The organism is Achromobacter sp. AONIH1 (assembly GCF_002902905.1).
Classification (GTDB): Bacteria; Pseudomonadota; Gammaproteobacteria; order Burkholderiales; family Burkholderiaceae_B; genus Achromobacter.
Genome location: NZ_CP026124.1, coordinates 57672 through 173014, shown reverse-complemented (window position 1 = coordinate 173014; position 115343 = coordinate 57672). Strand labels below are relative to the sequence as shown.

The window sequence follows — 115343 nt, the reverse complement described above, 5'->3', positions numbered from 1 at the left end:
CTGGCCATGGACCAGAACAGCCGGGTGCGCGCGCGATCGGCGAAGAACTCGCTGAAATAGCGCGCCAGGTAGTTGGACTGTATCGGATGGCCGTCGATGGTCAGCAGCTTGCGTGAGGACAGTTCGACCATGTACAGGTCGGCCGGCTTGTGCGCGGCGCGGCGCGCCTGCTCGCCGTTGGACGGGCGGAAGATCAGGCGCTGCACGTCGGCGGGAATCTCGCCCTGGCCGAACATGTAGCGGGCCTGCTGCAATGCCTCGGTGCTGGTGTGCACGAAGCCGTAGTTTCGCCCGAGTTGCAGCTTGATCGGGTAACGACCCACGGCGTCGCGCAGCGGGGTGTGGATGCGGCAGGTGCCGATGGGAGCGATGGTGAAGGCGGTCATTCCGGCCTCTCCTGTGATGATGGGTGGCGGGCCTGGACTCAGAGTGTCCAGTACAAGAGGTCGGACTGAAGCCGGCGGCTGTCCAGCACGGATTTCAGGTCGCACACCATGCCGCCCGTCTTCACCAGGCCTGGCAGGTCTTCCCAGATGGTGTCCATGGTTTCTCGGTGCGGCACTGCCAGGATCAGCACGTCCATGTCGCGGAACTGATCGCGCGGCACGAGGCTGATGCCGTACTCGTGCTGCATCTGCTCCGCGTCGACCATCGGGTCGCACGCCACGGGCGTGATGCCGTAGTCGCCCAGCGCGCGATACAGGTCGACCACCTTGGAGTTGCGGATGTCGGGCACGTTCTCCTTGAACGTCATGCCCAGGATGCCGACCCGGGTCGACGCGTTCAGGCGGCCGTTGCGGGCCAGCGTCTGCACCACGCGCGCTGCCACATGGCTGGCCATGCCGTCGTTGATGCGGCGGCCCGACAGGATGACTTCCGGGTGATAGCCCAGTTCCTGCGCCTTGGAGGTCAGGTAGTAGGGATCGACGCCGATGCAGTGGCCGCCCACCAGGCCGGGCGTGAACTTCAGGAAGTTCCACTTGGTGCCGGCCGCGTTCAGCACGTCGGCGGTGCGGATGCCGATCAGGTCGCAGATCTTGGACATCTCGTTCATCAGCGCGATGTTGATGTCGCGCTGCGTGTTTTCCAGCACCTTGGCCGCTTCGGCCACCTTGATGGAGGAGGCGCGGTGCACGCCGGCGTCGATGATCTGCTCGTAGACGCCCGCGATGTGATCCAGCGATTCCTGGTCCTGGCCGGACACGATCTTGACGATCTTCTCCAGCGGGTGCTCGCGGTCGCCCGGGTTGATGCGCTCCGGGCTGTAGCCCAGCTTGAAGTCCACGCCGCAGCGCAGGCCGGAGGCCTTTTCCAGTTCGGGGCCGCAGATGTCCTCGGTGGCGCCGGGGTGGACGGTGGATTCGAAGACCACGATGCAGCCCGGGCGCAGCACGGGGCCGATCGAACGGCAGGCTTTCACCAGCAGGGAGAAATCGGGATTGTTCTTCTCGTCGACCGGCGTCGGCACGGCCACCACGAAGAAATCGCAACCCTGCAGTTCCGTCACCTGGTCGGTGAATTGCATCGGGGAAGCCAGCAAGGCTTCGCGTTCGATCTCGCCTGTCCAGTCGTTTCCGGCTTTCAGACTGGCGATCCGCCGCTTGTCCACGTCAAAACCGATGACGTCAAAGCGCTTGGAAAATGCCACGGCCACGGGCAGGCCGACATAACCAAGGCCACACACTGCGATTCTCTTTGCCACGGGGGGACCTCTCTGTTTTCGTCGTGTCGTAGACACTAGAAACCGACGCTCAAATACCAGTCATCAATATGAAATCGATGCGCGCTGGATTTACTTTGAGGTGGATGCGATGCTGAAGATTGATTACAACTCGATACCCCGTCATACGAACGAGGCGGCGAACAGACGAATCGTAGAGGTCGCGGACAGCAATTTTCTTTCTAAATATTCTGATTGCTGTGGAAATAAATCGGAGATATCGCAATAAACCCGGGGTATCCCCAATATTGATTACATCGATTACATAAATTGCTACATTTTCCATTGGGGAAAATGTTTTCAAATATTAAAAGTCGTTTTTCTTGGTCTTTTTAATGAAGTTGAAAAGACGCGATATTCGGTCTGTGGGTATTTATTAATAAGCGGGGGAAATGTCACCGCAACAATATCGGGTTACGGATGGGCCAGGGTTCATCTGTCCGCCCATGCCTGCCGTCCCGCCGCATCAGCGCGGGAACACAATCGCCACGGGCGGCTCGGCCTGTCGGCCGGGGATAGAGCATTGCACGATGCGGGTCAGGCGTTCGATCAGTTGATGGCTGACGATGGCGCTCAGCGAAGCCGGTGCGATCCCATAGCGCCGATTCGGTTGCGCCCGTTCCGGAATGCCGCGCTGCCGCAGGTGAAAGAGGCGTAGGGCGGGGACGTGTTTTTCAGGTAAATCCTCCGCGATACCTTGGTATGGGTGTCGAAGTCCCTGACCAGATCGATCAGGTGGCCGTGTCCCTGGGCGCAGATGCGCGGGATATCGGCGGCCCGCAGGGCCATGGATTGGCTCACCGGAGTCCCTGCTGCCGTGCCGATTTCGTCGGAGGATGTCCAGAGCACGTCGTATTCAGCACAGAAGAAGCCGATACGCGCCGTCGGCGCCGGGGATTTTCACCAGCTCCACGCCGTCGCCATGGCGGTTGCGGTGATCTGGGTCTTGGTATATGAAGCCGATCTGGTGCATGAGATTCTGGTTTCGGGAAGATTCGGGTGGCGGGCTGCCCCAACGCCACGGCGTCGGCGGCCTGGTCCGCGCGAATCGACCCTAGGAGCGAAATTTGCATTACCAATACCACGACGGCTTGCTGGAGCAGGCCAGCCTCGACGCGTCTGATCGCAGCGCCGTGCTGACTTTCCTGCTCTATGCGGTGTTCGACAGGACGCGCGCCAGGGTGTCGCTGCGTTTTGAGGGGATCTACAACTTTGCCGCCGTTCAAGCGTACTTTGCAAAAGTCCTGAGCGACGCGGATCCTGAGGCGGACGATTGCCTGGACCGGTGCGACGCGCTCCACAGGGACACGAAGCGGCCCGCGTCGGCGCGGTCGAGTTATGTATTCCTGCGCCTGGCGCACTATGGCAGCTTGCGTATCCACTGCGAGGCGGTGGTGGAGGGGCCGCTTTAGGCCGAATGACGTGGTCGGATCAAGGCGGTCTTTTGCGCCTGCCCGGATACCTTGCTATCTTTCGTTCCGATACTCGCGGACCTGGCCGCCGCCATCCGGCGCGCGACCTTCGCCCACTCACGATCATAGTTCCACAGGATCCCCACCGATGAGCGCATCCCCCGACAAGATCGACTTCACCCAACCCCAGCCCTTCCTGTACCCGTTCCCCGATCCGGCCGATGTCTTCGCCGCCGACCCCGCCCAGGCCGCGAAGCTGCTGCATCCGCTGGTCTCCATCGACCTGTCCGCCGTCGACCCCGCCTGGTCCGGCCGCATCCACCTGCTGAGCCCGGTCGAACCCTACGACGATTATTTCGCCGATGGCGCCGAGGCCTATCACTCCTACTACACGCGCAGGAACTGGATCGGCTTCAGGCTGGGCGAGGACAGCCGCTACGAGCTGCTGGGCGACTGGCGCTGCTTTCAGGCGATGAGCGAGGACAAGACGCGCAGCCAGGATCCCGAGCTGCTCGAACACTACGCCAAGCAGCAGCAGTCGTTCGACGAGGTCAAGGCGGCCTATGCCGAGCGCGGCCTGCTGATGAACGTGGACCTGGGCAAGCGCGAGGGCGAGGCGCAGATGCTCAAGTACCGGCTGGCCTTCCTGGAAGATTGGAAAGAATCGCAGGGCGCCGGCAACTGGGCAGATCCCGACCTGTTCCCGCTGGAGTTCGTCGACAACGCCGAGATGGACTGGGAAGATGCGTTTCCGCTGACCGAGGATGGCCGGCCGTTCCGCTTCGTGGCGGCGGTGCCGGGCTGGAACTACCGGGATGGCGGGGCCGACCAGATCCTGCTGTTCTATGATCCGCAGACCCGCGTGGCCCTGCAGACGTTCGAATGGAGTTGAAGCGGGCCGGCGCGCGGCGCAAGCGCGCGGCCAAGGAGAAAAGAATGCATGTGAAACGCCGCGTCATTGGCGCGATTCTGCTGGGCGCGGCCTTGGGGCCGGCGCAGGCGCTGCAATACTGGCCGGCGCAGGAGCAGGATGACGCGCCGCCGAGCTACGACGTCCATGGCCATACGCTGGCCGTGGACGAGCAAGGCCTGGTCTACGTGGACCGCCAGGATCGCCCGGTGCTGCGCCCGTTCATCTACGACAATGGTCCGGACTTTTTCCAGGACGGGCTGGCGCGTCACGTGGAGAACGGCAAGATGGGGTTCCACGATGAAGCCCTGAAAGTGGTGATTCCCGCCCGCTATGATTTTGCCTTTCCGTTCCGGGACGGCAGGGCCAAGGTGGGGATGGACTGCGTCCAGTACCCGGCCGGGGAACACTCCAGCGTGCAGTGCAAGTCCTGGGAGAGCATAGACAAGGCGGGGCGGCGGGTAGAGGGGACGCAGTCGCAGAAGCTCTCCGATTGAGTCCCGGCAGGCAGTCGGCATGCGCGCCGCGCGCTGATCAAACTCCGGAAGGGATCGGCCGGGCGGCAGGGGGCGCCCGCATTCTGCCGCAGCCGTCTATCGTGCCACACTCCGGCATCGAACTTTCCTGTCTGGCAAAATGGCCAGCCAATCAGCCCTATTGTCCTGGGACGATATGAAGATACAAGGAAAGACCGCTGCCCAGATCGTGGACTGCGTGCGCGCGCTGGTGCAATCGCAGCAGTTGTTGCCGGGCCAGGCGCTGCCGCCGGTGCGCGAGCTGGCGGCGGAACTCGACATCAACCGCAATACCGTGGCGGCGGCGTACAAGCGGCTGGCGGCCGCCGGCATCGCGTTGACGCAGGGGCGGCTGGGCACGGTGATCCGCGATCCCTACGGCGCGGGCGAGCAGGAGGGCGCCTTGCCCGATACGCCGCTGACCGATCTGGCCAGCGGCAATCCCCGGCGGGAATGGCTGCCGGACATGGCGCGGGCGTTCACCGCCCGACCGTACCGGCCCCGGCTCTACGGCGAGCCGACGGTCAATCCGGGCCTGGAGACCTACGGGCGCGGCTGGCTGGCGCCGGATTGTCCGGGGCTGTTCGACATCAACGTGACGCACGGGGCGGTGGACGCGATCGAGCGCTTGCTGGTCTCGCACCTGGTGCCGGGCGACAAGGTGGCGGTCGAGAATCCCTGCTTTCTCAGCAGCATCAATACGCTGCGCTCGGCCGGGATGGCGGCGATCGGCGTGGCGATGGACGACGAGGGCATGTTGCCCCGGGCGCTGGAAGCCGCGCTGGAAAAGGGCGCGAGGGCGGTGCTGATCACGCCGCGCGCGCACAACCCCACGGGATGCAGCCTGAGCGAGAAGCGCGCGCGGGCGCTGGCGAGGGTGCTGGCGCGCCATCCGCAGGTCCTGGCCATCGTGGATGATCATTTCGCGCTGCTGTCCAACGCCGCCTATCATTCGGCGCTGCCCACGGGCGCGCCGCGCTGGGCGCTGGTGCGCTCGTTGACCAAGGCGCTGGGGCCGGACATCCGCGTGGCGCTGGTGGCCAGCGACGCGGCCACATCGCGGCAGCTGCGCTTGCGGCTGGCCTCGGGCACCAGCTGGGTCAGCCATGTCTTGCAGGACATGGTCGAGGCGGCGCTGGGCCAGACCGAGGTGGCGCAATTGATGGCGCGGGCGCGCGAGGACTACGTTCGCCGCCGCGCCGCCCTGGAAGACGCGCTGCGCGCGCAGGGCCTGCCGCATGCGGCGCAGGGCGATGGACTCAATCTGTGGATTCCGCTGCCGGCGGACGATCAGGCCGTGGCGCTGGCCATGGCGCGGCGAGGCTGGCTGCTGCGCCATGGCGAGGCCTTCTGCGTGCAGGAGCCGGTGCCCGGGCTGCGCGTGACCCTTTCCGATATCGAGCCGGAACAGTGCGCGCAACTGGCGCGGGACCTGCGCCAGAGCATCGCCTGAGCAGGGAATCGCATGGAGCAGCGTCACGCGCTGCCACGGGATCCCGCGTCACGCCGCCGCGATCGCCTCTTCCAGCATCTCCAGCCGGTCCTGGCCCCAGAACAGCTCGCCGGCATAGACATACGATGGCGAGCCGAACGCGCCGGCGGCCACCGCCTCGTCGGTGTACTGGCGGTAGCGCCGCTCGATATCCGGCGCGGCCGCCGCGCGCAGCAGGGCGTCGGCGTCCAGCCCCTGCGCGGCCGCGATCTCGCGCAGCGTGGGTTCGGACGAGATATCGCGGTCCTCGCACCACTCGGCATGAAGGATGGCCTTGTACAGCGCGGCCACCGGCAGCCCCTGCAGGTCCGCCGCGATCACGATGCGCGAGGCCTGGTCGGCGTTCGGGCACATATGGGCGGGGTGCGGGTTGACCGGGACGCCCAGCTTGCGGCACCAGCGGCGCAGCTCGGCGACGCGGTAGTCCTGCCGTTCCCGCGAGCGCTGGCCCAGCAGCACGCCGCCGGTGCGCGCGTAGACGTCGGGCAGGTCGACGGGCTTGTAGTGGATGGCCACGTTCTGGCGCCGCGCGAGCGCCTCCAGGCGGTCGGCGCCCAGGTAGGCCCAGTCGGAATTCAGCCAGAAGTAGTAGTCGAGGTGCGACGGTTTCATGGGCGGGCCTCCAGGCGGGCGCCGGCCGGCAGCGCGAAGCGCGTGGGCCGGTGCATGAAGAACGCGCTGGCGATGGCGACCAGGCCCAGCGCGCTCAGGTACCAGACAATGTAGCGCGGGTCGCCGCCGCCGTAGGCCAGCAGCGACGTGGCGACCAGCGGCGCCAGTCCGCCGCCGATGGCGCCCGACACCTGCACCGCCAGCGAGATGCCGCTGTAGCGCACCTCGGGCGGGAACTGGGCCGAGAACAGGCCGCCTTGCGGGCCGTACAGCGCGGCGTAGACCAGGCCCACCGCCACGGCGACCGCCGTCGTGACGGTGGCGGGATCGCGCGTCTGCAGCATCGAGAAGAACATGGGCGCGAACAGCAGGATGCCTGCCGCGCCGGCCATGAAGATCCACTTGAAACCGATGCGGTCGCCCAGCACGCCGCACAGCGGCATGGTGAACAGCGCCAGCGTCGCGCCCCAGACGGTGGCGTCCAGCATGGTGGCGCGCGGGATGCCCAGCGTGCCGGTGGCGTAGGCCAGCGAGAAGGTGACCACGGTGTAGAACCAGGTCACTTCGGCCAGCCGGCCGCCGACCACGATCAGCACTTCGCGCGGATAGCGGCGCAGCACCACCAGCGCCGGCACCTCGACCTTGTCGCCCTGTGCGCGCATGCGCTCGAAGTCGGGCGATTCGGCGACCTTGGCGCGGATGAACCAGCCCACCAGCAGCAGCACCACGCTGGCCAGGAACGGAATGCGCCAGCCCCAGGACAGCATGTCCGCCTCGGGCAGCGCGGCGACCGCGCCCATGGCCAGCGAAGACAGGATCAGGCCCGGCGCCACGCCGGTCTGCGGCAGGCTGCCGAAGAAGCCCTTCTTGCCTTCGGGCGCGTGCTCGACGGCCATCAGGATGGCGCCGCCCCATTCGCCGCCGACCGCCACGCCCTGCAGGAAGCGCATCAGCACCAGCAGCACGGCGGCCCAGTAGCCGATGCTGTCGTAGGAGGGGATCAGGCCGATCAGGATGGTGGGGATGCCCATCATGAAGAGCGTGATGAGCAGCATGGACTTGCGTCCGACCTTGTCGCCGAAGTGGCCGAACACCACGCCGCCCAACGGGCGGGCGAAGAAGCCGACGGAATAGGTGGCGAAGGCGGCCAGGGTGCCGCTGATGGGATCGATGGCGGGAAAGAAGATCTTGTTGAAGACCAGGGCCGCGGCGGTGCCGTACAGGAAAAAGTCATACCACTCGATGGTGGTGCCCATCATGCTGGCCAGCCCGGCCGTGACGTAATGGCGGCGCGAGCGCGCCGCCTGCTTTGCAGGCGTAGTCATGGCGACGTCCTTGAAAGAGTGCGGAAGGAGCGGCGCTCAGGCCGGCAGGGCGGGGATGCCGCGCGTCTGGCGGACCCAGTAGTCGAAGGTGGCGCGCACGATGGCTGGCTTGAGCAGGTAGTCGTGCGCCTCGCGGGCCAGCGCGTCATCCACCGGCGTGAGCGGGCCGAAGGCCTGGGCGCGGATCTGCATGCGCGCCGCGCGCTCCAGGTAGACCGACAGATAGGTCGCTTCCTCGCAGGACGCGCCGGCGGTCAGATAGCCGTGGTGCGCCAGGATGATGGCGCGCTTGGCGCCCAGCGCCTCGGAGATGAGCACGCCTTCCTGGTCGGCGATCGGCACGCCGGGCCATTCGCCGAGGAAGGCGCAGTCGTCGTGCAGCGGCGTCATGTCCATCTGCGCGATCACCAGCGGCTGGCGCGCGGCGGCCAGCGCCGAGGCCCAGGGCGAGTGAGTGTGGATGATGGATTGCACGTCGGGCCGCGCCTCGTACACCCACAGGTGAAAGCGCGTGGCGGGGTTGGCCATGCCCTCGCCGGTGAGCGTGTGCAGGTCGCGGTCGACTTCGATGAAATCAGCGGGCGTGGCCTCGTCGAAGCCCAGGCCGAAGCGCAGCGTCCAGTAGGCGCCGGGGCGTTCAGAGCGCACGCTGATCTGGCCGGCCAGCCCGGCCTCCTGTTCCGTCATCGCCAGGATGCGGCAGGCATGCGCCATGGTCTCCTGGATGCTGCGGGGCACGGCGCGCAGGTGCTGCTGCATCTCCTGCGTGGCGCGCTGGTCGAAATACGATTTTTCCCTGAGGGCGGCGGGGTTCATGCGGGGCGTCTCCGTTTTATGGTTCTGTGTTGGCGCGGCATGCGCGCAACCTGACCCTATTGTGGAGAGGGCCGCCGCCGGCAGCCATGCACCTCAGCTCATAGCAGCTATGCCGGGGCGCCGCCGCGCAGCTCGCCGGCCAGCTGTTCGACGCGGCTCAGGAATTCCTTGAGCAAGGGCGTGCGCGGCTTGCCCGCCTGCGTCACCGCCACCACGCGGCGGCGCAGCAGCGGCCGGGTCACCGGCAGCTTGCGCAGGCCGTAGTCGTCCAGCAGCTTGTCCGGAATGCGGGCGGGCAGGATGCAGTCGCCCACACCCGAGGACACCAGCCTGAGCATGGCGTCGATGGTCTCGGCCTCGGCGGCGAAATCCGGTTGCAGGCCGGCGCTCTGGATCATGCGGCGCAGCGCGTAGTGCGGCGGGAAGCCGACCAGCCGCAGCGACAGCGCGGCCAGGTCCTGCGGGCCGGACAGCGCACTGTCGTGGCGCACGATGAGCGCCATGTCGTCGTCGAACAGGGGACAGGATTCCAGCGTGCCGGAATCCACCGCCGAGTCGTAGACCAGGCCCAGGTCGGCCTTGCCGCTTTCCACCAGGGCCACCACTTCGGGCGAGCTGCGGCCCATGATGGACAGGTTCACCGAGGGATGCGCGCTGACGAAGCCGGCCACCAGATCGGCGGTGTAGTAGTAACTGAGGGTGTGCACGGCGGCCAGTCGCAGCGTGCCCTGCGTCACGCCCTGGTGCCGCATGCGTTCGACCGCCAGGTCGATGCCGCGATAGGCCGGCTGGGTGGCGTCGTAGAGCAGCTTGCCGGCCTCGGTCAGCTCCACGCCGCGCCCGGTGCGCAGGAACAGCGGTTGGCCGATGCGGGCCTCCAGCGTGGCCAGCTGCCGGCTCAGTCCCGATTGCGTCTGGTCCAGCGCGTCGGCCGCGCGGGACAGGGACCCCAGTTCCGCGATGCAGATGAAATAGCGCAGCTGCCTGTCCATGGTTTCCATCCCGTTCCCCTCGTGCTCTTGTGCGGACCCGGCGATGATACGGGCTGCTTGCCGGCCGCGCGATCGGGACTAACGCGGCTGGCGACGCGGCGGGCTTGCAGGTGTTGTGCGCGGCTTGCCGTTCAATGCCGGGGCGACAGCGCGATCGCCAGCGCCATCAGCAGCAACAGCGCCAGCGCGGCCAGCGCGCAGGGCAGCAGCGCCGCATAGACCTTGCGTTCCTCGCCACGGCCTTCGGCCAGGTTGGCCGCGATCGACATGCGCACCGGCGAGAACAGGCTCATGGCGGTGCCGCTGACATGTTGCAGCGCGGCCACCGCCGGCACGCTCAGGCCGGCCTGCACGGCGATGGCGGTCTGCGCCGGCATGAACAGGCTGTTGGGCATGTTGCCACTGTTGGTCAGCACGCCGAAGGCGGCCGAGAACAGCGGCGCGACGACCACGGCGCCCTGGCCCAGCGCGTCGAACATGCCGCGCGCGAAGGCCTGGGAGATGCCGGCGGCGGCCAGGATCTCGGCCATCATGGCGAACAGGAAAACGGTCATCACGGCGTGGCGGCCGGTGGTCCAGGCGGCGCGCGCCTCGCTCGACAGCCGGGCGGCCTGGCCGCGCAGCGCGGCGGTCAACACGCCAGCCGCGATCAGCCAGGAGCCGGCGTGCAGCAGCGGCGACCAGGCCGGCAGATCGGCGTAGGGGGCGACACGGCCGACGGCCGCCAGGGCGGCCCGCCATTCCGGAACCAGGCGTGTCAGCGCCAGCGCCGCGATCAGCGCGGCATAGGGCAGCATGCGGCGCGCGGTCGCGGCGAAAGCGCGGCGGTCCGGCCGGCGGTCCAGCAGATAGCGCAGCGTGATCAGCGGGCCGTAAGAGGCCAGCAGCGCGGTCTCGGGGCCGAGCCAGGCGGTGAACGCGGCGAGCAGGGCCAGCGCGGCCGCGATCCAGCCGGCCTCGCGCAGGCGCTCCGGGGTCTTGCCACCGCTATGCGGATCGAAACCGGCCCGGCTGGCGGTGCGCCAATACAGCGGCAGCCATACCAGCGCCATCAGCGCGGCGGTGGGAACCATCGCATATAGCGCCAGTTCCGTGCCGGTCATGCGCGCATAGGCCGAGGCCAGCAGCGTGCCGCTGCTCATGGCGCCCCAGGGGATCAGCGTCTGGCTCAACAGCGCGAAGACCATCAGGTGGCGCGGCGCGATGCGCTGGCCGCGCAGCAGCGCGACGGTGCCCAGCATGCCCACGCCGAAGCCGGTGGCCGCCTCGGCGAAAGGGCCGACCAGGAAACAGGCGAAGAACAGCAGGCGACGCCGGTCGCGGGCATCGGCGGGGCTTGCCGCGCCGCCGTCCGCAGGCGCGCTGGCGCCGTGCGCGGCTGCTTGCCAGAATAGCAGTCCGCCCAGGATGTAGGGCGCGATGGTGGCGCCGATCCAGGCGCCGCGTTCCAGCGCCAGGGCCAGCTGCGCGCCGCCGAAGGCCGTGTCGCCGGCGTAGATGGCCACGGGCACCGTGGCCAGCAGTCCCAGCGCGGCGGCCTGCGTGGCGTTCAGCCGCGCGATGGCGATCGCGCCGGCGATGACGAGCATGGGAAGCGACCACAGCAGGTAGTTCATTCGGTGTCCAGCGACGGAAGTGGGGCGGCCGGCCCGGTGGGCGCGGCGCGCGTGAGGCAGAGAGAGTAACGCAGCCGGCGCACGCGCCGGAACAGGCCCGCGTTGGCGTCATGTCATTCATGCATCGCGGTTCGTCGTGCGTGATAATATTTGACCTATGACAAAAATGAAGCGACGCCAGGAACGCGCCGCTTCGACGCGCGAGGTTCAGGCATGAGCGAATCAATCGATCAGGAGGCGGGCGGCGCGCCCGTGCAGACCCAAACCCAGCATGACCAGCACGGCCGCTGGCCGCGCGCCGAGTCGGTGGAGGATTTCCGCCGCAACCTGGCCACGGTCAACCAGCGCATCGCCGACGCGGCCCGCCGCGCCGGGCGCGCGCCGGACAGCGTGCGCCTGCTGCCGGTGAGCAAGACGGTGGACGAGGCGCGCATCCGCCTGGCCTACCAGGCCGGCTGCCGCTACCTGGGCGAGAACAAGCTGCAGGAGGTGTCGCGCAAATGGGAGGCCATGGCCGACCTGACGGACCTGCGCTGGTCGGTCATCGGCCATCTGCAGACCAACAAGGCCAAGCTGGTGGCGCGCTACGCGGCCGAGTTTCAGGCGCTGGACAGCCTGCGCGTGGCCGAGGCGCTGGACCGCCGCCTGCAGGCCGAGGGCCGCGCGCTGGACGTGTATGTGCAGATCAATACCTCGGGCGAGGCCAGCAAGTACGGCCTGCAGCCCGACGAGGCCGCGGCCTTCCTGCGGCAGATGCCGGCCTATTCCGGCCTGCGGGTGCGCGGCTTCATGACGCTGGCGCTGTTCTCGGCCGAGGCCGAGCGTGTGCGCCAGTGTTTCGTGCTGCTGCGCACGCTGCGCGACCGGCTGCGCCAGGACGCGCCCGCCGGCGTCGGGCTGGACGAGTTGTCGATGGGCATGTCGGGCGACTACGAGATCGCCATCGAGGAAGGCGCCACCGTGGTGCGCGTGGGGCAGGCCATCTTCGGCGCGCGCAACACGCCGGATTCCTATTACTGGCCGACCGAGGACGGCGCCCCGCCGCCCGCCTGAGAAAGACGCGCTTTCGCGCGGCCGACAGGATCTGCGTATAAGCGCAAGCCTGGATGTCGCGCAAGCCCGGGGCTGACTACACTGGCCGGCATTGCCTTCGCCGAGACCGCCATGTTCACACGCCCCGTCATTGCGCTTGCGCTCGTCCTGACCGCTGCCTGCGCGAGCGCGCAGACCGAGTCCAAACCCGTCCAGCAACGCGATCCCTTCTATTGGCTCGGCGAGATCAACAAGGCCACGCTGGTCATCAATACCGACCAGAGCCTGCTCGACAAGCGCATGGCGCCCAGGCTGGCGGCGGGGCTGGCCAAGGTGCTCGAGGCGGGCGCCCAGCCCGGCGCCGGGCGGCCGTCGACGGTGATCTCGTTCGAGCCGCTGCTGATCAAGGCGGCGGGCGAGGACGTGACCCTGCTGCATGCCGGGCGTTCCAGCCAGGACATGCACGCCACCTACCGCAGCGCCATCCTGCGCGACAAGCTGCTGGAACTGGCCGATCAGCTGAACCAGACCAGCGCGACGCTGGTGGCGCTGGCAGGCCGCCACGCCGCCACCATCGTGCCCAACTACACCAACGGCGTGGCCGCGCAGCCGAACAGCTACGGCCACTACCTGCTGGGGCAGGCGGCGGGGCTGCAGCGCGATGCGCAGCGCATCCGCGAGGCGTATGTCCGCATCGACCGCTCGCCGATGGGCACCACGGTGCTCAATGGCACCAGCTGGCCGCTGGACCGCGAGCGCATGGCGCGCTATCTGGGCTTCGAGGCGCTGGTGGACAACGCCTACGACGCCGCGCAGATCTCGTCCATGGACCAGCCGGTGGAGGTGGCATCGATCGTCGCCAGCATCGCGCTGCGCACCGGCAACTTCGTCGAGGACGTCTTGACGCAGTACGCGCAGTCGCGCCCGTGGATCCTGCTGCAAGAGGGCGGCGGCAATACCTACGTGTCCAGCGCCATGCCGCAGAAGCGCAACCCGGGCCTGCTCAACGACACGCGCAGCGATGCGTCCACGGCGCTGACGCTGGCGATGGGGCCGCTCCTGCAGACGCACAACATCACGCCGGGCATGAGCGATCCGAAGGACGTGAAGCAGAATTCGGCGATGGTGGACAGCGGCATCGCGGCGCTCAAGCGCTGGGACCGCGTGCTCAAGGCCCTGGTCATCAGCCCGGATCGTGCGCTGGAGGAGCTGAACAGCGATTGGACCGCCTCGCAGGAGCTGGCGGACCTGCTGATGCGCAAGTACAAGCTGCCGTTCCGCGATGGTCATCATTTCGCGTCGGAAGTCGTGGCTTATGCCAAGACCCACGGCATCAAGCCGCTGGACTTTCCCTACGCCGAGGCGCGCCGCATCTATGCCGAGTCGCAGAAGGATTCCAAGTACGGGACCGAGCTGCCGATGAGCGAGGCCGAGTTCCGCGCCGCGCTGGATCCGGTGGCCATCGTGAACAGCCGCGCCACCCTTGGCGGCCCTCAGCCCGCCGAGATGGCGCGCATGCTGAAGGACGCGGACGCGCGCCTGGCGGAGCAAGATGCCTGGATCAAAGCGCGCCGTTTGCACATACAGCAGGCATTGGACGGACTGGATCGGCAATTCGACGTAATAGTCTCTAGTGCGGCGCAGCAGGCCGAAAAATAGCCTCGAACCTCGATCCCACCCAGTGTGTTGCGGTGCATGGTCGGCACCGTGATGTCGTTCGTGCGCGCCATTTCCGGCAGCGCTATTGCGGCGCAATTAAGGGAAAGTCTCAGGCGCGTAGTCCTAGGACAGGCCATTAAATTCGATGTGCGTAGGTCGTTAAGACAATGAAGGCCGGCCGGTTTCGAATGCCGGCGCTTCGTTGTCAGGAGGCGCCATGATTACGCCACGTCGTTGTCTACCGGTCTTGCTCCTCAGCGTCGCCGGCGCTGTCTCCACGGTCCATGCCCAGGGCGGAGAGATCCGTTTTTACGGCGCCATCGTGGAGCCCGCGAGCTGCTCGCCCAAGACGCGTCCGGGCAGCCTGCAGGTCAGCGTCGAGTGCGAAGCCGAGCGGGCCCGCGCCGCGGGCCAGCCTGTGAAAGCGTCCACGCGCAGCGCCAGGCATGTGCAGGTGCGTGTGGATCCGCTGCCGGCGCGTGAAGGCGCGCAGGGCAAGACCAGGCACTATGTCGTCACGCTGTCCTATCTGTAGGACGCGCGACGCATAGCCGGGGCGGGCACGAGGCCCGCCTCGCCCGGCCCGCGAGGATGCCGGGAATTGCGCGCCTCTTGCCGGGCGCGGGCGGGGACGATTTTTTCCCGAGGATCAGAAGCCTGCGCGAGGCACGTGCACGCGACCTTCCATCAGGATGCGGGCGCTGCGGCTCATGATGGCCTTGGTGACCTTCCATTCGCCGTCCACCAACTGCGCCTGCGCGCCGACGCGCAGCGTGCCCGAGGGGTGGCCGAAGCAGACCTGGTCGCGCTCGCCGCCGCCGGCGGCCTGGTTGACCAGCGTGCCGGGCACGGCCGCCGCCGTGGCGATGGCGACCGAGGCGGTGCCCATCATGGCGTGGTGCAGCTTGCCCATGGACAGCGCGCGCACCAGCACGTCCACGTCGCCCGCGCCGATCTTCTTGCCGCTGGAAGCCACGTAGTCGCGCGGGCGCGCGACGAAGGCGACCTTGGGCGTGTGCTGGCGGGACGCGGCCTCTTCCAGCGACTTGATCAGGCCCATGCGCAGCGCGCCGTGGGCGCGGATGGCCTCGAAGCGCGCCAGCGCGGCGGCGTCGCCGTTGATGTCTTCCTGCAGTTCGGCGCCGGTGTAGCCCAGCGCCTCGGCGTCCAGGAAGATGGTGGGAATGCCGGAGTTGATCATGGTGGCCTTGAAGGTGCCCACGCCCGGCACGTCCAGGTCGTCCACCAGCTTGCCGGTTGGGAACATCGAGCCGCCGTCGCCGTCCTCGGCCGGGTCCATGAATTCCAGCTGCAGCTCGGCGGCGGGGAAGGTCACGCCGTCAAGCTCGAAGTCGCCGGTTTCCTGCACTTCGCCGTTCGTCATCGGCACGTGGGCGATGATGGTCTTGCCGATATTGGCCTGCCAGATGCGGATGGTGGCGATGCCGTCGCGCGGCACGCGGGCCGGGTCGACCAGGCCGTTGGTGATGGCGAAGGGGCCGACGGCGGCCGACAGGTTGCCGCAGTTGCCGCTCCAGTCGACGAAGGCCTGGTCGATGGAGACCTGGCCGAACAGGTAGTCGACGTCGTGGCCGGGGCGGGTGCTCTTGCCGATGATGACGGTCTTGCTGGTGCTGGAGGTGGCCGCGCCCATGCCGTCGATCTGCTTGCCGTAGGGGTCGGGGCTGCCGATCACGCGCATCAGCAGCGCGTCGCGCGCGGCGCCGGGCGCGCGCGCCGATTCGGGCAGGTCGTCCAGCTTGAAGAACACGCCTTTGCTGGTGCCGCCGCGCATGTAGGTGGCGGCAATCTTGGTCTGGGGAGCGTGGGCCATGTCGCGGTCCTCGGGGTCTGTCGGGTTGATCGGGGGAGGCGGGCGCGCCGGGGTCGGGCGCCCGCCAGCCGTGGCCTGGCCTCAGCCGGCCTGCTTGGCCGCGCCGGCCGATTCGGCTTCCAGGAAGTCCTGGGCGAAGCGCTGCAGCACGCCGCCGGCTTCGTAGATGGAGACTTCCTCGGCCGTGTCCAGGCGGCAGGTCACCGCGGCCTGCACGGTTTCGCCATTGGCGCGGTGGATGACCAGCGTCAGGTCGGCGCGCGGTTTGCGCTCGCCGATCACGTCGTAGGTCTCGGTGCCGTCCAGCGACAGCGTCTTGCGATTGACGCCGGGCTTGAACTCCAGCGGCAGCACGCCCATGCCGATCAGGTTGGTGCGGTGGATGCGCTCGAAGCCCTCGGCCACGATGGCTTCCACGCCGGCCAGGCGCACGCCCTTGGCGGCCCAGTCGCGCGACGAGCCCTGGCCGTAGTCGGCGCCGGCCACGATGATCAGCGGCTGCTTGCGGTCCATGTAGGTCTCGATGGCTTCCCACATGCGCATGACCTGGCCTTCCGGCTCGACGCGGGCCAGCGAGCCCTGTCGCACCGTGCCGTCGGCGTTCTTCACCATTTCATTGAACAGCTTGGGGTTGGCGAAGGTGGCGCGCTGCGCGGTCAGGTGATCGCCGCGATGGGTGGCGTAGGAATTGAAGTCCTCTTCCGGCAGGCCCATCTTGTGCAGGTATTCGCCGGCGGCGCTGTCCATCAGGATGGCGTTGGACGGCGAGAGGTGGTCGGTGGTGATGTTGTCGCCCAGCACGGCCAGCGGGCGCATGCCGCGCAGCGTGCGCGCGCCGGCCAGCGCGCCTTCCCAGTACGGCGGGCGGCGGATGTAGGTGCTCTGCGGGCGCCAGGGGTACAGCGGATCGACGGCGGCGCGGCGCTCGTCCTGGATGCCGAACATGGGCGCGTAGACCTTGCGGAACTGCTCGGGCTTGACGGCGGCCTTGACCACGGCGTCGATTTCGGCGTCGGTGGGCCAGATGTCCTTGAGCCGGATCTCGCGGCCGCTGGCGTCCGTGCCCAGCACGTCGCGCTCGATGTCGAAACGGATGGTGCCGGCGATGGCGTAGGCCACCACCAGGGGCGGCGACGCCAGGAAGGCCTGCTTGGCGTAGGGATGGATGCGGCCGTCGAAGTTCCGGTTGCCCGACAGCACGGCGGTGGAATAGAGGTCGCGGTCGATGATCTCCTGCTGGATCTTGGGATCGAGCGCGCCGGACATGCCGTTGCATGTGGTACAGGCGAAGGCGACCACGCCGAAGCCCAGCTGTTCCAGCTCCGTGGTCAGGCCGGCTTCGTCCAGGTACAGCGCGACGGCCTTGGAGCCGGGCGCCAGCGAGCTCTTGACCCAGGGCTTGCGCGTGAGCCCGGCTCGGTTGGCGTTGCGCGCCAGCAGGCCGGCGGCGATCACGTTGCGCGGGTTGCTGGTGTTGGTGCAGCTGGTGATGGCGGCGATGATGACGGCGCCGTCGGGCATCAGGCCGGGCTGGTTCTCGACCTTGCCGGCGATGCCGCGCTCGGCCAGGTCCGCGACCGGCAGGCGGCGGTGCGGGTTGGACGGGCCGGCCAGCGTGCGCACCACGGTGGACAGGTCGAAGCGCAGCACGCGCTCGTACCGCGCCTGCGTCAGGCTGTCGGCCCACAGGCCGGCGGTCTTGGCGTAGGTCTCGACCAGCGCGATCTGTTCGTCCTCGCGGCCGGTCAGGCGCAGGTAGTCGATGGTCTGCTGGTCGATGGCGAACATCGCGGCGGTGGCGCCGTACTCGGGCGCCATGTTCGAGATGGTGGCGCGATCGCCCAGCGTCAGCGCGGCGGCGCCGGCGCCGTAGAACTCCAGGTAGGCGCCCACGACCTTTTCCTTGCGCAGGAATTCGGTCAGCGTCAGCACCACGTCGGTGGCGGTGATGCCGGGGCCGGGACGGCCGGACAGCTCCACGCCGATGATGTCGGGCAGGCGCATCCAGGACGCGCGGCCCAGCATCACGTTTTCGGCTTCCAGGCCGCCCACGCCGATGGCGATCACGCCCAGCGCGTCCACGTGCGGAGTGTGGCTGTCGGTGCCGACCAGCGTGTCGGGGTAGGCCACGCCGTCCTGCGCGTGGACCACCGGCGACATGCGTTCCAGGTTGATCTGGTGCATGATGCCGTTGCCGGGCTGCACGATGTCGATGTTGCGGAAGGCCTGCTTGGTCCAGTCGATGAAATGGAAGCGGTCTTCGTTGCGGCGGTCTTCGACGGCGCGGTTCTTGGCGAAGGCGTCGGGGTCGTCGCCGCCGTATTCCACGGCCAGCGAGTGGTCCACGATCAGCTGCACCGGCACCACCGGGTTGACCTTGGACGGATCGCCGCCCTTGTCGGCGATGGCGTCGCGCAGGCCGGCCAGATCGACCAGCGCGGTCTGGCCCAGGATGTCATGACAGACCACGCGCGCCGGATACCAGGGGAAGTCCAGGTCGCGGCGGCGCTCGATCAGCTGCTTGAGCGCGTCCGTCAGCTGCGACGGCTCGCAGCGGCGCACAAGGTTTTCCGCCAACACGCGCGAGGTGTACGGCAGGCCGTCATAGGCGCCGGGCGCGATGGCCTCGACGGCGGCGCGCGCATCAAAGTAGTCCAGGCGGGTGCCCGGCAGGGGCTTGCGATAGGATTTGTTCATCATGCCTCGGTACGCCGGAGGTTGCCCTGGGCGATCTGTTGTTCGATGTTGAGACGGGATGCGCGGATGTGGCGGCGCATCAGGAGTTCAGCCAGCTCGCCATCGCGGTCGGCAATGGCGTCGAGAATGCGGTGGTGTTCGGCAAAGGACTGCCGGGGGCGGTTGGGCGTGGTCGAGTACTGGATGCGGTACATGCGCGCGAGCTGGTAGAGCTCGTCGCACAGCATGCGGAACAGCATCTGGTTGCCGCTGCCTTTGACGATGCGGTAGTGGAAGTCGTAGTCGCCCTCCTGCTGGTAGTAGCCCAGGCCCGCCTGGAATGCCTCGTCGCGCTCGTGCGCTTCCAGCACGCGGCGCAATTCCTGCACCTCGGCGGCCGGCATGCGCTCGGCGGCCAGGCGGCAGGCCATGCCTTCGAGCGATTCACGGATTTCGTACAGCTCGCACAGTTCCTGCTGGCTCAGCGACACCACCCGCGCGCCGGCGTGCGGCACGCGCACCAGCAGCCTCTGGCCTTCCAGGCGGTGCAGCGCCTCGCGCAGCGGGCCACGGCTGACGCCATGGATGCGGGCCAGCTCGGGTTCGGAAATCTTGCTGCCCGGGGCCATCTCGCCCTTGACGATGGCGGCCTGGATCTTCTTGAAGATCTGGTCCGACAGCGTTTCGCCATCGCCTGGCGCGGCGTTCGGGAGCGTGAGGATCTGGCTCATGGTGTCGACAATCTGGCTCGAATTGGCGAGCGAAATGCGGAATTGGCGGGATTGTCTCGAATAATTGTCAACAATTTACCCGCGAGGCGGGAAAGGCGCAAGCGCGTGGGCGGGGCTGCGCGGCGGCGGGGGCAGGGGGCGGGCGTTCGTGTCGACAATCTGTCGGCGAGCCGCAATGCCGGGCCCGGATGAGATCGGGGGAGAGGAGGAAGCCGGGACAGGCGCCGCGCATGGCGATGGTTCCCCAGGGCGGGCGCCCTGGGGAACCATCGTGTCAAAGGCCGGTGTCGGGGTAGTTCGGGCCGGCGTCATGGAAGCCGCCGCTGCTGTACGGGTTGGCCGCGCCAGGGTGGGGCGGGCCGCCAGGGCCGAGCGAGCAGCCGGCCAGCGCCAGGGTCATGGCCAACAGCATGGCCAGGCGGGACAGGGGGAAAGCGGATGGGAAATGCGTCATGGTGAGTCTCCTGTGCCGATCCCCTCGGAACGGCGCGCAACGTGCAGCGTATGTACCGATCATAGCGCCGGACGGACGGGACGCAGGCAAGCGCGGCTCCGGACCTGTTTGTGACAAAAAACAACGACTTCAAAACTCTTCACATTTATTCAACAAGCTCTTGTATTCCGTTTGAGGCGCTGCGGGTAAATTCGCCAAATGCCGGCATCGGCGGCGTGGCCGTTGCGATGACGGCGAGCGGCCGTGGCGCCCGGGACAGGAAGAAGCGTCCAGGGCGGCTGGCCGAGGCGTGATCGGCAGCTGAAAAAGCGCCGCGATACCAATAAGAGAATCAATCTCGATGTCAGTCATCCGTCGCGCAGGGCGGCGGGTGCAATTCAGGGAATACGGGAAAGAGGGTATGCCGGATACGGTCGTCTATATCAGGAGCCAGCCCCGCTACGGGGATCAGGTCGTGGCGTTTCCAACGCTCTATCAGCTCAAGCAATGGTGGCCGTCGCAGCGGCTGCGGGTCGTGGCCCGGGATGACGTGGGGCGTTACTACACGTCCCTGCCCTGGGTGGATGAATTCGTGCGCGTGTCCAGCTTCCGCGAACACGTGCGCTGCCTGCCCGCGCGCGCCAATGCGTCGATCAATCTGCATCACAGCAGCGAGCGCTACGGGCTGGTCAGCCTGCTGCGCCGTCCGGCGTTGCGCATGGGCTTTCGCAACAATCGCCTGAGCGACGGCGCCTGGACGCATTCGCATCCCAAGAACATCGGCGAATACATCGGCCTGGCCAATCTGCGGCTGCTGGGCACCTACCGTTCCTTCGATCCCCACCAGGCGGCGCTGAACTGCTTCCGGGAAATCGCCGAGCAGCGCAAGCGCCCGGTGGCGCCGGTCGACGTGGTGATGATTCCAGGCGGCGGCTCCGGTCCGTTCAAGCGCTGGAGCATCGCGCACTACATCCGGCTGGCGGACCTGCTCAAGACCTCGATCGGGCGCGGCACGCAGTTTTCCTTCGTGCTGGGGCCGGACGAGGCCGCCGAGCTTGAACTGATCAACAGCCTGCGCCGTCCGGAATTCCGGATCGAGTATTGCCGGACCATTCCGGAGCTGTCGGCGCTGATGCTGCGCGCGCGCCTGATCGTCGCCAATGACTGCGGTCCCTCGCATATCGCGCAGGGCGTGGGCGTGCCTTACGTGGGCGTGTTCAACGAGTCCAACCCCGAATGGTTCTGGCAACGTCCTGGCGCCGTTGATGTCGTGCCCGACGTCGTCGGCGCGGGCATCAACAGCATCCCGCCGGAAAAGGTGCTGGCGGCCTGCCTGGCGGCGATCGCCGCCGATCCGGTAGAGCGCACGGAGCTTGCCGCGGCCTGAGCCGGGCATGCGCGGCCCGCGCTGCTGCCCGGGCCGGGATCGCTGGCGCGGTTCGCCTCAGGCGGCCGCGCCGCGCGGATGGCGTTTGTCGCGGGTCGGCCGGGGCTGCGCGCAGCGCTGCTGGTAGGCCTGCACTTGCGCGCTGCCGGAGGCGTGGAACAGTGGATGCGGGTAGTCCACGGCGCGCAGCGCATCGTACAGGCGCCGGCCCCACACGCACTGGGCCTCGGCCTGGTCCCAGATCCGCCGCGCCAGCGCCTGCTGGCCGTCACGCCATAGCGCCAGGCCGTAGTCGGCGACCATTTCCTCATCGCGCGGCTGTGCCGCATAGCCGCGTTTCAGCATATCCAGCCCGCCGGCGGCGTCGCCGCGCAGAAAGCGTATCCAGCCCAGCGTGGCCTGGTTGTAGGGCCGCAGGCCGGCCGCGCGGATCGAGCGCCGCGCCTGGGCCTCGGCTTGCGGCAGGTAATCCGGGAAGTCCGCCAGGTAGTAGGCGACGCTGTTGGCGTAGTCCGGATCCGGCCGACCGGACTTGCGAGCCTGGCGGCGCTGCAATTCCATGGCGTCTGCCAGGGCGGCGTCGGGCATGCCCAGCAGCTTGTGCAGCATGTAGCGGTCGGCCAGCGCCTGATCGTCCAGCGGGCTGATGCGTTCGATCCATGCCGGCGCGGTGGCTTCCTCCACGGTGCGCCGCGCCCATTCGGGCTGGCCCGCGCCCAGCAGCACGGTCGCCAGCGCCACCTTGCCTGCCGGCGCGTCCGCGCAGCCCATGGCGGCGACCCGCTCCCGGGCGGCATCCAGATCGCGCCGGGCCAGCTCCAGGTTCAGCATGTTCAGTTCAGTGAAGCAGGCAGGGTCGAAATCGAAGTCGTTGCTCGTGTACAGATTGAGCGAGGCCGCAGGCATGGCATCGCTGACATAGGCCGTGTTGCCCTGCGCGGAGGTATAGCCCATGTCGGTCTGCAGCTCGCCCCAGCGCTGATGCAGCGCGATGCGGTAGGGGTATCCGGCCACCGGCGCGTGCTCGCCGCTGCTGCTCAGCTGGAATACCTGACCCCAGCTGTAGTCGCCGGCCAGCCGGACCAGGGTGAAATCGCGGGCCAGGTGGTCGGTCTCGGTCCAGATCCAGGCGGTGCGTCCCTGCGCGTCGGTCACGCCGTGGATTACGCCGCTGCCGTCGGGCGTGTTGCGGATGGACTGATCCTTGCCGGTCAGGAACAGGCGGTAGGGCGTGTGCGGCGCGAGCTGGGGGCCGGTCGGGCCCTGCACCTTCAGCACCAGGTAGCGGCCGTAGGCGCCCGCGCCGAACTGCGGCATGCCAGGAGGCGGCGCCGAGGGCCGGGCGTGGGTCTTGGCCTTGGTCGCGACGCTGGACGCGGGGGCGGGGATGGCCGTGGGCGCGAGGGCGGCCGCCGCCGAGGCGGCGGCGATGGGGGCGGCCAGGCAGGATGCGGGCGGGGACAGCAGCGCGCCGGCCAGAAGCAGCGGGCGCAGCCAGATAGGTGTGGACATCGTCGGTACGGCGGGCATGCGTCGGGCGGGCGCGGGTTGACGGGAAGAACGGACGAGGGCGCGAGCCGCCTATTCTCTCAAAGAATCGGCGCGTGTCCGGCGGGCGGTCCTGGCGGCGGGGATTTGCGCTAAATTTGCCCGACGCGACGGGCCCCGGGCCCGCGCGGCCTTCCCGACCCCATTCTTCCGATTCCCCGGAGCGCGACGCATGACTTCCCTCGATTCCTACGCCATCACCAGGAAATGGCCGGCCAGCCACCCTGACCGCATCCAGCTGTATTCGCTGCCCACGCCCAATGGCGTGAAGGTGTCGATCCTGCTGGAGGAGCTGGGGCTGCCCTACGAGGCGCACCGGGTCAGCTTCGATGCGCAGGACCAGTTCACGCCCGAGTTCCTGTCGATCAGCCCCAACAACAAGATTCCCGCCATCCTCGATCCCAACGGGCCCGATGGCAAGCCGCTGGCGCTGTTCGAGTCCGGCGCCATCCTGGTTTACCTGGCCAGCAAGACCGGCCAGTTCCTGCCGGCCGACGCGGGCGGACGTTTCGAGACGCTGCAATGGCTGATGTTCCAGATGGGCGGCATCGGTCCGATGTTCGGCCAGCTGGGCTTCTTCCACAAATTCGCCGGCAAGGACTATGAAGACAAGCGTCCGCGCGACCGCTACGTGGCCGAGGCGCGACGTCTGCTGGGCGTGCTGGACCAGCGCCTGCAAGGCCGCGACTGGGTCATGGGCGATACGTACACCATCGCCGACATCGCCATCTTCCCCTGGGTGCGCAACCTGATCGGTTTCTACGGCGCGGGCGAGCTGGTCGAGTTCACCCGGTACAAGAATGTGGCGCGCGTGCTGGACGCTTTCGTCTCCCGGCCCGCCGTGGTCCGGGGTCTGACGATCCCCGGCTGAGCCGCGCGGGTCTTGGGCCGGCGCGCCGGGGCTTGCGGTTTGACGCGGCCTCGGCGCGCGGTCGGTGGCCGCGCCGCCCCTTTTCCGCCCGGTTTGCTGCCGATCAAACAGCGGCCATAGATTCATGCTGTTCGGTCATATGTTAATTACTAAAAGGCGTAAGCTGATCCCATAGGCTGGACAACGCAGTACGAATTTCCCCGACGTGCGCGCAGGCCAGCGGACACGGAGGGTCAGTATGAGTAAGTTCGGGATCTGGGCGGCGCTGGGCCTTGTGGCCGCGGCAGGCATCGCCATCGGCGGCGCAGAAGCGCTGACCGCCGCCCGCAAGGTCGACGCGCCCGCGCCCGTCGACATCCAGGATCGCAGCCTGGTCCAGGCCGGCGCCTATATCGCGCGCACCGGCGACTGCGTGGCCTGTCACAGCGTGCCCGGCGGCAAGCCCTTCGCGGGCGGCCTGGCGATGCAGACGCCGGTGGGCACCATCTATTCATCGAACATCACGCCCGACAGGAAGACGGGCATCGGCGCCTATAGCTACGCCGATTTCAAGAACGCGGTCCAGCACGGCATCCGCAAGGACGGCACGCCGCTGTACCCCGCCATGCCCTATCCGTCCTACGCCATCATGCCGGACGCGGACCTGCGCGCGCTGTACGCCTATTTCATGGCCAGCGTGGCGCCGGTCGAGCAGCCCAGCGCGGATTCGACCATCCCCTGGCCGCTGAACATGCGCTGGCCCATGGCCTGGTGGCAGCTGATGTTCGCGCCCAAGCGCGAGTTCGCCGCGCCCGCCGGCGCCGACGAGAAGCTGACGCGCGGCGCCTATCTGGTGGAAGGCCCCGGCCATTGCGGCGCCTGCCATACGCCGCGCGGCCTGGCCTACCAGGAAAAGGCGCTGTCGATGGCCGACGGCGACGCCTTCCTGACCGGCGCGGTGATCGACGGCTGGCGCGCCAAGAGCCTGCGCGGCGAGGCGCAGGGTCTGCAATCCTGGAGCCCCGCCGAGATCGCGCTGTTCCTGAAGACCGGCCGCACGGACAAGGTGGCGGCCTTCGGCGCGATGGCCGACGTGGTCGAGCACAGCACCCGCCACTTCGCGGACGCCGACCTGGAGGCCATCGCGGCCTACCTGAAACAGCTGCCGCCCGCCCCGGGCAAGCTGCAGGCTTTCGCGCCCAAGGCCGACACCACCACGGCGGCGTTGCTGGACGGCCGCTACGGCTCGCGCGGCGCGGTGATCTACGTCGAGCAGTGCGTGGCCTGCCACCGCGCCGACGGCCAGGGCATGCCGCGCATCTTCCCGGCGCTGGCGGGCAACTCGGCCGTGTTCGCGCAGAACCCGCAGTCCATCATCCAGATCACGCTCGAGGGCGGCAGGATGCCGTCCAACGCGCAGGACGCGATGGCCTTCGCCATGCCGGCTTTCAATCACTTGAGTGATCAGGACATCACTGACGTGATCAACTTCATCCGCGGCGCGTGGACCAACCAGGCGCCGCCCATCGGCGAGCGTGACGTCGCGCACATCCGCGAATTCCTGGCCGGCAAGAAGCCGAACATCGTCGCCGGAGGCAAACAATGAGCAGGAAACTGAAACTCGCATCGCTGCTGGCCGCGCTGGCGGCTTGCGGCGCCTGGCTGGGCGCCAGCGCGGCCGATGCGCCGGCCACACCGGCTCCCCCGGCCGCCGACAGGCAGGCTCCCGCGCGCACCTTCCCGGTGCTGGACAAGGACGGCAAGCGCCTGCCCGACTACACCATTCCGTCGGACACCGACATCGCCAGGCAGCCCAACGCCGAGCAGATCAACTACGGCAAGCGCCTCCTGAACGAGACGCGCCGCCTGCTGCCCAACAACACCGGCGCCAGCATGAACTGCAACAGCTGCCATGTGCAGCAGGGCAAGAAGCCGATGGGCGCGCCGTACATCAACACGGTGAATTCCTTCCCGCAATTCAATCCGCGCGCCAACCGCGTGGTGACGCTGGAGGACCGCATCAACGGCTGCTTCATGCGCTCGATGAACGGCAAGCCGCTGGCCAAGGACTCGGCCGAGATGCAGGCCATGATCGCCTACATGAAGTGGTTGGCCCAGGACGTGCCGCACGGCGCCAAGGTGCAGATCGAGAACGCCTGGCCCATCGACATGAAGCTGACGCCGAACCCCGAGCGTGGCAAGTCGCTGTACGCGGCGCAGTGCGCGGCCTGCCATGGCGCCAACGGCGAAGGAAAGAAGGACCGCGCCGGCGACATTGTTTTCCCGCCGCTGTGGGGCGATGAGTCCTTCAATATCGGCGCGGGCCTGGCCCGCACCTACAAGGCCGCCGCCTTCATCCGCAACAGCATGCCGATGGGCGTGAACACCCACGGCGCCTGGGGCGAGGGCGATGTGCTGTCGGACCAGGACGCGGTCGACGTGGCCGAGTACTTCACGCACATGCCGCGCCCGGATTTCGCCGGCAAGGAAAAAGACTGGCCGCAGGGCAAGAAGCCGAAGGACGCGCGCTACTGACGCCATTCCGGTGGCGTGAACGATCAGGCCGGCGCCGCGAGGCGCCGGCCTTTTTTTTTTCTGCGGGCATGAACATGATGCGCGGCACCAGTGTGCTGTCCCGCAGATGCGCCCTCAGGAAATCCACCCCTAGCCGCCCATCAGCTTGCCCAGCGTCGCCATGCCCTGTTCCAGCCCGCCGTTCCACGGATGGCCGTAGTTCAGCCGCAGGAAGTTGCCGAAGCCGCCGGTGGCCGAGAACAGCGGACCGGGCGCGATGCTGATGCCGTGGCCCAGCGCGGCGCGATGCAGTTGCAGCGTGTCGATGCGTTCGGGCAGCTCGACCCAGATGAAGTAGCCGCCCTGCGGACGCGTGGCACGGGTGCCCTTGGGAAAATGCCGCGCCACGGCCTGCAGCATCTCGCCCTGTTGCAGGGCCAGCTGCTGGCGGAACTGGCGCAGGTGGCGATCGAAGCCGCCTTTCTCCAGGTAGGCGGCGATGGCGGCCTGGGTGGGCGCGGCGGTGGCCAGGCTGGTGGTGAGCTTGTTGCGCATGATGCGGCGCGTGTAGCGGCCGCCGGCGACCCAGCCGACCCGGTAGCCCGGCGCCAGCGTCTTCGAGAACGAGGAACAGTGCATCACGATCCCCTCGCGGTCGAAGGCCTTGGCCGGGCGCGGGCGCTTGTCGCCGAAATAGAGTTCGCCGTAGACGTCGTCCTCGATCAGCGCCACGCCGTGGCGCGTCAGCAGCTTGACCAGCGCTTCCTTCTTGGCGTCGGGCATCAGGCTGCCCAGCGGGTTCTGGAAGGTGGTCATCAGCCAGCAGGCGCGCGGCTTGTGGCGCACGATGGCCTGGGCCAGCGCGTCCAGGTCGATGCCCTCGCGCGGATGGGTGGCCACCTCGATGGCGTGCAGCTGGTTGCGTTCCAGCGATTGCAGCGCCGCGTAGAAGGTCGGCGATTCCACGATCACCGCGTCGCCCGGCCGCGTCACCGCGCTCAGGCACAGGTTGAGCGCGTCCAGCGCGCCGTTGGTGATGATGATGTCGTCCACCGGCACCGTCAGGCCGTCGGCCAGGTAGCGCAGCGCGATGGCGCGGCGCAGCGCGGCGTCGCCGGGGCTGAGGTCATCGATCGAGCCCCAGGGGTCGAGCTTCTGCACCGTCGACGCCATGAACTTGGCCAGCCGGCCATAGGGCAGCAGCGAGGGATTGGGAAAGGCCGAGCCGAAGGGCAGCATGTCGCGCCGCAGGGTGGCGTTGAGCACCTGCAGCACCTTGTCGCTGACATCCACCGGATGGCGGACGGCAGCGGCGCTGGAGACGGCCTCCAGTTCCGGCAGCGTGGCCTGCGGCGCGCGCAGCACGTAGTAGCCGGAACGGTCGCGCGCGCGGATCAGGCCGCGCGCCTCCAGCAGGTAGTAGGCCTTGAACACCGTCGAAGGGCTGACGCCGCGGCTGGCGCTGGTCTGGCGCACCGAGGGCAGCCGGTCGCCGGCCTGCAGCAGGCCCGACAGGATCGAGCCGGTGATTTCCTCGGTCAACTTCTCATAGCGTTTCATGGCGGTTCCGCGCGGGCGGCCTGCAAGGAGAGGGATTGGGATCAGTGGGACATGCCGATGGCGCGCATGACCAGGCGCATGGACCAGGCCGCCACGCCCAGCGCGGCGACGCTGCCGGCCCAGATCAGCGCCAGCCACAGCAGCCGGCTGCGCCAGGAGGGGAGCGTCGTGGCGGCGCCCTTGTCGGATCGATATTGCATCAGTGATACCCCTCGCCCGCGCGCACCTTGCCGCGGAACACGTAATAGGACCAGGCCGTGTACATCAGGATGACCGGGATGATGGCCAGCGCGCCCACCAGCGCGAAGCCCAGGCTCTGCGGCGGCGCGGCCGCCGTCCAGATCGAGACGTCCGGCGGAATGATGGCCGGCCAGATGCTGATGCCCAGGCCGCTGTAGCCCAGGAACACCAGCCCCAGCGACAGCAGGAAGGGGCCGGCGGCGGGCGCGCCCCGCACGCGGCGGATCAGGTCGAAGCCGGCCGCCGCCACCAGCAGCGGCACGGGCAGGAACCAGAACATATTGGGCAGGCTGAACCAGCGCTGCGCGATCTGCGGCTGCGCCAGCGGCGTCCACAGGCTGAGCGCGGCGATCACGGCCAGCAGCGCCAGCGTCAGCGGCTTGGCGGCGCGGCACATGCGGCGTTGCAACGCGCCCTCGGTCTTCATGATCAGCCAGGTGCAGCCCAGCAGCGCATAGGCGGCCACCAGGCCCGCGCCGGTGAACAGCGAGAAGGGGCTGATCCAGTCCCAGGGACCGCCCTGGTAGACGCGGCCGACGACCGGGATGCCCTCGATGTAGGCGCCCAGCGCCACGCCCTGGAAGAAGGTGGCGCAGATCGAGCCCAGCACGAAGGCGCGGTCCCACAGCGGGCGGTGGCGCTCGTCGGCCTTGAAGCGGAACTCGAAGGCCACGCCACGGAAGATCAGGCCCAGCAGCATGAACACCAGCGGCAGGTGCAGCGCGTGCAGGATGACGGAATAGGCCAGCGGAAAGGCGGCCATCAGGCCGGCGCCACCCAGTACCAGCCAGGTCTCGTTGCCGTCCCACACGGGCGCCACGGTGTTGACCATGACGTCGCGCTCCTCGGCGTCGGACACCAGCGGGAAGAGTATGCCGATGCCCAGGTCGAAGCCGTCCATGATGACGTACATCATGATGCCGAACAGGATGATCACGGCCCAGATCAATGCGAGGTCGATGCCCATCTCAGGCTCCCGAATGCGAGGTTTGCGGCGGCAGGCCGGCGCCGGTGGAGGCGGCGGACAGGGGGCGCGACGGCTGGCGCGGTTCGCCGGGTCCGCCGGACAGGGGGGCGTGGCCGGGGGCTGGCGTGGGACCCATGCGGATCAGGCGCAGCATGTAGGACACGCCGGCGCCGAACACCAGCAGGTACACCACCACGAACAGCGCCAGCGTCAGCGTCAGTTCGCCCAGCCCGTGCGGCGTGGCCGCATCGGCCGTGCGCATCACGCCGTACACCACCCAGGGCTGGCGGCCCACTTCGGTGACATACCAGCCGGCCAGCATGGCGATCAGTCCAGAGGGTCCCATCCACAGCGCGAAGCGTTGCAGCGCGCGGGATTCGTACAGCCGGCCGCGCCAGCGCGTCCACAGCGCCCAGATCGCCAGCGCGATCATCAGCAGACCCAACCCGACCATGACGCGGAAGGACCAGAACACCACCGGCACGTTGGGCCGGTCCGCCGCCGGGTAGGACTTCAGGCCGGGGAACTGCCCGTCCCAGCTGTGGGTGAGGATCAGGCTGCCCAGGCGCGGGATGTTGAGCGCGTAGCGGGTTTCCTCCTTGTCCATGTCGGGCAGGCCAAACAGGGTCAGCGGCACGCCGGCGCCCGGCTCGTTTTCCCAATGGCCTTCCATGGCAGCGACCTTGGCGGGCTGGTGCTTGAGCGTGTTCAGTCCGTGGACGTCGCCCACCACGGCCTGCAGCGGCGCGACCAGCAGCAGCATGCCCATGGCCATCGCGAACATCTTCTTCACCGCCGGGCTGCGGTCGCCGCGCAGCAGGTGCCAGGCGCCGGACGCGCCCACCATCAGCGCCGTGGCCAGGAAGGCGGCGATGCCCATGTGCGCCAGGCGATAGGGGAAGGACGGATTGAAGATCACCGCCAGCCAGTCCGTGGGCACGACCTGGCCGTTGACGATCTCGTAGCCGGCCGGCGTCTGCATCCAGCTGTTGGACGCCAGGATCCAGGTGGCCGACACCAGCGTGCCCAGCGCCACCATCACCGTGGAAAAAAAGTGCAGGCCGGGCCCGACGCGCGACCAGCCGAACAGCATCACGCCCAGGAAGCCCGCTTCCAGGAAGAAGGCGGTCAGCACCTCGTAGGCCAGCAGCGGGCCGGTGATGCTGCCGGCGAAGTCGGAGAAGAAGCTCCAGTTGGTGCCGAACTGATAGGCCATCACCAGGCCGGACACCACGCCCATGCCGAAGTTGACGGCGAAGATCTTGGTCCAGAAGTGATAGAGATCCCGGTACACCGTGGCGCGGGTGCGCAGCCACAGGCCCTCGAGCACCGCCAGATAGCTGGCCAGCCCGATGGTGATGGCGGGGAAGATGATGTGAAAGGAGATGGTGAAGCCGAACTGTATTCGGGCGAGCAATAGCGCGTCGCTGTCCATGACGGTCGTTCCTGGTGCGTGTTGAAGCTACGCCGTCAAAGTAGATCTCCCGGGTTGAACAGTACAGATTCAGAGAAAACTAAAAAAAGCGTATCAGTTTGGCCGCAGATATCGCACAAGGCTTGGTTTCATTGGGGAAATAGCCTGTTTTCCGCAATTCGCATAGTGGGGACGAAGCACAAGAAAAACGGCGCAGCTGGTCCTGGGGGACCCTCTGCGCCGCTGCATGCGTGGCGCAGTGCCACTGCGCCGCTGTTCAGGCGCGCGCCGCCTCGTCGATCAGCGCTGCTACTTCGGGTGCGCGCGAGGCGAGCGATGCGTGGCTGGCGTCCAGCGTGATGACCTTGCGCGCGTTCAGGCGGCCGGACATCCAGGTCTGGTTCTCGGGCGTGATCATGCGGTCCTGGCTGGAGATCTGGTGCCAGCTCGGTTTGTCGCGCCAGGCCGGCCGGGTCACCGTGGTGCCGAAGGCCGAGGCCAGCGGCGCCTTCTGCGTCACGGCCATGACCAGCGCGTCGTCGGCGCTCAGGTCCTGGCAGAAGCTTTCGTGGAACTTGTCGGCGCGCAGCCACAGGTAGCCGTCGCTGTCGGGCGCCAGGTGGGGCGCGGCGGCGGGCGGGCGCTGCTGGGTCAGGCCGCCCGCGCTTTCGCCGGCGTCGGGCGCGAAGGCGGCGATGTAGACCAGGCCCGTGACGTTGGGCTGGTTGCCGGCCTCGGTGATGACGGCGCCGCCGTAGGAATGGCCGGCCAGCAGCACCGGGCCAGGCTGCTGGGCGATCATCTTGCGCAGCCGTTCGGCGTCGTCCGCCAGCGAGGTCAGCGGCAGCTCGACGGCGTGCAGGCCGGCGTGGCCCAGGCGCGACAGTTCCAGGATCACCCGGCTCCAATGGGCGGCGCCGCCCCAGAAACCGTGGACCAGGATGATGGTGGGTTTGCTGCTCATTGGGAGTCTCCCGGGATGGATGGGAGTCCGATCATGCAGCAAGCCGGCCGCGCCCGCCATCGCGCTGACTGCCGGATTTACCTATGCATACACATGCGGTCTCAGCCCGGCGCGCGGCGCGGCGTCGCCGGCGCGGGCGCCATGCGCTGGGCGCGCTGGCTCAGCCAGACGCTGGCCACCACCACCGCCATGCCGACCAATTGGGCGGCGCTCAGGCTCTGGCCCAGCACGCCCCAACCCAGCAGCACGGCCGTCACTGGGCTGAGAAAGCCCAGCGAGGACACCACGGCCGGTTCCAGCCGCGCCACGCCGCGAAACCACAGCACATAAGTGAGCGCGGCGCCGATCAGGCCCAGGTAGGCGATGCCGGCCACGTTCAGCAGGCTGAACGCGGGCAGCGCGGGCTCGGCCAGCAGGGCGGCCGGCGCCAGCAGGATGCCGCCGGCCGTCAATTGCCAGGACGTGAAGGTCAGCGCCGACACGGGCGGTTGCCAGCGGCGACTGAGCACCGTGCCCAGCGCCATGGACGCGGCGCTGGCCAGGCCGGCGACCACGCCGACCGGATCCAGCGCCGCCTTGGGCGTGAGCACCAGCAGCGCCACGCCGCCCAGGCCGGCGGCCGCCGCCAGCACCGCCAGGCCGCGCACCGGCGCGCCCAGCAGCAGCCGCGCCAGCGCGATCACCAGCAGCGGCTGGATCGCGCCCAGCGTCGCCGCCACGCCGCCGGGCAGGCGGTAGGCGGCCACGAACAGCATGGCCCAGAACACCGAGAAGTTCAGCGCGCCCAGTAGGAACACGCGCGGCCACCAGACGCCCTGGGGCAGCTGGCGCACGAACAACAGCAGCAGCAGGCCGGCGGGCAGCGCGCGCAGCATGGCCACGGTCAGGGGAATGCCGGGCGGCAACATCAGCGTCGTCACCACGTAGGTGCTGCCCCAGATTGCCGGCGCGGCCGAGGTGAGCAGGAGGTCGGAACTGCGGTTCGTGGTCATGTCCTGGCAGCGGCCCGGGCCGGTGTCCGTTGAGGGTTTCGGGGAGATCCAGGACCGTGCGTGCGGCGCCTTGGCGTCATGACCGGAAGGCTAATTGAATTCCTGCTTCGTGATAATGGCCATTATGATCGCGATATCGTTCACCAAAGGTAAATAATCCGTGGACCATCTGACCGCGCTGCGGGTATTCCGGCAAGTGGTGGAGCAGGGCGGCTTCGCCGCCGCGTCGCGGCAGCTCGGCCTGTCGCCCGCCGCCGTCAGCAAGAACATCGCCGAACTCGAGGCCCACGTCGCGGCGCGCCTGCTGAATCGCACCACGCGGCGCATGAGCCTGACCGAGGCGGGCACGCGCTACTACGAGCAGGTCGCGCGCATCCTGGACGAGCTGCGCGAGGCCGAGCAGTCGCTCGGGCCGCTGCAATCCGCGCCCACGGGCACGCTGCGCGTCAGCGCGCCCATGTCCTTCACGCTGACGCGCCTGTCCACCGCGATTCCCGCCTTCCTGGCGCGCCATCCGGACCTGTCGCTGGACCTGAACCTGGAAGACCGGCGCGTGGACATCGTCAAGGAAGGCTACGACCTGGCGATACGCGGCACGGACCGGCTGGAGGATTCCAGTCTGGTGGCGCGCCGGCTGATGACCCTGGAGCATGTGCTGTGCGCCGCGCCTGCCTATCTGGCGCGTCATGGCGAACCGGCATCGCCGGCTGACCTGCGCGGCCATGAGTGCGTGCAGTTCACGCTGTCGGGCCATGCCGACGAATGGACCTTCCAGCGCGCGGGGCAGACCCAGCGCGTGCCGGTGCGGGGGCGCTACAAGGTCGGCTCCAGCCTGGCGGTGCGCGATGCCCTGCGCGCCGGCTTCGGCCTGAGCCTGGTGCCGCGCGTGTATGTGCAGGACGATCTGGCGAGCGGCGCGTTGCGCGCCGTGCTGGACGACTGGCGGCCGGTGCAGACCGACATCTACGTGGTGTATCCGTCGCGCCGCCACATGGTGGCCAAGGTGCGCGCCTTCATCGATTTCCTGGTCGAGGAACTGGGCCCGCCCGGGCCCTGAGGCGCGGGCGGGCAGAGGCGGCGCTCAATACATGTGCTGACCGCCGTTCATGGCGATGTTGCTACCCGTCATGAACGCGGCCGCGTCGCTGCAGACGAAGGCCACCAGCGCCGCCACCTCGTCCGGCTCGCCCAGCCGGCCCAGCGGGATCTGCGGCAGGATCTTCTCCTTCAGCACCTCTTCCGGCACGGCCTTGACCATGCTGGTGGCCAGGTAGCCGGGCGAGATGGTGTTCACCGTCACGCCCTTCCTGGCCAGCTCCAGCGCCAGCGACTTGGTGAAGCCGTGGATGCCGGCCTTGGACGCCGCGTAGTTGGCCTGGCCGAACGCGCCCTTGCTGCCGTTGACCGACGAGATGTTGACGATACGTCCCCAGCCCCGATCCGACATGGCCCCGCATAGCGGTTGGGTCATGTTGAACATCGAGTCCAGGTTGCTGCGCATCACCTCGGTCCAGTCCTCGTAGCGCATCTTGCGCAGGCTGGCGTCGCGCGTGATGCCGGCGTTGTTGACCAGGATGTCGACCTGCCGGCCGTCCTGTTCCAGCTGGCGGACCAGCGCCTGGCACGCTGCGTTATCGGCCACGTCGACCTGATACAGCGTGAAGTCGCGGCCCAGCCCGGCCTGTTCGTCCTGCCAGGCGCGGGCGGCGGCCGCGCTGCGGTGATACGTCACCAGGACCTGGTGGCCGGCATCATGCAGCGCGATGGCGATGGCGCGGCCCAGGCAGCCAGTGCCGCCGGTCACCAGCGCGGTGCGTGCTTGGCGGGAAGCGTCATTGGCCATGTCGGGCTCCCGCCTGCGTGGCTTCGCGCATCGCGCCGCAGGCGCTGGCCACCTGGTCGGACATGTTGGACCAGAACTGCGTCACGGGCGTGGCGGCCAGGCCGGTGGCGGCGCCGGCGGCGTCATGCAGCCAGCCGTTCATGGCCTCGCTCCAGCCGGCCGCCAGCGCGGCCTGCTCCTCGAGCGCGGCATGGGTGAGGGCCTTGCTGGCTTCCAGCTGGGCCTGCCATTGCTTGCGGGTGACCTCGCCCAGCGCTGGCGCGATTTCCTGCCAGTTGCCGGACGCCTTGAGCGGGGCCAGGGTGGACAGGTACTCGGCGGCGGCGCCGCCGTACAGGCGTTGGCCCAGCGCTAGCCAGCGCTGCTGGCTTTGCTGGGCCAGCAGGGCGAGTCGCTGGCAGCACGCGGCGTTGGCGCCGAACAGACCCGTGGGCGTGGAGGCTGTCGTTTTCTTCATCATCCGTCCTTTTAAAGTGTCGTGGTAAGGGGCAACGAATACTTGGCCTCAAGCCATCTGGCTGAGGGTCTTGCGAAAGCGGGCCAGCGAGAACATGAACAGCGCGGTGCCGATCAGCGCCAGGGCGAGGAAGGGTTTCCAGACGACGTCGATTCCCGCGCCCCGGTAGAGAATGGCCTGGCCTAGCTCCACGAAATGCGTGGTGGGCGCGGCCAGCATGATGTCCTGCACGAACTGGGGCATGCTCTCGCGCGGCGTGGTGCCGCCCGACAGCATCTGCAAGGGCAGCAGCACCAGCACCAGCAGCATGCCGAATTGCGGCATGCTGCGCGCCAGCGTGGCCATGAAGATGCCCATCGAGGTGGTGGCGAACAGGTGCAGGGCCGCGCCGGCCAGGAACAGGGCGACGGACCCTTCTATCGGCACTTGCAGCAGCCCGCGCACGATGAACGTCAACGATAGCGCGGCCGACGCCAGTACGACCAGCCCCATCGACCACACTTTGGCGACCATGATCTCCGTCGGTGTCACCGGCATGACAAGCAGGTGTTCGATGGTGCCGTGCTCGCGCTCGCGGATCAGCGCGGCGCCGGTCAGGATGATGGACAGCATGGTGACGTTGTTGATGATCTCCATCAGCGCGCCGAACCAGGCCTGGGTCAGGTTGGGGTTGAAGCGCATGCGCACCGCCAGGCCCACCGGCGGCTCGGCGCTGGCGCGGTAGCGGCGCGCGAACTCGTTGATCTCGTCGGCGACGATCTGCTGGATGTAGTTGCTGCCGGTGAAGGCCTGGCTCATGCGGGTGGCGTCCACATTGAGCTGGATCTGCGCCGGCCGGCCGGCCAGCACGTCGCGCTGGAAGTCGGGCGGGATGTTCAGCGCGAAGGTGTAGCGGCCGGCGTCCATGCCGGCGTCGGCCTGCGCCGGCGTCACCATCGCCGGGCGCGTGAAGTGCGGAGGGTAGAAGGCCGAGACGATGCGCGCCGACAGCGGCGAGCCGTCCTCGTCGACCACGGCGATGGCGGCGTTGTGCAGCGACTCGGGCACGGCGGTGGCGGCCGTGTAGATCATCAGCGTGAACGACACCGTGATCAGGATCAGCATCATCGGGTCGCGCGCCAGGCTCCACAGTTCCTTCACGCCCAGTCGCCAGATATTGGACCAGTGCCGCATTTCAGCGCTCCTGTTTGCGCAGCAGCAGCGCCGACGCGCCCAGCGCCACCGGTATGGCCGCCAGCAGCGGCCAGAACGAGGACTGCAGGTTGGACAGGTCCAGCGCCTTGCTGAAGACGCCACGGCTGATGGTGAGCATGTGCGTGGCCGGGTAGACCTGGCCGATCAGCTTGCCCAGGCCTTCCAGCGAGGCGACCGGCGTGAGCAGGCCGGCGAACTGCACCGCAGGCACCAGCGTGCCGATCATGGTGAAGAACAGCGCCGCGATCTGGCTGCGCGTGAAGGTCGAGGCCAGCAGGCCGATGGCGGTGGCCACCACGTTGTAGATCAGCGCCGCCAGCAGCAGCGTGGCGAAGCTGCCCGTGACCGGCACGCCGAACACCGTCACCGCCAGCAAGGCCATCAGCAGGAAGTTCAGCATGGCCAGCGCCACATAGGGCGCCTGTTTGCCCAGCAGGAATTCCAGCCGCGTGACCGGCGTGACGTACAGGTTGATGATGGAGCCCAGCTCTTTCTCCCGCACCACCGCCAGCGCGGTCAGCATGGCGGGCATCATGAGCAGCAGCAGCGGAATCACGGCCGGCACCATCGCCGGCAGGCTGCGCACGTCGGGGTTGTAGCGAAAGCGCGTCTCCACGCTGGCGGTGGCCGCCGTGGAGACGCCCAGGCGCTCGCGCGCCTGCTGCGCCAGCCAGCCCTGGTGCATGCCCAGCACGTAGCCACGGATGGTCTCGGCGCGCTGCGGCATGGCGCCGTCGATCCACACGCCGATCTGCGCCGGCTTGCCGCGCTGCACGTCGCGGGCGAAGCCCTGCGGGATCTCGATGGCCAGTGACAGCTCGCCGCTGCGCATGCGCGCGTCCATGTCCTGGTAGTCCGTTACGGGTCGATGTTCGATGAAGTAGCGCGAGCCGGACAGGTTCAGCGCGTAGTTCTGGCTCAACCCGGTCTGGTCGCGGTCCATCACCGCGTAGCGCAGGTCTTCCACGTCCAGGCTGATGCCGAAGCCGATGACGAACATCAACAGCAGCGAGCCGGCCAGCGCCAGCGTGGCGCGCACCGGGTCGCGCCGCAGCTCCAGCGCTTCGCGCCACATATAGCTCAGCATGCGCTGCGGGCTGAAGCGACGGTGGACGACGGGGGCGGCGGGTTGGGCGGCGGCGTCCTCGATGGCCGGCGCGTCCGCCTTGGCGCCGGCGCCGGCGTCGATCAGGTAGGCGATAAAGGCCTCTTCCAGCGTGGCCGCGCCGCGCTCGCGCGTGATCTCGGCGGGCGAGGCGCTGACCAGCACGCGGCCCGCGTGCATCAGCGACATGCGGTCGCAGCGCTCGGCCTCGTTCATGAAGTGCGTGGAGATGAAGATCGTGACCTGGTCCTGCCGCGCCAGCGCGATCAGGAGGCGCCAGAAGTTGTCGCGCGCCACCGGGTCCACGCCCGAGGTCGGTTCGTCCAGGATCAGCAGCTCGGGCTTGTGCACCATGGCCACGGCCAGCGACAGGCGCTGGCGCACGCCCATGGGCAGGTTCTCGGGCAGCGCGTCGCGCACCGCGTCCAGGCTGAAGCGCGCGGCCATCTCGTCCACGCGCGCGGGAATCTCGGCCTCGGGCACGTGGAACAGCCGGGCGTGCAGCACCAGGTTCTGTTCCACCGTCAGCTCGCCGTACAGCGAGAAGGCCTGCGACATGTAGCCGACGCGGCGGCGCGTGTCGATGTTCCTCGGATCGACCTCCTGGCCGAACAGCCAGGCGCGGCCCTCGCTGGCCGGCAGCAGGCCGGTCAGCATCTTCATGGTGGTGGACTTGCCGCAGCCGTTCGAGCCCAGGAAGCCGAAGATCTCGCCCTTGCGGATGCGGAAGTTGACGTGGTCCACGGCCACGAAGTCGCCGAAGCGCATGGTCAGGTCGCGCGCCTCAATGGCGATCTCGGCCTGGTCGTCCAGCGCCAGCGGCACGATGCGCACCGGCTCGTGGCCGCGGCGCTTCTCTTCGGGCAAGAGCGCGATGAAGGCTTCCTCCAGCGAGGCGGCGCGGCCGCGCGCCTGCAGCCCGGCGGGTGTGTCCTGGGCCAGCACGCGACCGTCGTCCAGCGCGATCAACCAGTCGAAGCGCCGCGCCTCGTCCATGTAGGCCGTGGCCACGATCACGCTCATGGCGGGGCGCTCGGCGCGGATGGCGTTGATCAGGTCCCAGAACTGCGCGCGCGCCAGCGGGTCCACGCCGGTGGTCGGTTCGTCCAGGATCAGCAGGTCCGGGTCGTGGATCAGCGCGCAGCACAGCCCCAGCTTCTGCTTCATGCCGCCGGACAGCTTGCCGGCCGGGCGCGACAGGAAGGCCGCCATGCCGGTGCTGCGCGTCAGGCTGTCGATGCGCCGGCGCCGCTCGGCCGCGTCATGGCCGAACAGCCGGCCGAAGAATTGCAGGTTCTCTTCCACCGACAGGGTCGGGTAGAGGTTCTTGCCCAGGCCCTGCGGCATGTAGGCGATGCGCGGGCAGACGGCGTCACGGTGGCGGCCGTCGGCCATGTCGCCGCCCAGCACCGTCACGCGCCCGTCCTGCGCGGCGCGCGCGCCGGCCACCAGCGACAGCAGGCTGGACTTGCCCACGCCGTCCGGGCCGATCAGGCCCACCATGCGGCCCGCCGGCACGTCCAGCGTCACGTCGTCCAGCGCCAGCACCTCGCCGTAGCGCAGGCTGACGCCGGCCAGCGACGCGACGGGCGGCGCGGCGGAGGGGACGACGGGTTGCGTGGCCATCAGGGCACCCGAACTTCAAGTTGGGCGGGCCACTGCGCGCCGGCATCCAGCTTGATCCAGGCCACGCCGGGCAGGCCGGTCTTGACCTGTTGCAGGTGCTTGTGCAGCAGCTCGGGACTGATCTGGGCCTTCACGCGGAACATCAGCTTCTGCCGCTCGCTGGCGGTTTCCACCGTCTTGGGCGTGAACTGGGCGGTGCTGGCGACGAAGGACACGGCGGCCGGAATGACGTACTGCGGCGCGGCGTCCAGGATGATGCGCACGTCCTGGCCGAGCGCCACGCGGCCGGCGGCCTGCTCGGGCAGGAAGAAGGTCATGTAGACGTCGGCCAGGTCGACCATGTTGAGCACCTTGCCGCCCGCGCCCAGCACTTCGCCCGGTTGCGCCACGCGATACTGCACGCGGCCGGCGCGCGGCGCGCGCAGCTCGCTGTCGGCCAGGTCGGCGTCGATGCGCGCGACCGTGGCCTGCGCCGCCTCGACCGCCGATTGCGCGCCCACCTGGGCGGCGCGCGCGGCCTCGATGGCGGCGGCCGCGGCCGTCACCTGGGCGCGCGCGGCATGCACGGCGGCCTGGACGCTGCGCACGCGGGCGCGGTCGTCGTCCAGTTCCTGGATCGACGAGGCGCCTTCGCGCGATAAGGTTTCGGAGCGCGCCAGGCGCCGGCGCGCGGCGTCCAGCTCGCTCTCGCGCTGCGCCACCACGGCCTGGGCCGCCAGCTTGTCGCTTTCGCGCTGCGCGGTCTGGGCGGCGGCGCTGGCCACGCCGTTGATCGCGCGCTGCTGCTGGGCCACGGCCTCGGCGCGCTGGGCCAACAGGGTATCGACCTGCATGCGCGCCAGCGGCTGGCCGGCGGCGACAAAGTCGCCTTCCTTGACCAGCACGTCCTGCACGCGGCCGGGCAGCTTGGCGGCGACATCGATCTCGGTGGCTTCGATGCGGCCGTTGCCGCTGATGAAGCCTTCGCCGGGGCCGTGGTCGCCCAGCAGGCGCCAGCCCAGGTAGCCGGCGCCAGCCACGGCTACGACGAGCAGGGCGGGAAGCAGTTTCTTGGCGGGTATGCGCATGGGAGGAGATCCTTCGGGTTTATTGGCCGCGAACCGGCGCGGGCGAGGCGGCATCGGCGGGTGTGGCGGATGGGGTGGGCGTCTCGGTCAGGGCAGGCGGGCGCGTGCCGCCGCCCAGCGCCGCGTACAGGCCGACGCGGCTGGACAGCAGCGCGCGCCGCGTCTGCACCAGCTTCTGCTGCGCGGCCAGCAGGTCGCGTTGCGCGTCCAGCACTTCCAGGTAGGGCGAGGCGCCGTGGTCGTAGCGCAGCTGGGCCAGCCGGGCGCGCTCGCCCTGCGCGGCGACGGTGGCGCGCAACACCTCCACCTGCTCGGCCAGCCAGTGGCGCGCCGACAGCGCATCGGACACGTCGCGGAAAGCGCTCTGGATGGCTTTCTCGTAGCCGGCCACGGCCTGGTCGCGGCGCGTCTCGGCCAGGTCCAGCGCGGCGGAGCGGCGGCCGGCGTCGAAGATCGGCAGGCTCAGCTTCGGCGCGAAGCTCCAGGCGCGGCTGCCGCTGTCGAACAGGCCGTCCAGCTCGGCGCTGGCGGTGCCGTAGGCGCCGGTCAGCGTGATGGACGGGAAGAAGGCGGCGCGGGCGGCGCCGATGTTGGCGTTGGCGGCTTTTAGACGGTGCTCGGCCGCGACGATGTCGGGGCGGCTGGCCAGCAGGTCGGACGGCAGTCCCGCCGGCAGGTCGCGCATGACGGCGGCGTCGTCCAGCCGCGCGCCGGCCGGAGGCAGCGCCAGCGGGCCGCCCGCCAGCAGCGCCAGCGCGTGGGCCTGCGCCGCGCGGCTCTGTTCCAGGTCCGCGCCCAGCGCCGTGGCCTGCTGCCACAGCGTTTCCACCTGGGTCAGGTCCAGCCGCGAGATCGCGCCGACCTCGAAGCGGCGCTTGAAGATGCGCAGCGATTCGGCGCGCGAGGCAATGGTCGCGCGCGTCAGCGCCAGGCGTTCGTCCAGCTCGCGCAGCGTCAGGTAGCCGTCGGCCACCTGCGTGATGAGGCTGAGCGTGGCGGCCCTGGCGGCGGCGTCGGAGGCCAGGTAGTTTTGCAGCGCGGCGTCCTTCAGGCTGCGCACGCGGCCCCAGAAATCCAGCTCCCAGCTCGCCATGCCGACGCCTACCTGGTACTGGCTGCTGATCTGCGGCTGGCGCGTCAGGTTCAGGTCGCCCGGCACGCGGGCGCGCGACCCGTCGGCCTGCACGCCTATCGTGGGGAACTGGTCGGCGCGCTGGATGCCATAGAGCGCGCGCGCTTCCTCGACGCGCAGCAGCGCCGTGCGCAGGTCGCGGTTGTTGCGCAGCGCGCTGTCGATCAGGTCTTGCAGGATCGGGTCGGTGTAGTAGTCGCGCCAGTTGACGGTCGCCGCCGCCGGCGTCTCGGCGTCCGCCGTGGGCGCCTGCTCATAGGTCGTGGGCACCGGTGCGGCGGGACGCTGGTAATCGGGCGCCATGGACAGGCAGCCGCCCGCCAGCAGCGGCAGCAGCGCCGCGCCTAGCGCGCGCAGCACGCGCGCGGATGCCGGTCGGGCGGGCAGGTCTGGGGTCATTCCTCTTTCTCCAGGACATAGGCGCCGGGCGCGTCCGCCAGCACGGGATAGCCTTGGCGCGGCGCGCCCAGGGCGGGCGGCTTGCGGGGCTTGCCGGAAAGGCCGGCGAGCCAGCTCGTCCAGGCCGGCCACCATGAACCGTCGTGCGCGGGCGCGGCCTGCAGCCACTCGTCCGGCGTCAGCGTGGGGCCGCCGGCGGGATGCGCCAGACTGCGGTAGCGGCGGCGCGGGTGGCCGGGTTCGCTGACGATGCCGGCGTTATGGCCGCCGCTGGTCAGCACGAAGTCCAGCGGCGCTGGCGTCAGGCCGTGCAGCTTGAACACGGAGCGCCATGGCGCCACGTGGTCGTTCTCGGTGCCTACGCAGAACAAGGGCAGCCGCAGGTCGCGCAGCATCACCGGGCGGCCGTCGACCCGATACCGGTTGGCCGCCAGGTCGTTGTGCAGGAACAGCTGGCGCAGGTATTGGCCGTGCATGCGCGCGGGCATGCGGGTCGCGTCGGCATTCCAGGCCATCAGGTCCGACATGGGCGCTCGCCGGCCCAGCAGGTATTCGTTGATCATGCGCGACCACAGCAGGTCATAGGACCGCAGCATCTGGAATGCGCCGGCCATCTGCCGCGAGGTCAGGTAGCCGGTGCGCGCCATCTGCGCCTCCAGCAGGCTGACCTGGCTTTCGTCGATGAACAGCGCCAGCTCGCCCGGCTCGCTGAAGTCGGTCTGCGCGGCCAGCAGGCTCAGGCTGGCCAGGCGCGTGTCGCCGTCGCGCGCCATGGCGCTGGCGGCGATGGCCAGCAGGGTGCCGCCCAGGCAGTAGCCGGCGGCGTGCACGCGCGTGTCGGGCACGATGGCGGCGATGGCGTCCAGCGCTTCGCCGATGCCGAGCGCGAGATAGTCGTCCATGCCCAGCTCGCGGTCCTGCGCGCCGGGATTCTTCCAGGAAATGCAGAACACCGTATGACCCTGGCGCACGAGGTAGGCGATCAGCGAGTTGTGCGGCGACAGGTCCAGGATGTAGTACTTCATGATCCAGGCCGGCACGATCAGCACGGGCTCGGGGCGCACGGTCGGGGTGGCGGGGCTGTACTGCAGCAGTTCCATCAGCCGGTTGCGCCACACCACCTTGCCGGGCGTGACGGCGACCTGCTTGCCGGGGATGTAGTCGCCGGCGCCCGCGGGCGGCTGGTTGGCCAGCGCGCGCATCGCGTCTTCCCAGGCATGGGCGGCGCTGCGCAGCAGGTTGGCGCCGCCTTCCTGCCAGGTCTGGCGCATCACTTCGGGGTTGCCGGCGATCTGGTTGCCCGGCGACAGCAGGTCCAGCCACTGGCGCGCGGCAAAGGCCGCCAGCTGCGCGTGATGGGGGTCCACGCCGGGCACGCCCTGCGTGGCCTGTTCCCACCACTGCTGGGCCGCCAGGAATCCTTCGCTCCACAGGTTATAGGGCCATTGGCGCCAGCCTTCACCGGCATAGCGGCGGTCACGGGCAGCGGGGGCGTCCGGCGCCTGGGCCGCCGTGACGGGCAGCAGGTAGCGGCCCAGTTGCGCGGCCTGGCGAAATGCCAGGCTGGCCAGTTCAGCCTGTTTGCCCGGGGCGCAGGCCAGGTGCGAGGCCCAGTCCGTCCAGGCCAGCAGGCCGGCCGCGGGCGACAGGCCGCCGGTCCAGCGGGCCATCGCGGCGCGCGCGGCCGTGTCCAGCGTGTTCGCTTTGCTTGCCCATGCGGAATCGGATGAGGTCGGCATGCATGCTCCAGGACGCCGGCGGGCTTGCGCCGCCGGCAGGCGGCCACTCGGGCGTGGAGGCGGGCTGGTGGCCCGGTTCCGGCGCCGGCGGCGGCCGATGGCAGGATCTTGCTGTCATTGTGCCCAGGCGGTCTTGATCATTCCTTGATCAAAGTCAAGTTAGCGACCGGCCAGTCGGTTTTTAATGGACCCGTTCTGTTCAGGAGTGGGGCCATGGGGACTCAGCGGCGCCGGCTTGCGCCGGCTTTGCGGGTCGCGCAGATACTTGACGCGGCGCTGCAGGAGTTTTCGGCTTCGGGATACGCGGGCGCGAGGATGGATGACATCGCGCTGCGGGCGGGCCTGTCCAAGGGCGGGCTGTATGCGCATTTCTCCAGCAAGGAAGCGGTGTTCGAGGCGCTGATCGCGCGTCACCTGAGCCCGGCGCCGCTGGACGTGGAGGCGGTGGTCGACGGCGCCTCGTCCACGCGCGATCTGGCTGAACGCATCGTCGATCAGCTCTATGTAAGCCTGGCCAATCCGGCCATGATCAGCGCCATGCGGCTGTTGCTGGCCGAAAGCGCCCGCGTGCCGCAGCTGGCCGCGCGCTGGCGGCGCGAGACCACCGACGCCCAGCAGGCCTGCCTGGCGCGCCTGCTGGAGCGGGCGCGCGCGCGGGCTGTGCGCGGGCGGCGTGGCGCAGGAACATCCCTGGCTGCTGTTGTCGCCCATCGTGCATACCATGGTGGCCTGCATCCTGCTCGGGCCCCAGGAGCGCATCGACATGGCTGCCCGCAGGCGCGCCCATGCGGCGCTGATCGGCGAACTGCTGGAAGCGGGCGGCGGGCAAGCCGGCGCGCCAGCGCAGATTGGCGACCGGTAGATGAATCCGCGCTCGGCTTGACACCGTCTTGAGCATGGTGTCGTATGCTGTCGCCGGACGCTACGATTCTTTCATCCTTATCCACAAGAGGGGGCGGCTTGCCTACATCGGGAATGACTGCCCGCGTGTCATCGTGGCGTTTCCTGCCCGTTGCGCTGGCCATGGTGCTGCCGGTCCTGCTCTGTGTGGGCTGGAGCTGGTTTCACGCGGTCGGCGAGGTGCGCAAGGACGCGTCGATCGCGGCCGGTGTGGTGCGGGTGCAGACCGGCACCATCCTGACCCAGGCGCGCGAGCTGCTGGTGCGGTTGGTCGACCTGACGGCCAAGGACTGCGGCGAGGCCCTGCCCACCATGCAGCGCTGGGCCACGTTGAATCCATATGTTCGCGCGCTGATCCTGGCGCAGGATGATCGCATCTACTGTTCGTCGGCGGTCGGCGCGACGGACTACAGCATCACCGAGTTTCACCGCTGGCCGCGCAGCATGACGCCGGCCGGTTGGCTGTATACCGCGCAGGGCACGCCGATGGCGCCCGACCGGCCGGCCATCCTGCTGGGCGTGCCGGGCCGGGATGGCCGCAGCGGCGCGGTGGTGGTTGATGGGCGCAACCTGCAGGACATCATCAATTCGGTCGCGACCCTGGGCGACTTCCAGATCGAGCTGACGCTGGGGGAAGGGGCGCCGGTACGCAGTGCGTCCTGGACGGATTGGGCCGGCAGCGTCGAGCCCGTGTACCAGGAGATGACGGACAGCATGAACGGCGCGAAACTGCGCATCAGCGTGGTGGTGCCGCCGCAGGCGTTGGGGCTGGAGTGGCAGAAGCTGTTGCGGACCTACGTGCCTTTGTCGTTGCTGGCGGGCGCGCTGCTGGCCTGGGCGGCATATCGCCTGCAGCGCAGCCGCCAGTCCTACCGGGAACAGTTGCGCCGCGCGATGGCGGCGGGCGAGTTCCATGTGGAGTACCAGCCGGTGTACAGCCAGGTCACGGGCCGCTTCGAAGGGGTGGAGGCGCTGATGCGCTGGATGCGTCCGGGCACGGGGCTGGTGCGGCCCGACATCTTCATCGCGGCGGCCGAGCAGGAAGGCGTGATCATCGAGCTGACCCAGCATCTGCTGGGCCTGATCGAGCGCGACATGCGCGAATGGGACACGCCGCCGGGCTTTCATGTGGGCGTGAACATCGCGCCCGAGCATCTGTCCAGCGAGGATCTGGTGCCGGACGTGCGCGCCTTCGTCGCCGCGACGGCCGCGCGCCAGCCGCTGCTGGTGCTGGAAATCACCGAGCGCAGCCTGATCGAGGACAGCGGCCGCGCCCGTCGCAACATCGACACGCTGCGCGCCGAGGGCGTGCGCGTGGCCATTGACGATTTCGGCACCGGCCATTGCTCGTTGTCCTATCTGCAGAAGTTTCCGGTGGACTACCTGAAGATCGACAAGGGCTTCGTGCATGCCATCCAGCCGGATGGCGAAGAGGCGCCGGTGCTGGACGTGATCATCATGCTGGCGCACCGGCTGGGCCTGTCGGTGGTGGCCGAAGGCGTGGAACAGCGCTTCCAGTTCGACTACCTGACCGAGCGCGGCGTGGCCTTCATCCAGGGCTATCTGTTTTCCCGTCCTTTGCGTTCGGCCGATTTCGTGGCCTGGCACGCGAGGCAATCGCAGCCGGTCGTGCCGGATTAGCCGGCGTCGCGCAGGCAGATGCAGGGCGTTGCGGGCCGCGCGGGCCCGCGCTCCAGCGTCAATCGGGGCAGGCCAAGCGGCGAATAGCGGTTGCTCAGGGACCATTGAACCCGCAGACGCAGGCCGCCATCGCCGGCACGCGCGCAGCTTGCGTCGTCGGAAGCCGAGGTGCCGGCGGGAACGAGCAGCAGCAGCGCCAGGCCCAGCGCCGCGAGACCGGCGATGGGTTTCAGGAATCGCATGAGGCTTGGTTTTCGGGGTTAAAAAATTATTGTTTTACGATAATTATTTGCTACACTACAGCAATTGATAGTGCTCCGCAACGCTCGCCAGGACTTTCCGTGATGCTTCATTTCTCCACGCCGCAGTCGGCCGCGGCCATCAGCGATGGCGCTCGTCGCATGGCGCGCATCCGCCGCCTCTCGCGCTGCATGCGCTGGCTGCTCGCGGCCACGGCCGTCCTGTTCGTCGTCCTGGCCGTGGCCATCTGGTTCCTGAGTTCGGATGCGGCGCTGACCCGCAGCCTGCACGCGCTGCTGGGCATCACCGATCCGTCCCGCGCGCCCGCGTTGCAGCTCGGGCCGGGCTATCGGGTGGCGGGCTTCTCATTGCTGGGACTGCAGCTGGCGCTGGTGCTGCGCGGCATCGCGCATGCCCATGCGATGTTTGGCGACTTCGCGCGCGGCGAAGTGCTGACCTCGGCCACGGCCCGTCGATTGCGCGGCATCGCGTTGCTCATCACGCTGTTCGCGTTGTGCTCGCCGCTGGTGAAGATGCTGCTGGTGCTGCTCTTCACCTGGAACGCGCCCGGCGAGCCGCACATGCTCATCCACATCCAGCTGGAAGACATCCTGCTGGGTCTGCTTGGCGGCCTGCTGTTCGCGCTGGCCTGGGCCATGGAAGAAGCGGCGCACGTGGCCGAAGAGAACCGGGGGTTCATCTGATGGCGATCGTGGTCAGGCTCGACGTGGTGCTGGCGCAGCGCAAGATGAAGGCGCGCCAGCTCGCGCAGGAGATCGGCATCACCGAACCCAACCTTTCCCTGCTGAAGTCGGGCAAGGTCAAGGGCATCCGCTTCGATACGCTGGCCCGCATCTGCGAAGTGCTGCAGTGCCAGCCCGGCGATCTACTGGAGTACGTGCCGGACGAGGCCGCTGGCATGGCCGCGGCGGACGCCGGCTTCGATTTCCGCCTCGACTGATTCCCCCTGTTTCCCAACGCCGTCCGCGCATGCATGAAGCATGGCGCGGCGGTTTCACACGCCCCTACGATGGATGATCATCATGCAAAGTCCGCAGTGCCGCCGCCATGTCCGGTCGCTGATCCTGTTGCTTTCCGCCTGCGCCCTGGCGGCCTGCGCGCCCACGCCGCTGGCCCCCGGGGCCGCGAGCAACGTGCGCATCACGCACAACGAGCCCGGCAAGGGCTGCGCGTTCCTGGGCGACGTGACCGGCAGCCAGGGCGATTTCCTGAGGGGCGCGATCACGTCCAATGCCGACCTGGAGACGGGCGCCCGCAATGACCTGAAGAATCGCGCGGCGGCGATGGGCGGCAATGTCGTATACCTGCTGACGCAGCGGGCCGGGCAGACCGGCCGCAAGGATCATTCGGAGCAGACCAACGTGACCTTGACGGGCAACGTGTACCGCTGCGAGTGAGCGGGGCTGCCTGGCGTCAGGCCGGTTCGGCGGCGGCCGGGCCGGCCTTGGCGAAGAACAGATCGGTGATGGCCTGGCTGTCCAACGGTTCGCCGTTGATGGCGCGGGCCAGCAGCTCCGCGCCCAGCAGCTGCACCGAGAACACCATGTCCGGCCGCACGCGTCGGATTTTTTCCAGGTGCTTGCTGGTGTTGACCAGCGCGACCGTCTTGGCGCCCTGGCCGGCGGTGGCTTCCTGGGTGGCCAGCACGATGAAGGCGTTCTCCGCATCGTCGTCGCGCAGCGCCAGCACGTAGCGGGCGCGGGTCACGCCGGCCGCGCGCAGCACCTCGACGCTGGACGGGTCGCCTTCGATGAGGTCGGCCGTCGCCGGATATTCCTGCGGCACGCCGGCGGGCACGATGACGGTGACTTCGTCGCCGCGCCTGCGCAGTCCGTCGTAGACGCTGAGCGCCAGCGGCGTCGCGCCCGCGATGATGATGTGGTTCTTTCTCATGGCGGTGGAGAATCGGCCCTTGACTAGGCGTTTCAGGTTGCCGCCGATCACCGGGCCGGCGATGGCGCTGACGGAGGTGGCGAACACCGTGATGCCGAGGATGATAATCGACGCGGTGAACAGCCTGGCCGCGCCCGAGTGCGGCGTGATGTCGCCATAGCCCACTGTCGACATGGATACGATGGAAAAGTACAGCGCGGTGCCGGCGTCGTGGACGGGCGGATTGAATTCATCGCCCAGGTATAGCGTGCCGAACACCGCGTAGATCAGGAGCGACAGCACGCTGACCAGGGCGAACAGCGAGCCCGCCATGACGCTGGCCCGGTCGAAGCGGCGCCAATAGGCCATCAGCGCCAGGATCAGCACCAGCGTATAGATGCCCAGGCCGGCGTGTCCGCTGTCGCCCAGGATGGCGAAGGTGCCCACGCCGATCAGCAGCACCAGCGAGAAGGCCCAGGCGATGCGGGCCTTCAGGATCAACCCCAGCGCGATCACCTGCAGGCCCACGCCCAGCACCAGCCGCGGAATCTCCAGCAGCCCGACCACTTGCATGATCTCCTGCCAGTTGTCCAGCGCCAGCCAGAACGAATACTCGCGCGCCTGCACTTCGCGCAGCACGGGGTGCATGAACGCGTAGCCATCCAGCGCGACGAGGAAGGCCAGGCACCAGTTGGACGGGAACAGCGACGTCAGCTTGCGCAGCCGCCGCAGGAGCGGGGAGGGGGACAAGGGCATGGGACCGGGGATTGTCGATGCCGCCCATTTTAGGACGGTGAGTAAGGTCTGCCGCTATACCTATTATGTATGGAAGGCTATCAACAAAGAATTACGATAAATCCGAGCCTGGTCCTAAACTTCCTACATCACGCTGCGATCCGAAAGGAACGCCGCTGATACGGGCGAAAAGCCCGCCAGCAGCAAGGCGGACGATTTCCCGTGTATTGCACGCAGCGGTCGGGGCGGGGACTAGAGACCCCGCACTGACTCACGGTTCACTCCGAGCGTGAGTAGTGAGGCACGAATGTTGGAATCGCGTGATCCAGGTAGAAGGCATCAGTGCCGGCTGATGGCTCCTGTTCACGTGTTGTTTTAGCGCGGCGTCTTACCTTCGGGGCAGCGCCGCGTTTTTTTCGCCTGCTTCCTGCCTGTCGCTTCCGGACGCGGATCCATCCCGGGTTTGCGCATATTTCCCTTCCAGATTGTATTCAGTATGACGTCGCGTTCGCGACGGCCGTATCGCGTCGCCATTCTTCGGCGCCATCGTCGGCCTGCGCGCGCTCGTCCAGGTCCAGCTTGATGTCGGCCGCGAACATATAGCCCCAGCCGTGCACCGCGCGGATGGGCAGGGTCATGTGGTTGGCCGTGGCCTTGCGGCGCAGGCGGCTGATCATGACGTCGACGAAGCGGCGGCGCGTGACGCCGCTGTCGGCGTCGTCCGCGCCGTCGGCATAGAAGGCATCGCGGCTGACCTTGCGATCCGGCGCGTGCACCAGGCGCGACAGGAAGTCGCGCTCTCCGGTGGTCAGGCCCATGGTGCGCCCGCCCGGGCTGATCAGGGTCCAGCCCTTGTTGGCCAGCCGCCATGCGTCGCTGGGCGGCTCTCCGTTGGCCGGAATATCGCCCGGCTCGGCGTCCATGCCGGCCGCGCGCCGCACCAGCGCCTGCAAGACCGCGGCCAGCTCCAGTCCGCTGACCTCGGGCGACAGGCAGGCGTCGGCGCCGCACAGCAGCGTGCGTATCCGGCTTTCGGCGTCGGGAAACGCGGCGATGGCGACGATGCCCAGGCCCCGGTCGATGCCGCGCAACCGCACGGCCGCGTTATGCACGTCGGGCAGCGGCGCTTCCAGCACCACCAGCGGGCTCGGGCGCCGGGAGTAGCGCTCGTACACATCGACCAGTTCGTGGCAGCGGCGCACGTTGAAACCCAGATGGGACAGCGCCTCGATCAGTCTGGCATGCCTGGCGTCGTCCTTGCCCAGGAAAATGACATCCAGCGTGTTGTTCATTGATGCTTCCAATGAGACTGCGCGGCGCAGCCGCCGCGTGGAAAGGGGGCGCGGGCGTTACCGGATGGTATCCGCCCGGAAGGCAAGGGATCCGGCCGAGGGGCCGGCGGTCTGTCGGTCGTCCATGGCCCGGTGGCGATGGCTTCTTGCCCGTGCAGTCCGATCCTTGCGTGTCATGCCCCTCTCCCTGTGCCGCCCGCTCGGCGTCGCAAGCGTGGCGGTGTTGTTGGAATGCGGGCGAGTGGTTGCACGGATGGCGGAAAAGGTCCGCGTTCCGGCTGCGGTTGCCGGCTGGCAGGCACGGGGTCCGGGCGGCGCATGGCCTGGCGTTCTGCGCCTTTGGCCGCCGATGACCCGGTACTGCTTGGAAGTCACGCCCGTGTTTCATTTAAACACGGGCGTGTTTTTTTGTGAAGATAAGTTTCTGTAGTTTCTAGCGGTAACAGATGCGATTGCTCAAATCCGTCCAAACCCATTGAAACGCTGTTTTATTCCGTGGTTGCAACGATGCGATATTAAGTATTACCGATACATTATTTTCTATTTTTGGTGCATCCAAACTCCTACACTCTCGCCGGATCCGGCCCAAGGCCAGGGCTCGGTTCCGGCCGCCCGAGCGTCTGCGCAAGCTGCTGATAGATAGCGCTTTTTGTGAGACGGCGAGCGCGGGGCGCGGGCGCCAGGACTGGCGGCGGACGGGCGGAAGAGGAGGCGTTGCGAGATTTGCGGATTAGCCCGGAAATTGGGGTGTAATCCGTTTGTTTGGCAGCAGTATTGAGATGTTTTAATCAAATAAATAAATTCAAATTAATGGCTCAGGTTGATCGATTGGACACGTTTAGCCATCGTCTGCGCAACGCAAGGATGCTACAGGGATGGACACAAAAGGACTTGGCGGTCGCGAGCAACCTGTCGCAAAGCGCCATCGGCAACTATGAAAGCGGTCAACGCCTTCAGCCGTCCAGCGAGGCCCTGATCAAGCTGACCCGCGCGCTGCGGGTCAGCCCCATTTGGCTGAGCGCCGGGGAAGGCCCGATGTTCAGTCCGGAGCCGGCCGAGCCCGCCGCCAGCGCGGGCGAGCCCGATGTGCCGCCGCCCTGGCCGTTCGAAACCGTTTCCTATGCCACCTATGCGCGCCTGAGCACCCAGGAAAAGCGCCAGATCGAGCAGGTGCTGGCCGCGTATATCAGGGCGCGCGGCGAATAGGGTTCACGCGCCGCTGGCGCGACGCGGCGGGCTGGCTTGCCGCGGGCCTCGGATCGACGGACAGGTCCTCCCGACCGCCGGCGCGCAGCCGGACGCGCAAGCGTTCGACGGGATCGGCGATCAGCGCGTTGAGCAGGGCCGCGAAGCCGATGCAGCCGGTCAGCACCAGCGCATCGAAAAGCGCCGGCTGGCGCGCGCTGGCGCCGTCGAGCAGCCAGCCGAAGAACAGGATCACCAGGGCATGGCAGATATAGATCGGGTAGCTCAGTTCGCCAATCGCCTTGTCCAGCCGGTATCGCGCCTGAAACAGGAAGGCCAGCGGCAGCAGCGCCGCGAACAGCAGCACCGCCAGCGCGTCGCGCAGGTTGTGGTTCAGCCCGATGAAAAAGTGCGCGCAGCAGTACGCCGCCAGGATGGCGACGCCCAGTTCCGGCAGCCGGGGCCAGCGGCGCGTCAGCGCCTGCCAGCGCGGCAGCAGTATCTGGTGCGACAGCGCGCCGGCCAGGAACAGCGCCAACTCGGCGGGAAAGAAGCGGTAGGTCCAGGGATCGCTCAAGCCGATGCCGGTGGCGATCAGCACGGCCCGCAGGGCCAGCGAGGCGGCCAGCAGCGCGAGCAGCCTGCGCGGCGATCGCAGGACGAAGGGCGCGACCAGGTAGAACGTGATCTCCACGCCCAGCGTCCAGGCCTGCGGCACCAGCAGCCCCTGGTAGAGCGGCACGTCGCTGTGCGTGAAACTGCCGGTAAAGAGCAGGGAGGAATGCTCGATGCCGAAGAACATCAGCCAGTCCTGTCCCACGATGAAAAGATTGGACAGGATCAGGAACAGCCGGGCCGACAGGGGCAGGTCGTCGTAGAGACGGAAAAAGCTGCCATCGCCGGCGGCGTGAGCGGCCAGGGTCAGCGCAGCGACCGCCAGGTAGACCGGAAACAGGCGTAGCAGCCGGTTGGCGTAGAAGTGCCCCGTCGCGCCCTGGTAACGGTCGGTGCCGGTCAGTACGTAGGAAATCAGGAAACCGGAGATCACATAGAACAGCTGCACCGCAAGGCGTCCGCCGACCAGTTGATTCGTCGCGCCGCCGCCAAGGTGGTCCAGGACCACGGACAGCGCCAGCAAGGTTCTCAGAATGCCCATCGGGATGTCTCCGCAGCCTGTTTCGCGTGCTCCGGCGCGTTGCGCGGGCATTGTCGGCCCGCGGCAGTCGCCGCCATGGCGGCCGCCCGGGTAGCGATGCCACGGCTGGAGTTCAGGCGATTCTGCGCGCCGGCGTCGCCGCGCGCCATGAGGCATAAGACCCAGTACCCGGTCGCTTGGCTTGCCCGCCGAGCGCCGGACTCCCGCTTTGGCCCTCGGGCGTAGGGCTGAGGGCCGGGGCAAGGCGCGGGACAACGGCGAACGATGCCGGTTACAGTCTAGGGGTGTGCAATCAATCGGAGGTTCCGCCCATGCCCAATACTCAGTTCTTGCCCGGCCGCCTGCTTTGCATGGGTTTGCTGGCCCTGGCGTTGGCGGGATGCGCGGGATCCGGCGGCGCTCGTCCGCAAGGAGCGGCCGCCGCCAACGCGGCCAGCAGCGCGGATTCACTGGCGCAGACCGCCTGGGAACTGGTGCGCTGGGTCCAGCCCGGCGGCGCGCTGCGCGACATTCCCCATGGCGACAACGGCGAGCCCGTGAAGCTGGTGTTCCTGGCCCAGGGCAAGCAATACCGCGTCAATGGCTTCGCCGGCTGCAACCGCTACATGGGCACCTACAGGATCGAGGGCGGCAGGCTGCGCATCGACGCGCCGGCGGCCACGCGCATGGCCTGCCCGACGCCGGAGCGAGCCGGCCTGGAAGCGGACTACCTGCGCGGCCTGGGCAGCATCGATACCTTCACGCTCGACAACGGCGGGGCACCCCGTCACCTGACCTTCAACCTGCGCGGCGGCGACGTGCTGGAGTTCGTGCGGCGCGAGGATCCGCCCACCCCCTGAGCGGCCTGGCGACCAGGCGTTTCAGTCTGTTTTCCGCCGGCGTGGCGTCCGTGCGCCTTGCCTACAATGTCGGGCCGCCGGTACGGGCGCTTCACGTCGATTTCGGGAGATCTTCCATGTCCATATCCTCCAGCTTGCGTTGGCTCGCTCCCTGCGCGCTCGCCGTCGGTCTTGCCGCCTGCGCATCGCCGCCGCGCGGCCCGGGCGCGCAGGATCCGCGCTTCCAGCCCGCCGCCGCGTCCGACGTGTACGCGCAGACCAGCTGGGACCTGGCCCGCTGGACGCGACCCGGCGGCTCCTTGCGCCAGATTCCCCATCCGTCGCAGACCTCGCGGCCCGTCACGATCAGCTTCATCCATGACCAGGGCGCGCCCGTGGTCAGCGGCTTTGGCGGCTGCAATCAGTACAACGCGCCCTACACGGTGGCCAATGGGCTGCTGATCGTGCGCTCGCGTCCGGTGTCCACCATGATGGCCTGCAATCCGGAGACCATGCGGCTGGAGCAGGATTTCCTCGACGGCCTGACGCGCATCACGTCCAGCACGCTGGACAACACCGGCAATCCGCGCCGCCTGACGCTGCTGCTGTCCTCGGGCGACACGCTGGATTTCGGCCGCCGGATCGATCCGGCGACCGGCGGCCAGATGGGGCCGAAAAAGCTCGTGTACGTCGATTCCGAGCGGGTGCCCTGCAATGCCGGCGCCGGCCGCGCCATGTGCTACCAGGTGCGCGACAGCGCGGCCCAGCCCTGGCAGCTCTGGTATGGCGATATCACCGGCTTCAATTTCCAGCCGGGCGTGCGCTATCGGCTGCGCGTGGTCGAAGTGCGCGATCCGAATCCGCCGGCCGATGCGTCCGGCTTGAAATGGGTGCTGGACGCGGTGGTCGAGCAGGAGCCGGTGCGGCGCTGAGGCCCCGGTCCGGGCGCGGGCCCGCCAGCGATTATGATGGCGGCTCCCGCGCATTCCGCATTTTTCGCGGCCCGCGCATGCCGCGCCGGTCTTGTCACGCTACGTCCATGTCTTCCGTTGCCAATATCTCCGCCTATAAATTCGTCTCGCTCGACGGCTTGCCCGAGTTGCGGGAAACGCTGCTGGCCCGCGCGCGCGAGGACGGACTCAAGGGCACGATCCTGTTGGCCGGGGAAGGCATCAATCTGTTCCTGGCGGGTGCGTCCGCAGGCATCGAGTCTTTCCTGGCCGCGCTGCGCGCGGATGCGCGCTTCGCCGACCTGGAGCCGAAGTACAGCTACAGCGACGCGGTGCCGTTCCGCAAGCTGCTGGTGAAGATCAAGCGCGAGATCATCCGCATGAACCATCCGGCCATCCGCCCCGAGGCCGGTCGCGCGCCGGCGGTGGACGCGCGCACGGTGGCGCGCTGGCTGGCGCAGGGCGCGGACGATGCCGGTCGCCCGGTTGTGATGCTGGACACGCGCAACGCCTTCGAGGTCGACGAGGGCACGTTCAGGAATGCCATCGACTGGCGCATCGAGCGCTTCACCCAGTTCCCGGACGCGGTGCAGGCACACCGCGACGAGCTGCAAGGCAAGACCGTGGTCAGCTTCTGCACTGGCGGTATCCGCTGCGAGAAGGCCGCCATCTACATGAACGAGGCGGGTATCGATCACGTCTACCAGCTCGAGGGCGGCATTCTCAAGTATTTCGAGGAAACCGGCGGGCCGGGCTACGAGGGCAAGTGCTTCGTGTTCGACGAGCGCGTGTCGCTGGATCCGGCGCTGGCGCCCAGCCGGGCCTGAGCCGCCGCGCACCTGGCGCGATCAAGAAAAAACCCGCCTTGAGGCGGGTTTTTTTTGTCGCCAGGCCGGCGTGGCGTCAGCGCACGCGCATGCCGGGCTTGGCGCCGGGGAAGGGCTCCAGCACGTAAATGCCGGCATCCACCGATTCGTCGGCGTGGCTGGCGGCCAGCACCATGCCTTCGGACACGCCGAACTTCATCTTGCGCGGGGCCAGGTTGGCCACCATCACGGTCAGCTTGCCGATCAGGTCTTCGGGCTGGTAGGCCGACTTGATGCCGGAGAACACGTTGCGGTGGCGGCCTTCGCCCACATCCAGCGTCAGGCGCAGCAGCTTGGTCGAGCCTTCGACATGCTCGCAGTTGACGATCTGCGCGATGCGCAGGTCGACGCGGGCGAAGTCGTCGATGGAGATGGTCTCGGCCAGCGGTTCGCCGCCGGGGATCACGGCCGGAGGCGCGGGCGGTTCGAACAGGTCTTCCAGCATCTGCGGCTCGACGCGCTGCATCAGGTGCTTGAACGGCGCCACGGTCCGCGGCAGCGCGGCGGCGTCGGCCCAGACAAAGCCGGCCTGCGCGCCGAACAGCTCGCGCGCGACGCGGTCGGTCAGTTCCGGCAGCACCGGGGCCAGCATCACGGACAGGGCCTTGAAGCCGGCCAGCGAGCGCGAGCAGATGTCCTGCAGCGCGGCCTTCTGCGCGGCGTCGGCGCTGCCGATGCCCTTGGCCAGCACCCAGGGCTGGGCGGTGTCGAAGGCCTGGTTGATGCGGTCGGCGCAGGCCATGATCTCGCGGATGGCGCGGTTGTACTCGCGCGCCTCGAAGGCGGCGCGGATCGATTCGGCCTGCTCGGCGTACTCGGCCGACAGCGCGGCGGCGTCGCCGGCATAGGCCAGCTGGCCGTCGAAATGCTTGGTGATGAAGCTGGCCGCGCGGCTGGCGATGTTGACGTACTTGCCGATCAGGTCGCTGTTGACGCGGGCGATGAAGTCCTCGGGGTTGAAGTCCATGTCTTCGACGCGGGCGTTCAGCTTGGCGGCGATGTAGTAGCGCATCCACTCGGCGTTCATGCCGAGTTCCAGATAGCGCAGCGGCGAGATGCCGGTGCCGCGGCTCTTGGACATCTTCTCGCCGCTGACGGTGATGAAGCCGTGCACGTTCAGCGCGTCCGGCGTCTTGCGGCCGGCGAACTTCAGCATGGCGGGCCAGAACAGCGCGTGGAAGTAGATGATGTCCTTGCCGATGAAGTGGACCTGTTCGGTGTTGCCGTTCGGGTCGAGCAGCGCGTCGAAATCCAGGTCGGCCTTGTCGCAATAGGACTTGAGCGAGGCCAGGTAGCCCACCGGCGCGTCCAGCCAGACGTAGAAGTACTTGCCCGGCGCGTCGGGGATCTCGATGCCGAAATAGGGCGCGTCGCGCGAGATGTCCCAGTCGCCCAGCTTGGCTTCGCCGTCATCGGCGCCCAGCCATTCGCGGGTCTTGGCCAGCACTTCCGGCTGCAGGTGCCTGCCGCCGGCGGCGTTGGCGCCCGTGGTCCATTGCTGCAGGAATTCCACGCAGCGCGGATCGGACAGCTTGAAGAAGAAATGGTCCGAGGACTTCAGCACCGGCGTGGCGCCGGTCAGGGCCGAATACGGATTGATCAGTTCGGTGGGCGCATAGACCGCGCCGCAGACCTCGCAGGAATCGCCGTACTGGTCCTTGGCGTGGCACTTGGGGCATTCGCCCTTGATGTAGCGGTCGGCCAGGAACATGCCCTTGACCGGGTCGTAGAACTGCTCGATCGAGCGCGTCTCGATCAGGTCCTGCGCCTTCAGCGCGCGGTAGATGTCCTGCGACAGCGCCACGTTCTCGGCCGAATCGGTCGAGTGCCAGTGGTCGAAGCGGATGTGGAAGCCGTTCAGGTACTGCGGGCGCTCGGCGGCGTAACGCGCCACCAGGGCCTGCGGTGTGATGCCTTCCTTTTCCGCCTTCAGCATGATCGGCGCGCCATGCGCGTCGTCCGCACCCACGAAGTGCACCGTGTGCCCCGCCATTCGCATCGAACGCACCCAGATGTCGGCCTGGATGTACTCCATGATGTGGCCGATGTGGAAGGATCCGTTGGCGTAGGGCAGGGCGGTGGTGACGAAAAGAGTGCGAGACATGGTCTTCGTGCGGTTGAGGGAAAGGTGGATAGACCGGCCATTTTAGGGCAATGGCGGTGGCGGGCCAGCGGCGGGCCTCGGCGGGGAGCGAAAGGGGATGGCGGGACCGCATGGCCGACTCTCCGGTCCGGAGTGGGGCGGATGGTGCGGGCAGACAGAACGGGCCGTCAAGAAACGGCCCGAAGGGAGTGTCCCTGGTGCGCGCCCGGCCGCCGCGAGGCGACCGTGGCAGGCGCGCTGGCGTCAGCGGACTTCGCGGGCCTCGACGTCGATCACGTCGCCGCCGCGCGCTTGCGCGAACGGAGCGGCAGCGGACTGGAACGGATTCGGGCGGGCGCCTTGGCGCTGGCTCCAGTAGGCGCGCACGCCGAACGGCTTGCCGCGCACCTTGGCCACCACGTACAGGATCGCCACGGCGATCGCGGTGGAGAGCATGAACACCAGCGCCATCGCCATGCCGATCAGGGCCAGCGCGGCAAACAGGACGGCACGGAGGAAGCGGATGAGAGGATTCGTCATGAAGGTCGGATGCAAAACGCAGCGAAAGGTTCCCGCGTATCCGCTATCCTTTAGGGGACGGCGGCCAGCAGAAGCCGCGCTGCCTACGGAACCATAGTGACATGAGTATAACGATAGAACACATCCGCGCCGCGTTGCGGGGCGCGCAAGACCCGAATACCGGCCTGGATCTGGGCGTATCTGTAAAAGATCGTGACATTCAACTGCAGGGCGGCCGGGTCGCCCTGACGCTGGAACTGGGCTATCCCGCCGACGCCTTCAAGGATCAGGTGCGCGGCATCGCCGTCGCGGCGCTGGCCGCCGCCGGCGCGCCCGACGCCCAGGTCTCTGTGACCTGGAAGGTCGCGGCGCACGCGGTGCAGAAGGGCTTGAAGCCGCTGCCGAACGTGCGCAACATCATCGCCGTGGCTTCCGGCAAGGGCGGCGTGGGCAAGAGCACCACCGCCGTGAACCTGGCGCTGGCCCTGGCGGCCGAGGGCGCCAAGGTGGGGCTGCTGGACGCCGACATCTACGGCCCCAGCGTGCCGACCATGCTGGGCGTGTCGGGCCGGCCCGAAAGCCGCGACAACAAGAGCATGGAGCCGCTCGAGGGCCATGGCCTGCAGGCCAATTCCATCGGCTTCCTGATCGACGCGGATTCCCCGGCGATCTGGCGCGGCCCCATGGTCACGCAGGCGCTCGAACAACTGCTGCGCCAGACCAACTGGCGCGACCTGGACTACCTGATCGTCGACATGCCGCCCGGCACCGGCGACGTGGCGCTGACGCTGGCGCAGAAGGTGCCGGTGGTGGGCGCGGTCATTGTCACCACGCCCCAGGACGTGGCGCTGCTGGACGCGCGCAAGGGCCTGCGCATGTTCCAGAAGGTCGAGGTGCCCATCCTGGGCGTCGTCGAGAACATGGCCATCCACATCTGCTCGCAATGCGGCCATGCCGAGCACATCTTCGGCGAAGGCGGCGGCCGGCGCATGGCCGAGCAGTACGGCACGCCCTGGCTGGGCAGCCTGCCGCTCACGCTGGCGATCCGCGAGCAGACCGATGCGGGCCAGCCCACCGTGGTTTCCGACCCCGGCAGCGAGGCTGCGGCCCTGTACCGCGGCATCGCCCGCAAACTGGCGGCAAGCGTTGCGGCGCTGCCCCGCGACATGGCGGGCAAGTTCCCCTCCATCGTCGTGCAACAGCCGACCTGACGCATGCGCTGGGCAGCCCGGGCCCTTCTGGCCGGACTCTGCGCAATGGCGGGCGAAGCGGCGGCCAAGCGTCCCGAAATCGTGGTCGACCCCGGCGGCGTGACGCCGGCGGCGCTGCAGGCCATCACCGAGGCCGTGGACGCGATCGCCCGCCTGGCCGAAGACCAGGACGGCGGCGAGATCAGCCGGCTGCGGCGTCGCGCGCGCGACGCCACGCTGGCCGCGCTCGCCACGCAGGGCTATTTTTCCCCCACCGTCACCCTGGAAGCCGGCACCGACATCGGCGGCGAGACCTGGGACATCGGCATCGTGTCGGGCAAGCGCACGACGGTGTCCTCCGTGGATCTGGGCTTCACCGGCCGGATCACGCGGCCCGAGTACGCGCAGCGCGTGCAGAAGCTGCGCGAGGACTGGCGGCTCAAGGTCGGCCAGCCCTTCATCAACAGCGACTGGAACAAGGCCAAGGCGGCCCTGCTGGACGAGGTGTCCGAGCGTGATTTCCTGCTGGCGCGCATGACGTCCTCGGCGGCGGAGATCCAGGCCGAGCAGGCCAGCGCCGCGCTGTCCGTGACCATCGACAGCGGTCCGCAGGTGAACATGGGCGAGCTCAAGACCGAGGGCCTGGAGCGCGTGCCGGAAAAACTGGTCCAGCGCTATGTGCGCTACTCGGTGGGATCGTCCTACGAGCAGAGCCGGCTGGACCAATGGCAGCAGGACTTGCAGTCCACCGCGTTTTTCCGTGGCGCCTTCGTGTCGCTGCAGCAGCCCGGCGGACAGGCCGCGCCCGAACCGATCTCCGACCGCGCCCGCGCGCCGGGGGCGGCCGACGCCCTGGCCTCGGCGCCGGCGGGCGACCCGTCCGTTTCCGGCGGCCAGCCGCCGCCCGCGGCGGCCTACGATTCCGATGGCGAGGTCACGCTGCCCGTGCAGGTGCGGGTGGTGGAGGCGCCGCCCAAGCGCCTGTCGGTGTCCATGGGCGTGGACGATGAGGCCGGCGCCCGGCTGGAATCGATCTATCGGCAGAACGTGGTATTCGGCCAGCCCTTGACGCTGGAAACCGGTTTCAGCGTGGACCGGCTGCGCCAGCGCGCCTACGCCGACTTCCTGTTGCCGCCGACCGAGCGCGGCTACAAGGATTCCTTCGGCGTGCTGGCCGACCGCTCCGACATCCAGGGGCTGGAAGTGACCCGCTACGCGCTCGGCGCCACGCGCCTGCAGGAGCGCAAGGGCGCCGGCGACAGCCGCGTCGAATACGAAACCCGCTGGGGCCTGCTGCTGGCGCAGGATCACGTCAGGATCGAGGACGGCGACGAATACACGCTGCCGTCCGCCACGGCCACCGCTGAATGGCTGCGCCGTGACGTGGACAGCAAGTACGACCCGCGCGAAGGCAACCTGATTGCGGTGGGCGGCGGCCTGGGCGTGGTGCTGAACACCGGCGAACCCTACACGCGCGCCCGGCTGCGCGGGCAGAAATGGTGGCCCATCGGCAGGCGCGACGTGCTGACTGTCCGCGGCGAGGTGGGCCGCATCTGGGCCAATGGCAAGGTCCAGGTGCCTGACGACTTCGGCTTCCGCACCGGCGGCGCCCGTTCCATTCGCGGCTACAAGTACCAGAGCATCGGCCTGAAGCGCAACAGCGCGATCGTGGGCGCGCCGGCGATGGTGGTGGGCAGCGTGGAATACGACCACTATTTCAACGAGCGCTGGGGCATGGGTGTGTTCGTCGATGCCGGCGACGCGGCCAAATCCTTCGGCGACATGTCGCTGGCGGTCGGCTACGGCGTGGGCGCGCGCGTGCGCACGCCGGCCGGGCCCTTGTTCCTGGACGTGGCCTATGGCCAGCGCGACCGCAGCCTGCGACTGCATTTCTCCCTGGGGATCGCGTTTTGAGGACGTTGCGCGCGATCCTGCGCCATCTTCTGGTGTGGTGGCTGCCCGGGCTGGCGATGCTGGCGGTGCTGGCCTGCGGTTTCCTGTTCTGGCTGGCCGGCACGCAGAGCGGCACGCGCCTGCTGCTGACCACGGCGGCGCAGCAGCTGGACGGCCAGGCGTTGGACGTGCGCGGCTCGGTGCTGCGCGGCCTGAACGTGGGACGGCTGGAGCTCGAGACGGGCGGCACGCGCGTCGAAATCGCGGACCTCGGCCTGAAAGTGGACTGGCGCGCGCTGGGCCAGCGGCGGCTGCACGTGCGCGAGCTGTCGGCCGCGGCCGTGACGGTGACGCTGGCGCCGGCGGCTGCCGAAGAGACGCCGCCCGCGCAGGACGAGGCGCCCTTCAGCCTGCCGTCGCTGCCGGTGGATATCGCGCTGGACCAGCTCACGTTGGGCGAATTCCATCTGCTGCAGAACGGCGAGGCCCTGCCCGTGTCGCTCAGCGGCCTGGCCGCCACCTTCGCGGTCGGGCAGGACAGCGCGCGGCTGCGCATCGCCAGCCTGCGCGTCGGCCATGAGATCGGACAGGCCGAGCTGAGCGGCGAGGCCGAGTTGCGCGCGCTGGCGGACCCGTGGCCGTTCAGCCTGCGACTGGACGTGGCGGCGCGGGGCGCCGGCCCAGATTCCCCGCTGTGCCAGGCCGAGCGCCTGCGCGCCATCGTTGGCAATGGCGCGAACGCCCAGACGGGCGGCGCGCGGCCGGAGGGCGCGGACAAGACCGACAAGGCCGGCAAGGCATCCGGCAAGGCGGGCAAGCCCGCCCAGGCGCAAAAGGCCGGCAAGGCAACGGGCGCGACGCCTGCATCCGCGCCCGCCGACGCGCCGGCCACCGCTTTCGTCGGCCCCCCGGAACCGGCCTGCCGTGTGCTGCTGAGCGCCGACGCGGCGGGGTCGCTCGACGGCCTGCAGGCCAAGCTGGAAGGCACCGGCTCCGGGCTGGCGTTGAACGTGCTGGCCGATCTGGCGCCGCGCACGCCCCTGGTGCTGCGCAGCGCCAGCGCCCAGGCGCGCCTGCCGGACGCGTCCACGCTGACGGCGCAGTTCGACCTCAAGGCCGCGGCGGATGGCCAGGGGCGCGACCGCATCGAGGGCAGGGTGGGCGCCGAGCGGCTGGACCTGGGACCGTGGCTGGGCAAGGACATTCCGCAGGCCGTGCTGAGCCTGAGCGCGGATCTGGGCGCCGAGCTGGAGAACCTGAGCCAGTTGCGGCTGGCGGCCGTGGACCTGCGCATCCAGGAAGGCTCGCGCTGGAACAAGCAGCCGCTGGCGGGCGCGCTCAAGGCCCGCGTCGAGTTGCCGGCGGCCACCACGCCCGCCGCCGTCGCGGGCGGCGCGTCGACGACCGCGACCGCCGGGACGGCAACGTCCGGGGCCGGCGCGGCCGACGATCCGCTGGCCGGCCTGCGCATCCAGGGGCTGGACGTGGACCTGACGCTGGGTCGCAACCGCATCCGCGCCCAGGGCGACGTGGGCGCGGCCGACGGGGCGCTGACGCTGGACGCGCAGGCGCCGCAGCTGGACGCTTTCTGGCCGGGACTGCCGGGCGGGGCGGAATTGAAGGGCAAGCTCAATGGCACGGCGGCCGCTCATCGCGGCGAGTTCAGCGCCCGCTACATGCCGGCCAAGGTCCGCGCGGGCGTGTTGGGCGAAGCGCCGGCCCAGGCCGACATCGCGTTCACCGGCGGCTGGGGCCGTGGCCCGGCGGGCGATGCCGATGCCGCCCTGACGGGCTGGCGCGGCACGTTTTCGCGGCTCAATGCGGAGTCGGCCGGCTTCGCGGTCGCCGCCGAGCGGCCGCTGTCCGTGGCCTACCTGCCCGGGGCGGTCGCGCCGCAATGGCAGTGGCAGGTCGGCGCCACCACGCTCGGCCTGACGCTGCCGGGCAAGGAACGCCTGGCGCTGGCCCACAAGGGTTCGCGCGGCGGCGGCGCGCGCTGGGAAACCGCCGGCCAGGCGGACAACCTGGTGATCACGGCGGCCATGACGCGGCAGGTGATCGCCGCCATCGACCCCGAGGCCGCCGCCCGGCTGGACAAGGGCCCCAAGCGGGTCAACGCCATGGTGGCCGAAGCCAAGCGCCGCATCGCGCTCGATGTGTCCTGGGACCTGAAGTTCGATGGCCGCCTGGCCGGCTCGGCCCGCATCGCCCGCCGCGACGGCGACCTGCTGATCCCGGGCGATCCGCCCGTGCCGCTGGGACTGACGGCGCTGGCGCTGGACCTGACCGCGACGCCGTCCTCGGCCGGCGCCAGCCGCCTGGATGCCAGATTGGCCCTGGCCACCGAGAAGATGGGCGTGGTCAACGGCACGGCTTCGGCGGTGCTCGCCGTGGACGCGCAGGGCGGCATGGCGCTGGATGCGCGCCAGCCGATCCGCGCCAAGCTGGATGCCGACATCGCCGACCTGGCATGGGTCGGCCTGTTCGTGGGCGACGCGATGGAAGTCGGCGGCACGGTCAAGGCCAACGTGGAGGCCCAGGGCACGCTGACGGGCAAGTGGACGGGCAGTGGCGCGATCCGCGGCGACCGGCTGCGCGTGGTGCGCATCGACGACGGCGTGCGCCTGGTCGAGGGCAAGCTGGCGGCGCGCCTGGACGGCGACAGCCTGGTGCTGGACAGCCTGCGCTTCCCGGCCTCGCTGCGCGTGATGCCTGCGGAATGGCGCACCAAGGAATGGATCACCACCAACCCCGAGGCCAAGGACGGCTATGCCGAGGCCAGCGGGCGCTGGAGCCTGACGGACGGCGGCGGCCAGCTGCGCCTGACGCTGTACCGTTTCCCGGCGCTGCAGCGCTCGGACCGCTATGCCATGGTGTCCGGCACGGTCGATCTGAACGTCGCCCTGCCGCGCATCGACATCGTGGGCGACCTCAAGGCGGACGCCGGCTGGTTCAGCCTGGAGATTCTTCAGGGCGTGCCCACGCTGGACGACGATGTGAAGGTGCGCCGGCCGGGCGACGATCCCGGCGCGGCATCCACGCCGCTGCAGACCAGCATGAACCTCAAGTTCGACATGGGGCCGCGCTTCTACATCACAGGCATGGGCCTGGACGCGGGCCTGCTGGGCTCGATCCAGATCCTGCTGAGCGACGGCCGGCTGACCGGCGTGGGCGCGCTGCGCACGCGCGGCGGCGGCATCGAGGCCTACGGCCAGAAGCTACGGCTGCGTCGCGGCACGCTGACGTTCCAGGGGCGGCTGGACAATCCTGTGCTGGATATCGAGGCCCTGCGCACCGGCGAGCAGGTCGAGGCCGGCGTCAAGGTGGCCGGCACGGCGCAGCGCCCGCGCATCGACCTGGTGTCGTATCCCGACGTGAGCGAGGTGGAAAAACTGTCCTGGCTGCTGCTGGGGCGCGGGCCGGACGGCAGCGGAGGCGATGCCGCGCTGCTGCTGTCGGTGGGCACGGCGCTGCTGGGCGGCGGCGGGCCGCCGTTCTACAAGCAGTTCGGGCTGGATGATGTCAGCATCCGCAGCGGCAATATCGGCAGCTCCGGCAGCCTGCTGCCGGACCGCACCGTGGCCGGCGACGTCAACCGCGACAGCGACAGCCGCCTGGCGACCCAGTTCCTGGTGGCCAGCAAGACCTTCGCCAACGGCATCACGCTGAGCGTGGAGCAGGCCCTGGCCGGCGCCGACACCGTGGGACGCGCCAGTTACCGGCTGAGCCGCCGCTGGTCGGTGGACCTGAAGGGCGGCGCGGTCAACGGCATCGCCCTGGTCTACCGCACGTTTTTCGGGGACTAGAAAGGGGCAGGTCCCCCCCGAAGCGCTGGCGCGCTTCCCCCCCAGGGGGGCGCCGCGACGGACCGGCGGAGCCGGATCCGTGCGGCCTGGATGAGGGGGCAACTTTGTAAGGGGGGCAGTTCTGCCGCTCGGGATAAAATCAGGGCTGTCCATTCCCCCGAGCACCACTGCCATCATGAGCATCAAAAGCGACCGCTGGATCCGCCGCCAGGCCGAGGCCGGCATGATCGAACCCTTTGAAGCGGGTCAGGTCCGCACGGCCAATGGCGGGCGGATTGTCAGCTACGGCACCAGCAGCTACGGCTACGACGTGCGCTGCGCCGACGAATTCAAGATATTCACGAACATCAACTCCACCATCGTCGATCCCAAGAACTTCGACGAAGGCTCGTTCGTGGACTTCAAGGGCGATGTCTGCATCATTCCGCCCAATTCCTTCGCGCTGGCGCGCACCGTCGAGTATTTCCGCATTCCGCGCAGCGTGCTGACCATCTGCCTGGGCAAGAGCACCTACGCGCGCTGCGGCATCATCGTCAACGTGACGCCGCTGGAGCCGGAATGGGAAGGCCACGTCACGCTGGAATTCTCGAACACCACGCCGCTGCCGGCCAAGATCTACGCCGGCGAAGGCTGCGCGCAGATGCTGTTCCTGGAAAGCGACGAGGTCTGCGAGACCTCTTACCGCGATCGCGGCGGCAAGTATCAGGGCCAGCGCGGCGTGACGCTGCCTAGGACGTAGAGGTCCCCCCCGAAGCGCTGCGCGCTTCCCCCCCAGGGGGGCGCCGGCTGCGGACCGGCGGAGCCGGATCCGCGCGGCCCCGATTGGGGCGGTCTTGTTGGGTTGTGGCGTTGATCTTCGTTGGATCTTCCTCTCGCCCTACTTTGCTCTGTCCGTGGCGGAGGGCGGGGCGGCATTGCGTGGCGGCAAAGCCGCCGTCGCACGGCTTGGAGGCGTTAGCCCCCGGTTTTCGCCTGCGCGGGGCGCAGGTATTCGATGTCCCATTCGCTTTCTTCGATCTGGACGAAGCCGTGGCGCTGGTAGAAGCGGTTCGAGTCGCTGCCGCGCAGGGCGCCGACGCGCAGCGGCAGGCCCTGTGCGTCGGCCTGCGCCAGCAGGCGCCTGAGCGTGCGGCCGCCCAGGCCCCGGGCCTGGGACGACGGGTGCAGGTACAGGTGGTCCAGGCGCAGGCCGTCGCCGTCCGGGCGCAGCGCGTAGAAGCCGACGCGTTTTCCTTCCAGCTCGATTGCCCAGGTGTATTCCGGGCGGAAAGTGGCGCACAGCCGGCTGCGCGCGCGCTCGGGGTCGAAACGGCCCAGCCGCTCCAGGCTTTCGCGCATGGCGGCGATGCGCAGCGCCAGCAGGTCCTCGAAATCGGCTTCGGACACGGCCGGGTAGCGCAGCGCCGGTTCGGCCAGTTCGTCGTAGCCCCGGCCCAGGAACTGCAGCAGGCAGATGCCATGGCCGAACGGGTCGCTCAGGTGGGCGATGCGGCCCCAGGCATGCGTGGCGGCCGGGTCTTCGAGCCGGGCGCCGGCCGCGACGGCCCGCGTCACGGCCGCGTCCACGTCGTCCACCACCACGTCCAGGTGCACCGGCGTCCAGTGCCGGGCGTAATCCCGCGGCTGGCGCGCCGCGCCCGCCGCCGGCGTGCCGGCGGCCTTCTCCAGCAGATAGATGGGAGCCTGGGCGCCGGACATTTCCGCCACCGCCGGCCCCAGGCGGCGCGTAAGGGTCAGCCCGAAAGCCTGTTCGTAGAAGCCGATGGCGCGCTCCAGGTCGGGCACGTCGATATTGATCAGGAGTCTCATGGGGGCGGTGGCGCGGGCAGGGACAGCCAACATAGCACGGCGGTCGCCGGTCGCGCGGCGCTAAAGAACCTCTGGGGATGACCGTAAAGTGAAATATGTGTTTGCCGATATGGCGACGTCATTTCAGCAAGCGTGAGCAAGGCCCTATCGTGCGTTACCCCCATATCCCCTGGCTGCCCCTGTTGTTCTATCCTGCGCTGCCGGTGGCGGCGGCGGCGGGGCTGCTGCTTTGGCAGGACTGGCCGCCCGCCCTGGCGCTGATCGTCCCCTACGTGCCCTGGGTGATGGCGCTGATCGGCATCGCCATCTGCCTGATGTACCAGCGTTCGCAGACCATGGCGCTGATGCTCAGCGTGCTGGTCGCCGCGGCGGCCTGGCCGGCTCTGGCGGAGCAGGCGCCGTGGGCGCTGGGGCCGGCGCTGGCCTGGTGGGCGCTGGCCTACACCATCAATGCCTTGTGGGCCGAGCGCTCCAGCGTGCTGCTGGACCTGGCCGCGCGGCTGGGCCTGATGGCCTCGGGCGCGGCCGCCATCGCGCTGGCGGGCAAGGAAGGCACGGCGGACTTCTTCAGCACGCTGGCCGTGCAAGGCGCGCTGGCGCGCCTGGGCGTTCCGGTCGAGGCGCTGGCCGCGCTGCTGGCGACCGGCCTGACGCTGACCCTGCTGCTGTTGCGCTATGGCCGTCCGCAGCAGGCCGGCCAGTGGCTGGGCTTCGTCTGCATGGCCTGGGCCCTGCCGCGCGGCGCACAGCATCCGATCGAGCTGGCGCTGATGTCGGCCGCCGCGCTGACCTCGCTATCCATTTCGCTGGCCCATGAAGGGTTCCACATGGCGTTCCGCGATGAGCTGACCGGGCTGCCGGGCCGGCGCGCGCTCAACGAAAAGCTGCAACGCATGGGCCGGGTCTATACGCTGGCGATGGCGGACGTGGATCATTTCAAGGCCTTCAACGATACCCATGGCCACGACGTGGGCGACCAGGTGCTGCGCATGGTCGCGGCGCAACTGCGCCGCGTGTCCGGCGGCGGCCATGCCTACCGCTATGGCGGCGAGGAGTTCACGCTGGTGTTTCCCGGCAAGACCGCGGCGGAAAGCATGCCGCACCTGGAAGCCGTGCGGCGCGCCATCGAGGCCTACCAGATGCGCCTGCGCGACAAGCCGGCCCGTCCTCGGACGGACCAGGCGGGCTTGCGCCGCCGTGGCGCCCGCGGCGGACGCAACACGCGGCCGTTGCGCGTGACGGTCAGCATCGGCGTGGCCGAGCGCGGCGACGCGTTGCGCGCGCCCGAGGCGGTCATCAAGGCGGCCGACCAGGCGCTTTACAAGGCCAAGGACGGTGGCCGCAACCAGGTGTGTTCCTACGGCGCGCGCCGGCGCGCCAACTCGGGCTGAAACGGCGCCACGCAGCGTCGGCTCCAAGGGGCGGGAAGTTGCGGCAGGCCGCCAGCGGCGTGTGCCGCCGCAGGGCGCTCAGTCGCCGGCCAGGCGCAGCGTCATCAGTCTTTCGTCGTGCATCACGCCGTTCACGCACAGCCCTTCCGGCTCGACGCCGTACTCCGCGAAGCCCAGGCTCTCGTACAGCGCGCGCGCGGCAAGATTGCCGGCCGTGACGCTCAGCTGCAGCTGGCGCACGCCGCGCATGCCGCCGGCGTGGTCGATGGCGGCCAGCATCAGCCGGCGCGCCAGTCCGCGCCCGCGCGCGGCCGGCGCCACGTACACGCTCCAGATCTGCGCCTTGTGGCGCATCTTCAATCTGTGCTGCCGGCCGACGCCGGTCATGCCGGCCAGCGCGCCGTCGATGAACACGCCGAACATGGCGTTCTCGATGTCGGTGGCGACCCAGGCGCGGATGTCGTCCAGCGTGAGCGTATGTTCCTCTTCGTAACTCGATCCGAACGCTTCAGGCGTTTCGCGCAAGGCGTCCAGGCGCAACTGGCGCAAGGGTGCGGCGTCGGTGGGCGTCAATCGTCGTATCAGCGGATCGGGCATGGCGGGGTGTTGGGAAATGGGCACGCCTTGCGGCGCGGCAATCCAGTATAGGGGGACGCTTGCCTATAATGGTTTTCAACGCCGCTAGCGGTTTTCTCCAAGGAGCCCTCGATGTTCGGTTTCCTCAAGACAAACCATGAAGCCAGGCGCGACGAAGTCCAGGCGGAGTTCGTGGCGCGGGTGGCCGCCGCCGCCCAGGACTTCGTACAGGCCGCCGGCCCGGACGGCGCCGGGCTGGACTACACGCCGGGCAGCATCCATGCGCTGGATGCCGCGCTCGAGGCCGCCCACGTCGGCGCGCTGGCCCTGACGCCGATGCAGACCGTGGGCGCGGCCGCCTACCTGTACGAGGTGGCGCGGCGCGAGCACGGCGGGTTGTACGAAGTCTGCGACGACGAGGACCCGGTGGTGCTGGTCTGCGGCGAGTCCGGCGCCCAGGTCTGCCTGGCCGCCATCGCCAAGGTCGAGCGACGCATCCGTTACGGGCAGGCCGAGGCTATCCCGCCTTACTTCGAACGTTTCATCGCGGCCCTGCATGCCGGCGAGCCCCTGACCCTGCGCTAGATCCCCGTTTTCCCGCCGTCGCGGCGGCCTGCCGCGACGCCGCTGGCGCGCCCGGCGGGGCATATGCGCAACACCCGCGGGCCGCTGCGAGCGCCCCGGGGCGGATTGCCTTGGGACTGAAAGAAAAAGCGCCCTACAATTCGGCCATTCCCGCACCCCGGCGGGCTTACGCGCCGCCTATCCCCAGGCGGTTTATTTACCGCAGTACACTCGCGTCCCTTATACGCGTCCGTTTGCCTTGCCCCAGGAGCGCCTGCATGAAATTCCGCTTCCCCATTTTCATCATCGACGAGGACTACCGTTCCGAGAACGCGTCCGGTCTTGGTATCCGTGCCCTGTCCGCCGCGATCGAGGCCGAGGGCGTCGAGGTGATCGGGGTGACCAGCTATGGCGACCTGAGTTCCTTCGCGCAGCAGCAGAGCCGCGCCAGCGCCTTCATCCTGTCGATCGACGATGAAGAGTTCGACGTGGACTCGCCCGAGGACGTGGCCAGCGCGATCAAGAACCTGCGCGCCTTCATCGGCGAGCTGCGCTTTCGCAACGCCGACATCCCGATCTACCTGTACGGCGAGACGCGCACGTCCGAGCACATCCCGAACGACATCCTGCGCGAGCTGCACGGCTTCATCCACATGTTCGAGGACACGCCCGAGTTCGTGGCGCGCCACATCATCCGCGAAGCGCGCAGCTACGTGGACAGCCTGCCGCCGCCGTTCTTCCGCGAGCTGGTGAAGTACGCGCAGGACGGCTCGTATTCCTGGCACTGCCCCGGCCACTCCGGCGGCGTGGCCTTCCTGAAGAGCCCCGTGGGCCAGATGTTCCACCAGTTCTTCGGCGAGAACATGCTGCGCGCCGACGTCTGCAACGCCGTGGATGAACTGGGTCAGCTGCTGGACCACACCGGCCCGGTGGCCGAGTCCGAGCTGAACGCCGCGCGCATCTTCCACGCCGACCACTGCTACTTCGTGACCAACGGCACGTCCACCTCGAACAAGGTGGTGTGGCACGCCAACGTCGCCGCCGGCGACGTGGTCGTGGTGGACCGCAACTGCCACAAGTCGATCCTGCACGCCATCACCATGACGGGCGCGATCCCGGTGTTCCTGCGCCCGACGCGCAATCACCTGGGCATCATCGGCCCGATCCCGCTGGAAGAATTCCACCCGGACAACATCCGCAAGAAGATCGAGGCCAATCCCTTCGCGCGCGAGGCCGTCAACAAGAACCCGCGCATCCTGACGCTGACGCAAAGCACCTACGACGGCGTGATCTACAACGTCGAAATGATCAAGGAACAGCTCGGCAGCCACGTCGACACGCTGCACTTCGACGAAGCCTGGCTGCCGCACGCGGCGTTCCACGAGTTCTACCAGGACATGCACGCGATCGGCCAGGACCGCCCGCGCAGCAAGGACGCGATGGTGTTCGCCACGCACTCCACGCACAAGCTGCTGGCCGGCATTTCTCAGGCCTCGCAGATCATCGTGCAGGAGTCCGAGACCCGCAAGCTGGATCGCAACGTGTTCAACGAGGCGTACCTGATGCACACGTCCACGTCGCCGCAGTACGCGATCATCGCGTCCTGCGACGTGGCCGCCGCCATGATGGAGCCGCCCGGAGGCACCGCGCTGGTCGAGGAAAGCATCCGCGAAGCCATGGACTTCCGCCGCGCCATGCGCAAGGTGGAATCCGAATTCGGCAAGAACGACTGGTGGTTCAAGGTCTGGGGCCCGAACCGCCTGGTGTCCGAAGGCATCGGCAACCGCGATGAGTGGATCCTGGAGTCCAACGAGCACTGGCACGGCTTCGGCGACCTGGCCGAAGGTTTCAACATGCTGGACCCGATCAAGGCCACGATCATCACCCCGGGCCTGGACATGTCCGGCAGCTTCGGCGAGACCGGCATCCCGGCCGCGCTGGTGTCCAAGTACCTGACCGAGCACGGGGTGGTGGTCGAGAAGACCGGCCTGTATTCGTTCTTCATCCTGTTCACCATCGGCATCACCAAGGGCCGCTGGAACACGCTGCTGACCGCGCTGCAGCAGTTCAAGGACGACTACGACCGCAACCAGCCGCTGTGGCGCATCCTGCCTGACTTCTGCAAGGTGCATCGCCGCTACGAGCGCATGGGCCTGCGCGACCTGTGCCAGCAGATCCACGAGGCCTACCGCGAACGCGACGTGGCCCGCCTGACCACCGAGATGTACCTGAGCGACATGGTGCCGGCGCTCAAGCCGTCCGACGCCTTCGCCCGCATGGCGCACCGCGAGGTCGAGCGCGTCGACATCGACAAGCTGGAAGGCCGCGTCACCGGCGTGCTGCTGACGCCGTACCCGCCGGGCATTCCGCTGCTGATCCCGGGCGAGCGCTTCAACCGCACCATCGTGCAGTACCTGCAGTTCGCGCGCGAGTTCAACGAGCGCTTCCCGGGCTTCGAGACCTACATCCACGGCCTGGCCGACGAAGTGGGCGAGGACGGCGAGAAGCGCTACTACGTCGACTGCCTGAAGGAAGAGTGATCCCGCAAGGATCCGGAGCTCCGATGTTGTTTGACGTTGCCGTGCTGGGCGCCGGCGCCGCGGGCATGATGTGCGCCGCGGTGGCTGGCCAGCGGGGCCTGCGCGTGGTCCTGGTGGACCACGCCGAGCGCCTGGCCGAGAAAATCCGCATTTCCGGCGGGGGCCGCTGCAATTTCACCAATCTCGGCGCCGGCCCCGCCAACTTCCTGTCCGAGAACCCGCACTTCTGCCGTTCGGCGCTGGCGGGCTATACGCCGCAGGATTTCCTGGCGCTGCTCAAGCGCCATCGCGTGTCCTGGCACGAGAAGCATCGCGGCCAGCTGTTCTGCGACGATTCCAGCGAATCCATCATCGGGCTGCTGCGCGCCGAGTGCGACGAAGGCCGGGTGGCCTGGCGCATGGGCTGTTCGGTGGCCGAGATCGCCCACGGCGAGCAGGGCTTCGAGCTGCGCACCAGCCAGGGCCTCATCCGTGCGGCCAAGCTGGTCGTGGCCACCGGCGGCATGGCGATCCCGCAGCTGGGCGCCACCGATTTCGGCCTGAAGATCGCGCGCCAGTTCGGCCTGAAAATCGTCGAGCCACGGCCCGCGCTGGTGCCGCTGACCTTCGACGCGGCGCAATGGCAGCCTTTGTCGGCGCTGTCCGGCGTGGCGCTGGAAGTGAGCCTGTCCACGGGGCAGGGCAAGGCGCGCGGCGAATTCCTCGAAGACCTGCTGTTCACGCATCGCGGGCTGTCGGGGCCGGCGATTTTGCAGATTTCCAGCTATTGGAAGCCGGGCGAGCCCATCGTGGTGGACCTGGCGCCGGGCCGTGACCTGGCCGCCGAGCTGCTGGATGCCAAGTCCGGCAACCGGCAGCAGCTGCACACGGTGCTGGCCGGGCTGTGGCCCAAGCGGCTGGCCGACGCCTGGCTGGCGCTGGCGGAGCAGGGCGGCAAGCCCGGACTGGCGGCCTTGAGACTGGCCGATGCGCCGGACAAGACGCTGCGCGGGTTGGCCCAGGACATTCATCAATGGACGCTGACGCCCAGCGGCACGGCCGGCTACAAGAAGGCCGAGGTCATGCGCGGCGGCGTGGATACGCGCGGGCTGGACCAGAAGTCCATGCAGGCGCGCACCGTGCCCGGCCTGTACTTCATCGGCGAGGCCGTGGACGTGACCGGCTGGCTGGGCGGCTACAACTTCCAGTGGGCCTGGGCCTCGGGCGTGGCCTGCGGCAAGGCGCTATAGCGGACGGAATCGGGCGGCGCCGGGAGGCCGCGGACGGCCGCTGCCGGGCGCGCGTCCGGCGGCGATAGGCCGGCCTTATCGCGCGGATTGTGACAATTCCGTTGTGATATCAAATAAAAATAAATATCATTTGTGTTTTCGATAGTGATTCGTTCCCGCCACCGAGGGACGATCTGACGGAGACATCTGATGGCCCATACCTTGCCCGCGCTGCCCTACGCCTATGACGCGCTGGAGCCGCACATCGACGCGCTGACGATGGAGATCCATCACGGCAAGCATCACCAGACCTACGTCAACAACCTGAACGCCGCCCTAGAAGGCGCCGGCCTGTCGACCGATGAACCGGTCGAGTCGCTGGTGGCGCGGCTGGACCAGCTGCCCGCCGCCATCACCGCGGCGGTGCGCAACAACGGCGGCGGCCATGCCAACCACAGCCTGTTCTGGACCGTGATGTCGCCGCGCGGCGGCGGCGCGCCCGACGGCGCGCTGGCGCAGGCCATCGCGTCCGACCTCGGCGGGCTGGACGCTTTCCGCGAAGCCTTCACCAAGGCCGCGCTGACCCGCTTCGGCAGCGGCTGGGCCTGGCTGTCGGTGACGCCGGCCGGCAAGCTCGTGGTCGAGAGCAGCGCCAACCAGGACAGCCCGCTGATGCACGGCAATACCCCGATCCTGGGCCTGGACGTATGGGAGCACGCCTACTACCTGAAGTACCAGAACCGCCGTCCCGAGTACATCGGCGCGTTCTACAACGTGATCGATTGGTCCGAGGTGGCGCGCCGCTACGCCGCCGCCGTGGGCTGATCGCGGTTAGGCCAGCGAGGCGCCCATGAACACATTCAGCCGACACCGGATCCGGCCGGCCGCCACCAGCGTCAGCATCTGGACGCTGGCCGTGCTGGTGTCCTGCCTGGCCCTGTACCAGCTTTGGGTCTGCCTGGACGTGCGCGCGCCGCACGTGGCCGACGCGCTGCTGGGCGGCATGATGGCCGCCGCCGCGACCGCGCTGGGCACGCTGCCCGTGCTGTTCGCCCAGACCTTGCCGCAGAAAGTGCAGGACAGCCTGTACGGCTTTGGCGCCGGCGTGATGTTGGCCGCCAGCGCCTTCTCTCTGGTGGCGCCCGGCATCGCCGCGGCGGGCGAGCTGGGGTATGGCCCCTGGGGCGCCGGCATCCTGGTGGGCGCCGCCATCCTGCTGGGCGCGGCGGTGCTGCTGCTGATGGACCGCTGCCTGCCGCACGAGCATTTCATCAAGGGCAGGGAAGGCATCGAGGCGCATCGCCTGCGCCGCACCTGGCTGTTCGTGTTCGCCATCACGCTGCACAACCTGCCCGAAGGGCTGGCCATCGGCGTGGGCTATGCCGGCAACGACCCGCTGCGCGGCACGGCGCTGGCCACCGGCATCGCCATCCAGGACATTCCCGAAGGGCTGGTGGTGGCGGTGGCGCTGATGGCCGCTGGTTACAAGCGCGCCTTCGCTGTGGCGCTGGGCATGCTGTCGGGCCTGGTCGAGCCGCTGGGCGCGGTGCTGGGCGCTGCCGTGGTGGGCTGGTCGGCGGCCTTGCTGCCGTGGGGACTGGGCTTTGCCGCCGGGGCCATGCTCTTCGTCATCAGCCATGAAATCATTCCCGAATCGCACCGCAAGGGACACGAGGTCCATGCCACCGGCGGGCTGATGCTGGGCTTCGTGCTGATGATGCTGCTGGACACCGCGCTGGGTTAGTGGCGGCGGCTTGCTCCCGGTCTGTCGCGGCCGCCCGAACGGCGCGCGGACTGCCGGGTTTCCTCGCTTTCCGGCGCCCGGGGTTTCGATGTATGCTTGCGCCGCTGTCACGCATGTTGCGGGAGAGAGCGGCCATCAAGCTGGCCGCCGCCGAAGGCGCAATTCGCCCGGAATCGCTCAGGTAACCCATACCGTCCATGCTTGCCCTGTCCCGGTTTTCGGTCGACGCGGCAAAACAGCACTCTGGAGAGACCTGGCGCCGCGCCTTTCAGGCCGTCCCGAATGGGGACGTAGCGGGCAGCCCAGGCGCCGAAGGTGCACACCCGCCACGCGGGGCAACTCTCAGGCAAAAGGACAGAGGGGCGGAAGATTCAGCCGTGCCGTGGACGCGTGTCCGCTGGCGGCTTTCCGCAACCCTGGCAACGCTGCCGCTCCGGAGTTCCCGCGCATGTCCGCAACCCTCAAACGCACCCCGCTGGCCGACGAACACATCGCCTCCGGCGCCCGAATGGTCGACTTCGGCGGCTGGGACATGCCGCTGGCCTACGGCTCGCAGTTGGAAGAGCACCACGCCGTGCGCCAGGACGCCGGCATGTTCGATGTCTCGCACATGCTCAACGTCGACGTGACCGGCCCGGACGCCTTCGCCTTCCTGCAACGCCTGGTCGCCAACGACGTGGCCAAGCTGACCGTGCCGGGCAAGGCGCTGTACAGCTGCATGCTCAATCCGCAGGGCGGCGTGATCGACGACCTGATCATCTATTTCTTCGCCGCCGATGAGTGGCGCGTCGTGGTCAATGCCGGCACCGCCGACAAGGACATCGCCTGGATGCAGCGCGTCCGGCAGTCCGGCAAGTTCGACGTGGCCATCGCGCCGCGCCGCGACCTGGCCATGATCGCCGTGCAGGGCCCGAACGCCCGCGCCAAGGTCTGGGCCGCGCGTCCGGCCTGGCAGGCCGCCAGCGAACCGCTGACGCCCTTCGTGGCCGCCCAGGTGGGCGACGACACGCTGGTGGCCCGCACCGGCTACACCGGCGAGGACGGCTTCGAGATCGTGCTGCCCGCCACGCAGGCCGTCGCGTTGTGGCGCGACCTGGCGGCGCAAGGCGTGCGTCCCTGCGGCCTGGGCGCGCGCGACACGCTGCGCCTGGAAGCCGGCATGAATCTCTACGGTCAGGACATGGACGAGCTGATCCAGCCCGACCAGGCCGGCCTGACCTGGACGGTGTCGCTGAAGAACGCCGAGCGCCGCTTCATCGGCCGCGACGCGCTGGAACAATTCGCCACCCCGGCCGCCTTCCTGGGCCTGAAGCTGCAGGAGCGCGGCGTGATGCGCGCCCACATGGCCGTGCGCGCCAAGCAGGGCGCGGGCGAGCTGACCAGCGGCACCATGTCGCCCACGCTGGGCGTGTCCATCGGCTTCGCCCGCCTGCCCGTGGGCGTGGCTCCCGGCGACACGGTCGAGGTGGACATCCGTGGCAAGTGGGTGCCCGCCCTGGTCTGCAAGCTGCCATTTGTCCGTAACGGCAAAGCCGTCGAACACTCGTAAACTCGAAGCTTCGCGCGCGCCGGCCGGCAGGCCCGCGCGCGAGGCGCGCAATCCCTTTCCCCCATCCGAATAGCCCCAGGAGTTCCCATGAGCCTGCCCACCGATCGCAAGTACACCGAGTCCCATGAATGGGTCAAAGCCGAAGGCGACGTGTTCGTCGTCGGCATCACCGACACCGCCCAGGACCAGCTGGGCGACCTGGTCTTCGTCGGCGACGTCAAGGTCGGCGCCAAGCTGGCCGCCGGCGAAACCGCCGGCGTGGTCGAGTCGGTCAAGGCCGCCTCCGACATCTACGCGCCCGTGGCCGGCGAGATCGTCGCCTTCAACGATGAGCTGGAAAGCAATCCCAACCTGATCAACGAGTCGGCCTTCACCGCCTGGATCTTCAAGATCAAGCCGGACAACGCCGCCGACGCGGACAAGCTGCTGGACGCCGCCGGCTACGAAGCCGTCGCCAACGGCTAAGCCCGTCCCGCGCGGGCCGGCCGCTGCCGCCGCCCGCCCGCGCGTTGCCATACCGATCGTCCCCGACGCTCACGCACCCGAGATCCTCCCCATGTCGCGCGCCCTAGACACCCACACCGACTTCATCCCCCGCCATATCGGCCCCTCCGACGCCGACCAGGCCGCCATGCTCGCCGTGATCGGCAGCCCCAGCCTGGACGCGCTGATCGAAGAAGTCGTGCCGCCCAAGATCCGCAGCCAGGCCCCGCTGGCGCTGCCGCCCTCGCGCAGCGAAACCGACGTGCTGGCCGAGCTCAAGCAGGTCGCCGGGCGCAACAAGGTCTACCGCAGCTACATCGGCCAGGGTTACTACGGCACGCAGACGCCCAACGTGGTGCTGCGCAACATTCTTGAGAATCCCGCCTGGTACACGGCCTACACGCCTTACCAGCCCGAGATCTCGCAGGGCCGTCTGGAGGCCCTGCTGAACTACCAGACCATGGTCGCCGACCTGACCGGGCTGGACATCTCCAACGCCTCGCTGTTGGACGAGAGCACGGCCGCCGCCGAAGCCATGACGCTGGCCCGCCGCAGCGCCAAGTCCAAGAGCCCGGTGTTCTTCATCTCGCGCCACGTGCACCCGCAGACCATCGAGGTCGTGCGCACCCGCGCCGAGGGCCTGGACATCGAAATCGCCGTGGGCGACGAGGCCGAAGGCCTGCCGGAATGCTTCGGCGTGCTGCTGCAATACCCGCACAGCACCGGCTCGGTGGCCGACTACCGCAAGCTGGCCGACGCCGCGCACGCGCAGGGCGCGGTGGTGGCCGTGGCCACGGACCTGCTGGCGCTGGCCGTGCTGGCCGCGCCGGGCGAGTGGGGCGCCGACATCGCCGTGGGCTCGGCCCAGCGTTTCGGCGTGCCGTTCGGTTTCGGCGGCCCGCATGCCGGCTTCATGGCCTGCAAGGACGCCTACAAGCGCAACATGGCCGGCCGCCTGGTCGGCGTGTCCAAGGACGCGCAGGGCAACCCGGCCATGCGCCTGGCGCTGCAAACGCGCGAGCAGCACATCCGCCGCGAAAAGGCCACTTCCAACATCTGCACCGCGCAGGTGCTGCTGGCCGTGATGGCCGGCATGTACGCCGTGTGGCACGGCCCGGCCGGCATCCGCCGCATCGCCAACCGCGTCAACCGCTACACCGCGATCCTGCGCGCCGAGCTGGTCAAGCTGGGCGTGAAGGTCGCCAACGACAGCTTCTTCGACACGCTGCTGCTGGAAACCGGCGCGGCCACGCCCGCCATCCTGACCGCGGCCGACTGCGCCCACGTCAACCTGCGCCGCGTCGACGGCGCGCGCCTGGCCGTCTCGCTGGACGAGACCGTCACCGCCGCCGACCTGCAGGCCCTGGTCAACGTGTTCGCCTCCGGCCTGGAACGCGATGATGTCGAGCTGGACATCGACGCGCTCGACGCCGCGGCCGCCAGCGGCATTCCCGCCGCCGTGGCCCGCGAAAGCGCCATCCTGAAGCATCCGGTGTTCTCCAGCGTGCAGTCGGAAACCGACATGCTGCGCTACCTGCGCAAGCTGGCCGACAAGGACCTGGCGCTGGACCGCACCATGATCCCGCTGGGCTCGTGCACCATGAAGCTGAACGCCACGGCCGAGATGATCCCCATCACCTGGCCCGAGTTCGCGCTGATCCACCCCTTCGCGCCCGCCTCGCAGAGCCAGGGCTACAAGGAATTGATCGACCGCCTGTCGGCCGCGCTGTGCGAAATCACCGGCTATGACAACATCAGCCTGCAGCCGAACTCCGGCGCGCAGGGCGAGTACGCCGGCCTGCTGGCGATTCGCGGCTACCACCAGGCCAACGGCCAGCATCAGCGCAACGTCTGCCTGATCCCCTCGTCGGCGCACGGCACCAACCCCGCCTCGGCCCAGCTGGCCGGCATGGATGTGGTGGTGGTGGCCTCCGACGCCAACGGCAACGTCGACCTGCCCGACCTGCGCGCCAAGATCGAACAGGTCGGCGACAAGCTGGCCGCGCTGATGATCACCTACCCGTCCACGCATGGCGTGTTCGAGGAAGCCGTGACCGAGATCTGCGAACTGGTGCACCAGGCCGGCGGCCAGGTCTACCTGGACGGCGCCAACATGAACGCCATGGTGGGCGTGGCCCAGCCCGGCAAGTTCGGTTCCGACGTCTCGCACCTGAACCTGCACAAGACCTTCTGCATCCCGCACGGCGGCGGCGGCCCGGGCGTGGGTCCGGTGGCGGTGCGCGCGCACCTGGCTCCGTACCTGCCGGGCGTGGTCAATGAACAAGGCAAGCTGCCCGGCGAAGCCAAGGTCGGCCCGGTCTCGGCCGCGCCTTTCGGTTCGGCCGGCATCCTGCCGATCCCGTTCGTGTACATCTCGCTGATGGGCGCCGACGGTCTGCGCCGCGCCACCGAAGTCGCGATCCTGAATGCGAACTACGTCGCCACCCGCCTGCGCGACCACTATCCGGTGCTGTACGCGGGTCGCAACGGCCGCGTGGCGCACGAGTGCATCCTGGATGTGCGTCCGCTCAAGGAAACCAGCGGCATCAGCGCCGAGGACATCGCCAAGCGCCTGATGGACTACGGCTTCCACGCGCCCACCATGAGCTTCCCGGTGGCCGGTACGCTGATGGTCGAGCCGACCGAATCGGAAAGCCAGGCCGAGCTGGACCGCTTCGTCGACGCCATGATCTCGATCCGCGAGGAAATCGCCCAGGTCGAGCGCGGCGAGCGCGACCGCGAGGACAACGTCCTGAAGAACGCGCCGCATACCGCGCAGATGCTGCTGGCCGAAGAGTGGCTGCACGACTACCCGCGCCAGCAGGCCGCCTACCCGGTGGCCTCGCTGCGCGACGGCAAGTACTGGCCGCCCGTGGCTCGCGTCGACAACGCCTATGGCGACCGCAATCTGGTCTGCGCCTGCCTGCCGGTCGAAGCCTACGCCTGAGGCGCATGACGGCCGCGCCGCGAGGCGGGGCCGTTGTGCCGGCGGGAGGAAAACCCTGGTTCCTGGAACCAGGGTTTTTTTTATCGCGCCCGCGGGGATGTGCAAGAATCAGGCGTGCGCGCGGCGCGGCCGCGCGGGGGGAGATCCTGATGAATACGCCTGCTTTCATTCTGGCCATCCTGGGGGCGCTGTGGCTGGGCGCGATGCTGCCGGGCCCGAGCTTCGTCATCGTCGCGCGCAGCGCCATCGGCCAGTCGCGCCTGGACGGTCTGGCCTCGGCGCTGGGCATGGGCATCGGCGGCATCCTGTTCGCCAGCCTGGCGCTGGCCGGACTTTATTCCGTGCTGCAAACCGTCGGGTGGCTGTACCTGGGCCTGAAGCTCGCCGGCGGCGCGTACCTGCTCTACATGTCGTACAAGATCTGGCGCGGCGCGAGCCAACCTTTCGCGCTGCCTGGCGCCGTGGCCGCGCGTTCAGGCAGCGCGCGCAAGTCGTTCTGGACGGGCCTTGCCACTCAGATGAGCAATCCCAAGACCGCCATCTGGTACGGCAGCATTTTCGCGGCCCTGTTGCCGCAGCAGCCGCCGGCCTGGGTGTATTTCGCCTTGCCGCCGCTGGTGTTCCTGGTCGAGTTCGGCTGGTATGCCATCGTCGCGCTGTGCTTCTCGGCCCAGGGGCCGAGGGCCATCTACCTGCGCGCGAAGAAATGGGTGGACCGGCTCGCCGCCTGCGCCATGGCCGCGCTGGGCCTGCGCCTGATCCTGACCGCGCGCAAGAGCGGCCTTTGACGCGGCGTCACGGGCATGGGAAATCTGGTTCTATTGCTGCTGGGCGTCGATTACCTGCGCAAGCGCGCGCTCGGGCTGGCCGTCGCCGGCTGGTTGCTCCTGGTTGCCGGCGCGGTGGTGTTCATCGACGCGCTGGACGGGGTGCTGTATTTCCCCCTGGACGGCTTTGCCGCGCTGATCGTGATCGAAGGGCTGGCGACGCTGGCCATCGCCAAGTCCGGCGTCGGCGGCCAGCGCGTGCTGCGCTATGTGAAGGGCCTGTTTGTGCTGACGGCCGGCGTGCTGGTCCTGGCGGGCGACCAACACGGGCATTTCGTGTTGTCTATGATCTTCGGCCTGCTGTTCCTGGTCGATGGGCTGATGCAGTGCATCGCCGCCTACGTGGTGCGCTACGCGCGCTGGCGCTATGTCTTCGCCTCGGGCGTGGCCGAGATCCTGCTGGCCATCTTCTTCTTTCAGCCCTATCCCACGCACTACGTGGGCACCGTGCCGTATTGCGTGGGCCTGTTCCTGGCCTTCTCCGGCTTCAAGCTGCTGGTGCTTGCACGCCGCGTCCGCACGCTGGGGGCCAATCCCGGGCTGGTCGTCAACGCACGGCCGGACTTCATGCCGACCGCGTCCGCTGGCCCGGCGCAGACTGTGTTCGACGGCCCGCCGCTGGAATCGGAGCGTGCCCTGACCGTGCACGTCTGGACCCCGTCCGGCTCGGCCAAGGCGCAGACGCGCAACTACCTGATGCTGAACCGCTACATCGCCGCCGTTGACGTCAACGGCGTCATCTCCACGGGGCACGCGGCGCTGGAATCGCCTGAAGGCGTGTATGTGAGCCTATACCCGGCGCAGGAGATCGACCGGTCTCCCGAACAGTTCGGCGCGCTGCTGCGCGCCACGGCCGAGAACGACGTGCCGGGCGTGTTCCAGCCCGACTACGCCACGGAAGCGCAGGCCTGGTGTCCGTCCACCACGCAGGTGCGCATCCGCAACTACGACGCGGCAAAGTTGCAGGCGTTCTGGGACGTCTACCGGCAGGATGCCACCTACAACCTGACGCATCGCAACTGTTCCAGCTCGGTATCGCGCGCGCTGGAGGCGGCGCTGGACGGCGTGGTCGGCCGGCTGCATGGTCCGCAGGCCGGCTGGCGCGTGCTGCTGCGGTTGCTGCTGACGCCGGAATTGTGGGTGGCCTCGCAGATCCGCAAGCGCGCGCTGACCATGGCCTGGACGCCGGGCCTGACGCTGGACTACGCGCGCGCGCTCAGCATGCTGGCCGACCCCCGGCCGTTCGGCTGGTGGCAGATGTCGCAGGCCGCGCTGCGCTTGATCAGGCAGCGGCGCGCGGCCTGGCGCAGCCAGGACCGGGAAGCCCAGGCGCGCAACGCGCAAGAGGCGCCCTCGTCGCAAGGCGCGCAATGATCCTCGCCATCCTGGCCGGTGTGACGATCGTGGCGGCGGCGGGGTGGGGCGCGGGCGCGCTGTGGTTCCAGTCGCCCCGTGGCGGTGCGTGGCGCGCGCTGTCCGTGGCGTGCTGGCTGGCGCTGGCCGGCGCGGCGTTGCTGGGCCTGGCGCTGGAACATGCCGCGCCGCTCTGGCTGTTCGGCGCCGCGCTGCTCGGCCTGCTGGCCTGGTGGCGGCTGGGGGTGCGGCCGTCCAATGCGCGCAGCTGGATGCCCGAAGTGGCGCGGACGACGTGCGGCGACATCGACGGCGACCGGGTCACGCTGCACGACGTGCGCGATTTCGACTGGCGCACGCGCAGCGACTACGACGTGCGCTGGCGCACCGAGACCTACGATCTGTCGCGTCTGGAATCGGTGGATGTCGCGCTGTCGTACTGGGGGCGCCCCGCGATCGCCCATGCGCTGGTGTCCTTTGGCTTCGGCGACGGCCGGCACGTGGTGTTCTCGGTCGAGGTACGCCGCAAGCTGGGCGATGCGTTCTCCGAGATCGGGGGCTTCTTCCGCCAGTACGAGCTGTCGGTGCTGGCGTCCACCGAAGAGGACAGCCTGCGGGTACGCACCAATGTGCGCGGCGAGGACGGTTACCTGTATCGCGTGCACATGCCCGAGGGCGGGGCGCGCGCGTTGTTCCTGGCCTATGTCGAGACGGCCAACGGGCTGGCGCGTCAACCGCGCTTCTACAACACGCTGACCGCCAATTGCATCACCATCGTGTACCAGCTGGCCCGGCGCATCGTGCCAGGGCTGCCGATGGACTACCGGCTGCTGCTGTCCGGCTATCTGCCCGAATACCTGTACCGCATCGGCGCGCTGCGCGGAGCGGACAGCGCGCGGGCCTATCGCGACGCCGGCCGCTATACCGACCGCGCGCGCGCCACGGCCGACGCGGCGCAGTTCTCGCGCAATATCCGCCAGGGCGTGCCCGGCGAATGAGGAGGGCTTTCTTGCCGCGTGCGCCGACTGCCCCCGATGGGGGCAGTTTTCATCTTGGGACGGCCCGGCTATGAAAATCTATGGTCAGCCCGATTTTTGCAAGCGAGGCGGTGTAGGCGTAAATTGGGCTTGCTCAAATCTATTCGGAGTCAGTTGGGGCTAGGCCCCCCGCTCCATGATGAGAGTCGCGCCCGGCAAACCTAAAAAGCCCCTCAGCATCGCGGTGCTGGATTTCATGTCAGGTTTCTTGCCAGGCCGTTGAGCCGTTTATGTCTTCACGTACTCGCGTCGCAAAACCAGGAAGTGACTGCGTAAAACGGTGATGAAGGTCAGGCTGGCGCTACAGTCTGCTCACTTCGGTAGTTCGTTCCATTGGCGAGGATGGCCCAGGCGATCCTCGCCAATTTATTGGCCAGCGCACAAGCGACCACGTTCGAGTGACGTCGGGCCTGCAGCTCGCGCACCCAGGCGCCTAGCCGGTCGGTTCGTCGCTCCACGTGTCGCATGATCGCGCGAGCGCCCTGTACCAACAATCGTCTAAGGTTCTTGTCGCCCCGTTTGCTGATGCCCAGGAGCGTGGGTTTGCCGCCCGTGCTGTACTGGCGAGGCACCAAGCCTACCGAAGCGGCGAACTGGCGCGCCGAACCAAATTGCCGCGCATCGCCCAGCTCAGTCATCAGCACGCTAGCAGTGATTGGCCCGATGCCGGGGATCTGAAGCAGCCGCTGGCTGCGTTCATCCTCGCGCAGCTGTAGACACAGCTCACGCTCAATCTGGCCTACCTGCTCATCCAGATACTGAAAGTGCGATCGCAGCCGCTCCAGCAGCGCGCCTAGTTGGGGCGGCAGCGCGTGTTCGGCCAGAACCGCTGGCAAGCGTCGCAGAATCGCCTGACCACGAGGCAGGCTGATGCCAAACTCCAGCAAAAAGGCGTGCACCTGGTTGATCACGCCCGTGCGCTGAGCGACCAGTGATTCACGCACCCGATGCAGGGCAGAGACGGTCTGCTGAGCCTGATTGCGCACGCTCACGAACCGCATGCTCGGGCGCGAGGCCGCCTCGCAGATCGCCTGGGCATCGGCGAAGTCATTCTTGTTGCCCTGTACGAAGGGGCGCACGAACTGGGGGGAAATGAGCTTGGCCTGGTGGCCCAGTTCTTCGATGCGGCGCGCCATCCAGTGCGCGCCGGCGCAGGCCTCCATCACCACTGTGCTGCGCGGTGTGTTGCCCAGTAACTTGAACAGATCCTGGCGCGAGCACTTCTTGCGAAACATCATCCTGCCGGCCGCGTCCTGCCCATGCAGATGGAAGCTGTGTTTGCCCAGATCGATGCCAATCAGCGTGACGGTGCTCATGAGAGGTCTCCCAAAAAGAACAATCCCCACTCAGCGTACCGCTTCGTGGGGATCGGGCTGACCATCTCATTAACCCCCGCCAGTTTCCTGGCGGGGGTTTTCGATGAGCGTTGCTCGGACGTTTACTTGCCCGCGCCCTTGTTCACCATGGCCGAGAAGTCCTCGGCGATGCTGATGAAGGTGTTCAGCAGGATCTGCAGGTTTTCCTTGCCGATCGCGCCTTCCGCGTTCACGTCCATTTGCAGCACGGCCTGGTTCTTCTCGTCCAGGTAGGCGCGGCTCCAGCGGTATTCCTTGTTCCAGGCGTTGATGGCCTTGAGGGAAACCGGCTTCTTGGCGCTGTACGTGGCGGTGATGACCAGGTCGTAGCACTTCTCGGTGAAGTCGTTGCACAGCAGTTCCACGCGCAGGTCGGCCGCGCCGGTGCCGCTGGGATCCAGCACCAGCACCGGGCCTTCGTCGCCTTCGGAGCGGCGCGGCGAGTAGCCCATGTCGTCCAGCATGGAGGTGACCACGTCGACGTTGAAGTCCTGCATCTGCTCGCCGGAGGAGGCGGGGTCGGTGTCCGAGCTGATGGCGCCGACGGCGGGTTCGGATTCGTCGTCATCCATGCTGTCGTGCGAGCCGGCCGCATCCAGCAGGCCGCTGAACAGCTCGTCCGCCGGGATCTTCTTGCCGTTCAGATCGCCCATGCCGTCGGAGAAGTGGAACTTGCCGATGATGTTGTCGCCGTCGTTCTTGCCGACGTTGAACATCTCGGCCATGCCCGCCATGCTGCGGACCTGTTCCTCGGCTTCGGTGGCGGCCTTGTCGGCGGCCTTGCCTTCGGTCTTGACCATGTACTGCGCGACCAGGTCCTGCACCATGGGCTTGGACACGACCAGGTTGGCATCGATGCGTTTGATGGCCTGGACCAGAATTTCCTGCGGCGTCAGGTCCTTGAGGTTGGCGGGGCTCGCCAGGTCCAGCGCGAAGGTCAGCTTGCTTTCGCCCTTGGCGGTCTTCCAGCTGATCGGGTCCATGCTGAACGTGGGCTTGGCGGCCAGCAGCTTGGTGGCGGTATCGATCAGGGTCTGCACCTGTTCGTCCTTCAAGCCTTCGTCGCTGGCGCCGGCCACGGCCTGGCGCATCATCTGGTTGTAGGTGTCGGCCAGTTGCTTGACCGCGACGCCGTCCAGGTTGCCCAGCTTGACCACGGCCTGGCCGCTGCCCAGCGCCACGCCGTCGACCGTCAGGCCGCCGAGCTTGTAGGCGGCCTGCATGGCGATGTTCTTGTCGTCCTCGGTCAGCTTGACGGTGTAGCCGAAGTCGTCGAGCGCGATCTTCAGCTCGTCCTGGGGCTTGACCATGTCGATGTGCTTGACCTGCACGCCCGAGTCGCCGATCGACAGGCCGAACTTGCCCATCAGGGTGTTCACGTCGATGGACAGGCCGGACAGGGCCATTTTGAACTTGTCGCGCTCGCGCTGGGCCTTCAGGCCGTCGACGCCGATGGTGTCGATCACGCCGCGCGCGACCACCGCCTGCTTGGCGTGGTCGTAGGTGCCGTCGATCTTCATGCCGCTGAAGTCGAGGTCGATGCCATCGCGGCTGAACTTGACCGGCGCGATCTGCGCCGTGCTGGCGCCGTGGCCGCCGTAGGCGACGATGGCGTCGGCCGTCAGCGGGGCCACGTCCTTGGTCAGCTCGAACACCGGCTTGACCAGGTCCGTCTTGGCCATCGCCGCCTGGACGTAGGCCAGCTTGGGCGCGAGGGCGCCGCGCGCCAGCGCGCCCTTGGGGAAGGGGCCGTGCTCGATGGTGGCGTCGAACTCGATCATGCCGTCGGGCAGGACGTCCAGGCTCTTGTCGTTCTTCAGGAGCGACAGGCCATAACGCGCCTGCGTCGAGAACAGGCCGCGCTCGTACTTGATCTGGTCGATGCGCAGGCCGAACAGCGGCGTGACCTTTGCCAGCTTCTCGTTGACCTCGGCCAGGCGGCGCTGCGAGCTTTCCTCGATGCGCTTGCCCGTGTACCAGGTCGCGCCGACCCAGCTTCCCGCTCCCACTATGACCACGCCCAGGGTGATCGCTACGCTCTTTTTCATCGTTCTGCTTTTATGTCGTTGATTGTCGAGTCATGCCCTTGCGCTGCCGCCGATGAACCGCCACGAGGCGAGGACTCCGCGAAGTCATTGATTCATGAGGGCGCAAGGACCCGCGGCGAGTATACCGAGGCTGCCTGTCCGGCGAGAGCGCGCGCCGTTACCGAAGATTTCAAAATGAAAGCCGGCGCGGGTGCGCCGGCGATATTGTCGACAAAATAACGACTTACAGTGGATCCAGCGGGTAGATGGGGCGCCGCACGCGTTTGAATTCCAGTTGGCCGTAGTCCGAGGTGGTCACGCCGACGCCGGTGCATTCGATGATGTCGGTGGCCATGTCGGAGAAGCCCGCGCGCCAGTGGACCCGGCTCTTGAGGGCCACGTAGCGCTTTTGCAGCGGATCGATGCCGGCCGACAGCAGGCAATTGACGTCGAAGGGCTCCTGGTGGCGCGACACCACCACGATCTCCACGCTGCCGGTGTCGATGACGACGGTCAGGCCGGTATCGTTGCGCACGCCGCGATACATGGGGCCCCGGTTCAGGTAGACGCCGTCAAAGACCAGCTTCACGCGGCCGGAGATCTCCAGCGGCTCGCTGGCCTGGCGGATGGCGGGCATGGCGACCTTGCCGCCCAGCTTGATGCGGATCTGGCTGCCGACGCCGGCCGCCGCCGCTTCGCGCGCGGCCTGCGGATCGCAGATGGCGTAGAACACGGCGTTGTCCAGGCCCTGGCGCAGCATCTCGGCCAGCACCGCCGTGGTGTCCATGGTGCCGCCCGAGCCGGTGTTGTCGTAGTGGTCCAGCAGGACCACCGGGCCCTGTGTCACCGCCTTGGCGCGGGTAATGGCGGCTTCCAGCGGTTCCGGATGGAACACCCAGTCGGCGCGGGCGTTCCAGGCGCGCTCCAGCAGTTCGTCGCGCAACTGTTCCGCCTGCTCCGCCTTGCCGTCGGTACAGACCACGGCGCTCAGGCCCGCTTCGCGGATGTCGGCATGCGGGAAGCCGACGAACACCGACGCCGCCAGCACGCCTTGCGCCTCCAGCGCGATGCAGCGCTCCTGCAGCGATTTGTTGGGTTCGGCGTGCGTGCCCTGGCGCATCACGTGCGGCAGCATGGGCTTGTTGCCCCAGCGCATGACGGGCTTGATCTCGCCCTTGAGCGTGCGCACGATGACGTTGGCCGCGCGCAGCCCGGCGGCGTGGATGTCCACGTGCGGATAGGTATGGAAGCCGCTGATGACGGTGGCGTGCCTGACGATGTCGTCGTAGAGGTTGGCGTGCATGTCCAGCGTCACCGCCACCGGCGTCGTCGGATCGATCTCGCGCAGGCGGCGCAGCAGGTCGCCCTCGGCGTCTTCCACGCCCTCGGCCACCATGGCGCCGTGCAGGTCCAGCAGGATGGCGTCGAAGCCGCCGCGCTCGACCTCGTCCAGCACCAGCCGGCACAGGCGTTCGTGTGTCTCGGCGCTGGCCGGCCCGCTGGGCCAGGATTCGGCGGCGACCGGCAGCACGATCTCGGCGCCCTCGCGGCGCGCCACCTCGATGTAGCCGCCCAGGCCGCTGTCGGTGTTCTCATAGGCCCGGATGGCGCGTTCGCCGGCCAGGATTTCGGGATTGCCGCGGAAGAAGCGTTCCAGCGGCGTGGGCACGGGCGAGTATGTGTTCGTCTCGTGCTTGATCATTGCCAATAGCCAGCGCATGGGTCGTCCTGTGGGTTGCCCGGGCTCGTCGCCCGGATATGCGGGGAAAGCGCCCGGGCGCCTCGCGGGCGTCCGGGCATCAAGGCGGAGCGTCCGTCGTCAGGCGCTCTTGGGCGGCTGCGGCCAGGCGCGCTGCGCCGGGCGCATGCGTTCCCAGGCCCGCGCCACGCGCAGCACGCCCAGGTCGTCGAAGCGCGCGCCGGCGATCTGCAGGCCGATGGGCAGGCCGATCCTGGTATAGCCGCAGTTCACCGAGGCCGCCGGCTGCTCGCTCATGTTGTAGGGCAGCGTGAAGCCGATGTGATGCATGGTGGTGGCGACCTCGTTGGTGGGCGAGGGCCATTCGGCGTTGTAGGCCACCACGGGCGCCACCGGCGACAGCACGTAGTCGTACGGCGCGCAGGCAGCGACGGTGCGCGCGCGCACGTTGACCGTCTCGTAGTAGCTGCGGAACACGGCCTCGCCGCTCTGGCCGCCGCCGCTTTCCGCCCAGGCGCGGATGAAGGGCAGGATCTTGCCGCGACGTTCCTCGGACAGCGCCGCCAGGTCGATGGCCGAGCGGGTGCGCCAGAAGCGGTCCACGCCGTCCAGCATGGCGGGCGTCATCCAGGGCTTCATGGGTTCGACGATGGCGCCGGCCGCCTCGAACAGGCGCGCGGCGGCCTGCACGGCGTCCAGGATCTCGGGATCCACGGGCAGGCCGCAGCCGGCGTCCAGCAGCAGGCCGATGCGCACGCCGCGCAGGTCCATGTCCAGGTCGAGCCAGGCGATGTCCTGGTAGGGCAGGCTCATGTGGTCGCGCGCGTCGGGCTGTGACAGCACGCCCATCATCAGCGCGGTATCGGTCACGGTGCGCGTCATGGGACCGGCGCAGCGGCCCATGAAGGGCGGGTCGATGGGAATGCGGCCCAGGCTGGGCTTGAGCGTGGCGATGCCGCACCAGGCGGCGGGCAGGCGCACCGAGCCGCCGATGTCGGTGCCGATGTGCAGCGGGCCGTAGCCGGCCGCGGCGGCCGCGCCGGCGCCGGCGCTGGAACCACCGGGATTCTTGCCCAGGTCCCAGGGATTGCGGGTCAGTTCGTGGAAGCTGGACAGGCCGGACGACAGCATGCCGTAGTCCGGCATGGTGGTCTTGCCCAGCACCACGGCGCCTGCCTCGCGCATGCGGGCCGCCGGCGGCGCGTCGGCGCTGGCCGGTGTCAGGTCGGTGGCCGCGGTGCCCAGCGGCACCGGCACGCCGCGCGTGGCGATGTTCTCCTTGATGGTGGCGGGCACGCCGTCCAGCGTGTAGCCGCCGGCCGACAGCGGCTCGCCCTTCATCCAGCGCGCCTCGGATTCGCGGGCGGCGGCCAGCGCGCCTTCGGGATCCAGCGCGTAGGTGGCTTTCAGGCTGGGTTCCCAGCGCTCGATGTGCGCCAGCACGGCGCGGGTGGCTTCGACGGGGGACAGGGTCTTGGCGCGGTAGGCGGCAAGCAGTTCCTGGGCGGAGAGTTCATGCGGCTGCTGCATGGCGGTTCCTGGTGGTCGGTTCCTGAAGGGGGGATGAGCCTTTGTGTCTGGCCGGCCTCTGCGTGCCGGCTCGGGATGCGGATGCGATGGGGCGCGGCGCGGGCGCCGTGGCCGGCTCCCGCGCGCGACCGGCTTCAGCCCGCCGGGGCCTGCGCCGGATGGCCGGCGGCGACCGGCCTGAAGTTGCGGAAGTCCCAGTCGCGGCCGGGCGCGGCGTCGATCAGCGCGCGCGTGTACTCGTGGCGCGGTTCGGTCAGCACGGTCTCGGCGCTGCCGGTCTCGACAACCTTGCCGCGCTGCATGACGATGATGGTGTCGCAGATCTGCGCCGCCACGCGCAGGTCGTGGGTGATGAAGAGCACGCCCACGCCGGTGCGCTGCCGCACCTGCTCCAGCAGCTCCAGCACCTGCGCCTGCACCGAGACGTCCAGCGCCGACACGGCCTCGTCGGCGACCAGGATCTCGGGATCCATGACCAGCGCGCGCGCGATGCAGATGCGCTGGCGCTGGCCGCCGGAGAACTGGTGCGGATAGCGCCGCATGGCGTCCGGGCTCAGGCCCACCACCGACAGCGTTTCGCCGGCGCGCCGCAGCGCCTGTTCGCGCGGCACGCCGAAATTGAGCAGGCCCTCGATGATGGACTCGCCCACGGTGCGGCGCGGGTTGAGCGAGCGATAGGGGTCCTGGAACACGATCTGTATGCGCCGACGCACCGGTCGCAATGCGGCGCCCGACAGCGTGCTCAGGTCTTCGCCGCCCATCATCATGTGGCCGGCGGTGGGCTCGATCAGGCGCACGATGCAGCGCGCGACCGTGGACTTGCCCGAGCCGGACTCGCCCACGATGCCCAGGATCTCGCCCTTGCGCAGCGTCAGGTTGACGTCGGCCGCGGCCACCACGCCGTGCGCCGGCTTGCGCGAGAACAGCGAGCCGCCGCCGCCGTAGGTGCGGCCCAGACCCTTGACATGCAGCACCGGCTGGCCGGCGGGCGCCTCGCGGCGCGACGGCACCAGGCTGGGCACCGAGGACACCAGCCGCCGCGTGTAGGACTGCTTGGGCTCGGCCAGGATTTCGTGGCGCGTGCCGCTTTCGACCAGGTCGCCGCGGTTCATCACGATGATGCGGTCGGAGATCTCGGCCACCACGCCGAAGTCGTGGGTGATGAACAGCACGGCGGTCTTGTGCTTGACCTGCAGTTCCTTGATGAGCGCCAGGATCTGCTTCTGCGTGGTCACGTCCAGCGCCGTGGTCGGCTCGTCGGCGATCAGCAGGCGTGGCTCCAGGATCAGCGCCATGGCGATGACGATGCGCTGGCGCTGGCCGCCGGAGAGCTGGTGCGGGTAGGCGTCGTAGATGCGCTCGACGTCGGGCAGGTGGACCGAGCGGAACATCTCCAGCACCTTGGCGCGGCGCTCGGCGGCGGACATCTTGCGATGCAGCCGCAGCACCTCGTCGACCTGCTTGCCGACCGTGTGCACCGGGTTGAGCGCGGTCATGGGTTCCTGGAACACCATGGCCATGCGGGTGGCGCGCAGCTCGCGCAGGCGGCGCGGCGTGGCGGTGGCCACGTCCTCGCCCTCGACGCGGATCGAGCCCGCGCCGATCTTCAGGATGCCCTGCGGCAGCAGGCCCATGACGGCCAGCGAGGTGACCGACTTGCCCGAGCCGGATTCGCCAACCACGCAGACGGTCTCGCCGGCGTGCACGTCCAGGCTCAGGTTGCGCACGACGCGGTTGCCGGCGCCGGCGACTTCGACCGACAGGTTGCGGATGGCCAGGATGGCGGACGAGGTGTCGCCCGCGGGGGGAGTGGGGGAGTAGGTCATCGGCGTCAGGTCCTGCGCACCATTTTCGGGTCCAGCGCGTCGCGCAAGGCGTCGCCCAGGATGTTCACGCTGAGCACGGTCAGCGACAGGAACAGTCCGGGGAACAGGATCAGGCCCGGCAGCATGCGGAAGTACATGCGGCCCTCGGACATGATGTTGCCCCAGGACGCGATCTCGGGCGGCACGCCCGCGCCAAGGAAGCTGAGGATGGCCTCGGTCAGCATGGCCGAGGCGAACACATAGGTGCCCTGCACGGTCAGCGGCGCGATGGTGCTGGGCACCATGTGGCGCCACAGCAGCTTGGGCAGCGGCGTGCCCAGCGCCAGCGCGGCTTCGACGTAGGGCTCGCCGCGCACGGTCAGGATCTGGCCGCGCACCAGCCGCACCACGCGCGGGATCTCGGGGATGGTGATGGCCACCAGCACCGTGGTCAGGCTGGCGCCCGAGACCGACACCAGCGCGATCGCCAGCAGGATGCCGGGGATCGCCATGATGGCGTCCATGGTGCGCATGATCAGGCCGTCCAGCGAGCGGAACCAGCCGGCGATGACGCCGATCACCAGGCCGATCGCCACGCTGACCACGGCGGCGCCCAGGCCGGCGATCAGCGAGACGCGCGCGCCGTAGGCCACGCGCGACCAGACGTCGCGGCCGAAGGCGTCGGTGCCGAAGAGGAACTCGGTGAAGGGCTGCTTCAGGCGCGATCCCGGGTTGATCTGCACGGGATCGACCGTGCCCAGCCAGGGCGCGAACAGGGCGATGGCGACGATGATGACCAGCACCGCCAGCGCCAGCATCACGGGCCAGCTGCGCAGGCCCTGGCGGATCTGGCGCCAGGCCGTGGTTTGCGGCGTGCCGCCGCCCGGCAGGTCGGCGGCGGCGGTGTTGTCGGCCGCGTCGATTGGGGTTTGCATGATGGGGCCTCAGTAGCGGATGCGCGGATCGAACACCGTGTAGGCGCAATCGACGACGAGGTTGATGAACACGTAGACAAAGGCGAAGAACAGCGTCAGGCCCTGGATCACCGGATAGTCGCGCGCCAGCACGGCCTCGACCACCAGCCGGCCCAGGCCGGGGATGTTGAACACCGATTCGGTGACGACCACGCCGCTGATCAGCAGCGCCACGCCCACGCCCACGACCGTGGCGATGGGCACGGCCGCGTTGCGCAGCGCGTGGCCCAGCAGCACGCCGGTCTCGGTCAGGCCCTTGGAGCGGGCGGTGCGGATGAAGTCCTCGCCCATGACCTCGATGACGCTGGTGCGCGTGATGCGCGCGATCAGCGCCACGTAGACCGTGGACAGCGCCAGGGCGGGCAGGATCAGGCGGTGCAGGAACAGCCAGAAGCCGTTGGCCAGCGGCGTGTAGCCCTGCACGTTGAACCAGCCCAGCTTGATGGCGAAGGCCCAGATCAGCAGATAGCCGGTGACGAACACCGGCACCGAGAAGCCGAGCACGGAAAAGCCCATGACGGCGCGGTCCAGCAGCTTGCCCTGGCGCCAGGCCGCCAGGATGCCCAGCGGAATGGCGACGATCAGCGTGAAGACCAGCGTCAGGACCGCCAGGCTGAGCGATGGCTCCAGCCGCTGCCCGATGAGCTGCGTGACGGGCACGCCCGACATCAGCGAGGTGCCGAGGTCGCCCTGCACCAGTTTGCCGGCCCAGATGAAGAACTGCTTCACCACCGGCTGCTCCAGGCCCATGATCTGGCGTATCTGTTCGATACGTTCGGGCGTGGCGCCGTCGCCGGCCATGATGACGGCCGGGTCGCCCTGGCTGGAGCGCAATATCGCAAAGACCACCACCGCGACCATCACCAGAACGGGGATGGTCGCGAGGAGCCGGCGTGAGACGAATGCCAGCATGTTTTCCCCCTTGTGCTGCTAGGCTATCTGCTTACTTGCCCGTCAAGGGGCTTTCTTCACGTTCCAGAACGCGAACACCGGCGCATGCACCAGGCCCGAGAGCTTGGTCGAATACACGGTGGGCACGGACATCTGACCGAGCGGCACGTACAGGCCTTCGTCGATGCCGATGCGCTGCAGCTCGTCGGCGATTTTCTTCTGCTCGGCCGGGTCGGAGGTCAGCGCGAACTTGGTGCGCAGCTCTTCGACCTGCGGCATGTCGGGCCAGCCGAACCAGGCGTTGTCGCCGCTGGCGGCGGCCGGCGCGGAGCGCACCGGGTCCATCACGTCGGTGGCGTACCAGTTGGTGTTGTGGATGTTCCAGCCGCCTTCGGCGGGCGCGGCCTTGGAGGCGCGCCGCGTGGCCACGCTCTGCCAGTCCATGGCCATCAGGTTGACGTTGAAGCCGGCCTTGCGCAGCGCCTGCGCGATCACCACCGGCTGCGCCGACAGCGTGCCCACGTCGGTGGCGTGCATGATCAGCACGGGCGTGTTGTCGTAGCCGGCTTCCTTCAGCAGCGCCTTGGCCTTCTCGGTGTTCTGCGGCACCACCACATCCTTGCCGATGTCGGTTTCCAACGGCGTGCCGCAGCCCCACAGCGAGGCGCAGGTGCGCCAGTACTTGGGATTGCCGACCAGCGCCTTCATCACGTCTTCCTGGCCCACGGCGTACATGGCGGCCTGGCGGATCTTCTTGTTGTTGAAGGGCGGGTACTTGAAGTTGAAGCGGTACATCGTGAAGTAGCCGACCGGGCTGAGCGACTCTTCCTTCAGATCCTTGTTGCCTTCGACCATGGGCAGCAGGTCGTAGGGGAACTGCTCGACGAAGTCGATCTCGCCGCCGAGCAACGCGTTGGCGGTGGTCAGGGCGTCGGGCATGACGTTCCATTCGACCTTGTCGACGTTGACGACCTTGCCGCCGGCCAGGCCGCTGGCGGGTTCCTTGCGGGGCACGTAATCGGTGTTCTTGGCGTAGACGGTCTTCACGCCCGGCTTGAACTCGACGATCTTGAACGGACCCGAGCCGGTCATGTCGGTGATGGGCTGGCCGATGGCCTGCTCGGCGATGCGCTTGGGCATCATGAAGGGCGCGGTGCCGGTGGGCTTGGACAGCGCGCGCAGCACCAGGTCGGTGGGTTCCTTCATGACGACGCGGAAGGTCTTGTCGTCGACGATCTCGATCTTGTCGGTGAACTTCAGCAGCGTGCGGCCCATGATGTCGCCGCTGGCCCAGCGCTTGATCGAGGCGACGCAGTCGTCGGCCGTCACGGGCTTGCCGTCATGCCACTTCTGGCCGTCGCGCAGGGTCATGGTGTAGGTCTTGCCGTCGGGCGAGACGTCCCACTTTTCGAGCATCTGCGGCTGGATCTTGTTGTCGGCGTCGGTGGCCAGCAGCGTGTCGTAGATCATGTAGCCGTGCCACGTGGTGATGTACGCGGTGGTGGCGTGCGGGTCGGTCAGGCGCAACGGCGAATGCATGACCGACTTGATGACCGTGTCGGCGTAGGCGCCGTGGGCCATCAGGAGGGTCGCGCCGGCAAATGCGGCTGCACGGACAAACTTCAGCATGAATGTTCCCCTTGGATCGGTGTGGGCGGCGTTCGTCGGCCGCTACGTCGTTGGCGCGTCGCCCGCATGGCGGCGCGAGAGGGTCAGGCATTGCCTGGCCGGCTGGAAAACGCCGGCCCGCAAGGTGCCATTCTGATGCCGGGACGCAGCCGTGTCCATGGTTGTTTTGCCGCGTCCATCAGCATGGATCCAGGCGCCGCGCAGACCAGGATGGCATGGGCGATGGACGTGAAGTCGGCGCGGAAGTGCGCCGAACTTTTCACCACCAGGATCGCGGCGCGCGCGGGATCCACGCCGGCAAAGCGGAACATCTCCTGGTCGGCCATCTGCACCTTGTTCGAGGCCACCACGATGCGCACGCCGCCCAGGCTCAGGCAGGCGCTGGGCCCCAGGTCCATATGGAAGCCGCGGTAGAACGCGCCATGCGTGTCGAAGCGGCCGTCGGACGTTTTTTCGACCAGGAATTCGGCTTCCAGCGGCGCATCGTCGGGAATACCCGAGTGTCCACCCAATGCAATCCGCAGCGTGTTGCCCGCGCCCGCGTGATGCGCGGCCAGCGCCGCGGCCGGATCGACGATCAGGCCGATGGCGGCATCGCGCGCGCCGTGGCGAATCAGCGCGCGCAGCACGCCGGTGGTGTCGGAGCTGCCGCCCGCGCCGGGATTGTCCTGCGCGTCGGCGATGACGACCGGGCGCGACGCATCGCGCGCCATGCGCATGGCGGTCTGCACGGCCTCGTCGGCGTCATGCAGCGTGCCGCCGAAAGCGGATTCGGCCGCCAGCACCGCGCGTTCCATTTCGCTCGCGGCCGCGTCGGCCTGCGCCTGCGTGGCGGCGTGCGCCCACACGGCGGGCAGGCATTCGGGAAAGTCCGCAGCGGGAAAACCCGTGGCGAACGACAGGCTGGCGCCGCTGCGCGCCTCAATCTCCGCCAGGCGCTGGTACAGGCCGCGCGCGGGCTCGATGTCGGTGGACTGCCAGCACAGCGGAATCAGATACGGCAGCTGGCGCAGGGCGCTACAGGCGCGCGGCGCGCCGTGCAGCCGCGCCGCGAGCAGCGCGGCCGCGCGTTGCCCGGTCTCGGCCATGTCGATGTGCGGATAGGTGCGATAGCAGACCAGCGCGTCGGCGTGGCGCAGCATCTCGCGGGTCATGTTGGCATGCAGGTCCAGGCTGGCGACGACGGGCACGTCGGGTCCGACCCGTTCACGCACGCGCCGCAGCAGCTCGCCTTCGCCGTCGTCCAGGTGCTCGGCCACCATCGCGCCGTGCAGATCAAGGTAGACCCCGTCCAGCGGCATCGCGGCCGACAGCCCCTGCAGGATCAGCGCGCTGATGCTCTCGTAGGCGTCGCGCGTGACCGGTCCCGACGGACTGGCCGCGGCCCAGGTGGCGGGCAGCAGCGTATGCGCGCCCATCGCCTCGATGAAGCCGGCCACCGGTATGTTGGCGCCGGCCACCGCCTGGAACATGGCCGGCCCGCTGACCAGCCGAGGCCAGCCGCCGCCCTTGTCCGCGAAATCCTCCCACGCCGCGCGCGACGGCGCGAACGTGTTCGTCTCATGCTGAAAGCCGCCTATCCCGATACGCATCAAAATCCCCTTGTGATACGGATGTCCGGACGCCGCGGGACACTATGCTGTGCTTATCCCCGCGCGTGTTTCAGTGCTTGTGACATTGGCCTTGCGTCATCCGCAATGCTGCAAAAGGGCGCAATGCCATTACCTTGAAATTGGGTGTCACTGTTTGGCAAGGCCGCCCCAAGCGGGGTCGCACGGAGCCGGCTTTGCCGGTCCGTAGCGACGCCCCCTGGGGGGAAGCGCGCAAGCGCTTCGGGGGGGACCCTCACCCAGCCACAGGCATCGTGAATTCAGCGCCCTTGCCGATGCTGTCGGGCCAGCGCTGCATCACGCTCTTGTAGCGCGAGTAGAAGCGGATGCCTTCCTCGCCGTAGGCATGGTGGTCGCCGAACAGCGAGCGCTTCCAGCCGCCGAACGAATGCCAGGCCATGGGCACGGGGATGGGCACGTTGATGCCGACCATGCCGACCTTGATCTGGCGCGCGAAGGCGCGCGCCACGCCGCCGTCGGAGGTGAAGCAGGCCACGCCGTTGCCGAATTCATGCGCGTTGATCAGTGCCACCGCCGAGGCGAAATCGGGCACGCGCACCACGCACAGCACCGGCCCGAAGATCTCTTCGCGATAGATGTTCATGGCGGGCTTGACGTGGTCGAACAGCGTGCCGCCCAGGAAGAAGCCTTTTTCGTTGCCCGGCACCGTCAGGCTGCGGCCGTCGACCACCAGCGTGGCGCCCGAGGCGACGCCGTCCTCGATGTAGCCCACGACCTTGTTGCGATGCTGCGAGGTGACCAGCGGACCCATTTCCGCGTCGCCTTGCATGCCGTCCTTGACCACCAGCGCCTTGACGCGCGGCGTCAGGCGCTCGATCACCTTGTCGGCCACGTCGCCGACGGCGACCGCCACCGAGATGGCCATGCAGCGCTCGCCGGCCGAGCCGTAGGCCGCGCCCATCAGCGCGTCGGTGACCTGGTCCAGGTCGGCGTCGGGCATGACCACCATGTGGTTCTTGGCGCCGCCCAGGGCCTGCACACGCTTGCCGCGGCGGGTGCCTTCCGAATAGATGTACTCGGCGATCGGCGTCGATCCCACGAAGGACAGGGCCTCGACGTCGGGATGCGCGATCAGCGCGTCCACCGCCTGCTTGTCGCCATGCACCACGTTGAACACGCCGTCCGGCAGGCCGGCCTCGCGCAGCAGTTCGGCCAGGCGCAGCGAGGCCGAGGGATCGCGTTCAGAGGGCTTGAGCACGAAGGTGTTGCCGCAGGCGATAGCCACCGGGAACATCCAGCACGGCACCATGATGGGGAAGTTGAACGGCGTGATGCCGGCCACCACGCCCAGCGGCTGGCGCATGCTCCAGTTGTCGATGCCGCCGCCGATCTGGTCGGTGTACTGGCCCTTGAGCAGATGGGGAATGCCGCAGGCGAACTCCACCACTTCGATGCCGCGCGTGACCTCGCCCTTGGCGTCGGAGAAGACCTTGCCGTGTTCGCGGGTGATGAGCTCGGCCAGCTCGTCCTGATGCTTGTCCAGCAGCGCCTTGAAGTTGAAGAGGATGCGGGCGCGCTTGAGCGGCGGCGTTTCGGCCCAGGCGGGGAAGGCGGCCTTGGCGGCGCTGACGGCCAGCGCCACGTCTTCATTGGAGGCCAGCGGAATCGAGGACACGACTTCGCCGGTGGCGGGATTGAAGCCGTCGGCGTAGCGGCTGCTGCGGCCCTCGTAGGACTGGCCGTTGATGAAATGCGGGATCTTCTTCATGGATGCAAAGCTCGAAGCGGGTTTCTTCAAAATGCCCGAGGGCGGCCTTTCAGGCCGCCCGCGGTTCAGGTCGGGACAGTAGCGCGCGCAAGCGCCTTACGCGACCTCTTTCAGGACCTTGCCGATCTGGTCGAAGATCTGGCCGATCTGGGCCTCGTCGATGATCAGGGGCGGCGAGACGGCGATGATATCGCCGGTGTAGCGGACCATGAGGCCGCTGTCGAAGCACTTCTGGAACACTTCCGAAGCGCGCGCGCCGGGCGCGCCGGCGCGCGGGGCCAGTTCGATGCCGGCCACCAGGCCGATGTTGCGCACGTCGATGACGTGCGGCGCGCCCTTGAGCGAATGCGCGGCTTCCTGGAAGGCGCCGGACAGCTTGCGGGCGCGGCCGAACAGGTCGTCGCGTCGATAGATGTCCAGCGTCGCCAGGATGGCGGCGGCGGCCAGCGGGTGCGCCGAATAGGTGTAGCCGTGGAAGAACTCGATGCCGCCCTGCGGGCCGTTGACGATGGCGTCATGCACCTCGCGCTTGACGGCGACCGCGCCGGCCGGAATGGCGGCGTTGCTCACGCCCTTGGCCATGGTGATCAGGTCCGGCGTGACGCCGAAGTAATGTGCGGCGGTGGCTTCGCCCAGGCGGCCGTAGGCGGTGATGACCTCGTCGAAGATCAGCAGGATGCCGTGCTTGGCGGTGATTTCACGCAGTTTTTCCAGGTAGCCCACGGGCGGCACCAGCACGCCGGTGGAGCCGGCCATGGGCTCGACGATCACGGCGGCGATGGTGGACGCGTCATGCAGCGCGATGATGCGTTCGAGTTCTTCGGCCAGGTGCGCGCCCCAGGCCGGCTGGCCCTTGGAATAGGCGTTCTTTTCCAGGTTGTGGGTGTGCGGCAGATGGTCCACCGCCGGCAGCAGGGCGCCGGAGAAGGTCTTGCGGTTGGGCGAGATGCCGCCCACCGAGATGCCGCCGAAGCCCACTCCGTGATAGCCGCGCTCGCGGCCGATCAGGCGGGTGCGCTGGCCTTCGCCACGGGCGCGGTGGTAGGCCAGGGCGATCTTGAGCGCGGTGTCCACCGACTCGGAGCCCGAGTTGGTGAAGAACACGCGGTCCAGGCCGGCCGGCATCAGGCCGGCGACGGCCGTGGCGGCCTCGAAGGCCAGCGGGTGGCCCAGCTGGAAGCCGGGCGCGTAGTCCATCTCGCCGGCCTGCTTGGCGATGGCCGACACGATTTCCTCGCGGCAATGGCCGGCGTTCACGCACCACAGGCCCGCGGTGCCGTCCAGGATCTGGCGGCCGTCGGCCGAGGTGTAGTACATGCCCTTGGCGCCGGCCAGCAGGCGCGGTTGCGCCTTGAACTGCTTGTTGGCGGTGAAGGGCATCCACAGATGGGACAGGTCGGGAAGCTGGGCGCGGGCGTTCATGGCGACTCCTGGGTAAGGAAAACCGCGGGGCCTGCAAGGCGCGGGCGGCGGGATTGCGGATGATTCTGGTATGTCCGGCCGGGATTGAAAATATACGATCCGTGCAAAGCGCCCTAACTGTATAGTTCCAACCATGACAACTGTACAGTTTTGGCGATGATCGATTTCCAGCCCCAGCGCGCGCGCGGCCAGGGGCCGACCCTGGTCGAGCAGCTGGTTGCCGCCGTGTTGCGCGCCATCGAGCAGCAGGTGCTGCGTCCGGGTATGTCCCTACCCTCGGTGCGGGAGCTCGCGCGCCAGTACGAGATCAGCACTTTCACGGTGGCCAGCGCCTACAGCCGGCTGGTGTCGCTGGGCTGGCTGGCGGCCCGGCCCGGAGCGGGCTACCGCGTCGCTTCGCCGGACGCGCCCGCGCGCCGGGGCGAGACGCCGTCCTGGGAGCCGCCGCGCCTGAACGCCGGCTGGCTGGTGTCGGACATCTTCGCGGACCATTCCATCCCCATCAAGTCCGGCTGTGGCTGGCTGCCGGGGGAATGGCTGAACGAGGAAGGGCTGCATGTGGCCCTGCGCCACCTGGGCCGGGTGCCGGCCATGCGCATCGCCAACTACGGCCATCCCTATGGCTACGCGCCGCTGCGCGAGACCATCGCCGCCAGCCTCAGCGCGCAGGGCATGGAAGTGGAGGTGTCGCAGGTCCTCTTGACCCAGGGCGTGTCGCACGGCCTGGACATGGTGATCCGCACCCTGCTGCGCCACGGCGATACGGTGGTGGTGGAACAGCCGGCCTACGCCAACCTGCTGCAGATGCTGCGGCTGGCGGGCTTGCGCGTGGTGCCGGTGCCGCGCCATGCCGACGGACTGGATTGCGAGGCGCTGGAGCGCGTGGCGGCCCAGCACCGGCCGCGCGCCCTGTTCATCAATACGGCGCTGCAGAATCCGTCCGGCGCCAGCATCGGCATGGCCAACGCCTTCCGCATCCTGCAGACGGCCGAGCGGCACGGTCTCTGGGTGGTGGAGGACGATATCTCGCGCGAGCTGGCGCCCGGCGTCACGCCCATGCTGGCGGCGCTGGACGGCGGTTGCCGCGTGGTCTACCTGGGCGGCTACTCCAAGGTGATCAGCCCGTCGGTGCGGGTGGGCTATGTGGTGGCGCACCGCGACCTGGTGCGCGACATCGCGCGCACCAAGATGGCCGTGGGTCTGACCTCGCCCGAGATCATGGAGCGCATCGTGCACCAGGTGATCCGCGAGGGCCGCTACCGCGCCCACATCGCGCGCACGCGGGAGCGGCTGGAACAGGCGCATGCCGCCGTGGCAGGGCTGATGGACGCGCATGGCTTCGACATCCACACGCGGCCACAGGCGGGCCTGTTCCTGTGGGCGAAAGTGGCGGGGCAATGGCGCGGGTGCGGCGCCAACGGGCTGGCCGAGATGGCCTTGAAGGACGGCATCTGGCTGGCGCCGGGTTCCTACTTCGAGGCCGACGAGGCCGACACGCCCTGGGTGCGCTTCAACGTCGCGTACTCGGAAGCGCCGGCGCTGTGGCGCTTCATGCGCAACGCGGGCGCGGCCTGAGGGTCGGCTCCCGAGGCGCGCCCGCTCAGGCGCGCTCGTAGGTCACGAAGTCGTATTCGTAGCCGTTCTCGGCCGGCTGCCGCTCGCGCGCCGTTTCCTTCCATTGGAAGGCCGGCAGCAATGGGAAGAAGGCATCGCCCTCGACCCGGGCATGCACCTCGGTGGCCAGCACGCGGCGCGCCAGCGGCAGGGCCTGCGCATAGATCTGCGCGCCGCCGATGACGAAGGCCTCGGCCACATCCCCGCAAGCCCGCGCCGCCGCTTCCAGCGACGCCACCACGATGGCGCCTTCCGGCGCGAAATCCGGATTGCGGCTGACGACGATATTGGCGCGCCCCGGCAGCGGCCGCCCCAGAGAATCCCAGGTCTTGCGGCCCATGATGATGGGATGACCCAGCGTGCTGCGCTTGAAATGCGCCAGATCCCCCGGCAGCCGCCAGGGCAGGGCATTGTCGCGCCCGATGGCGCGGTTGTCGGAATAGGCGACGATCAGGGTCAGGCTGGGAGTCATGCGGACGCTATGGCGAAGTTCAAGGACGGCGCGGCAAGCGCGCACTGCCGTAAGCGTAGCAAATCCGCGCGCGCCGACGCGCGCGAACCCTCAACGCCCCCCGCGCCCGATTCTCTCAACAAGGCACACTCACCACCCATCGTAGGCGGCCCGCAGCGGGGCCGCTGCGGAGCCGGCTTCGCCGGTCCGCACGCGGCGCCCCTGGGGGAAGGCGCCGCAGGCGCCTCGGGGGGGCCTCATCCATTCGCGTGTTCGAGGAACTCGGTGGCCGGCATGGGCTTGCCCAGCAGGAAACCCTGCAGCGAATCGCAGCCCAGGCCGGTCAGGAACTTCTGTTGTGCGGTGGTCTCGACGCCTTCGGCCACGATGCGCAGGTTCAGCTGCTGCGCCAGGGCGACGATGGCGGACACGATGGCCGCATCCTCGTTGTCGTTCTCCAACTGGTTCACGAAGCCGCGGTCGATCTTCAGCTCGGTGGCCGGCAGGCGCTTCAGGTACAGCAGGCTCGAATAGCCGGTGCCGAAGTCGTCGATGGAAATGGTCACGCCCAGGCCGGACAGGCGCTTGAGCACCGCCAGGCTGGCCTCGGCGTCACGCATGGCCGTCGATTCGGTCACTTCCAGCGTCAGGCAGGACGGCGGCACGTTGTGCCGGGCGAGCGCGCCGCGCACCGTCTCGACCAGGCTGGCATGCGCGAACTGCAGCGCCGAGATGTTCACGGCGATAGTCCAGTGGCTCTGGCCCGCGTCGATCCATTCGCGCATCTGGCGGCAGGCTTCGTTGATGACCCAGTCGCCGATCGACAGGATCAGGCCGGTCTTTTCCGCCGTGGGAATGAACAGGTCCGGGCCGACCAGGCCGCGCGTGGGGTGGTTCCAGCGCAACAGCGCCTCGGCGCCGATGATCGGGCCGGCCGGCGCTTCATATTTGGGCTGGTAGTGCAGCACGAACTGGCCGCGCTCCTGCGCCAGCCGCAGGTCGTGCAGCAGCTCGATCTGTTCGTGCGCGTCGGCGTTCATCGACGGCTCGAAGAAGCTGTAGCCGGTGCCGCCCAGGCGCTTGGCGTGATACATGGCGGCGTCGGCGTTGGTCAGCAGCGCGTGGGTGTCCTCGCCGTCGTTGGGATAGATGGCGATGCCCACGCTGGATGTCACCAGCACTTCGTGGCCGTAGACCGTCACGGGCCGCGCGATGGCGTTGATCAGGCGGTCGGCCACGCTGGCGGCGTCGGTCGGTTCGCCCACTTCGCTCAGGACGATGAATTCGTCGCCGCCCAGTCGCGCAACGGTGTCCTGGGTGCGCAGAGTCTGGCGGATGCGTTGCGCCAGGTCGATGAGCAGCGCGTCGCCGGTATGGTGGCCGTAGGCGTCGTTGACCGCCTTGAAACCGTCCAGGTCGAAGAACAGCACCGCGAAATAGCCCTTGCGCCGGCTGGCGCTTTCGATGGCCTGCTCCATGCGGTCTTCGAGCAGAATGCGGTTGGGCAGCTTGGTGAGCGTGTCGTGCAGGGCCAGCTGCACCAGTTCTTCGTTGGCTTCGGCCAGCGACGACGCCAGGGCCGAGGTGCGAGCTTCCAGCCGGTTGTCCAGCACCGCCACGATCAGCGCAATGCCCAGCACGCTCAGGGTCACGGCGGTGACGGCGATGGCCAGCCAGCCAGCCGACAGGCCGCCATTGGAGGCCAGGCAGACGCTGTCGTCCGGAAAGCCCGCGGCCTGCATGCCGGTGTAGTGCATGCCGACGATGGCCAGCCCCATCGCCACCGACGCCAGCGGCCGTAAAAACGCCATGCGCGGCCCGTCGTGGCGCAGCCGGTAGGTGATCCACAGCGCCGCGCCCGACGCTGCCACGGCGATCAGGATGGACAGCGCGAACCAGCCTCTGTGATAGACGATGCCGGGCTGCATGCGCATCGCGGCCATGCCCACGTAGTGCATCGCCGCGATGCCCGCGCCCATGAGCAGGGCGCCGACCGCCAGGCGGCGCCGCGACAGCTCGTCGCGGCACACCGTCCACAAGGCGAATGCCGAGCAGCCGATGGCGATGGCCAGGGACAGCAGCGTCAGGGGAATGTCGTAGCCCATGTCGATGGGCAGGCTGAAGGCCAGCATGCCGACGAAATGCATGGCCCAGATGCCGATCCCCATCGCGAACGCGCCGCCCGACAACCAGTACCGCGCCGCCGGCAGGCCGTTGGCCGCGCGCACGCGGTTCGCCATGCCCAACGCTGTGTACGACGCCAGGACGGCGACCCCTAGGGATACGAGGACGAGCGAAGGGTTATATGTTCCAACGAGCATTTTTGGGGTCCTGTCCTGGGCGCATACCGCCGCCGCGCCGGCCTCAATTCACATCAATTCGTAGTCAACAGTTGCAAATAGCCCGCAGGGCAATCCTTGCTGTCGACGCTGGGGATTCACGTACTCTCTTTCTTTACTTTGGGCGGGGGGCTGCGGCCGGGCAACGAGGGCGACCGGCGAGGCCGGATGTCGCCCGGTCGCGCGGCGAGCGACGGGCACGGCGCAGCAGGGGCCGTTCGGCAGCAACGGGGCGCGTGCCATGCTGGACGCGCGTCCGGGGCTAAGGGATGGGTTATACAGAAAACGGGCTTTCAGAAGCTCACCAATCTTCACTTCGCGCGGCCACGATGCGGCCCAGCTTCGCCCCGCTTGCGCTTGCCCAAGCGCGGCGCGCTCGGCCCCGCGCCATTCGGACGCCCGGCCAGGAGCCTGCGCCATGGCGACAACCGTCAATTCGGCAAGGCCTCACACTATCGGGGCCGCGCGGAGCCGGCTTTGCCGGTCCGCGGCGGCGCCCCCCCTTGGGGGGAAGCGCGCAGCGCTCGGGGGGGGCCTAGACAGCCATCGGCGCCGTGAGCGGCGCGTGGTGCGTATAGCCTTCCAGCGTGAAATCGCCCGGCTCGACCCGCTCCAGCCATTCCGGCTCGTAGCGGCCAGTGGCCGCGAAGTCGGGGATGCGGTCCGACAGCACCAGGCGGGGGGCCTCGAAGGGCGTGCGGCTCAGTTGTTCGCGCAGCATCGGCAAGTGATTCTCGTAGATGTGCGCGTCGCCGATGAAATACGTGAACCAGCGCGGCGTGTAGCCCGTCAGCCGGCCGACCAGGTGCAGCAGCGCCGCGCCCTCGGTCAGGTTGAAGGGCGTGCCCAGGCCGACGTCGTTGGAGCGGATGTACAGGCACAGCGAGATCTCGCGCGTGCTGGCGTTCGGCAGGAACTGATAGAGCAGGTGGCAGGGCGGCAGCGCCATTTCCTCGATCTGGGCCCAGTTCCAGCCGTGGAACAGGATGCGGCGGTCGCCGGGGCGCTCATGGATCGTGTCCAGGCACTGGCGCAGCTGGTCGACGGCCTTGTAGAGCAGCACCTTGGGAGTGCCGCCTTCGTCCAGGTCCGCGACCTTGGCATAGCCGCGCGCCAGGGCGTCGGCGATCTGCGCCGGACGACCGGCGTCGAGCACCTTGTAGGCTGGCCACTGGCGCCATTGGACGCCGTACACCGGACCCAGGTCGTCCGGGCCTTCGCGATAGGGATTGGCCAGCCACTGGGCATTTTCATTGGCATTCTGGTCCCAGACCTTGCAGCCCAGCTCGCGGAACTCGGCCGCGCTGCGCGTGGCGCGCAGGAAGCCCACCAGCTCGCCGATGGCGGACTTGAACGCCAGTTTCTTGGTGGTGACCGCCGGGAAGCCCTGTTGCAGGTCGAAGCGCAGCGAGGCCCCGGGCATGCTCAGGGTGCGTATGCCGGTCCGGTTCTCCTGCCACGAGCCGGTGTCGAGGATGGATTGAACGAGGTCCAGGTATTGTTTCATGGCGGTCCCTGGCGCCATCCTGTCGGGCAGGGCGGCGCATGACGTCCCGCCGCGAGCGCGTCGCGGCGGGACGGTAAAAATAAACGGTGCGGAGGCTGAATTACACCATGCCGGCGGGCAGGGCCACGGCGGGCCTCAGGCGGCCGCGGCTTCCCGGGTGTCGACGATATCGACCGAGAAGGTCAGCTCGGCGGTCTTTTCCAGCATGGCTGAGGCCGAGCAGTATTTCTCGTGCGACAGCTGCACCGCGCGCTCGACCGCGGCGCGGGGCAGGTCGCGGCCGGTCACGGTGAAGGCGAAGTGGATGCGGGTGAAGACCTTGGGATCGGCGTCGGCGCGTTCGGCCTGGAGCTTGACGCTGCAGCCGCTCACAGCGTGCCGGCCGCGCTTGAGGATCAGGACCACGTCGTAGGCGGTGCAGCCGCCCGTGCCGGCCAGCAGCATTTCCATGGGGCGGGGCGCCAGATTGTGGCCGCCGCCATCCACGGCGCCGTCCATCACGGCCACGTGGCCGCTGCCGGTGCTGGCGGTGAAGAGCATGCCCGAAGGGCCGCCCCAGTCGATCGTGCATTCCATGTGCGTGTGTCCTTGAGCTTGAGCGCAGTCAATGGCTGATGATACCCGTTGCGTACAATCCCCAGCACGAGAGTCCCGCCCCGCGTCAGGGGCGTTCGACCGGATTTCCAGGAGTTGCTCATGCCCGCTGCCCCCTTCCCGTTGTTTTCGCGTCGTTCCGGCCCGCTGGACGCGCTGCTGGCCGAGGCGGACCGAGCGCTGCGGGTGCTGTCTGGCAACGCCACCGCTGGCCGGCCAAACCCGGCCAGCGCCGAAGAACTGCCCACTGCGCTGTCCGACAAGGAAAAACGCCACGCGGCAGGGCTGATGCGGGTGAACCACGTGGGCGAGGTCTGCGCCCAGGCGCTGTATCGCGGCCAGGCGTCGGTCTGCCGCGAACCCGCCGCCCGTGCCCTGTTGCTGGAAGCGGCGGCCGAAGAGGTCGATCACCTGGTCTGGTGCAATCAGCGCCTGAGCGAACTGGGCAGCCGGCCCAGTCTGTTGAATCCCGTCTGGTATGCAGGCTCATTCGCCCTGGGCGTGGTTGCCAGCTATGCCGGCGTGCCGCGCAACCTGGGTTTCATGGCCGAAACCGAGCGGCAGGTCGAAGCCCACCTCGATGGCCACCTGCAGACCTTGCCGCCGCAGGACGAGCGCTCGCGCCAGATCGTGCGCAAGATGAAGGAAGACGAGGCGCATCACCGCGCCAGCGCGGAAGCCGCTGGAGGCGTGCCGCTGCCCGCGCCGGTGCGCGGCGCCATGCGCGCCATGTCCAAGATCATGACCACGACGGCATACTGGATCTGAGCGGTATCGGATTGCCGCCATGCACGGCGGCAATCCGAACGGCGTTTGTTGCGGTGCGCAAAAAATGCCGCACAATGGTGCCTGGGCGCTGATTTGGTGCAAAATTCGATCGGGGATTACCCGAAATGCACCAGGGTATGCCCGAAAGGGGTTAACCCGTTAAGCAAAAACCCGGCGTTTGGGTAGATCGTTGATTCATGCGGGTTTGCGCAGCGCCAGGTCGAACCTTGCTGCTAATTCACAACGCCCGACGCTCGCCATTCCAGGCTTAAAAATAATTCTTGCATCGCACAAAAAAGATCGGTACTATGCATTTCATCGGATGTTGAAACGCAGACGGCGCGGTGCAAACCCCGGATGCCAAGTCGAGCGAAAGCCGCCCAACATGCCACGGTTGTCTCCTCCACCCTCCTCCTTTGGTGGATTTAGCCCGAGATCTCACGATCTCGGGCTTTTTTTTATTCCCGCGAGATTCGTCCCTAATTTTATGGGTGAGGCTCGGCCCGACAGCAAAACGTCAGGTCGCAGCCACTGATCGATATTCGCGTTTTCCCTTGGAGATTTCGCATGCGCCGGGGCGGAAAGCTCTACAATTACCCGATGATGATTGTGTCGCCGCAATGCCGCGGTTTCGCCGTATCCGACCGCCCTGTCGATCGGATCGGACGCGGATGGGTGGCCTGGCGCCGGGTGTTACGTTCTGTCCCGGTGATTTGCACTTCCTTATTGCTGCCATATATGAGCGTTACACCTGCCCCGGATAATGGCGGGCTTGTCTCGATAGACCAACCTGAGGTGACTCTGTGACCTGGCTGTACATCTGCGTGGTCGCGTTCATGGTGGGGGGACTCATCGTGGTGTCGGAGCGCTGGCATGGCGCCTTCACCGGCGACAGCGATCTCAACAAGCCGCAAGCGAACCATTCCCGCGCCACGCCGCGCGTGGGCGGGCTGGCGGTGCTGGCCGGCACGCTGGCGGGCCTGCTGGTGCTGGGTCCGAGCAACATGACGCTGACCTGGCTGTGGCCGGCGCTGTTCGTGGCCGCGTTGCCCGTGTTCGTCGCGGGCCTGCTCGAAGACATCACCAAGGACATCGGCGCCAGCAAGCGCCTGCTGGCGGCGTTCGGTTCCGCCGCCATCGCCTGGTGGCTGCTGGGCGGCGTGAGCCGCGTCGGCATGGCGCCGGTCGACTATGTGCTGTCGTTCTGGCCGGTATCCCTGGTCTTCACCATGTTCGCCGTGGGCGGCTGTACCCATGCGCTGAACATCGTCGACGGCATGAACGGTCTGGCCGGCATGGTCGCCACTCTGATGGCGGTGTCCATCAGCCTGGTGGCCTTGCAGGTGGGCGACATGCCGATCTTCATGATCGCCGCCGCGCTGGCGTCGGCCACGCTGGGCTTCCTGGTCTGGAACTTTCCGTTCGGCCGGGTCTTCCTGGGCGACGGCGGCGCGTACTTCCTGGGCTTCATGCTGGCCGAGCTGGCGGTGCTGCTGGTGGTGCGCAATCCATCGGTGTCGCCGTTCTATGCCCTGGCGGTGCTGTTCTATCCCGTATTCGAAACCGGTTTCTCGATCTGGCGCCGCCGCTTCAAACGCGGCGTGCCGGTGGACCAGCCCGACGCGCTGCACCTGCACCAGCTGGTGTTCCGTCGCCTGGTGCGCGTGACCTTCAGCCGCGGCCGCCGTCATGCGGTGCCGGCGCTGTGCAATGCGCTGGCCTCGCCCTACATGTGGGTGCTGGCCTTGATCGGTCTGGTGCCCGCCACCATCTGGTGGGACAACGCCTGGGCGCTGGGCGCGAGCCTGCTGGTCTTCGCCGGCGTCTACATCTGGCTGTATGCGCGCCTGGTGTCCTGGCGCCGGCCGGGTTGGCTGCTGCTGCCTTCGGTATTGAAAACCCATTGAGGCTTTGAGGTCCTGGACGCGTTTGTCCGGGAAACCCGATTGCTCAACACACTCATTGTTTCACCGTCTTTGAAGTGCCATGTCCTTTTCATGGCCAAGGGAGAGTTATGCTGCGTATTCAGGATGTGAAGCTCGCCGTCGTCGGCCTGGGCTATGTCGGCCTGCCGCTGGCAGTCGAGTTCGGCAAGAAGCGTTCCGTCATCGGCTTCGATATCAACGCGCGCCGCATCGACGCCCTGAAGGCCGGTCACGACCACACGCTGGAAGTCAGCGATGCCGAGCTGGCCGAAGCCGGGCAACTGAGCTACACGGCCGACCGCGCCGAGCTGGGCCAGGCCAACGTCTTCATCGTCACCGTGCCCACGCCGATCGACGAATACAAGCAGCCCGACCTGACGCCGCTGGTCAAGGCCAGTGAGACCATCGGCGCCGTGCTCAAGCGCGGCGACATCGTGATCTACGAATCCACCGTCTATCCGGGCGCCACCGAAGAGGATTGCGTGCCGGTGCTGGAGCGCGTGTCGGGCCTGAAGTTCAACGTGGACTTCTACGCCGGCTACAGCCCCGAGCGCATCAACCCGGGCGACAAGGATCACCGCGTCAGCACGATCAAGAAAGTCACGTCCGGTTCCACCCCTGAAGTGGCCGAGCTGGTCGACCAGCTGTACAAGCAGATCATCACCGCCGGCACGCACAAGGCGTCCAGCATCCGCGTGGCCGAGGCCGCCAAGGTCATCGAGAACACCCAGCGCGACGTGAACATCGCGCTGATCAACGAGCTGGCCCTGATCTTCAACAAGATGGGCATCGACACCGAGGCCGTGCTCAAGGCCGCCGGCACCAAGTGGAACTTCCTGCCGTTCCGTCCGGGCCTGGTGGGCGGCCACTGCATCGGCGTGGATCCCTACTACCTGACGCACAAGGCGCAGTCCATCGGCTACCACCCCGAGATCATCCTCGCGGGTCGTCGCCTGAACGACTCCATGGGCGGCTATGTGGTGTCGCAGCTGGTCAAGGCCATGACCAAGCGCCGCATCCATGTGCAGGGCGCGCGCGTGCTGGTGATGGGCCTGACCTTCAAGGAAAACTGCCCGGATCTGCGCAATACCCGCATCGTCGACATCGTGAAGGAACTGGGCGACTACAACGTGGACGTGGATGTGTACGATCCGTGGGTCGATCCGCAGGAAGCCGTGCATGAATACGGCATCACGCCGGTGGCCAAGCCGGAAGCCGGCAAGTACGACGCCGTGATCCTGGCCGTGGCGCATCGTCAGTTCGCCGACATGGGCGCGGCCGAGATCCGCAAGCTGGGCAAGCCCGAGCACATCCTGTACGACCTGAAGTACGTGCTCTCGCCCGCCGAATCCGATCTGCGCCTGTAAGAGGAGATCCTGGCATGAGCACCCGATACGAAAGCATCTCCCAGGACCTGGTGGCCGCGCCGCGCAAGTGGCTGGTGACCGGCTGCGCCGGCTTCATCGGCTCCAACTTGCTGGAAACCTTGTTGAAGCTGGGCCAGACCGTCACCGGCCTGGACAACTTCGCCACCGGCCATCAGCGCAATCTGGACGAAGTGCGCGCCAGCGTGTCGCCCGAACAATGGGCGCGCTTTACGTTCATCGAGGGCGATATCCGTGACCTGGCTGCCTGCCAGCGCGCGGTGCAGGGCGTCGATTTCGTACTGCATCAGGCCGCGCTGGGTTCGGTGCCGCGCTCGCTGAAGGATCCCATCACCACCAACGACGTGAACGTCGGCGGCTTCCTGAACGTGCTGGTGGCCGCGCGCGACGCGCAGGTCAAGTCGTTCGTGTACGCGGCGTCCAGTTCCACCTATGGCGACCATCCCGCGCTGCCCAAGGTGGAAGAGAATATCGGCAATCCGCTGTCGCCGTACGCCGTGACCAAGTATGTCAACGAACTCTATGCGGACGTGTTCGCGCGCTCGTATGGTTTCGAGACGGTCGGCCTGCGTTATTTCAACGTCTTCGGCAAGCGCCAGGATCCGGATGGCGCCTACGCCGCCGTGATCCCGAAGTGGACCGCGGCCATGATCAAGGGCGACGATGTGGTCATCAACGGCGACGGCGAGACCAGCCGGGACTTCTGCTTCGTCGCCAACGCCGTGCAGGCCAACCTGCTGGCCGCGATGGCGCCGCAAGAGGGGCGCAACCAGGTGTACAACGTCGCCGTCAGCGGCCGCAGCACGCTGAACGACCTGTTCGGCTTCCTGGTGCAGGCGCTGGGCCGCCAGGGCGTGGCCTATGCCAAGCCGGCCAAGTATGGCGAATTCCGCGCCGGCGACGTGCGCCATTCGCAGGCCGACGTCAGCAAGGCTGGCCGCCTGCTCGGTTATCAGCCCACGCACACCGTGCTGCAGGGGCTGGACGAGGCAATGCCCTGGTATACGCAATTCCTGCGTTGATTTGAAAGCACTCATCCGCAAACTCGGCAACATCCACCCGGACCACCAGCGTATCTTCAAAGGCGCGTTCCGGGTGGCGGTGTTCCTGCTGCTTGGCAAGGCCGCGGGCGCCGTCAAGGAAATGGCGGTGGCCTACCGCTATGGCGTCAGCGACGCGGTCGATGCCTACCAGTTCACCATGACCATGGCGACCTGGCTGCCGGTCACCATCGTGGGCGTGCTGTCGGTGGTGCTGATACCCGTGCTGGTGCGCCTGCGCCGCGCAGAGCGCGCTGAGCGGGATGATTTCATCCGTGAACTGCAGGGCTGGGTACTGGCCGCCGGGATCGCGCTCGCGCTGCTGACCTGGCTGGCCTGGCCTTATGCGCTGGATTGGCTGGGTGGCGGGCTGTCGCCGCAGGTGCGCGCCATGACAGGCGATCTGCTGGTGGCGTTCGCGCCGGTCTCGGCATTGCTGCTGGTGGCCGGCATCAGCGCCGCGCGCCTGCGCGCCCATGAGCGGCACGTCAACACGCTGCTGGACAGCGTGCCCGCCGTCGCCACGCTGGCATGGGTCATGCTGGCGGTCAGCGCCGATGGCGTCGGCCCGCTGCTGTGGGGCACTCTCGTTGGCTACGCCATCCAGACGGTCTGGCTCGCCTGGCTGGCCGCGCGGGCCGATACCGGATTCTGGGGGGCGCCACGCTTTACCTTGCGCTCGCCGCACTGGCCGGAATTGATGGGCGCCGCCGGCGTGATGCTGATCGGCCAGGTGGCGATGAGCTTTGTCGGCCCGCTGGACCAGTATGCCGCCGCCAATCTGGGGGCCAACGCCAACGCGACGCTGGGCTACGCCAGCCGGTTGCTGTCCTTGATCCTGGGCATCGGCGCGGTGTCGGTCGGTCGTGCCGCGCTGCCGGTGCTTGCAGACGTGCAGAGTCGCGGCGATACCGCGCGTGCGCGGTCCATGGCATTGAAGTGGTCGCTGCTGATGGTGCTGGCCGGCGCCGGCGCGGTGGCATTGGGCTGGCTGCTGGCGCCCTGGGGCGTTTCGGTGCTGTTCCAGCGCGGCGCCTTTACGGCGGAGAATACCCAGGCCGTGGCGCAGGTGCTGCGCTGGGGGCTGCTGCAACTGCCGTTCTATTTTGGCGTGCTGATCCTGGTGCAGTTGCTGGCGAGCCAGAACCGCTATCGCCTCATGTCCGGCATTGCCGTCGCCAACTTCGCGCTGAAGGCGGCGCTGAACGCCGTGCTGGCGCCTCGCATGGGCGCGGCCGGCATCATGCTGGCGACCAGCCTGATGTACCTGCTGTCCTTTGCCTGCTATCTGGCCGTGGCCTTGCGCCGCGCCGAACCCGAAAAGGCCGACTGAATGCCCGCCCTTCAAAGCGCCTCCCGCCCGCAGCGCGTGCTGCTGTTCATTCATTCGTTGCACGGCGGCGGCGCCGAGCGGGTGGCCGTGGACCTGAGCGCGCATTGGGCGCGGGCAGGGCGCGACGTCATGGTCGTGACCCAGGCCGGCAAGGAAGACGACGCTTATGCGCTGGATCCCAAGGTGAGCAGGGCGGTGCTCAACACCGTGGGCGAGGGCGGCGGTTTGCGGGGCATCTGGAGCAATGTGCGGCGCGTGCGCGCGCTGCGTCGCGTGATACGTGAATTCCGTCCCGATATCGTCCTGGGCATGATGACCACGGCATCCGTGCTGTCGGTGATCGCCGGCGCCGGTCTCGGGTGCCGCGTCATCGCCACCGAGCACACGCATCCGCCGTCGCAGGCCATGTCTGGCTTCTGGCAGCGTCTGCGCCGCTGGACCTATCCGAAGGCCGCGCGCGTGGTGGCGCTGACAAGCGGCACCGCAGCCTGGATCGAAACGCACGTGCCCGGCTCACGGCTGGCAGTGATCCCCAACCCGGTGCATTGGCCGTTGCCGCAGGCCGAGCCGCGCAAGTACCCCGAGCCCAGGCCTGGACGCCGCCGCCTGCTGGCGGTGGGGCGGCTGCACCAGGACAAGGGCTTTGATCTGTTGATCCAGGCTTTCGAGCAGCTGGCGTCCGCGCATCCCGACTGGGATCTGGTTATCCTGGGCGAGGGCGGCGAACGCGCCGCGCTGGAAGCACAACTGCGCCAGTCCGGGATGCAGGACCGAGTGTGGATGCCCGGCCGCGTCGGCAATGTGGGCGATTGGTACGCGAGCGCGGATCTCTACGTCCTGACATCGCGGTTCGAGGGCTTGTCGAATACGCTGCTCGAATCCATGGCCAGCGGCCTGGCCGCCGTTTGTTTCGATTGCGATACAGGGCCGCGCGAGGTCGTGCGCGATGGCGTCGATGGCGTGCTGGTGCGGCCCAACGGCGACGTGCCTGCGTTGTGCGCGGCGCTGGACGCGGTCATGGGCGATGACGCGATGCGTGCGCGCATGGCGGCCGCCGCGATCGATGTGCGCGACCGTTTTTCGGCCAACCGGGTGTTGGCCCGCTGGGAAGAACTTTTTGACGGCGTGACGCGGGCGGGCCGTTAGGCCGCCACGCAGCGCCGTCGCGATATGGTGACCACGAGAACCTGATCATGTGCGGAATAGTCGGAATTTGGGGCCCCTTGGCGGACAAGTCGCAGGTGCTGGCGGAAAGCTGCCGCCGCATCCGCCACCGCGGACCCGACAGCAATGGCTTCTGGGAGGATGCTGGCGCCGAGCTGGCGCTGGCGCACGTGCGCCTGGCCATCCAGGACCTGACGGAAGCCGGCCACCAGCCCATGGTGTCGGCCTGTGGACGCTACGTGATGGTCTTCAACGGCGAGATCTACAACCACCTGGACATGCGCAAGCAGCTCGAGCAGTCGGCGCTGGCGCCGTCGTGGCGCGGGCACTCCGACACCGAGACCTTGCTGGCCGGCTTTTCGGCGCTGGGCATCGAGGCCACGCTGCAGGCGGCGGTCGGCATGTTCGCCATCGCGCTGTGGGACCGTGCCGCGCGCAAGCTGGTGCTGGCGCGCGACCGCATGGGCGAAAAGCCGCTGTACTACGGCTATTCGGGCGCGGACCTGGTGTTCGCGTCGGAACTGAAGGGGCTGACGCCGGTGCCGGGATTCGGCCAGGAGCTGAACCGCAACGCGCTGGCGTCGTACATGCGGCACAACTACATTCCGGCGCCGCAATCGATCTACGCGGGCATCGCCAAGCTGCCGCCCGGCACCTGGATCGAGTTCACCGCCGACGACACCCGCAGCCGCCGCATGCCGGAGCCGCGCGTGTACTGGTCGGCGCGCGACGCCGCCGACACCGCCGCGCGCTCGCTGCTGGCGTTCGAGTCCGACGCGCAGGCCGTCGATGCGCTGGAGGGCGTGCTCTCCAAGGCTGTCGGCGGGCAGATGCTGTCCGATGTCAGCCTGGGCGCCTTCCTGTCGGGCGGCATCGATTCGTCCACCATCGTCGCGCTGATGCAGGCGCAGAGCGCCCAGCCCGTGCGCACCTTCGCCATCGGCTTCCACGAAAAGGGCTACGACGAGGCGCAGCACGCCAAGGCTGTCGCCACCCACCTGGGCACCGACCATACCGAGCTGTACGTCACCGCCGAGGATGCGCTGGCGGTGGTGCCGACGCTGGCGGACATGTATGACGAACCGTTTGCCGATTCCTCGCAGATTCCGACGTCGCTGGTGACGAAGATGGCACGCCAGCACGTGACCGTGGCGCTGTCCGGCGACGGCGGCGACGAGCTGTTCGGCGGCTATTCGCGCTATTTCCGTGTCAACAACTGGTGGCAGAAATGCGAGCGCATGCCCGCTTTCCTGCGCCATCCGGCCGGCGCCCTGTTGAGCGCGTCCACGCATTTGCCCGGCAAGGGCGCGTGGCGCGGCAAGGTCGGCAAGCTGGGCGAGTTGCTGCGCGCCGATACGCGTGGCGAGTTCTACCGCCTGTTCGTGTCCTATTGGTCGGATCCGGGCCGCGTGGTCAAGGGCGGCGTCGAGCCCGAGTCCGAGTTCGCGCGCGCCATGCAGGGCTCGACCTTCGAGTCCATGATGAAGCTGGACACGGTTACCTACCTGCCCGACGACATCCTGGTCAAGGTGGACCGCGCTGCCATGGCGGTCAGTCTGGAAACGCGCGTGCCGCTGATCGATCACCGCGTCTACGAATTCGCCTGGAGCCTGCCGCACCAGTACAAGGTGCGCGGCGGCACCGGCAAGTGGCTGCTGCGCCAGGTGCTGCACCGCCATGTCCCTCAAGCGCTGGTGGACCGTCCCAAGCGCGGTTTCGCCGTGCCGCTGGCTGCCTGGTTGCGCGGACCGCTGCGCGACTGGGCCGAGGCGCTGCTGGATCCGGCGCGGCTGCGCCAGGAAGGCTGGTTCGAGCCCGAACCGATTCTGCGCAAGTGGCGCGAGCATGTGTCCGGCCACCGCAACTGGGACAGCCATCTGTGGGGCGTGCTGATGATGCAGGCCTGGCTCGACCGCTATCGCGGCGCCGCGCGAGGGGCATGAGGCCCATGAAGATACTGATGCTGGTCAGCTCCATGCACGCGGGCGGCGCCGAGCGCGTCGCCGCGACGCTGGTCAATGCCTGGGCCGAGCGCGGCGACGAGGTCACGCTCACGCCCACGTACTCGTCCAAGGGCAGCTGCTTCTATCCGCTGTCGGACAAGGTGCGGCTGGCCTGGCTGGCCGACTTGGCGGGCACGCGCGCGTCGGGCGCGGTCGCCGCGTTCAAGCGCCTGCTGACGCTGCGCCGGCATGTGCGCGATACCCGGCCCGATGTGGTCGTGTCCTTCCTGACCAATGTCAACGTCGCCGCCATCCTGGCGACGCGCGGGCTGCGCGCGCCGCTGATCGTCTGCGAGCGCACCAATCCCACTGTCGACACCACCACCGGGCAGGTATGGCGCCGCTTGCGGCGCCTGTTGTACCCGCGCGCCGATATGGTGACCGTGCAGGCCGAGGCCACCGCCGGACCGTTCGCCAGGCAGGTGCCAGGCATCAAGCGGCTGGCGGTGATTCCCAATCCCTTGCCTGCGCCCCTGCTTGACGCGCCGCTGGTCGCGCAGCGCGACGGCGGTCCGCGCGAGCTGCTGGCGATGGGGCGGCTGGTGCCGGACAAGCAGTTCGATCTGTTGATCGACGTCTAT

At 68.3% G+C, this 115343-nt stretch carries 95 protein-coding genes and 2 riboswitches (2 of these 97 cut by a window edge); of the genes, 46 read left to right on the top strand and 49 right to left on the bottom strand.

The genetic code is table 11. The features are described from left to right. The 3 genes from C2U31_RS00730 to C2U31_RS00720 all read right to left on the bottom strand — a co-directional run. Positions 1-386, bottom strand: the start of a protein-coding gene (locus C2U31_RS00730) for a hypothetical protein (RefSeq protein ID WP_103271179.1). The gene continues 2095 nt to the left of window position 1, outside the view; 386 of the gene's 2481 nt are visible here — the first part of the coding sequence; it begins with the start codon at positions 384-386; the stop codon falls past the left edge of the window. A 38-nt stretch (positions 387-424) separates the two neighbouring features. Further along, positions 425-1684 (bottom strand): nucleotide sugar dehydrogenase, encoded by a 1260-nt coding sequence (locus tag C2U31_RS00725; RefSeq protein ID WP_103271178.1) that lies wholly within the window; start codon positions 1682-1684, stop codon positions 425-427. Positions 1685-2293: 609 nt separating this feature from the next. Beyond that, on the bottom strand, positions 2294-2569 hold the full coding sequence (locus C2U31_RS00720; protein WP_103271177.1) for a hypothetical protein: 276 nt from the start codon (positions 2567-2569) through the stop codon (positions 2294-2296). Positions 2570-2787: 218 nt separating this feature from the next. Here C2U31_RS00720 and C2U31_RS00715 point away from each other — a divergent pair, with 218 nt between their 5' ends. The 4 genes from C2U31_RS00715 (at position 2788) to ptsJ (ending at position 6010) form a co-directional block, all read left to right on the top strand. Further along, positions 2788-3132, top strand: a complete 345-nt coding sequence (locus tag C2U31_RS00715; protein WP_103271176.1) for a hypothetical protein — start codon at positions 2788-2790, stop codon at positions 3130-3132. Positions 3133-3280: 148 nt separating this feature from the next. Further along, the gene (locus tag C2U31_RS00710; RefSeq protein ID WP_103271175.1) at positions 3281-4024 is read left to right on the top strand and encodes a hypothetical protein; all 744 of its coding nucleotides are present in this window, start codon (positions 3281-3283) and stop codon (positions 4022-4024) included. 44 nt (positions 4025-4068) lie between these two features. Continuing rightward, positions 4069-4539 (top strand): WG repeat-containing protein, encoded by a 471-nt coding sequence (locus tag C2U31_RS00705; RefSeq protein ID WP_103276202.1) that lies wholly within the window; start codon positions 4069-4071, stop codon positions 4537-4539. 175 nt (positions 4540-4714) lie between these two features. Next, on the top strand, positions 4715-6010 hold the full coding sequence (gene ptsJ / locus C2U31_RS00700; protein WP_103271174.1) for a transcriptional regulator PtsJ: 1296 nt from the start codon (positions 4715-4717) through the stop codon (positions 6008-6010). Positions 6011-6058: 48 nt separating this feature from the next. Here ptsJ and C2U31_RS00695 read toward each other — a convergent pair whose 3' ends face one another. The 5 genes from C2U31_RS00695 to C2U31_RS00675 all read right to left on the bottom strand — a co-directional run bounded on the left by C2U31_RS00695 (position 6059) and on the right by C2U31_RS00675 (position 11410). Beyond that, positions 6059-6661: a 2-hydroxychromene-2-carboxylate isomerase gene (locus C2U31_RS00695; protein ID WP_103271173.1), complete on the bottom strand. Its 603-nt coding sequence runs from the start codon at positions 6659-6661 to the stop codon at positions 6059-6061. After that, on the bottom strand, positions 6658-7986 hold the full coding sequence (locus C2U31_RS00690) for an MFS transporter (RefSeq protein ID WP_103271172.1): 1329 nt from the start codon (positions 7984-7986) through the stop codon (positions 6658-6660). The genes C2U31_RS00695 and C2U31_RS00690 overlap by 4 nt, the downstream gene beginning before the upstream one ends. A gap of 36 nt (positions 7987-8022) precedes the next feature. Beyond that, on the bottom strand, positions 8023-8802 hold the full coding sequence (locus tag C2U31_RS00685) for an aldolase (protein WP_103271171.1): 780 nt from the start codon (positions 8800-8802) through the stop codon (positions 8023-8025). 107 nt (positions 8803-8909) lie between these two features. Beyond that, the gene (locus C2U31_RS00680; RefSeq protein ID WP_103271170.1) at positions 8910-9803 is read right to left on the bottom strand and encodes a LysR family transcriptional regulator; all 894 of its coding nucleotides are present in this window, start codon (positions 9801-9803) and stop codon (positions 8910-8912) included. Between the two features lie 122 nt (positions 9804-9925). After that, positions 9926-11410, bottom strand: a complete 1485-nt coding sequence (locus C2U31_RS00675; protein WP_103271169.1) for an L-lactate permease — start codon at positions 11408-11410, stop codon at positions 9926-9928. 213 nt (positions 11411-11623) lie between these two features. Between C2U31_RS00675 and C2U31_RS00670 the strand changes: the two genes are divergently transcribed. From C2U31_RS00670 to C2U31_RS00660, 3 genes are all read left to right on the top strand, one after another. Next, the gene (locus C2U31_RS00670) at positions 11624-12463 is read left to right on the top strand and encodes a YggS family pyridoxal phosphate-dependent enzyme (protein WP_103271168.1); all 840 of its coding nucleotides are present in this window, start codon (positions 11624-11626) and stop codon (positions 12461-12463) included. Between the two features lie 111 nt (positions 12464-12574). Beyond that, on the top strand, positions 12575-14101 hold the full coding sequence (locus C2U31_RS00665; protein ID WP_103271167.1) for an argininosuccinate lyase: 1527 nt from the start codon (positions 12575-12577) through the stop codon (positions 14099-14101). Positions 14102-14318: 217 nt separating this feature from the next. After that, positions 14319-14636, top strand: a complete 318-nt coding sequence (locus C2U31_RS00660; RefSeq protein WP_158658269.1) for a hypothetical protein — start codon at positions 14319-14321, stop codon at positions 14634-14636. A gap of 114 nt (positions 14637-14750) precedes the next feature. Here the strand turns inward: C2U31_RS00660 and prpF are convergent, their stop codons facing one another. From prpF to C2U31_RS00640, 4 genes are all read right to left on the bottom strand, one after another. After that, positions 14751-15935: a 2-methylaconitate cis-trans isomerase PrpF gene (gene prpF, locus C2U31_RS00655; protein ID WP_103271165.1), complete on the bottom strand. Its 1185-nt coding sequence runs from the start codon at positions 15933-15935 to the stop codon at positions 14751-14753. Positions 15936-16016: 81 nt separating this feature from the next. Continuing rightward, positions 16017-18632, bottom strand: coding sequence for a Fe/S-dependent 2-methylisocitrate dehydratase AcnD (gene acnD / locus C2U31_RS00650; RefSeq protein ID WP_103271164.1), 2616 nt, complete (start codon positions 18630-18632; stop codon positions 16017-16019). Continuing rightward, positions 18632-19342 carry a GntR family transcriptional regulator gene (locus C2U31_RS00645; RefSeq protein ID WP_103271163.1) on the bottom strand — a complete coding sequence of 237 codons (711 nt, stop codon included), beginning with the start codon at positions 19340-19342 and terminating at the stop codon, positions 18632-18634. The genes acnD and C2U31_RS00645 overlap by 1 nt, the downstream gene beginning before the upstream one ends. Before the next feature lie 274 nt (positions 19343-19616). Next, the gene (locus C2U31_RS00640; RefSeq protein WP_199771081.1) at positions 19617-19796 is read right to left on the bottom strand and encodes a hypothetical protein; all 180 of its coding nucleotides are present in this window, start codon (positions 19794-19796) and stop codon (positions 19617-19619) included. Between the two features lie 400 nt (positions 19797-20196). Between C2U31_RS00640 and C2U31_RS00635 the strand changes: the two genes are divergently transcribed. Then, positions 20197-21162, top strand: coding sequence for a glycosyltransferase family 9 protein (locus C2U31_RS00635; RefSeq protein WP_103271162.1), 966 nt, complete (start codon positions 20197-20199; stop codon positions 21160-21162). Between the two features lie 57 nt (positions 21163-21219). On the opposite strand, the gene C2U31_RS00630 is transcribed toward C2U31_RS00635, so the two are convergent. Beyond that, positions 21220-22674, bottom strand: a complete 1455-nt coding sequence (locus C2U31_RS00630) for a tetratricopeptide repeat protein (protein WP_233772575.1) — start codon at positions 22672-22674, stop codon at positions 21220-21222. 208 nt (positions 22675-22882) lie between these two features. Here C2U31_RS00630 and C2U31_RS00620 point away from each other — a divergent pair, with 208 nt between their 5' ends. From C2U31_RS00620 to C2U31_RS00610, 3 genes are all read left to right on the top strand, one after another. Beyond that, the gene (locus C2U31_RS00620; RefSeq protein ID WP_103271160.1) at positions 22883-23581 is read left to right on the top strand and encodes a glutathione S-transferase N-terminal domain-containing protein; all 699 of its coding nucleotides are present in this window, start codon (positions 22883-22885) and stop codon (positions 23579-23581) included. Between the two features lie 238 nt (positions 23582-23819). Next, on the top strand, positions 23820-25166 hold the full coding sequence (locus C2U31_RS00615; protein WP_103271159.1) for a cytochrome c: 1347 nt from the start codon (positions 23820-23822) through the stop codon (positions 25164-25166). Continuing rightward, the gene (locus C2U31_RS00610; RefSeq protein WP_103271158.1) at positions 25163-26095 is read left to right on the top strand and encodes a c-type cytochrome; all 933 of its coding nucleotides are present in this window, start codon (positions 25163-25165) and stop codon (positions 26093-26095) included. Before C2U31_RS00615 ends, C2U31_RS00610 begins: the two co-directional genes overlap by 4 nt. Positions 26096-26224: 129 nt before the next feature. Here the strand turns inward: C2U31_RS00610 and C2U31_RS00605 are convergent, their stop codons facing one another. The 6 genes from C2U31_RS00605 to C2U31_RS00580 all read right to left on the bottom strand — a co-directional run bounded on the left by C2U31_RS00605 (position 26225) and on the right by C2U31_RS00580 (position 32211). Beyond that, positions 26225-27634, bottom strand: a complete 1410-nt coding sequence (locus C2U31_RS00605) for a PLP-dependent aminotransferase family protein (RefSeq protein WP_103271157.1) — start codon at positions 27632-27634, stop codon at positions 26225-26227. 41 nt (positions 27635-27675) lie between these two features. Beyond that, entirely contained in the window at positions 27676-27834 is a 159-nt protein-coding gene (locus tag C2U31_RS00600) for a DUF2474 domain-containing protein (RefSeq protein WP_103271156.1), read from the bottom strand. Further along, a complete protein-coding gene (gene cydB / locus C2U31_RS00595; protein WP_103271155.1) occupies positions 27834-28841 on the bottom strand; it encodes a cytochrome d ubiquinol oxidase subunit II in 1008 nt (335 codons plus the stop codon). Before cydB ends, C2U31_RS00600 begins: the two co-directional genes overlap by 1 nt. Before the next feature lies 1 nt (position 28842). Then, a complete protein-coding gene (locus C2U31_RS00590; protein ID WP_103271154.1) occupies positions 28843-30276 on the bottom strand; it encodes a cytochrome ubiquinol oxidase subunit I in 1434 nt (477 codons plus the stop codon). A 256-nt stretch (positions 30277-30532) separates the two neighbouring features. Further along, positions 30533-31219: an alpha/beta hydrolase gene (locus C2U31_RS00585; protein WP_103271153.1), complete on the bottom strand. Its 687-nt coding sequence runs from the start codon at positions 31217-31219 to the stop codon at positions 30533-30535. Positions 31220-31320: 101 nt separating this feature from the next. Continuing rightward, positions 31321-32211 carry an EamA family transporter gene (locus C2U31_RS00580; protein WP_103271152.1) on the bottom strand — a complete coding sequence of 297 codons (891 nt, stop codon included), beginning with the start codon at positions 32209-32211 and terminating at the stop codon, positions 31321-31323. Positions 32212-32371: 160 nt separating this feature from the next. Between C2U31_RS00580 and C2U31_RS00575 the strand changes: the two genes are divergently transcribed. After that, positions 32372-33268: a LysR family transcriptional regulator gene (locus C2U31_RS00575; protein WP_103271151.1), complete on the top strand. Its 897-nt coding sequence runs from the start codon at positions 32372-32374 to the stop codon at positions 33266-33268. A gap of 24 nt (positions 33269-33292) precedes the next feature. On the opposite strand, the gene phbB is transcribed toward C2U31_RS00575, so the two are convergent. Genes phbB through C2U31_RS00540 form a run of 7 tightly spaced genes read right to left on the bottom strand, consistent with a single transcriptional unit; the run spans position 33293 to position 42773 of the window. Continuing rightward, a complete protein-coding gene (gene phbB, locus C2U31_RS00570; protein WP_103271150.1) occupies positions 33293-34054 on the bottom strand; it encodes an acetoacetyl-CoA reductase in 762 nt (253 codons plus the stop codon). Further along, entirely contained in the window at positions 34044-34511 is a 468-nt protein-coding gene (locus tag C2U31_RS00565; RefSeq protein WP_103276200.1) for a hypothetical protein, read from the bottom strand. Before C2U31_RS00565 ends, phbB begins: the two co-directional genes overlap by 11 nt. Before the next feature lie 48 nt (positions 34512-34559). After that, positions 34560-35684, bottom strand: a complete 1125-nt coding sequence (locus tag C2U31_RS00560; protein WP_103271149.1) for an ABC transporter permease — start codon at positions 35682-35684, stop codon at positions 34560-34562. Position 35685: 1 nt separating this feature from the next. Then, the gene (gene rbbA, locus C2U31_RS00555) at positions 35686-38436 is read right to left on the bottom strand and encodes a ribosome-associated ATPase/putative transporter RbbA (protein ID WP_103271148.1); all 2751 of its coding nucleotides are present in this window, start codon (positions 38434-38436) and stop codon (positions 35686-35688) included. Continuing rightward, the gene (locus tag C2U31_RS00550) at positions 38436-39503 is read right to left on the bottom strand and encodes an HlyD family secretion protein (protein ID WP_103271147.1); all 1068 of its coding nucleotides are present in this window, start codon (positions 39501-39503) and stop codon (positions 38436-38438) included. The genes rbbA and C2U31_RS00550 overlap by 1 nt, the downstream gene beginning before the upstream one ends. Before the next feature lie 19 nt (positions 39504-39522). Then, positions 39523-41034, bottom strand: a complete 1512-nt coding sequence (locus C2U31_RS00545) for an efflux transporter outer membrane subunit (protein WP_103271146.1) — start codon at positions 41032-41034, stop codon at positions 39523-39525. Next, positions 41031-42773 (bottom strand): alpha/beta hydrolase, encoded by a 1743-nt coding sequence (locus tag C2U31_RS00540; RefSeq protein ID WP_103271145.1) that lies wholly within the window; start codon positions 42771-42773, stop codon positions 41031-41033. The genes C2U31_RS00545 and C2U31_RS00540 overlap by 4 nt, the downstream gene beginning before the upstream one ends. Before the next feature lie 144 nt (positions 42774-42917). On the opposite strand from C2U31_RS00540, the gene C2U31_RS00535 reads away from it, so the two are divergent. Together C2U31_RS00535 and C2U31_RS00530 are read left to right on the top strand one after the other, a co-directional pair. Next, on the top strand, positions 42918-43667 hold the full coding sequence (locus C2U31_RS00535; RefSeq protein ID WP_233772573.1) for a TetR/AcrR family transcriptional regulator: 750 nt from the start codon (positions 42918-42920) through the stop codon (positions 43665-43667). A gap of 93 nt (positions 43668-43760) precedes the next feature. Next, the gene (locus C2U31_RS00530) at positions 43761-45314 is read left to right on the top strand and encodes an EAL domain-containing protein (RefSeq protein WP_369869726.1); all 1554 of its coding nucleotides are present in this window, start codon (positions 43761-43763) and stop codon (positions 45312-45314) included. Here the strand turns inward: C2U31_RS00530 and C2U31_RS00525 are convergent. Beyond that, a complete protein-coding gene (locus C2U31_RS00525) occupies positions 45311-45556 on the bottom strand; it encodes a hypothetical protein (protein WP_103271143.1) in 246 nt (81 codons plus the stop codon). The two genes, C2U31_RS00530 and C2U31_RS00525, sit on opposite strands and share 4 nt — an antisense overlap. A 102-nt stretch (positions 45557-45658) precedes the next feature. Between C2U31_RS00525 and C2U31_RS00520 the strand changes: the two genes are divergently transcribed. The 3 genes from C2U31_RS00520 (at position 45659) to C2U31_RS00510 (ending at position 46972) form a co-directional block, all read left to right on the top strand. Continuing rightward, positions 45659-46258, top strand: a complete 600-nt coding sequence (locus C2U31_RS00520) for a DUF2975 domain-containing protein (protein WP_103271142.1) — start codon at positions 45659-45661, stop codon at positions 46256-46258. Then, the gene (locus C2U31_RS00515) at positions 46258-46515 is read left to right on the top strand and encodes a helix-turn-helix transcriptional regulator (protein ID WP_103271141.1); all 258 of its coding nucleotides are present in this window, start codon (positions 46258-46260) and stop codon (positions 46513-46515) included. Before C2U31_RS00520 ends, C2U31_RS00515 begins: the two co-directional genes overlap by 1 nt. Positions 46516-46597: 82 nt before the next feature. Next, complete coding sequence (locus C2U31_RS00510) at positions 46598-46972, top strand: DUF4156 domain-containing protein (protein WP_103276199.1); 375 nt, start codon at positions 46598-46600, stop codon at positions 46970-46972. Between the two features lie 16 nt (positions 46973-46988). Here the strand turns inward: C2U31_RS00510 and kch are convergent, their stop codons facing one another. Both kch and C2U31_RS00500 read right to left on the bottom strand, forming a co-directional pair. After that, positions 46989-48203 (bottom strand): voltage-gated potassium channel protein, encoded by a 1215-nt coding sequence (gene kch, locus C2U31_RS00505; RefSeq protein ID WP_103271140.1) that lies wholly within the window; start codon positions 48201-48203, stop codon positions 46989-46991. Between the two features lie 470 nt (positions 48204-48673). After that, positions 48674-49474 (bottom strand): response regulator transcription factor, encoded by an 801-nt coding sequence (locus tag C2U31_RS00500; RefSeq protein ID WP_103271139.1) that lies wholly within the window; start codon positions 49472-49474, stop codon positions 48674-48676. 864 nt (positions 49475-50338) lie between these two features. Between C2U31_RS00500 and C2U31_RS00495 the strand changes: the two genes are divergently transcribed. Next, complete coding sequence (locus tag C2U31_RS00495; protein WP_233772571.1) at positions 50339-50680, top strand: helix-turn-helix domain-containing protein; 342 nt, start codon at positions 50339-50341, stop codon at positions 50678-50680. Here the strand turns inward: C2U31_RS00495 and C2U31_RS00490 are convergent. Beyond that, the gene (locus C2U31_RS00490) at positions 50661-51815 is read right to left on the bottom strand and encodes an acyltransferase (RefSeq protein WP_103271137.1); all 1155 of its coding nucleotides are present in this window, start codon (positions 51813-51815) and stop codon (positions 50661-50663) included. The two genes, C2U31_RS00495 and C2U31_RS00490, sit on opposite strands and share 20 nt — an antisense overlap. A gap of 311 nt (positions 51816-52126) precedes the next feature. Between C2U31_RS00490 and C2U31_RS00485 the strand changes: the two genes are divergently transcribed. From C2U31_RS00485 to C2U31_RS00475, 3 genes are all read left to right on the top strand, one after another. After that, complete coding sequence (locus C2U31_RS00485) at positions 52127-52654, top strand: META domain-containing protein (protein WP_103271136.1); 528 nt, start codon at positions 52127-52129, stop codon at positions 52652-52654. Positions 52655-52770: 116 nt separating this feature from the next. Continuing rightward, positions 52771-53565: an META and DUF4377 domain-containing protein gene (locus tag C2U31_RS00480; RefSeq protein WP_103271135.1), complete on the top strand. Its 795-nt coding sequence runs from the start codon at positions 52771-52773 to the stop codon at positions 53563-53565. Positions 53566-53672: 107 nt separating this feature from the next. Further along, a complete protein-coding gene (locus C2U31_RS00475) occupies positions 53673-54410 on the top strand; it encodes a sulfurtransferase (RefSeq protein ID WP_103271134.1) in 738 nt (245 codons plus the stop codon). Between the two features lie 76 nt (positions 54411-54486). On the opposite strand, the gene metG is transcribed toward C2U31_RS00475, so the two are convergent. Both metG and C2U31_RS00465 read right to left on the bottom strand, forming a co-directional pair. After that, a complete protein-coding gene (gene metG / locus C2U31_RS00470; protein WP_103271133.1) occupies positions 54487-56553 on the bottom strand; it encodes a methionine--tRNA ligase in 2067 nt (688 codons plus the stop codon). A 243-nt stretch (positions 56554-56796) separates the two neighbouring features. Continuing rightward, positions 56797-57072, bottom strand: coding sequence for a hypothetical protein (locus tag C2U31_RS00465; protein ID WP_103276198.1), 276 nt, complete (start codon positions 57070-57072; stop codon positions 56797-56799). A gap of 101 nt (positions 57073-57173) precedes the next feature. On the opposite strand from C2U31_RS00465, the gene apbC reads away from it, so the two are divergent. The 4 genes from apbC to dcd all read left to right on the top strand — a co-directional run bounded on the left by apbC (position 57174) and on the right by dcd (position 64679). Then, a complete protein-coding gene (apbC, locus tag C2U31_RS00460; protein ID WP_103271132.1) occupies positions 57174-58262 on the top strand; it encodes an iron-sulfur cluster carrier protein ApbC in 1089 nt (362 codons plus the stop codon). Between the two features lie 3 nt (positions 58263-58265). After that, positions 58266-60155: an autotransporter assembly complex family protein gene (locus tag C2U31_RS00455; RefSeq protein WP_103271131.1), complete on the top strand. Its 1890-nt coding sequence runs from the start codon at positions 58266-58268 to the stop codon at positions 60153-60155. After that, positions 60152-63940, top strand: a complete 3789-nt coding sequence (locus C2U31_RS00450; protein WP_369869725.1) for a translocation/assembly module TamB domain-containing protein — start codon at positions 60152-60154, stop codon at positions 63938-63940. Before C2U31_RS00455 ends, C2U31_RS00450 begins: the two co-directional genes overlap by 4 nt. Before the next feature lie 175 nt (positions 63941-64115). After that, positions 64116-64679 carry a dCTP deaminase gene (dcd, locus tag C2U31_RS00445; protein ID WP_103271130.1) on the top strand — a complete coding sequence of 188 codons (564 nt, stop codon included), beginning with the start codon at positions 64116-64118 and terminating at the stop codon, positions 64677-64679. 215 nt (positions 64680-64894) lie between these two features. Here dcd and C2U31_RS00440 read toward each other — a convergent pair whose 3' ends face one another. Beyond that, a complete protein-coding gene (locus C2U31_RS00440; protein WP_103271129.1) occupies positions 64895-65749 on the bottom strand; it encodes a GNAT family N-acetyltransferase in 855 nt (284 codons plus the stop codon). Positions 65750-65898: 149 nt separating this feature from the next. Here C2U31_RS00440 and C2U31_RS00435 point away from each other — a divergent pair, with 149 nt between their 5' ends. Continuing rightward, entirely contained in the window at positions 65899-67140 is a 1242-nt protein-coding gene (locus tag C2U31_RS00435; protein ID WP_103271128.1) for a diguanylate cyclase, read from the top strand. A 78-nt stretch (positions 67141-67218) separates the two neighbouring features. On the opposite strand, the gene C2U31_RS00430 is transcribed toward C2U31_RS00435, so the two are convergent. Then, positions 67219-67761 carry an N-acetyltransferase family protein gene (locus C2U31_RS00430; protein ID WP_369869724.1) on the bottom strand — a complete coding sequence of 181 codons (543 nt, stop codon included), beginning with the start codon at positions 67759-67761 and terminating at the stop codon, positions 67219-67221. An 87-nt stretch (positions 67762-67848) separates the two neighbouring features. On the opposite strand from C2U31_RS00430, the gene C2U31_RS00425 reads away from it, so the two are divergent. The 11 genes from C2U31_RS00425 (at position 67849) to C2U31_RS00375 (ending at position 81929) form a co-directional block, all read left to right on the top strand. Further along, positions 67849-68301, top strand: coding sequence for a hypothetical protein (locus C2U31_RS00425; RefSeq protein WP_103271126.1), 453 nt, complete (start codon positions 67849-67851; stop codon positions 68299-68301). 257 nt (positions 68302-68558) lie between these two features. Then, positions 68559-70820, top strand: a complete 2262-nt coding sequence (locus tag C2U31_RS00420; RefSeq protein ID WP_103271125.1) for an arginine/lysine/ornithine decarboxylase — start codon at positions 68559-68561, stop codon at positions 70818-70820. Between the two features lie 23 nt (positions 70821-70843). Beyond that, positions 70844-72049, top strand: coding sequence for an NAD(P)/FAD-dependent oxidoreductase (locus C2U31_RS00415; protein ID WP_103271124.1), 1206 nt, complete (start codon positions 70844-70846; stop codon positions 72047-72049). A gap of 189 nt (positions 72050-72238) precedes the next feature. After that, positions 72239-72853: a superoxide dismutase gene (locus tag C2U31_RS00410; protein ID WP_103271123.1), complete on the top strand. Its 615-nt coding sequence runs from the start codon at positions 72239-72241 to the stop codon at positions 72851-72853. 25 nt (positions 72854-72878) lie between these two features. Then, positions 72879-73772, top strand: a complete 894-nt coding sequence (locus C2U31_RS00405) for a ZIP family metal transporter (protein WP_103271122.1) — start codon at positions 72879-72881, stop codon at positions 73770-73772. A 109-nt stretch (positions 73773-73881) separates the two neighbouring features. Continuing rightward, a riboswitch (glycine riboswitch) is annotated at positions 73882-73976 on the top strand. Positions 73977-74005: 29 nt separating this feature from the next. Further along, positions 74006-74140: riboswitch (glycine riboswitch) on the top strand. Positions 74141-74220: 80 nt separating this feature from the next. After that, positions 74221-75321: a glycine cleavage system aminomethyltransferase GcvT gene (gene gcvT, locus C2U31_RS00400; RefSeq protein ID WP_103271121.1), complete on the top strand. Its 1101-nt coding sequence runs from the start codon at positions 74221-74223 to the stop codon at positions 75319-75321. Positions 75322-75408: 87 nt separating this feature from the next. Continuing rightward, on the top strand, positions 75409-75786 hold the full coding sequence (gene gcvH / locus C2U31_RS00395; protein ID WP_103271120.1) for a glycine cleavage system protein GcvH: 378 nt from the start codon (positions 75409-75411) through the stop codon (positions 75784-75786). Between the two features lie 91 nt (positions 75787-75877). Beyond that, positions 75878-78751, top strand: a complete 2874-nt coding sequence (gcvP, locus tag C2U31_RS00390) for an aminomethyl-transferring glycine dehydrogenase (RefSeq protein ID WP_103271119.1) — start codon at positions 75878-75880, stop codon at positions 78749-78751. Positions 78752-78900: 149 nt separating this feature from the next. Further along, positions 78901-79539, top strand: coding sequence for a LysE family translocator (locus C2U31_RS00385; protein ID WP_103271118.1), 639 nt, complete (start codon positions 78901-78903; stop codon positions 79537-79539). 15 nt (positions 79540-79554) lie between these two features. Then, positions 79555-80952 (top strand): HdeD family acid-resistance protein, encoded by a 1398-nt coding sequence (locus C2U31_RS00380; protein ID WP_103271117.1) that lies wholly within the window; start codon positions 79555-79557, stop codon positions 80950-80952. Beyond that, positions 80949-81929, top strand: coding sequence for a DUF4105 domain-containing protein (locus C2U31_RS00375; protein ID WP_103271116.1), 981 nt, complete (start codon positions 80949-80951; stop codon positions 81927-81929). The genes C2U31_RS00380 and C2U31_RS00375 overlap by 4 nt, the downstream gene beginning before the upstream one ends. A 329-nt stretch (positions 81930-82258) precedes the next feature. Here the strand turns inward: C2U31_RS00375 and C2U31_RS00370 are convergent, their stop codons facing one another. From C2U31_RS00370 to C2U31_RS00320, 11 genes are all read right to left on the bottom strand, one after another. Next, positions 82259-83284: an IS110 family transposase gene (locus C2U31_RS00370; RefSeq protein WP_103271115.1), complete on the bottom strand. Its 1026-nt coding sequence runs from the start codon at positions 83282-83284 to the stop codon at positions 82259-82261. Positions 83285-83406: 122 nt separating this feature from the next. Beyond that, entirely contained in the window at positions 83407-85371 is a 1965-nt protein-coding gene (locus C2U31_RS00365) for a DUF945 family protein (RefSeq protein WP_103271114.1), read from the bottom strand. Between the two features lie 223 nt (positions 85372-85594). Continuing rightward, on the bottom strand, positions 85595-87070 hold the full coding sequence (locus tag C2U31_RS00360) for a M81 family metallopeptidase (protein ID WP_103271113.1): 1476 nt from the start codon (positions 87068-87070) through the stop codon (positions 85595-85597). Between the two features lie 99 nt (positions 87071-87169). Continuing rightward, a complete protein-coding gene (locus C2U31_RS00355) occupies positions 87170-88579 on the bottom strand; it encodes an amidase (protein WP_103271112.1) in 1410 nt (469 codons plus the stop codon). 134 nt (positions 88580-88713) lie between these two features. Next, a complete protein-coding gene (locus tag C2U31_RS00350; RefSeq protein WP_103271111.1) occupies positions 88714-90405 on the bottom strand; it encodes an ABC transporter ATP-binding protein in 1692 nt (563 codons plus the stop codon). A 5-nt stretch (positions 90406-90410) separates the two neighbouring features. Then, the gene (locus C2U31_RS00345; RefSeq protein WP_103271110.1) at positions 90411-91319 is read right to left on the bottom strand and encodes an ABC transporter permease; all 909 of its coding nucleotides are present in this window, start codon (positions 91317-91319) and stop codon (positions 90411-90413) included. Positions 91320-91328: 9 nt separating this feature from the next. Further along, on the bottom strand, positions 91329-92270 hold the full coding sequence (locus C2U31_RS00340) for an ABC transporter permease (RefSeq protein WP_103271109.1): 942 nt from the start codon (positions 92268-92270) through the stop codon (positions 91329-91331). A gap of 42 nt (positions 92271-92312) precedes the next feature. Beyond that, a complete protein-coding gene (locus C2U31_RS00335; RefSeq protein ID WP_103271108.1) occupies positions 92313-93878 on the bottom strand; it encodes an ABC transporter substrate-binding protein in 1566 nt (521 codons plus the stop codon). Between the two features lie 83 nt (positions 93879-93961). Beyond that, entirely contained in the window at positions 93962-95470 is a 1509-nt protein-coding gene (locus C2U31_RS00330; protein WP_103271107.1) for a M81 family metallopeptidase, read from the bottom strand. Positions 95471-95723: 253 nt separating this feature from the next. Beyond that, positions 95724-97217 carry a CoA-acylating methylmalonate-semialdehyde dehydrogenase gene (locus tag C2U31_RS00325; protein ID WP_103271106.1) on the bottom strand — a complete coding sequence of 498 codons (1494 nt, stop codon included), beginning with the start codon at positions 97215-97217 and terminating at the stop codon, positions 95724-95726. A 96-nt stretch (positions 97218-97313) separates the two neighbouring features. Then, positions 97314-98639 carry an aspartate aminotransferase family protein gene (locus C2U31_RS00320; protein ID WP_199770929.1) on the bottom strand — a complete coding sequence of 442 codons (1326 nt, stop codon included), beginning with the start codon at positions 98637-98639 and terminating at the stop codon, positions 97314-97316. Positions 98640-98795: 156 nt separating this feature from the next. Here C2U31_RS00320 and C2U31_RS00315 point away from each other — a divergent pair, with 156 nt between their 5' ends. Continuing rightward, complete coding sequence (locus C2U31_RS00315; protein ID WP_103271105.1) at positions 98796-100214, top strand: PLP-dependent aminotransferase family protein; 1419 nt, start codon at positions 98796-98798, stop codon at positions 100212-100214. A 25-nt stretch (positions 100215-100239) separates the two neighbouring features. On the opposite strand, the gene C2U31_RS00310 is transcribed toward C2U31_RS00315, so the two are convergent. From C2U31_RS00310 to C2U31_RS00295, 4 genes are all read right to left on the bottom strand, one after another. Beyond that, entirely contained in the window at positions 100240-100725 is a 486-nt protein-coding gene (locus tag C2U31_RS00310) for a dihydrofolate reductase (protein ID WP_103271104.1), read from the bottom strand. A gap of 236 nt (positions 100726-100961) precedes the next feature. Next, positions 100962-103025, bottom strand: a complete 2064-nt coding sequence (locus tag C2U31_RS00305; protein WP_103271103.1) for a bifunctional diguanylate cyclase/phosphodiesterase — start codon at positions 103023-103025, stop codon at positions 100962-100964. 553 nt (positions 103026-103578) lie between these two features. Then, on the bottom strand, positions 103579-104550 hold the full coding sequence (locus C2U31_RS00300) for a thymidylate synthase (protein WP_103271102.1): 972 nt from the start codon (positions 104548-104550) through the stop codon (positions 103579-103581). Between the two features lie 135 nt (positions 104551-104685). Next, complete coding sequence (locus tag C2U31_RS00295) at positions 104686-105126, bottom strand: OsmC family protein (RefSeq protein ID WP_103271101.1); 441 nt, start codon at positions 105124-105126, stop codon at positions 104686-104688. Positions 105127-105246: 120 nt separating this feature from the next. Between C2U31_RS00295 and coq7 the strand changes: the two genes are divergently transcribed. The 8 genes from coq7 to C2U31_RS00255 form a co-directional block, all read left to right on the top strand. After that, a complete protein-coding gene (gene coq7, locus C2U31_RS00290; protein ID WP_103271100.1) occupies positions 105247-105912 on the top strand; it encodes a 2-polyprenyl-3-methyl-6-methoxy-1,4-benzoquinone monooxygenase in 666 nt (221 codons plus the stop codon). An 803-nt stretch (positions 105913-106715) separates the two neighbouring features. Next, positions 106716-107819 carry a glycosyltransferase gene (locus C2U31_RS00285; protein ID WP_103271099.1) on the top strand — a complete coding sequence of 368 codons (1104 nt, stop codon included), beginning with the start codon at positions 106716-106718 and terminating at the stop codon, positions 107817-107819. A 107-nt stretch (positions 107820-107926) separates the two neighbouring features. Then, on the top strand, positions 107927-109204 hold the full coding sequence (gene tviB, locus C2U31_RS00280; RefSeq protein WP_103271098.1) for a Vi polysaccharide biosynthesis UDP-N-acetylglucosamine C-6 dehydrogenase TviB: 1278 nt from the start codon (positions 107927-107929) through the stop codon (positions 109202-109204). Between the two features lie 14 nt (positions 109205-109218). After that, the gene (locus tag C2U31_RS00275; RefSeq protein WP_103271097.1) at positions 109219-110244 is read left to right on the top strand and encodes an SDR family oxidoreductase; all 1026 of its coding nucleotides are present in this window, start codon (positions 109219-109221) and stop codon (positions 110242-110244) included. A gap of 1 nt (position 110245) precedes the next feature. Continuing rightward, positions 110246-111595, top strand: a complete 1350-nt coding sequence (murJ, locus tag C2U31_RS00270) for a murein biosynthesis integral membrane protein MurJ (protein WP_103271096.1) — start codon at positions 110246-110248, stop codon at positions 111593-111595. Beyond that, positions 111596-112741 carry a glycosyltransferase family 4 protein gene (locus tag C2U31_RS00265; RefSeq protein ID WP_103271095.1) on the top strand — a complete coding sequence of 382 codons (1146 nt, stop codon included), beginning with the start codon at positions 111596-111598 and terminating at the stop codon, positions 112739-112741. Between the two features lie 47 nt (positions 112742-112788). Next, positions 112789-114702: an asparagine synthase (glutamine-hydrolyzing) gene (asnB, locus tag C2U31_RS00260; RefSeq protein ID WP_103271094.1), complete on the top strand. Its 1914-nt coding sequence runs from the start codon at positions 112789-112791 to the stop codon at positions 114700-114702. Positions 114703-114707: 5 nt separating this feature from the next. Further along, on the top strand, positions 114708-115343 hold the 5' portion of the coding sequence (locus C2U31_RS00255; protein WP_103271093.1) for a glycosyltransferase family 4 protein. 480 nt of this gene lie beyond the right edge of the window; the window shows 636 of its 1116 coding nt (coding positions 1-636); its start codon is at positions 114708-114710; its stop codon lies off the right edge, out of view.

Coding starts and splice junctions, on each gene's coding strand:
- C2U31_RS00475 (WP_103271134.1), top strand. CDS start 53,673: ATGTCTTCCGTTGCCAATATCTCCGCCTATAAATTCGTCTCGCTCGAC.
- C2U31_RS00680 (WP_103271170.1), bottom strand. CDS start 9,803: ATGGAAACCATGGACAGGCAGCTGCGCTATTTCATCTGCATCGCGGAA.
- C2U31_RS00340 (WP_103271109.1), bottom strand. CDS start 92,270: ATGCTGGCATTCGTCTCACGCCGGCTCCTCGCGACCATCCCCGTTCTG.
- C2U31_RS00630 (WP_233772575.1), bottom strand. CDS start 22,674: ATGTCCACACCTATCTGGCTGCGCCCGCTGCTTCTGGCCGGCGCGCTG.
- C2U31_RS00660 (WP_158658269.1), top strand. CDS start 14,319: ATGATTACGCCACGTCGTTGTCTACCGGTCTTGCTCCTCAGCGTCGCC.
- C2U31_RS00635 (WP_103271162.1), top strand. CDS start 20,197: ATGCCGGATACGGTCGTCTATATCAGGAGCCAGCCCCGCTACGGGGAT.
- C2U31_RS00310 (WP_103271104.1), bottom strand. CDS start 100,725: ATGACTCCCAGCCTGACCCTGATCGTCGCCTATTCCGACAACCGCGCC.
- C2U31_RS00585 (WP_103271153.1), bottom strand. CDS start 31,219: ATGAGCAGCAAACCCACCATCATCCTGGTCCACGGTTTCTGGGGCGGC.
- C2U31_RS00360 (WP_103271113.1), bottom strand. CDS start 87,070: ATGCGCTGGCTATTGGCAATGATCAAGCACGAGACGAACACATACTCG.
- prpF (WP_103271165.1), bottom strand. CDS start 15,935: ATGGCCCACGCTCCCCAGACCAAGATTGCCGCCACCTACATGCGCGGC.
- C2U31_RS00525 (WP_103271143.1), bottom strand. CDS start 45,556: ATGCGATTCCTGAAACCCATCGCCGGTCTCGCGGCGCTGGGCCTGGCG.
- C2U31_RS00645 (WP_103271163.1), bottom strand. CDS start 19,342: ATGAGCCAGATCCTCACGCTCCCGAACGCCGCGCCAGGCGATGGCGAA.
- C2U31_RS00265 (WP_103271095.1), top strand. CDS start 111,596: ATGCCCGCCCTTCAAAGCGCCTCCCGCCCGCAGCGCGTGCTGCTGTTC.
- C2U31_RS00385 (WP_103271118.1), top strand. CDS start 78,901: ATGAATACGCCTGCTTTCATTCTGGCCATCCTGGGGGCGCTGTGGCTG.
- C2U31_RS00515 (WP_103271141.1), top strand. CDS start 46,258: ATGGCGATCGTGGTCAGGCTCGACGTGGTGCTGGCGCAGCGCAAGATG.
- C2U31_RS00685 (WP_103271171.1), bottom strand. CDS start 8,802: ATGAACCCCGCCGCCCTCAGGGAAAAATCGTATTTCGACCAGCGCGCC.
- C2U31_RS00545 (WP_103271146.1), bottom strand. CDS start 41,034: ATGACCCCAGACCTGCCCGCCCGACCGGCATCCGCGCGCGTGCTGCGC.
- C2U31_RS00710 (WP_103271175.1), top strand. CDS start 3,281: ATGAGCGCATCCCCCGACAAGATCGACTTCACCCAACCCCAGCCCTTC.
- C2U31_RS00620 (WP_103271160.1), top strand. CDS start 22,883: ATGACTTCCCTCGATTCCTACGCCATCACCAGGAAATGGCCGGCCAGC.
- gcvH (WP_103271120.1), top strand. CDS start 75,409: ATGAGCCTGCCCACCGATCGCAAGTACACCGAGTCCCATGAATGGGTC.
- C2U31_RS00330 (WP_103271107.1), bottom strand. CDS start 95,470: ATGCGTATCGGGATAGGCGGCTTTCAGCATGAGACGAACACGTTCGCG.
- metG (WP_103271133.1), bottom strand. CDS start 56,553: ATGTCTCGCACTCTTTTCGTCACCACCGCCCTGCCCTACGCCAACGGA.
- acnD (WP_103271164.1), bottom strand. CDS start 18,632: ATGAACAAATCCTATCGCAAGCCCCTGCCGGGCACCCGCCTGGACTAC.
- C2U31_RS00325 (WP_103271106.1), bottom strand. CDS start 97,217: ATGAAGAAGATCCCGCATTTCATCAACGGCCAGTCCTACGAGGGCCGC.
- C2U31_RS00295 (WP_103271101.1), bottom strand. CDS start 105,126: ATGGAATGCACGATCGACTGGGGCGGCCCTTCGGGCATGCTCTTCACC.
- C2U31_RS00610 (WP_103271158.1), top strand. CDS start 25,163: ATGAGCAGGAAACTGAAACTCGCATCGCTGCTGGCCGCGCTGGCGGCT.
- coq7 (WP_103271100.1), top strand. CDS start 105,247: ATGCCCGCTGCCCCCTTCCCGTTGTTTTCGCGTCGTTCCGGCCCGCTG.
- kch (WP_103271140.1), bottom strand. CDS start 48,203: ATGCCCTTGTCCCCCTCCCCGCTCCTGCGGCGGCTGCGCAAGCTGACG.
- C2U31_RS00695 (WP_103271173.1), bottom strand. CDS start 6,661: ATGAAACCGTCGCACCTCGACTACTACTTCTGGCTGAATTCCGACTGG.
- C2U31_RS00345 (WP_103271110.1), bottom strand. CDS start 91,319: ATGCAAACCCCAATCGACGCGGCCGACAACACCGCCGCCGCCGACCTG.
- C2U31_RS00540 (WP_103271145.1), bottom strand. CDS start 42,773: ATGCCGACCTCATCCGATTCCGCATGGGCAAGCAAAGCGAACACGCTG.
- C2U31_RS00365 (WP_103271114.1), bottom strand. CDS start 85,371: ATGAAAAAGAGCGTAGCGATCACCCTGGGCGTGGTCATAGTGGGAGCG.
- C2U31_RS00380 (WP_103271117.1), top strand. CDS start 79,555: ATGGGAAATCTGGTTCTATTGCTGCTGGGCGTCGATTACCTGCGCAAG.
- C2U31_RS00490 (WP_103271137.1), bottom strand. CDS start 51,815: ATGGGCATTCTGAGAACCTTGCTGGCGCTGTCCGTGGTCCTGGACCAC.
- C2U31_RS00500 (WP_103271139.1), bottom strand. CDS start 49,474: ATGAACAACACGCTGGATGTCATTTTCCTGGGCAAGGACGACGCCAGG.
- C2U31_RS00355 (WP_103271112.1), bottom strand. CDS start 88,579: ATGCAGCAGCCGCATGAACTCTCCGCCCAGGAACTGCTTGCCGCCTAC.
- C2U31_RS00480 (WP_103271135.1), top strand. CDS start 52,771: ATGTCCATATCCTCCAGCTTGCGTTGGCTCGCTCCCTGCGCGCTCGCC.
- C2U31_RS00520 (WP_103271142.1), top strand. CDS start 45,659: ATGCTTCATTTCTCCACGCCGCAGTCGGCCGCGGCCATCAGCGATGGC.
- gcvP (WP_103271119.1), top strand. CDS start 75,878: ATGTCGCGCGCCCTAGACACCCACACCGACTTCATCCCCCGCCATATC.
- C2U31_RS00335 (WP_103271108.1), bottom strand. CDS start 93,878: ATGCTGAAGTTTGTCCGTGCAGCCGCATTTGCCGGCGCGACCCTCCTG.
- C2U31_RS00565 (WP_103276200.1), bottom strand. CDS start 34,511: ATGAAGAAAACGACAGCCTCCACGCCCACGGGTCTGTTCGGCGCCAAC.
- C2U31_RS00375 (WP_103271116.1), top strand. CDS start 80,949: ATGATCCTCGCCATCCTGGCCGGTGTGACGATCGTGGCGGCGGCGGGG.
- C2U31_RS00690 (WP_103271172.1), bottom strand. CDS start 7,986: ATGACTACGCCTGCAAAGCAGGCGGCGCGCTCGCGCCGCCATTACGTC.
- C2U31_RS00465 (WP_103276198.1), bottom strand. CDS start 57,072: ATGACGAATCCTCTCATCCGCTTCCTCCGTGCCGTCCTGTTTGCCGCG.
- rbbA (WP_103271148.1), bottom strand. CDS start 38,436: ATGGCCACGCAACCCGTCGTCCCCTCCGCCGCGCCGCCCGTCGCGTCG.
- C2U31_RS00370 (WP_103271115.1), bottom strand. CDS start 83,284: ATGAGCACCGTCACGCTGATTGGCATCGATCTGGGCAAACACAGCTTC.
- C2U31_RS00550 (WP_103271147.1), bottom strand. CDS start 39,503: ATGCGCATACCCGCCAAGAAACTGCTTCCCGCCCTGCTCGTCGTAGCC.
- ptsJ (WP_103271174.1), top strand. CDS start 4,715: ATGAAGATACAAGGAAAGACCGCTGCCCAGATCGTGGACTGCGTGCGC.
- C2U31_RS00420 (WP_103271125.1), top strand. CDS start 68,559: ATGAAATTCCGCTTCCCCATTTTCATCATCGACGAGGACTACCGTTCC.
- dcd (WP_103271130.1), top strand. CDS start 64,116: ATGAGCATCAAAAGCGACCGCTGGATCCGCCGCCAGGCCGAGGCCGGC.
- gcvT (WP_103271121.1), top strand. CDS start 74,221: ATGTCCGCAACCCTCAAACGCACCCCGCTGGCCGACGAACACATCGCC.
- C2U31_RS00455 (WP_103271131.1), top strand. CDS start 58,266: ATGCGCTGGGCAGCCCGGGCCCTTCTGGCCGGACTCTGCGCAATGGCG.
- C2U31_RS00410 (WP_103271123.1), top strand. CDS start 72,239: ATGGCCCATACCTTGCCCGCGCTGCCCTACGCCTATGACGCGCTGGAG.
- C2U31_RS00275 (WP_103271097.1), top strand. CDS start 109,219: ATGAGCACCCGATACGAAAGCATCTCCCAGGACCTGGTGGCCGCGCCG.
- C2U31_RS00305 (WP_103271103.1), bottom strand. CDS start 103,025: ATGCTCGTTGGAACATATAACCCTTCGCTCGTCCTCGTATCCCTAGGG.
- C2U31_RS00560 (WP_103271149.1), bottom strand. CDS start 35,684: ATGCGGCACTGGTCCAATATCTGGCGACTGGGCGTGAAGGAACTGTGG.
- C2U31_RS00670 (WP_103271168.1), top strand. CDS start 11,624: ATGAGCGAATCAATCGATCAGGAGGCGGGCGGCGCGCCCGTGCAGACC.
- tviB (WP_103271098.1), top strand. CDS start 107,927: ATGCTGCGTATTCAGGATGTGAAGCTCGCCGTCGTCGGCCTGGGCTAT.
- C2U31_RS00425 (WP_103271126.1), top strand. CDS start 67,849: ATGTTCGGTTTCCTCAAGACAAACCATGAAGCCAGGCGCGACGAAGTC.
- C2U31_RS00440 (WP_103271129.1), bottom strand. CDS start 65,749: ATGAGACTCCTGATCAATATCGACGTGCCCGACCTGGAGCGCGCCATC.
- C2U31_RS00300 (WP_103271102.1), bottom strand. CDS start 104,550: ATGAAACAATACCTGGACCTCGTTCAATCCATCCTCGACACCGGCTCG.
- C2U31_RS00615 (WP_103271159.1), top strand. CDS start 23,820: ATGAGTAAGTTCGGGATCTGGGCGGCGCTGGGCCTTGTGGCCGCGGCA.
- cydB (WP_103271155.1), bottom strand. CDS start 28,841: ATGGGCATCGACCTCGCATTGATCTGGGCCGTGATCATCCTGTTCGGC.
- C2U31_RS00675 (WP_103271169.1), bottom strand. CDS start 11,410: ATGAACTACCTGCTGTGGTCGCTTCCCATGCTCGTCATCGCCGGCGCG.
- C2U31_RS00510 (WP_103276199.1), top strand. CDS start 46,598: ATGCAAAGTCCGCAGTGCCGCCGCCATGTCCGGTCGCTGATCCTGTTG.
- phbB (WP_103271150.1), bottom strand. CDS start 34,054: ATGGCCAATGACGCTTCCCGCCAAGCACGCACCGCGCTGGTGACCGGC.
- C2U31_RS00640 (WP_199771081.1), bottom strand. CDS start 19,796: ATGACGCATTTCCCATCCGCTTTCCCCCTGTCCCGCCTGGCCATGCTG.
- C2U31_RS00605 (WP_103271157.1), bottom strand. CDS start 27,634: ATGAAACGCTATGAGAAGTTGACCGAGGAAATCACCGGCTCGATCCTG.
- C2U31_RS00705 (WP_103276202.1), top strand. CDS start 4,069: ATGCATGTGAAACGCCGCGTCATTGGCGCGATTCTGCTGGGCGCGGCC.
- asnB (WP_103271094.1), top strand. CDS start 112,789: ATGTGCGGAATAGTCGGAATTTGGGGCCCCTTGGCGGACAAGTCGCAG.
- C2U31_RS00590 (WP_103271154.1), bottom strand. CDS start 30,276: ATGGACAGCGACGCGCTATTGCTCGCCCGAATACAGTTCGGCTTCACC.
- C2U31_RS00350 (WP_103271111.1), bottom strand. CDS start 90,405: ATGACCTACTCCCCCACTCCCCCCGCGGGCGACACCTCGTCCGCCATC.
- C2U31_RS00485 (WP_103271136.1), top strand. CDS start 52,127: ATGCCCAATACTCAGTTCTTGCCCGGCCGCCTGCTTTGCATGGGTTTG.
- C2U31_RS00580 (WP_103271152.1), bottom strand. CDS start 32,211: ATGACCACGAACCGCAGTTCCGACCTCCTGCTCACCTCGGCCGCGCCG.
- C2U31_RS00315 (WP_103271105.1), top strand. CDS start 98,796: ATGATCGATTTCCAGCCCCAGCGCGCGCGCGGCCAGGGGCCGACCCTG.
- C2U31_RS00405 (WP_103271122.1), top strand. CDS start 72,879: ATGAACACATTCAGCCGACACCGGATCCGGCCGGCCGCCACCAGCGTC.
- C2U31_RS00600 (WP_103271156.1), bottom strand. CDS start 27,834: ATGCAATATCGATCCGACAAGGGCGCCGCCACGACGCTCCCCTCCTGG.
- apbC (WP_103271132.1), top strand. CDS start 57,174: ATGAGTATAACGATAGAACACATCCGCGCCGCGTTGCGGGGCGCGCAA.
- C2U31_RS00415 (WP_103271124.1), top strand. CDS start 70,844: ATGTTGTTTGACGTTGCCGTGCTGGGCGCCGGCGCCGCGGGCATGATG.
- C2U31_RS00665 (WP_103271167.1), top strand. CDS start 12,575: ATGTTCACACGCCCCGTCATTGCGCTTGCGCTCGTCCTGACCGCTGCC.
- C2U31_RS00495 (WP_233772571.1), top strand. CDS start 50,339: ATGCTACAGGGATGGACACAAAAGGACTTGGCGGTCGCGAGCAACCTG.
- C2U31_RS00320 (WP_199770929.1), bottom strand. CDS start 98,639: ATGAACGCCCGCGCCCAGCTTCCCGACCTGTCCCATCTGTGGATGCCC.